Consider the following 115,343-nt stretch of genomic DNA (forward strand, 5'->3'; position numbering starts at 1 on the left):
AATCGACGATCCGCTGGTCCCAGTCGTCGCCGCCCAGGTGGGTGTCGCCGTTGGTGGCCTTCACCTCGACGACGCCGTCGCCGATGTCCAGCAGCGAGACGTCGAAGGTGCCGCCACCGAGGTCGAAGACCAGAATGGTCTGGTCGTTCTCCTTGTCGAGGCCGTAGGCCAGCGCCGCGGCGGTCGGCTCGTTGACGATCCGCAGCACCTTCAGGCCCGCGATCTCGCCGGCCTCCTTGGTGGCGGTGCGCTGGGCGTCATTGAAGTACGCCGGAACGGTGACCACCGCATCCGTCACGTCCTCGCCCAGGTATTCCTCGGCATCGCGCTTGAGCTTCTGCAGCACCCGCGCGGAGATCTCCTGTGCGGTGTACCGCTTGCCGTCGATGTCGCCGCTGTCCGGGAAACGCCACTGCGCCTCGCCCATGTGGCGCTTGACCGACCGCGCGGTGCGGTCGACGTTGGTCACGGCCTGCCGCTTGGCGATCTCACCCACCAGCACTTCGCCGCCCTTGGCGAACCCGACCACCGACGGGGTGGTCCGGGCCCCCTCGGCGTTGGTGATCACGATGGGCTCACCGGCCTCCAGCACGCTGACCACCGAGTTCGTCGTACCAAGGTCAATACCCACTGCACGCGCCATGGTCTTCTCCTCGTCTTGCGGCCGACTCCAGGTGCCGGCGCCGCCCGGCACCGGGACCCGACGCCCGCAGGCCCCTGGCGGACGCCGGACCGGAGCGCCCAGGTCGCCCCGCGGCTTCCCCGGCACGCCCTCTCACCTGCTGATATGGAGGGCGAGCCGGTACCTCGTCGTCCGTATGAATCGTGCATGAAACGTGTCGGCGTATATATCAAGATATTCCTCTTCAAGGCATATACACGGTATACGTCATTGCTGCCCTGCTCCCGCCGGCTGCCGCAGTCGGGTGGCTCCGGTGGCGGATGCCGGCCGGGGACATGCCTGACCGGCCGGGACATGCCCGGCCGGACGGAGGGAGGGAAGAGGGTCATGACGGCCACCGGCGGCGGACGGCGGAACGGATACGCGCTCCGCCCGGTGCGCCCGGCGGCTCACCTGCCGGGCGCACCGGGCGGTCGGGTCATGCCGCCGGCGCAGGGGCGGAGGACCAGGTGCCCAGGGCCATCTCGGCGGTGATCCCGGGACCGAAGCCGGCCAGCAGCCCGCGCTGGCCGTCGAGGGCCGACGCTTCGTCGAACATGCGCGCCAGGGCGTCGAGCACCACCGCGCTGGCGATGTTGCCGTACTCGGTCAGCGTCGCGCGGCTGAAGCGGAACGCCTCCGGAGGAACCTCGAGGAAGCGGCAGAGGTCGTCCAGGATGCGCGGACCGCCCGCGTGGACGATGTAGAAGTCCAGCTCGCCCGCGTCCCAGTGGTGCTGCTCCGCGACGGCGCGCAGGGCGGGGGCGAGCGGTTCCATGGTCCCGGGTACGCGCTTGTCCAACTGGAAGTGGAAGCCCGTGGACCGGATCGCGTAGGAGATCCAGTCCTCGGTGTTCGGGATCAGGTACGAGCCGTTGCGCTCCAGCCGGACACCGGTGCCACCGCTCCCGCGGACCACGGCGGCGGCGACCGCGTCACCGAAGAGGCCGTTCGACAGCAGCGAACCCACACCCAGGTCGGTGGGCTGGTAGCACAGCGAGCAGAACTCACACGCGACGATCAGCACGTTGGCGTCGGGGTACGCCGTGCAGAAGTCATGTGCCCGGTTGACCGCCGCGCCCCCTGCCGCGCAGCCGAGTTGGGCTATCGGCATCTGCCGGGTCTCCGACCGGAAGCCCAGAGTGTTGATGAGCCAGGCGGTCAGGGCCGGCATCATGAAGCCGGTGCAGGAGACGTAGACGATGAGGTCGATCTCCTGCGGCTCCAGCTCGGCCTGGTCGAGTGCCTTGCGGACCACAGCGGGAACGCGGGCCTTGGACTCCTCTTCGTAGACCGCGCTACGGGCGTCGAGCCCCGGATGCTTGAGTACCTTGTCGATCGGCTGGATCAGATGCCGCTTGAGGACGCCGGTGTTCTCGATCAGCCGCAGGATCAGTCTCAGCTGCGTGTGGTCCTTGTGCAGCCGTTGCGCGAGTTCGAGGGTGTCGTCTTGGGTGATGACGTATTCAGGGACTGCGATTGCTGGTTTGCACAGAACCGCCATGAGATGCACTCCTTGCAGACTGTGGCCCCCTCAGGGATTCCCTGCGCTGAATTCGAGTCATTTTCCTTTTCGGCCGGTGGTATGCGTCGCGGTAACTCGCCCATTCAGAGCGGGCGAAGGAACCGTAGGCGGATCCGGTGGTTCGAAAAGGGCGACCCCGGAAGGGAATCGAGCGGGCCAGCCGTCGAAGAATGAACTCTCCCCGTGCTGGTGGATTGATCTTTCCGAGTAGTAACCGTACGCCAGGCGGGTGGAATCTGCATTTTGCGGCCGTGGCCCACCGTTACCAAGTGACCGGCAGCTCCAGCGGATAGCGCCAGATCGAGGTGGTGTTCCAGCGGATTTCCTCGGCCGGCTTTGCCAGCCGGAGTTCCGGGAAGCGGTCGAGGAGGGCTTTGAGGGCGACTTCCAGCTCCGTGACCGCGAGCGGGGCACCCAGACAGTGGTGTCCGCCCCAGCCGAACGTCATGTGGGCGGTGCGGCCCTCGCGTTCCAGGTCCAGTTCGTCGGGCCGGTCGAACTTCCGGCTGTCCCGGTTGGCCGTCAGATAGGAGACGTGCACGATGTCCCCGGCCCGGATCGTCACTCCGCTCAGCTCCACGTCCTCGGTGGCGACGCGGGGGATGCCGACGCCCTTGCGGAAGGGGATGAACCGCAGCATTTCGTCGATCGCCTGCGGAAGCATCTCGGGACGGGAGCGCAGCATCGCGAGCTCCTCGGTCCGGGTGAGCAGCGTGTAGGCGAGGTTGCCGATCTCGTAGGTGGTGGTGTCCTGGCCGGTGATGAGCAGGACCATGGCCATCACGGTGAGTTCCTGGTCATTGAGGATCTCATCCCCGTCACGAGCGGTGGCCAGGGCGCTGATCAGGTCTTCTCCCGGGTGCTGACGCCGCTTCGCCGTCAGGGTCTCGAAGTAGGCCCGCATATCGGCCTTGGCCCGGACGGCGCGCTCCCGGTTCTCGACGGTGACGTTCATCATGGTCCGGGCGTGTGCGCGCAGCTGTGCCTGGTCGCGCTCGGGGATGTCGAGGACCTCGCAGATCGTCGTCAGGGGCAGCGGGTTCGCCAGGCTCTCCATCAGGTCGCCGGGCGGACCCTGCGCGGCCATCCGGTCCAGCAGCCCGTCCACGACATGCTGGGTGCGGGCCCGCATGCGCTCCACGTGACGCGGGGCGAACGCCTTGGACACCAGGCTCCGCAAGCGGCTGCTGGCGGGCGGGTCCATCACGTTGATCGCCTCGTCCTGGACGATCGGCTCAGGCGTCATACGGGGAAAGTCCCGGCCGATGACGGCGCTCCGGCTGAAGCGCCGGTCGGTTGTCACCGTGCGTACGTCGTCGTACTTGGTGACGAGCCATGCCTCGCCCTCCCCGTGGGGCAGCCGGATGCGGGCGACCGGTTCTTCGGTCAGCAGGCGCTTGAGCGTCGGATCGAATTCCAGGCCCTCCGCATAGTCGAACGGGCAGTTCCAGACGTGAGGTCCGGGTTCCATGGTGAGCTCCCGACGTGAGAAGGGACGAGTGAATTCACCGCCTGCGAAGAAAGACCGGGCGCACGCATGCGGTCGTATCGGGCCGCCGGCCAGAAAGATCCAATTCATCCCGTTCAGCGAAAAGCGGAGATGCGGGGGCGGCTTCTACTTCCTGTGCGGGCAAGGACCTGACGGAGGCCTTTGTCCTGCCGTTCCACAGTGACTTACGGACAGTGGTGGGTGGTCGGTGTGGTGCGCCAATCGGGTGATCTCTCCGGTTCCTGCCCGGTGGGGTCCGGTGTGTACCGGCGCGGAAGCCGGTCGACGCCGGGGCGGAGCCGGTGAGGTGTGCCCCTCGCCGACTTGACAAACGTTATTGCCGGGACGGCAAATGGAGTCATGGCGGACGATGACATTCCCGGTGTGCTCAACGCGGTCGGCCCGCGGCTACGGGCCCTGCGGAAGGAGCGCGGTGCCACCCTGGCGCAGCTGAGCGAGGTCACCGGCATCTCGCTCAGCACCCTTTCGCGTCTGGAGTCCGGACAGCGCAAACCGACCCTCGAACTCCTGCTCCCGCTCGCCAAGGCCCACGGAGTGCAGCTCGACGAGCTGGTCGGGGCACCGGCCACCGGCGATCCCCGGGTCCATCCGCGCCCTTTCACCCGCAACGGACAGACCTTTGTGCCGCTGACCCGCCACCTCGGCGGTCTGCACGCCTTCAAACACATCCTCCCCGCCGGGAGAGCCACCGGCACACGGCCTGAACTGCGCACACACGAGGGCTACGAGTGGCTTTACGTCCTTTCCGGCCGGCTGTGGCTGGCTCTCGGTGAACACGACCTCGTCCTCACCTCCGGTGAGGCCGCCGAATTCGACACCCACACCCCGCACGGCTTCGCCAACGCCGGGCCGCATCCCGTGGAATTCCTCAGCCTCTTCGGGGCACAGGGCGAGCGGATGCACGTCCGCGCCTCCCCGCCCGCGCCGCACCCCGGCTCCGCCTGACCGGACCGGCCCGGCGCCGAAGTCGCGCAAACGGCAACGGACCGATGAACCACCAGGAAAATCTTGGCATCTCTTCCGGGGAAAGCGTGTTCGGGCGCACCGCGCTGTCTAGCATGTGCAGCGTTGTCGTCGGCCCTGGCGGAATGCTCCGGGCCGCGGCCCTTTCCTCATCCTGCGCCACGTCCGTCATCGCGTGGTGGGAACGACCCCCGGGAGGCTCGGAGTGCCGTGGACCGGTCCCGGGAAGCTGCGGTCCCCTCGTGTCCGGTGGAGCGGGGGTGTGGTCCTGGCCGGCGGGCTGCTGACGGCGCTGGTGCTGTCCGGTGACCCGGAGGACACCGCGGGGCAGGGGCAGGCCGCCGCGACGGACGGACTGCGGCACACCACCGTCGAGGTGTCGCCGGGCGGGTGCGGCCGGGGATGGGACAACCCCCGTCCCGGCACCCAGGTCTTCGATCTGCACAACACCTCCGCCGCGGCGGCCGAGGTCTCTCTCAGGTCCCCGCGCAGCGGCGCGGTGTACGGCGAGGTGGAGGGCATCGGCCCCGGAACCACGCGGCACCTGCGGGTCCGGCTGGGCCGCGGCTCGTACGCCTTCAGGTGCCTGCCGGACGACGCCGACGCGGTCACGGGCCCCACGGTCCGTATCGACGGTGGCGGTCAGGCCGGCCCCGCGGCCGCCCCGGTCACCGAGCACGATCTGATCCCCCCGGCGCTGGACTATCAGAAGTGGGTCGCGAGCGGCCTGGACGATCTCGTCGGCCGGACCGGGACCCTGCGGGCCGCCCTCGCGCGCGGGGACCTGGCGGCAGCCCGGGACGCCTGGCTGCCCGCGCACCTCGCCTACGAACGGCTGGGCGCGGCATACGGGGCCTTCGGCGACGCGGACCAGCAGATCAACGGCACGAGCGCCGGTCTGCCGGACGGCGACCGCGACCCGGAATTCACCGGGTTCCACCGCATCGAATACGGGCTGTGGCACGGGCAGTCCGCCGACTCCCTGCGCGCACCGGCGGCCGCTCTCGACGACGCGGTGCGGGGGCTGCGGGACGACTGGGCGCAGACGCGGATGGAGCCGGCGGACCTCGGCCTGCGGGCACACGAGATCCTGGAGAACACGCTGCAGTCCGAGCTGACCGGACGGACCGACTACGGCAGCGGCAGCACCCTCGCCACCGCCCGCGCCCACCTCGACGGAACCCGGGCCGTCCTCACCCGGCTGCGCCCCCTGCTGGTGACCCGGTACCCCGGCCTGCCGCACGTGGAGCGCGAGTTGAGCCGGACACAGCGGCTGCTCGACGGCTTCCGGAAAGACGGACGGTGGCCGGCGCTGAGCCATCTGGACCGCACGCAGCGGGAGCGGATCGACGCGGTGTTCGGAGACCTGGTGGAACGGCTGGCGTCGGTGGCGACGCTGTGCGAGGCACGGAGAACGGTGTGAAGGACATGAGCGGTGTCGGCCGACGGGGATTCCTGAGGGGAGCGGCGCTCGCCGGGGCCGGACTCGCGGCCGGTGGTGCCGCATCCGACGACGGCCCGTACCAGGCCGGTGCACCGGCCCTGATGACCGGCCCCGGGCCGGGCGCCGGGGCCGCCCCACGGGTGCCCTTCCACGGCCCGCGTCAGGCCTCGGTGCTCGCGCCGCCCCGCCGGGTCACGGCGTACACCGCGTTCGATGTGACGGCGCAGAACCGCCGGGAACTGGCCGAGCTGATGCGTACCGTCACCGCACGCGCCCGGTTCCTGACCGGCGGCGGGATACCGGCGTCGGTCGGCATCACCGGTCCGCCCACCGACTCGGGCCTCCTGGGCGCCCAGGTCCCCGCGGGCGGGCTGTCGGTGACCCTCGCCGTGGGCGCGTCGCTGTTCGACGACCGGTTCGGGCTGCACGGGCGTGCGCCGCGCCGGCTGACCACCATGCCCTCCTTCCCCGACGACGACCTGCAGCCCGACTGGTGCCACGGCGACCTGAGCCTCCAACTGTGCGCGGACGACACGGACACCGTGCTGCACGCCCTGCGTGATATCGCCCGGCACACCCGGGGCGGTATGCAGGTGCGCTGGCGGCTGGACGGTTTCACCAGCCCGCCCCGGCCGTCCGGAACGCCGCGCAACCTCATGGGCTTCAAGGACGGCACGGCCAACCCCGATGCCCGCGCAGCCCGGGAGATGGACCGCCTGGTGTGGGTCGGGGCGCGGGACGGTGAGCCGGAGTGGGCGGTCGGCGGCAGCTACCAGGTGGTGCGGCTGATCCGCATGCTGGTGGAGTTCTGGGACCGGGTGTCGCTGACCGAACAGGAGCGCATGTTCGGCCGCTCCCGGGAGACCGGGGCGCCGCTGGACGGCGACCGGGAACACGACGCCCCCGACTATTCCGGCGACCCCAAGGGCGAGGTGATCCCCCTGGACAGCCATATCCGGCTGGCCGATCCACGCACCCCGTCCAGCGCCGGTCAGCGGATCCTGCGCCGGGCCTACAACTACGACAGGGGCGTGGACAGCAACGGCAATCTCGATATGGGCCTGCTGTTCTGCTGCTACCAGCGCGACCTCGCCCGCCAGTTCGAGACCGTACAGCGAAGGCTGGCCGGCGAGCCGTTGACGGACTACATCTCGCCCTTCGGGGGCGGCTACTTCTTCGCGCTGCCGGGCGTGCGCGAGGAGAAGGACTGGTACGGCCGGGCCCTGCTGGCCTGACCGGCGCACGCCGTGGCCTTCGAAGGGTCAATACCCGGTCAAGGTTTGTCCTGGCATACCTGACTCACTGTTCACGCCGGCGTCATGATGGCTCTGCCGGACCGCCGTCCGCCCGGCAGAGCATCCCGCCGTACAGCACCATCACGTCCCGGCCCGGAGGGTGAACCAGCATGGTCAGTAGGGGAAGACGAGCAGCGATACGGCGTCTGGGGGCCCTCACGGGTGCCGCGGCCCTCACGGTCCTGGGCGCGGGTACGCCCTCATGGGCCGCCGGGCCGCAGCACCCCGATTCCTCCCGTACCGCCACCCCCGTCAAGCACGTGGTCGTGCTCTTCGACGAGAACATCTCGTTCGACCACTACTTCGCGACCTATCCGAAGGCCGCCAACACCGACGGCACCAAGTTCACCGCCTCCCCGCACACGCCGCGGGACATCGACAACCTGCGCACCGCCGGGCTGCTGAAGCACAACCCCAACCAGTACGCGCCCAAGCGGCTCACGCCACAGCAGGCCATGACCTGCGACCAGACCCACGACTACGGGCCCGAGCAGTACGCGTACAACGGCGGCAAGGCCGACCGGTTCGTCCAGAACACCGACTCCGGCAAGTGCTCCGGCGGTCTCTTCGGCGAGCCCGGCCTGGTGATGGACTACTACGACGGCAACACCGTCACCGGCCTGTGGAACTACGCCCAGCACTACTCCCTCAACGACCGATCCTTCAGCTCGGTCTACGGCCCCTCCACACCGGGCGCGCTCAACCTGGTCTCCGGACAGACCCACGGCGTCGTCTCCATGGATCCCGCCTCCGGCACCGAAACCCCCCGGCAGACCGCCACCCCCGACCCGTACGCCGTGCAGTCACCCGACGCACGGGGCGTCGGCACGATGATCAACGACCCGGACCCGGCATACGACGACTGCTCCAATAAGGACCACACCGGCAAGAACGCGGTCGCCGCCATGAAGGGGCGCAACATCGGCGACGTCCTCAACTCCCGCCATGTCAGCTGGGGCTGGTTCCAGGGCGGCTTCCGTCCCAGCACCGGATGGGACGGCAAGCCGGACCACTACGCCAAGTGCGGCGGGACCACGCACACCAACGTCGGGGGAGCGGCGGTCGTCGACTACAGCCCGCACCACGCGCCGTTCGAGTACTACAAGTCGACCTCCAACCCGCACCACCTGCCGCCGAAGAGCGTCGACGAGGTCGGCCACGCCGGGCGGGCCAACCACAACTACGACCTGAGCGACTTCGACGCCGCCCTCAAGGCGGGCAAGCTGCCGGCCGTCAGCTTCCTCAAGGCCCCCGAGTACCAGGATGCCCACGCGTCCTACTCCGACCCGGTCGACGAACAGCACTTCCTCGTCGACCGGATCAACCGCATCCAGCAGTCGCCGCAGTGGAAGGACACCGCCATCGTCGTCGCCTATGACGACTCCGACGGCTGGTACGACCACGCCTTCGCCAAGCCGCGCAACGGTTCCAAGGACACCTCCACCGGCTCCAACGGCAAGGCCACCGACAGCCCCGCCTGCCAGGCGGGTCCCGCGGCCGCCGGCGGCTATCCGGACCGCTGCGGCCCCGGCACCCGGCAGCCGCTGCTGGTCATCTCCCCGTACAGCAGGGTCAACAAGATCGACCACACCCGGACCGAGCAGACCTCGATCATCAAGTTCATCGAGAACAACTGGCACACCGGCCGGATCGGTGATGCCTCCTTCGACGCCCGGGCCGGCTCACTGAACGGCATGTTCGACTTCCGCCACCCCAACAACAAGCAGGTGCTGCTCAACGCGGACGGCTCGGTCAAGTCGGTCGGCCCGGTCCGGCATGTCGCACCGGTCGCCACGACCATCGACCCGGGAGCCTCGCTGCAGAACCTGGCCTCGGCCGGCGAACCGTCCGGCTTCCCCCTGCTCCCGGTGGGCGTCGGCGCGGCCGTGGTCGCGGCAGGCGCCACCGGCACCTTCCTGGTACTGCGCCGGCGCAAGGAGCACCACCGGACCGCCTGATCCGTGCGGACGAGGCCCCGCGGCCCGGTGACGGCGCGCTTCAGTTCGCCTGCCCCAGGGAGTGCCCTTCGCTCGCGGCGAGTACAAAGGGGTGGCCCGCGGGGTCCGAGTAGCGGCGGGCGTCGTAGGGCCCGCCGTTCTCCCGGGTCTGCAAGGGCCGTGCCCCCAGGCTGACCGCCTCGCGCTCCGCCTCGTCCATGTTGTCCTGCGGGACGAGAAAGTGCAGATGCGCTTGTTGTGAGTCATCGGGCCGGGGCCAACTCGGCGGCGCCGCGCCGCGGTCCCGCCGTATCGCGAGATGGACGGTGTCGCCTTCGACGACTTCGATGTAGTCCGGGCTGGTCCCGACCCGCACTTCCCCGCCGAGGAATTGTGCGTAGAAATCCGCCAGCGCCGCGTGCTCCGCGCAATCCAGTACCAGGACGCTGGTCTTGGCTATGGCCATCCGCCGCTTCCCTTCCTGCCGACGGGCACCTCGCCCGCCCCTACGGACGGGTACCCCGTAAGGGCTCCGGCACTCCGGGGGAAGCGGCGCGGCTCTCGCGCGCGTGTGCTGCCAAGTGCCGGTCACGGCAGTAAAGTCTGCTGCCATGTCGAAGCCCGACGAACTGCTCGTCGACATCGCCGCCATGGTGGAGTCGGAGCAGAGCAACCAGATGTCTCTCACCGTTGCGGTCCAAGGCGCCGTCCTCACCGGGCGGTTGGCACCCGAGGCCGTGTGGCGGCAGCGCGTGGCCGAGGTCCTTGAGGAGTCGGAACGGCTGGGGCCGTTCTCCTCGCTCTTCTCCTCAGCCGGTACGCACTCCCGCTCGCCCCACCGGAGCGGTCCGCCCACGCATCTGCACTTCCATGTGGCGAGGATCCTGCAGGGCAGCTTCGGCCTGCCCGAGACCGGCGGGATGTACCGCGTCGCGATCGAGGATGTGGGCGCCTGGACGGTGGGCGACTTCCGCTACTCCGACCGCTGATCGCTGACGCATCGCCAGACGGCATAACGGCATGACGTCATGAGCCGTGACGGTGACGTCATGCCTCGGTGACGTCATGCCGTCATGCCGCTGTGTACCGGGGTGTCAGCTTTCCGGATTCCAGTCAGGGGATGCCGGGGCCTGGAGCAGGTCCGACGCCTCCTCGAGCGGGGTGCGGGCGGCCGGGGTCGCGGAGCGACAGGTGAAGCCGAGACGGGTCAGCGCCCGGGTCACCTCGCCGGCGGAGAAGTCACGACGGTCCTGCCGGGTGATGATCTCCCCGACCTGCTTGACGGGGTAGTGACGGGTGCCGATCTGCACGGACTCACCCGTGATGGGTTCGGGCTTGATGCCCTTCATCGCGTCCTGCACCTCGGTCTTGATCAAGTCGAAGGGGAAGCGGGCGATGACGACGCGCATAGTGCCTCTTCAGGGTCGAGGAGAAGCCGGAAACGGGTGGGCGGAGCTGGTGGTCATGACGCCTTGCCGCCGGACCGCTGCCGCGGGGACGCACCGGTCGCGGCCCGGGGCGATCCGGTGGAGCGACGGGCCTGGGCGGAGCGGCTGCGGCGGCCGCGCGTGGAGGAGCCGCTGCGCTTGGGGCGCTCGACGACCGGTGCGGCGATGGTGACGGGAACCCCTGAAGGTGCCTGGGCGCCGGTGATGCGGCTCAGTTCGGCCTCCCCGGAGCGGACCTGGGTGGACTGCGGGGTGATGCCCGCGTCGGCCATCAGACGGTCCATTTCGCGGCGCTGGCTGGGCAGGACGAGGGTGACGACGCTGCCGGACTCGCCGGCCCGGGCGGTGCGGCCACCGCGGTGCAGGTAGTCCTTGTGGTCCGTGGGCGGGTCGACGTTGACGACGAGGTCGAGGTTGTCGACGTGGATGCCGCGGGCCGCGACGTTGGTGGCCACCAGGACCGTGACGTGGCCGGTCTTGAACTGGGCCAGGGTCCGGGTGCGCTGGGGCTGGGACTTGCCGCCGTGCAGTGCCGCGGCGCGCACACCGTTGTTCAGCAGGTGCTTGGTGAGCTTGTCCACGGCGCGCTTGGTGTCCAGGAACATGATCGACCGGCCGTCACGGGCGGCGATCTCCGTCGTGGTGGCGTGCTTGTCGGCGTCGCGGACATGCAGCAGGTGGTGCTCCATCGTGGTGACGGCGCCTGCCGAGGGGTCGACGGAGTGGACCACGGGGTCGGTCAGATAGCGCCGGACCAGAAGGTCGACGTTGCGGTCCAGGGTGGCCGAGAAGAGCATCCGCTGCCCCTCGGGACGGACCTGGTCGAGCAGAGCGGTGACCTGGGGCATAAAGCCCATGTCGGCCATCTGGTCGGCCTCGTCCAGCACGGTGATGGCGACCTGGTTCAGGTGGCAGTCACCACGGCCGATGAGGTCCTTGAGCCGTCCGGGCGTCGCGACGACCACTTCGGCCCCGGCGCGCAGTGCGCTCGCCTGCCGGCCGATCGACATCCCGCCGACGACGGTGGCCATCCGCAGCGTCAGTGACCGGGCGTAGGGGGTGAGCGCATCGGTGACCTGCTGCGCCAGCTCGCGGGTGGGGACCAGCACCAGGGCGAGCGGCCGCCCGGGTTCGGCGCGCAGGCCGGCGGTACGGGCCAGCAGGGCCAGACCGAAGGCGAGCGTCTTGCCCGAGCCGGTGCGCCCACGGCCCAGAACGTCGCGCCCGGCCAGCGAGTTCGGCAGGGTGGCGGCCTGGATCGGGAACGGGGCCGTCACCCCTTCCGCGGTCAGCGACGCCAGCAGCGCGGGCGGCATGTCCAGTGCGGCGAAGTTCTCGGCCGGGGGCAGTGCGGGGGTGTGGGTGACGGGCAGCGCGAACTCTTCCGGCCGTGCGGCGGGCCGGCGCCGCTTGGCGCCGGACCGGTTCGACGCCTGCGAGCGGTAGCCGCCGCGGCCGGAGCCGGCGGAGCCGTTGGAACGGTTCCGGGCGGAGCGGTCGTTCGGGCGAGCTGTGCGGTTCATGAAGAACCTTCCTCGATGCGGTACGTCGAAGAATTCCCGGCAGCTGTCAGCCACACACAAAAGAATCGCAGCACGGACCGTAGAAAACAGATGGAACGAGGCGGGGCGGAATCGACCGCCGACGCGTGAAAAAGTGCCGCCGCAAAGGGAGGCGGACACGGTGCCGGAGCACCGGACTGGACGGGCTGCCGTGCTGCCGCAGCAGGCTGCGGTTTCGGCGCCGAACAGGCTGCCCCTTGTCGCTCGTGCGGCCGCGACGGCACGCACAGCGCATTCCGCAAAGGGCAACGAGCTGGGGCCCGCACCCAAGGTGCGGGCCCCAGCTGCGGTGTGACGCGTCAGTGTCAGGCGGGGAGAATGTTCTCGGCCTGCGGGCCCTTCTGGCCCTGCGTGACGTCGAAGGTCACCTTCTGGCCCTCCTGCAGCTCACGGAAGCCCTGGGTGGCGATGTTCGAGTAGTGGGCGAAGACGTCAGCGCCGCCGCCGTCCTGCTCGATGAAGCCGAAACCCTTTTCCGAGTTGAACCACTTCACGGTGCCAGTAGCCATGTCATATCTCCTTCGGGGCAGTGCCCGGGGCCGCACTGTGCGGACCCCGCGTCGCCGCGATGATTGCCCCTCCGGAAAACCGGAAATACAAAAGCATTCCTCGCCGGCCTGGAAAGCCGGCGAGGTAGCGTCAAGTCTTTGGGAACCACAACTGCAACTGAGATCGACACTAGCACGGCACCGGCGGCCCTGCGCGGCTGTTGCTCCCGCCCATTCCAGCCGGAAAAATCCCCACCGGCCCGGCAGGTATTTCTGTCGTTGCGGCACCAGATATTCGCCATCGGCGCACCGGCTCTCCGGCCGGGAAGCGCAGTCCGCCACCTGCTCCCGCCCGCCTGGCTCCCGTGCACAGCCGGTCCCTCCTCGCTCCTTCCCCGCCAGTCGGCCCCCGTCACTCCGATCGGATCGTGGCGACGCCGGAAATCTATGTCGGCCGCGTTAGACATTCGAAATCCCTGTGGTTAACATTTCTCTTGTAGTCAACGAAAGTGCCTGCTGTTGCGGTATGCCCCGCCGGGGTATCCGGGACCCGGAGCGGCAACGGTCCCGGCCGGGCAAGTCCGGCCGGTGCGCGGTGCCGGCAGAGGGTGTTGACGACCTCAGGGCCCGGTGCCGTATGCGCCAGGGCCCTTCGACGCGTCCAGCAAAGAGGTGCACGTGACCCCAGAGCCCCGCCCGCATGTCACCGACAAGTTCGATGACGATGACTTCCCCGCTTACACCATGGGGCGTGCCGCGGAGATGATCGGCACGACGCCCGCCTTCCTGCGGGCGGTGGGCGAGGCCCGGCTCATTACTCCGCTCCGCTCCGAGGGCGGCCACCGCCGTTACTCCCGCCACCAGTTGCGGATCGCCGCGCGCGTCCGCGAACTCGTCGGCCAGGGAACCCCGGTCGACGCCGCCTGTCGCATCGTCACCCTCGAAGACCAACTCGACGAAGCCCGGCGGCTCAACGAAGAACTCCGCAAGGGCCCGGCCGGCCCGGGCCCGTCCGCCGGCCCCTGACGGCAGCCGGCACCCACGGCCCGCGGACGGTCCGCACGGCAGGCGGGCCTGGTGTCACCGTGCCGCAGCCGCGGGACCCGTACGGCCTGGCAGGCTGCGGCGATCGGGGCCACGATGGGGACGTGGGGCGGAGACGTCGTACCCGGTCGGAGGCGGCCATGGAGCCGGAAGTCATCACCGTGGGACTCGACGGTTCGCCGGAGAGCCTGGCGGCCGCGCACTGGGCCGCTGACGAAGCGGACCGGCGGCAGTGGGTGCTTCGGCTTCTCCATGCGTGGATACTGCTGGCCGCCGAGGCGCCGCACACGCCCGCGGACCGGGACCGGAACGCCGGTGCCCGGGCGGTCGTGCGCCGGGCCCGGGACGAGGTGAGCGAACGCCATCCCGGTCTGCAGATCATCGAGGACCTGGTGGGGGCGGAGGCCGAACCGGCGCTGCTGGGCGCGGCCGGCGATTCGCGGATGGTCGTGCTCGGATCGCGGGCGCTCGGGCCCTGGGAGAGCTATGTACTCGGCGATGTGAGCCTGAACGTGGTGGGCCGGGCCAAAGGGCCGGTCGTTCTCGTCCGGGAGGCGGGCGGGCGCGCGAAACCACCGCGTCACGAACCGCCGGACGGCCCGCCGGCCCCCGAAGCGAGGATCGTCGCGGGCCTCAGTCTGAACGGCCCGTGCGAGCGGATGCTCGGCTTTGCCTTCGACGCCGCGGCGAGCCGGGGGCTTTCGCTGCAGGCCGTCCACGGGCGCCCGCTCCCCGTGTACGCCTATACCCCGTGGGGCCTGGACCCCGATGCCGCGACGGAACTCACCAAGGAAGCGGATGCCGAGCTGCAGGACACGCTGCGTCCGTGGTGTGAGCGATTCCCCGAGGTGCCGGTGCAGCGGACCGTTCTGCCGGAGAGCCCGACCCGAGCCCTGGTCCAGTCGGTCTTCGGGGCCGAACTGCTGGTGGTCGGCCGCAAACTGCACCGGCCCCCGCTCGCGCCACGCGTCGGCCCGGTGGCGCATGCCGCCATCCACCATGTGACCTGCCCGATCGCGGTGGTGCCGCACGAATGACCGTTCCCTGCGATCGCGCGTGGCCGAGGACGCGCCGGACGCGTCGGGCCCTGCGCACACCGCACCGGTGCGAGGCAGGCTTGTCCGTACCGGATTCCCCGCCCGTGAGGCCGGTGAGATCCGGCCCGTGCACCACCCGGAGGGACTGGCCGAAGATGAGGCACCGCAGCGTCGCCGACCTGATGACACCCCACGCCGTCGTCGTCCAGCGGGGCACTCCGTTCAAGGAGATCGCCCACCTGCTCGACGAGTACGACATCACCGCCGTCCCGGTCCTCGATGAGGACGAGCGGCCGGTGGGTGTGGTGTCCGAGGCCGATCTGCTGCGCAGGCAGCTCGCCAAGCTCGGGGCGACCACCGCCGAAGCGATCATGACGAGCCCCGCCGTGGTGGCCCGACCCGGGTGGAGCGTCGTCGAAGCGGCCAGGACGATGGAGAAGAAGAAGGTCAAGCGGCTGCCCGTGGTCGATGACACCGGCCGTCTCATCGGTGTGATCAGCCGCAGCGACCTGGTGCGGCTGTTTCTGCGCCGGGACCGCGCCATCCAGGAGGAGGTGCTGGAGGAGGTGCTGACGCGGACGCTCGGGGTGTCCCCGTCCGCGGTCACGGTCGATGTCGCGGAGGGCACGGTGACGCTCACCGGCACGGTGGACCACAAGAGCCTTGTCCCGATTGCCGTGCGGCTGTGCGAAAGCGTCGACGGGGTCGTCGAGGTGGTCGACCGGCTCGCCTACCTGCGGGATGACACCTCCGGGCAGGAGCTGGAGGCTTCGGAGTAGAGCGCGGAGCCGGCAAGCCATTCCTCGGCAGGTGGTGCCGCACGGTCGGCGAAACGTCCTGGTTCGCGCAATATCTACCTCTTGCCGCATATCTTTTCCCTGGGTGGCCGGCGGAGCCGGCCCGGAAACGGCGGAGGGATGCCATGGAGCCGCGCGACCACGACGACGGGCCGCACCACCACCCCACCGCCGGTCCTCTTCGCCGGCCAAGCGGTCCGCCGCCCGGTCCGGCACGCCCCGCGTTCTGGCGCAGCCCCCTGCGGGGGCCGTGGCTGACCTCGGTTTTCGGGCTGGTCCTGCTCGTCGGCATCCCTGTGCTCTTCGTCACCGGACTGCTGTCCTACGCCGCCTACAACCCCGATCTGGCTCCGGGCAATGACCAGACACCGGGCAAGGGCTGGCTGGGCTTCTACCTTTTCTCCTGGCCGACCAGCCCGTATTGGCTCTACCGCCTCACCCAGGGCATCCATGTCACGCTCGGTGTGGTGCTGATCCCCGTGCTGCTGGCGAAGCTGTGGTCGGTCATCCCGAAGCTGTTCTCCTGGCCGCCGCTGCGCTCACCGAGCCATGCGCTGGAACGGCTTTCGCTGCTGCTGCTCGTGGGCGGGGCGCTGTTCGAGTTCGCCACCGGCGTGCTGAACATCCAGTTGCACTACATCTTCCCGGGCTCCTTCTACACCCTGCATTTCTACGGCGCCTGGGTGTTCATCGGCGCCTTCCTCGTCCATATCGCCTTCCGTGTCCCCGTGATGGCAAAGGCCCTGCGCAGCCGCCGTCTGCGCACCCCCGCCGCCCGGACGACCAGCGAACCGGCCGACAGCACCGGGCTGGTGACCCCGCACCCCGCGCCTGTCACCACGTCGCGGCGTGGCGCTCTCGGCCTGGTGGGTGCGGGATCGCTGGGCCTGCTCCTCGTCACGGCCGGGCAGAGCATCGGCGGCTCCCTCCGCCGCACCGCGCTGCTGGCTCCGCGCGGCCAGGAGCCGGGGCGGGGGCCCAACGGCTTCCAGATCAACAAGACCGCGGCGAGCGTAGGGATCCGGGCCCGCGACATCGGCCCCGACTGGCGGCTGGTCGTACGGGGCAACGGCCGGGAGACGAGCTGCACCCGCGCACAGCTCCTCGCCCTCCCGCAGCACACGGCCGCCCTGCCCATCGCCTGTGTCGAGGGCTGGTCCACCGACGACCAGCACTGGAGTGGCGTCCGGCTGACGGACCTCGCCGCCCTCGTCGGACTGCGCCACGGCCCACCGGGCGTCTTCGTCGAGTCCGTGCAGCGCGCCGGCGCCTTCCGCTCGACGCATCTGCGCGACAACCAGGTACGCGATGCCAGATCGCTGCTGGCCCTGCGGGTCAACGGCGCCGACCTCTCCCCGGACCACGGATACCCGGCGCGCATCATCGTCCCCGCCAACCCCGGTGTGCACAACACCAAATGGGTCACCCGCCTCACCTTCGGGGACACCGCGTGAAGGGCTTCCGCGCCCGCTACGGGGCGTCTTTGCTCCACCTCCTCCTCGTCCTGTGCTCCTTCTTCCTGGCCGGGTACGCGGGCGTGCGGCTGCTCACCGGAGACACCCTCGGTGTCCTCCTCTGGTTCGTCGGCGCGGCCCTCCTGCACGACCTGGTGTTCCTGCCCCTCTACACCGTCACCGACCGCGTGGCACAACGCCTCGTCCGGCGCCCGCGCCGTCGGCGGCGCGAGGTGGAAGGTCCGGCGCCCGCGGACACTCCGCCGCCCGTGGTGGCAGGCGGGATCAACTACCTCCGGGTGCCCGCCTTCGTCGCCCTCCTGCTGTTGTTGGTGTGGTATCCGCTCATCCTGCGCAGGGTCCCGGAGTTCTCGCTGTACACCGCCCTGCCGTCCGAGGTGTTCTGGGGCCGCTGGCTGCTGATCACGGCGGCGCTCTTTGCGGCCTCCGCGGTGTGTCTGCTGATCGCCTTGTGGCGCACGTACGCGGCCGGTGCACCATCCGAGAGTCCGCTGCCTCCGGCACCACCTCCGGCACCACCCCCGTCGCCGCCACCGCCGCCTTCTCCTCCGGCTCCGCCTCCCTCGGCTCCGCCTCCGCCGGCGCCCCCGGAGCGGAAGGAGTAAAGGAGCAGGCGCGCGTGCTGCGTGCCGGTCGTCAGTGGTGGCCGCCGGCCACGGTCACCAGCCGGTCAGCAACAGATGGTTGACCAGCAGGGCGAGGAGCCCCTGCGCGGCCAGCCACCAGGAATGGAAGCGGCGTGGCAGCAGCGCACACGCGGGCAGCGTCCACACCGCGAAGGGCAGCCAGATCCGTTCGGTCTCCGCCTTGCTCATCCCGGACACATCCGCGAGCAGCAGCATGCACACCCCTGCCGCGACCAGAACGGCGAGGGCACCCCGCCCGGTCGGCGCCTCGCGCCGGATGCCGCGCACCGCTGTCCACAGCGGGCCGGCGGCGCGGCGCAGCCCGGCGACGGTGGCCAGGCCCACGCTCCCTACCTGGGCCGCCAGGTTCGCCCAGAGGAAGTAGCTGTACGGGCGTACCTTCGCGGCGCCTTGGTAGTAGCGCTCGACGAGGGTCGTATAGCCCTCCAGCCACGAGAAGCCGGCCGAGGTGAACGCCACCACCCACACCAGCGCGCCCAGAAGTACCCAGGGCAACGGGCGTACCGAGCGCGCGATCAGCAGCACCGCGGCCCCGGGGAGGACGAGCAGGGTCAGGCCGTAGGACAGGTACCAGGCCCAGCCGAACAGCAGCCCCGCGCCCAGGGCGGCAAGGCGCGGTACCCGCGTGCTCCGTGTGGCCGCCATGGACAGCAGGGCGAGGGCCCAGGCGGCCACGCCCGCGAAGTAGCCGTCGGCGCTGACGCCGATCCATACCGCCGCGGGGGCCAGCACGAGGAACGGGGCGGCCCGGCGCGCCAGTTCCTCACCCCCACACGCACGGACGGTCACCAGGACGGCCGCGGTGAGGGAGGTCCCCACGGTGAGGCACCAGGCGGCGGCCCAGGCGCCGCCGCCCAGCCCGATCCGGTCCAGGCCGACGAACGTCAGCAGCGCGCCGGGCGGATGACCGGCCACATGCGCCGGCCAGAGGCCGGGCGAGCCGACCAGAATGTGGTGGGTGAAGTCGCGCAGAAAAGCGCCCACATCGTGCACGTCGTCGACCGACTGCAGGTACTCCAGGCTTGTGGTCAGCCGCCCGGCGACGCCACGGCCCCACCCGTCCACGAGCGCGAGCGACCACGTCCAGGCCATCGCCGCGGCCCATACGGCAGGCACCAGCTCCCGCCACGGCAGACGCCGTGCGGTCGACGGGCCGTGGACCACCACCAGCGCGGCGACGGCCACCGCCGCCGGAGTGCCGGGGCCGGCGTGCGGCAGCCACCATGCGTACAACGGGGGCCAGCCCAGCCGCAGAATGCCCTCGGAACCATAAATGGTCCGGTTGATGACGCGTCCCACGACCGCCGCCAGTACGCACAGCGCCACCGCACCGGCAACCGCCCACAGGTCACGGCGGCATGCGCGCTTGCCTGCACTTGCTGTCACCCGGCCACGGTAAGTCAGCTCGTGCCGCGTACCCCGGGCGACACCGGGCACGAGGGAGCCGGCTCAAAGAGACCTGCGTGGGGGGGCGGGAGAGGGCCGAGGTTCTGACAGCGGGTGAGGGCCGGGGTACTCGTACGGTCACTTGGGGTGGATGTCGGCGGCCACGATCACGCCGTCCACAACGGTGTAGGTGCCGGCGTAGTGACGATGGGATTCATCGGTCTGTGTGGCGTCCAGCTCGACCGCAACCTTGTTGCCCTCCACCGATTCGATCGTGACGTCGAACTTCGAGACGGTGTTGAAGGACGCCACAAAGGCGTCGTACGACCGGCCCGCGATGTGCTGCCGCCCGCCGATCGCCCAAGCGGCCACGAAATCACGGTCGTTGATGACATGGAAATACGTCTGGACCACATCCGAGGGCTCGGGCGCGGGCTGACTCGGGGCGACCGCACGGTGGGCGGCCGGGGCCGAGGCCGCTGTCGTAGCCGCAGTCGTCCGGGACCGGGTGCTGTCCGCCCGGGCGGTGCCGGTGAATGCCCCGACACCGGTAAGGACCACGACAAGGGTCAGGATCACGGCGGGGAGCGCGGCAGGGAGCACGGCGTGGAAGCCCCGCGTGGTGGTTGCCGCGGACATGCGGCGTGGGCAGCCGGGCGGGCCGGCTGCGGCAGGCGGCCGTGCTGAGCAGTTCTGCGGCGCACGACGGTTCGCGCGAGAAAGCCCTGGATGCTCCGTCATAGGTCCCCCCGAGCGGTTCGAGGATCTGGATCTTCTTACTCCCATCGTGCGTGACGCATCTCGCAGCTGCATCCGCTGGTCGGGTTGCGGACTCTCGCTGACGATGCATGACTCCCGCCGTACTCGTACTCGTACTCGTACTCGTCGGCGCCCCCCGCGGTCACAGGCGGACGATGACGAGGGCGATGTCGTCGCGGGCGCCGGCGCTGACGCCTAGGCGCGTCAGCAGTGCGTCGGCGAGGCGTTCCGGACTGAACCGGCTGTAGCGGGAGAGGGCGTCGGTGAGGCGGGCGAGGCCGGCGTCGATGTCCTCGTCGCGGCGTTCGACGAGCCCGTCGGTGTAGAGGACGAGGGTGTCGCCGGAGGCATACGGGAGGCGGGCCTGCGGGCGGGGTTCGTCTTCGGAGTGGGCGCCCAGGGGCGGGTCGGTGGCCTGGTCCAGGAGCGCGTGGGTGCCGTCGGCGCGCAGCAGGACGGGGGGTGGGTGGCCGGCGCTGCTGTAGACGACCTCGTGGCGGCCGGTGTCGATCAGCGCCTGGACGACGGTGGTGGCCAGGGCCTTGTCGACGGAGCGGGCGTACAGGCCCAGCACCTTCAGCGCCTGGGCGGGCCCCTCGACGGAGCGGTCGGCGGCGCTGAGGGCGCTGCGGAGCATCCCCATGACGGCGGCGGCTTCCAGGCCGTGGCCGACGACATCGCCGACCGCGACGGCGAAGACCTCCCCGGGGAGGTCGACGATGTCGTACCAGTCGCCGCAGACGTTCAGTGAGCCGATGGCGGGGAGGTAGCGCACCGCGATGTTGCGGTGCCGGGCGAGGTCGGGGGAGTGGAGCATGGACTCCTGGAGGGTGAGCGCCACCTGGCGTTCGCGGGCGTGGGCCCGGCGCAGCTCCTCGTTCAGGTGCTGCAGCGCCCGCGCACGGACGTACAGCTCGGCCTCCATCGCCTCCTCGCGCTCGCTCAGCTGCCCGCCGGGCATCTGACGGGAGCGGCGGGAGTGCACGAACGCCGTGACGTCCTCCACCCGGTGGATGATCCATGCCACCGTGCCGTCCGGCCTGATGACGGGGGTGTTGATGGTGGACCACCAGCGCTCCTCGAACAGGCCCGGCTGGTCGGTCACGGGGATGTCGTACCGCTGGACCGCCATGGTGTCCGGTTCCCCGGAGGCCAGTACCCGGTTCAGCGAGGGGTGCAGGTTCTGCACCCCTTCGGCGTCGGGGTCGGCGGGGTTGTCGGGGAAGGCGTCGAAGACGTACTGCCCGAGCAGATCGTCCCGGGTGCGTCCGGTGGCGTGGAGGTATGCGTGGTTGACGTCGACGATCACCAGGTCCGGGTCCAGGACCAGGCAAGCGCTCGGTGTCGCGGCGAACAGCGCCGCATGATCGAGCTCCGGTCTCCTCACGGGTTCCCTGCCCATCCTCCTGCCGTGCACGGCCCCATGGGGTCAATCTAGGAGGGGCCCGGCGCCGGCGCCCGCCGGGACATCAGCGACCCGCGCCACGGCCGGGGCGGTGTCCTCCGCTCGGCCGGGGCCCAGGTGCCCGCGGCACGGCAGTGGCCCGGGTGCTGCCCGTCCTCGCGGTTCACCCGAATGGCTCCGCAGCTCCGGCTCAAGGACACGGCTGCGGAGCTGCTGAGGGGCGAATGAGCCCCTTGCGGGCTGCTCGCTCCGTCGGTGCTCTCACCCGGCGGGCACCGTCTGCTGTGCCGTGAACTGTGCGCGGAGGCTCGCGGTGTAGCGGCGCAGCAGCAGGATGGCGGTGGCGGCGAGGCCGGTGAGCAGGCCGAGCCGGATGCCGAGGGTGTGGAGTCCGGCGGCGTAGCCCAGGAGCCCAGCGGCGGGCAGGCCGATGGCCCCGTAGCCGATAAGGTCCCGCACGGGGCTCAGGTCACGTCCGGCTCCGTCGAGGCCCTCGGCCGGAACGTGTTCACGCTCGCCCCCGCCGGCCTGCGCGCCCTGTGCCGCCACCGCATCGCCTACGTCGGACAGGACCCCGGCTCCACCCTCAACTCCGGATGACCGCCGATCAGTTGCTCGCCGAAGTCGCCACCGACCCCACGCCCCGGGCCGGCGCGGCGCTGATGACCGAATGCCGACGGCTTGCGCGCCGTCGGGCCGGAAGTCGCCTTCACGCACAAGGGGCACACCCACCAGGCGCCGGCGGAGGCGGATTTCCATGCCGGCCCGGGGCGGCGAACTCCTCGGCGACGTCGGCCTCCCCGGCGACTTCGCCGCCCGCTACCCCGTGAACTGTCCGGCGGCCGGCGCCAACGCGCCTCCATCTGACAGGCGCCGGCAGGAGGGTTGCCGGGCAACTGGCGTGATCGTCTTGCCGGTACTCCCCGGCCCGCCCTGCTCCCGTGAACGAGGGCGAGGGCGCCGGGGGCGGGTTCAGGATCCGTTCAGGTCCGGCCCGGCCGGCACAGCGGTGATCCGAGCGAGCGGTGGTGTTCCGGGACAGGGCGCCGAACCCGTGCCCGCCCGGCGGGACCGCGGTAGCGTGATCGGGTGGCACGCATCATGGTCATCGAGGACGACGCGACGATCGGCAGCCGGCTCATCGCCACACTGCGCGTGCTCGGCCACGACAGCCACTGGTGCGCGGACGGCGCCGCCGCCCTGGAGGACATCGGCAGGCAGCCGGCCGACCTGCTACTCGTCGATCTGGGGCTGCCCGACATCGACGGCTTCGAACTCACCCGGCAGCTGCGCGAGCGGGCTCCGGATGCGGTACTCGTCGTGCTGACCGCCCGGACCGCGGAGATGGACGTCATCCAGGCCCTGGAATGCGGGGCCGACGACTACCTCACCAAGCCGTTCCGGCTCACCGAGCTCCAGGCCAGGGTGAGCGCCCATCTGCGGCGGGCCTCCCATGACACGAACGGTTCACCGGCGCGCCTCCAGCTCGGATCCCTGGTGATCGACCGCGCGGCACGCCGCTGCCTCACCCCCGAGGGAGAGATCGAACTGCGGCCCCGCGAATTCGACCTGCTGGTGCGGCTGGCGGCACATCCCGGGCAGGCCGTCAGCCGTGAGGACCTGATGAGCGATGTCTGGGACACCAACTGGTTCGGTCCCACCAAAACGCTGGACGTCCATGTCGCCGCACTGCGGCGCAAGCTCGGCAACCTGGTGCGGATCACCACACTGCGGCAGTTCGGCTACCGCCTCGATCACTCCCCGGGGCCCTGACACCCCCGCCGGCGAGGCGTGAAGGAGAAGGGGGACAGCCCGTGCGCCGTCGCATCCTGAGAGCAGCTCTCCTGGCCGTGGCCTGTGCGGTACTGCTCTTCGCCCTGCCGCTCGGCGCCGCCGCCCTGCGCCTCTACCAGCAAGATGAGGAGCAGGAGCTGCAACAGCTCGGCGAGCGGGTCGCGCTCAGCCTGCCCGCACAGCTCCACAACCCCCGCGACCCCATCGAACTGCCGCGGACCGAAGGCGGGACCCGTATCGCGGTGTACACACCCGACGGGCGCCGCGTCCTGGGCACCGGACCCGGTCAGGGCGACCCCCTGGTACGGCAGGCCGCAGCAGGCGACGTCCACACCCGGCGCATCGGCGACAGCCTGGTGGCGGCCGTCCCGGCGGGCGGTTCCGAACAGGTGCGGGCGATCGTGCGCGTCAGCTCACCGTCCGCTCAACCGCTGCAGCGCGCCGCGGTGACCTGGGCCGGCATGCTGGCGCTGGCCGGGATCGCCGTCGGTGTCGGTGTCCTGCTGGCCTTGCGGTCCAGCAGGAGGCTGGCCCGCCCGCTGGAGACCCTCGCCGGAACCGCCCGGGAGATGGAGGACGGCGACCTCGCGGCGCGGGCCGGGCCCACCGGACTGCCGGAAGCCGACGAGGTCGCCACCGCGCTGGCCCGCGCGGCCGCCCGCATCGAGGATCTCCTGCGGCGCGAACGGGCCTTCAGCGCGGACGCCTCGCACCAGCTGCGCACCGCGCTCACGGGAGTACGCCTGGAACTCGAATCGTCGCTGGTGTCCGGCGCCGGCCCCGATGCCGCGATCCGTTCCGCGCTGCTGCAGCTGGAGCGGATGGAAGCGACGCTCACGGACCTGTTGTCGCTGGCACGGGACGTGCCCGAACGGGCGCCGCTCGACGTCCCGGCGGTGCTCACGGACGCCGAGCGGCGCTGGCACGGGGTGCTTGCCGCCGAGGGCCGCCGCCTGGACGTGCCGGCGGAGGACGATCTGCCCCCGGCGGTCGGCTCGCAGCGGGCCGCCCGTCAGATCCTCGACGTGCTGCTCGCCAACGCCGCCGCACACGGCCGGGGAACGGTCCTCGTGCGCGCGCACGAGACCGCGGGCGTGCTCGCGATCGACGTCGAGGACGAGGGCGACGGCATTCCGGAGGGTGTCGATGTCTTCGTCCGGCGTCACGGCGAGGCCACGGGCGGGCACGGCATCGGTCTCGCGCTGGCCCGCTCACTGGCCGAGGCGGAGGGCGGCAGGCTCTTCGTCGCCCGCCCTCGCCCGCATGCCTGCTTCACCTGGCTTCTGGCGGCCCCGGCCGGGACGGCGCCGTCACAGCTCCCGTAGTTCGGTCAGCGGCGGGCGCCGGGCGTGCCGTACGGCCGCCCAGGCCGCCACCGCGAGTGCGGCCACCGTGACACCGGCCATCGCCGACAGATATGCCCAGGGGACGGCCACGTGGTCCGGCGGAGGATCGAAGACCCCGGACAGGACCTTCACAAGCATCTGCGCCAGGGCCCAGCCCAGGGCCGCACCGCAGGCCCCGCCGGCCACGGCCACCAGCGCCGCCTCGCTCCACACGAAACCCGACAGCTGCCGGCCCTTCGCGCCGAGCACCGAGGCCAGTGCGAGGGTGCGGCGCCGCTCGGCCAGACCGAGGGCGAGCACCAGACCGCCCGCCGCCGCCCCGATCACCAGGGCGAAGCCCAGCTCGACCCGGGTGAGCCCGGCGAGGTCCACCGCGGTCAGGCTGGACCCGACGACGGTGTGCGAGGTCGGCAGGTCTGTGACGTGCGCACTCGGCCCGAGCACATGCTTCACCCGGGCGGCGACCTGCCGCTGGCCGGTGCCGCCGGTGTCGGTCAGCAGGGTGCCCGCGGCTTTGCTGCCCGTGGTACGTGCGACATAGGAGGCGTTGGCGACCAGGAAGCTGTCCTTGGGGGCGGTCGGGAACTCCTTGACGACCCCTTCGAAGTGGAAGCTGATGGTGCGCAGGTGCCCGGTCCTCGCATCGGTCAGCCGGAGCCGGACCTGGTCACCGGGGTGCAGCTGGAAATCGTGCGCGGTCTCCGCACTGACCAGCAGACCGTCGGGGCGGTGGGCGAGCCGGTCCATCAGGGCGCGGGCGGTGCCTCCGGCGAAGTAGCCGTCCTGCAGCCGGCCCGCCGCTACGATGCTCGCCGGCCGCACACCGTACAGATCCTGCAGGTCGGCGCCGACGTACGCGAAGCGGTGCTGGAGCGGTTCCACATGCCGTACGCCGGGCAGCCCGGCCACCTTTCCGGCAGCCCCGGGGCCGACGGCCGGCTGGGTGACCGTGACATCCGCTCCGTTGGTCAGCACCGCGTCCACCTGGGCCTGTTGCCGGTACGTGGAGTTGAAGACGGCGGTGGAGGCGGCGAAGGCGACGGCCAGCCCCAGCAGGACCACGGAGCGCACCACGGTGCCGCTCTGCCGGGAGAGCCCGGCGGCGACCGTGCCGGACAGTGCCCCTGCGGCCGGGCGGAACAGGCGTTGAAGCACGGGCCTGCCACGTCGCAGCAGCAGGTCCGTCAGCAGCCAGGCCACCACCGCACCGCCGGCCCACAGCAGGGCGGGACCCGCGAAGGCCCAGTAGTCCACCGACAGGGTGGGGGTCCCCTCGGGGGCCAGGACCAGGGCGTAATTCGTGCCGCTCGTGGCGTGGAAGACGGCCAGCGAGCCTGCCAGCAGTGCGGCTGCCAGCGCCCACCATGCGGCACGTGGTACCGGGCGGCGCTCGATCGCCGTGCGCCCCGAGGCGACGGTGACCCGGCGGGCATCGGACCGGGCCGGCAGTAGCACGGTCGCGCCCGCCACGAGGGTGCCCACCACGCAGGCGGCCAGAGCCCAGGACAACGGAATCGTGCCGGCCTGGAACGCCGTGCGGTTCACCAGCGCGGCCAGCCCCAGTCCGCCGGCGGCGCCGAGCACCGCCACGACGGCCGCCTCCAGAGCGGCGAGGCCCACCAGCCGGCCCACGGTGGCGCCGCGGGTCCTCAGCAGCGCCTGCTCCCTGCGCCGGCGTCCTGCGCCCGCCTGGGCGACGGCCCAGGTCAGGGCCGCGGCCAGCGCGGAGCCGGGCACTCCGAGGAAGAGGAACAGCAACTGCGCGTAGAGCGCATCGGAACGGGCCGCGTCCAGGACCGCCCCGAGGTTGTCGCCCACCAGGCCCGTACCTGCCAGCTGCACCTCCGCATGGTGCGCGCTGCCACTGGCGGTGGTGTAGGCGGCGGCCGGGTCGGCGGGCAGCAGGTGGCTGCGCTGGGCGTGGATCTGGGTGTGCACCAGATCGGGTCGCGCCCGGGCGAGCGGACCGAAGACGGTGTGCCAGGTCTTCTGCGGCAGCAGCACGATGTTGTCCGGCGGCGCCGACGGCTGCGACTGGGGCGGGGCGCCCACCTTCTGGAACAGCGAGTCCGAGAGCGGCAGATCCACGACGCCGTTCACCCGCAGGGGGACGGCGGGCAGGCCGGCCCGCTTGATGCTCAGGGTGTCACCGGGGGCCGCATGCAGATTCGCGGCCGTCTGCTGCGCGAGCAGCACCCCCTGGGGCCGTCCGGCAAGCACCCGAATCTCCCCGGGGAACGTCGAAGCGTAGTCGGGCGGCAGTCCGAGCACCGCCCCGGGCCCGGTGTTCTGGCTGGTGCCTCCCGCACGGGAGGCCAGACCGCTGGTCTGCGCATATCCCACCGGCAGCGCGGCCCTCGTGCCGGCCAGGCCGCGCACGGTGGACAGCACGCCGTTTGCGTGCACGCCGTCGGCCACCTGCACCTGCCAGTCCACGGACACCGAACGCACCGACTGCGAGGTCATGGTGGCCCGGGTGGTGGACAGGAAGCCACCGAGTGCCGCCAGCAGCCCGACAGCCACCATCACTCCGAGCGCCGTACCGAGCAGCCGTCCGCCACGTACCCGCAGCAGACCGGACAGCCAGATCCTGATCATCGCGTCTCACGCTCCCGGGGCGCCCGCTCAGGCTGCACCAGTCGGCCGTCGGCCATGTACCACTGGATGCGAAGTGCGCGGGCCACCCGTGCATCATGGGTGGTCACCAGCACGGCCGCCCCCAGCGCATCGGACGCCGCGGTCAGTACCGCCATCACGTGCCGGGCGCTGTCACGGTCGAGTTGCCCGGTCGGTTCGTCCGCGAGAATCAGACGCGGCCGTCGCGCCAACACCCGTGCCACGGCCACGCGTTGGGCCTGTCCGGCGGACAACTCGTCCGGCAGCTTCGACGCCAGCGAGGCCAGTTCCAGGTCCTCCAGCGCGCTCCATGCCCGTGCCGCGGCCTCATCCTCGGCCACGCCGTCGATGCACAGCGGCAGGGACACATTCTCCGCCGCGGTGAGCGGCGGCAGCAGACTCGGCCCTTGGAAGACGACTCCGATCTGCCGGGGCACCGGCCCTCGGGCGAGACCGGGGTGGCTGACCTGCCCCGCGGTGGGGCGGTCCAGTCCTGCCAGCAGGTGCAGCAGTGTCGACTTGCCCGAGCCCGACGGCCCGACCACCGCGATCCGCGCCCCCGGGGTGATCACGCAGTTCGCACCGTGCACGGCCACCACCGCGGCCGGCCCCTTGCCGTAGGTGCGCGCCACGTCCGTACAGACCACCAGCGGCTCCCCGGCCATCACACCCACCGCCCGTCGCGCAGCCGCAGCACCCGGTCGGCGACCGCGGCCACTGCGCGGGAGTGGGTGACCACCACCATCGAGGTCCCCGCCGCCGCGCGCTCGCGCAACAGCGCGAGGATCCGCCGCTCGGTGTCCCCGTCGACTTCACCGGTCGGCTCGTCCGCAAGCACCACCGCCGGCCGGTTGGCGAGTGCAACCGCCAGACCGGCGCGCGCGGCCTCCCCACCGGACAGCTGCCGGGGCAGCGCACCGGCACGCTCTGTGATGCCCATGTGCTCCAGGAGATCCTTCGCCCCACGGTGGTCCGGTCCGGCCGAGAGCCGCTGTACCAGCCGGATGTTGTCGGCGACCGTCAGATGCTCCAGCAGATTGCCCGACTGGAACAGCACCCCTATATACCGGGCCCGCAGTCGGCTGCGGAGGTGTTCTCGCTGATGGGACAGCCGCTCGCCGGCGATGTACACCATGCCGCCGTCGGGCTCGTCGAGCCCGGCCAGACAGCTCAGCAGCGTCGTCTTCCCCGACCCTGACGGGCCTGTCACCGCGACGATCTCACCGGGTGCCACCTGCAGTCCGACTCCCTGGAGGGCGAAGGTCTCCTCCGCGCCGGCGCGGAAGAACCGGTACAGGGATTCCGCGACGAGCCGGGGGCGCATCACGACCACCGGAAGGAGTCCGTGACGGTGTGCCAGGGGTCGACATTGTCGGCGCCCACCGCGCCGGACAGCGTCAGCACCACGCGGCTGCCGTTCTTCCAGAAGACGTAGCGTTCCACCTGTTGCCGTACGTGCTTGCCGGTCACCGGGTCGGCAGCCGAGTCCGTCCGGTACGTGATCAGCACCGCTTTGCCGCCGGAGCGCTGCACCGTACCGACCTTGCCCAAGGTGAAGTGGCTACTGGCCCGCTGAAGGGCGGGCAGGTCGACGGAGCGTACGGAGTTGACGGTTGGCGGAGTCGCGGCGGAACTCTTTTCGACCTGGACGCTGTTGAACTTGTCGGTGAAGACCGTGGCATGGCCGTGCTGTTGGCGCGCCCACCCTTCGGGCACCTTCACCGTGTAACCGCCACCGGGCGGCGACCAGGACACGAACACTTGACTGTCGGGGATATCGCCCGGCGGATTCGTCTCGTGCGAGGCAGCGGACGAAGCGGGCGCTGAAGAGCCGCTGGAGGTGGAACACGCCACACCTCCGGTGGCGATCACCAAGCCGGTAACGAGCGCGGACAAGGTACGACGCATGCGGAACACCTCGACACGGGGAAGTGAGTCGGCCGGAATGCGGCCTTTCTCCCGAAACTAGAGGAGCTCCGGCCAACGCCCGGGTCGCACGGGGTGAGCGAGCGGTAAACGTTGACCGGGAGGGCCGCAGCGCACGCGCCGGATACCGCGTCACGAGGCACCCGCTCACGGGGACGGGGCGGCGGCCGCCGCCGGGAGACCCGGTCGCGGTGCGGTTGCCGCCGCGCGGTTGCCGCCCTGCTCGGCGCGCCCGTGCTTCACCTGCGTCGGCGCCGGCGGCCGGCTGGGGGCGCCCTGGCGTCAGCGCACCACGGTGCGAGGGCGCTGAGACGTAAGAGCGTCAGGGCGTGAGGGCCTGGCTCAGGAAGCGGAGGAAGTCACCGGTGGCGTCAGCGGCCCCGACGGCGGGGAGGACCGCCGAGGCGAGGACCGCAACGGCCAGCAGCCGGGTGCGGGGGAGCGGTGCGGCCTGGAGGGCTGCGACGCGGCGGGTGACCGCCAGCTGGGAGAGGTGCAGCGCGGAGGTGAGGCGGCTGCGGTGCGAGAGCAGCGCGGCGCGGGCGACCGCCCGGGCCGTGGTCTCGCGTCCGGCACCGGTCTCGGCCGCGTCTTCGTCCGCCCATCTCTCCAGCAGGAAGGTGACCGTGTCCCGGAGGGGCACGAGCACCGGGACAACCGCCGCGGCGAGGTCGGCCACCAGCCGTAGCCGGTCGTGCCGGTGACGCAGGTGGGCGCGCTCGTGCGCGAGCAGGACCCGGCGCTCGTGAGCATCCAGGCCCGCGAGCATCGCCGAGGTGACCACGATCCGGCCGACTGCGCCGGGCAGCGCGAAGGCCTGGGGAGTGGCGGAGGTGACGACGATGAGTTCACCGTCCGCGGGGTGCGTCGCGCGCAGCCGCTGCACGGTGCGCAACGTGCAGCGATGGGTTCGTACGACCCGGTAGGCCCGGTATGCGCCGCACACGAGCAGGGCGACCGCCAGTACGGCGATCACCTCGGGGACGGGCTCGGGGAGGTGCAGCCCGTTCTCCTGCGCCTCGGCCGTCACCGGCGGCGCGTCGTCCAAGAGGGTGCCGCCCAGCAGCATCAGCGCCCACACCGAGGTCGCTGCCGTCACTCCACCGGTGACGACCAGGGCCCGCGCCGCGTAGGCGGGGGCGAGCACCCGGCCCACCCCCGGGCCCGCCACTGCCAGCAGCGCCGCGAGCACCAGGGGGACGTACACATCGACCCTCATGCGTCGCCGCCCTCGCCGAGCAGGTCCCGCAGCGCCCGTTCCTCCGCAGGGCTGAGCCCGGTCACGAACTGCTGGAGCGCGGCGATGGGGTCGGGCCCGCGGTCCAGGGCCTGATGCATGACTTCGGCCGTCAGCTGCGCGGCGTTCTTGGCCGGGCGATACGCTCCGCGCCGCCCGTCGGCATCGCGTACGACCAGGCCCTTGTCGTACAGGCGCTTGAGGATGGTGTGCACCGTGTTGTAGGCGAGACCACCGATGTCCGTCTGGACCTCGGTGGGGGTCATCGGCTGTTCGGACGCCCAGAGCGCGGCGAGGACCTCGCTCTCCAGCTCACCGGAACTGCGGCGTTCGCCTTCGCCGCGGGAGTTACTGGCAACCATGACCCTCACCTTACGGTGTGTAGGGGCGCTCAGGCGATGAGCACTTCGGACCCGTGTTTGGCGTCGAGCAGGTCGGCGAAGAGCCGCTCCCACCGGGGCCGGAGCAGGTCCGTGTCGTAGCGCCGGGCGGAGGCGGCGGCCTGCTCGCCCATCTCCTTGCGCAGCGGCTCGTCCTCGATCAACCGGGACATGGCGGCGGCGAGGCGGCCGGTGTCGTCCGGCGGCACCAGGAGACCGTCCTTGCCGTCGGTGATGATCTCCCTCGGACCCTGCGGGCAGTCATAGCTGATCACCGGCACGCCATGGCTCATCGCCTCGGCGAGCACCATCCCGAAGCCTTCGTGGCGCGAGCTGAGAACGAACAGCGAGGCCTTGGTCAGCTCTTCGTCCAGTTGTGCCGTGGCGCCCATCAAGTAGACGTGGTTGTACAGGTGACGGGCGTGGATGAGGTCGCGCAGCCGCTGTTTTTCGGGCCCCGAACCGAAGATCCGCAGCTGCCAGCCGGGGTGGTCGCGTGCGACCTCGGCGAAGGCGGTGATCATCTGGTCGAATCCCTTGGACTTGACCAGCCGCCCGGCGGCCACCACGACCGGACGCCCCAGGGTCGAACGCGGGGTCGTGGTGCCGTGCAGGGGGTTGGGTATGCGGGCGATCCGTACATCGGACACGGTCAGCGCCGAACGGTAGGCGTGCTCATCGGCTGCGGTGAGTACCGTGACCGCGTCCAGCCGGGGGTAGGACTCCCGGATGGCGTCGGCGAGGGCGGCTTTGTGGTGCGCATAGTGCAGATGTTCCTGCCCCACCCTTGCCACACTCTCCGGTGCGTACTGCGCGATCAGCAGATTCAGGGCCGGCCGGGTCCCGACCACTATCCCGCCCTCCAGTGACTGGAGGTAGCGCACGATGCGGCGGTCCGTGAGCCGGTTGAACCGGTGGTAGCGCACTTCCGCCTTCGGCACCAGGCGGCTCGGCCCCCGCATGGCCATGGACTCCCAGCGCCGGCGCCAGGCGGGTGCGGCAGCGGACACATCGAGCAGCGGGCGCAGGCGTACGCGGGGGTCGAGAGCGAAGGCCGGCGTCTCCCGGCGGCGCCACACGCTGGTGATTTCCACCTCGTGGCCCGCCGCGGCCAGCGCGTTGGCCTGGCTGATCACCGTCCGTACGGTGCCGCCGACGGTGTAGGCGTTGAGCAGCAGGAAGCGGATATTCATGACGCCTCCCGACGGCAGACGACCGACAGGTTGTCCTTCACCGTGTAGTACGGCTCGATCCACATCCCCGCTACTGCCTGGGCCGGGTAGGTGAAGATCTTCTTCTTGCCCGCGATGTCGTCCAGATGACGCCCCAGCCGCAGCACCTCCGCGAGCCCGGGAAGCTTCAGGTAGAGGTCCCAGGTCTGCTCGGCCCCCGAGCAGGCGGCGGCCAGCTCATCGAGGCCGATCGACGCCTCGAACCGGCTGTCCGCTCCGGCGGCCGGCAGAAGCAGTTCCCGGCCTTTGGATTCCCGGTCGCGGACGACCAGCGTTCCGGCCTCCCACGAGTCCCCGCCCGCCACCGTTCCGCGGATGAGGATCCGGCCGTCGCGTGGCCAGATTTCCTCCACCTCCGCCTGCGCGGGCATGAAGACGGCAGTCGCTCCGTCCATCACAAGCACCTCCCACACTCCACCCTACGGGCCGTAGGGTTTCTGAACCCTACATGCCGTAGGGGGGGCGGGGAGAGGCCGATCACTTCCGGCGGGAGGGCGGGACAGGGTGCAGGGGAGCGCGGGCCGAGTATGCGCAAGAGCGCGGGGGCGGAGGCGCACGAGAGCAGGTACGGGGCAGCCGGGAGGCAGGCCGGGCGGGCCGGGGAAGCCGGCCGGACCGGCCTCACGGGCCTGCCGGTCAGGCCCGTCAGGCCGGGGCAGGGATGTCGCGGATCAGGTCCGCCGCCTTCTCCGCGATCATGATCGTGGGGGCGTTGGTGTTGCCCCGGACCACCGTGGGCATCACCGAGGCGTCCACCACCCGCAGGCCGCTCACCCCGTGCACCCTGAGCCGGGAGTCGAGCACGGGGCCGATCGGGCAGCTGCCCGCCGGGTGGTACAAGGTGTGCAGCTCACGACGGGCGAAGTCCAGCAGCCCGGCGTCGTCCGTGGTGCGGGGAACGCGGAAGTCGGCGCGGCGGTGCTTGCGCAGACTGGGGCGGTCGGCGATGTCCAGCAGCATCCTCAGCGCCCGCAGCATCGTGGCGCGGTCGTCCTCGGTGGCCAGATAGTTGTGCAGGATGTGCGGGGCGGCGCTGGGGATCGCCGACCGCAGCGAGACCTTGCCCCGGCTGGTGGGGTTGAGCAGGACCGCGCCGAACATGAAGGCGTGGTCGGTGACGGGGCTGATGCCCTCCTCGTGGAACATCACCGGAGTGGCGTGCACCTGGATGTCCGGGGCGTCCAGTTCCTCAAGGGTGCGGTGGAAGCCGCCGGCCTCACCGACATTGGAGGTGAGCGGGCCGCGCCCCTCGGTCTCCAGCATGCGCACGGCGTCCGGCGTCTCGGCGGTGAACAGGGTCGCGGTGTCGGTCAGATAGGAGAGGCCGACATGCGGGTGGTCCTGCAGGTTGGCCCCCACCGGGAGGTCCACCCGGGGTGTGATGCCGAGAGCCGCGAGTTCACCGGCCACGCCGATGCCGGAAAGCATCAGCAGCTGCGGGGAGTTGTACGCACCGGCCGACAGCACCACCTCCCGCTCGGCGTGCCATTGCTGCAGTTCGCCGCCCCGCTCCAGCTCGACGCCGCTCGCGCGCTCGCCGTCGAACAGGATGCGGGTGCACCGGGCGCCGGTGAGCACCTCCAGATTCGGCCGGGCCAGGGCCGGCCGCAGATACGCGACGGCCGTGCTGCAGCGCATGCCGTCGCGCTGGGTGAGGTGGTAGTAGCCGACACCGTCCTGCTCCGGGCCGTTGAAGTCGGCGGTGAAGGCGTGGCCGGCCTCCTGAGCGGCCGCGACGTAGGCAGCCATCAGCGGATGCCGGGAGCGGCCTTCGCTGACGGTCAGCGGCCCGCCGGTGCCGTGCCACGGTGACTTCTTGCCCCGGAAGTCCTCGGCGCGCAGGAAGTAGGGGAGGACGTCGTCCCAGCTCCACTGCTCGGCGCCGGCGGCGGCCCAGGCGTCGTAGTCGCGCCGGTTGCCGCGGATGTAGATCATCGCGTTCATCGACGACGAACCACCGAGCATCCGGCCCCGGGGCAGGAACCGGCGGCGGCCGTCCAGGCCCGGTTCGCATGCGCTGAGGTAACTCCAGTCGTACTTGGTCTGGAACAACTTGCTGAAGGCGGCCGGAACATGGATCTCCTGGGCATCGTCCGCCGGCCCGGCCTCGATGAGCAGTACGCAGGTGTTCTCGTCCTCGCTGAGCCGGGCTGCCAGTACGCACCCCGCCGACCCGGCCCCCACGATGATGTAGTCGTACATGCGCACGTCTGAGCCCCTCCCTGTCCGGACCCTCTTCACCCAACCTGCCCCGGCGGGTCCGGCCACACCGGGAAATCAGCCATTGTCGACGGGGCCGAACGACCGGCAGCGGCCCGTCGCGGGGGCTTCCCCGGCAGGGGCACAGCGTCGTCGTCTCGGGGCACCTCATTCGGTCGCGTCAAACCGATGGCACCTCATTTGGTCCCGCTGGAGATGCACGGGTCAGGGGGACGATGAGACTTGGTGTATGGCAGAACAATCCCGAACGCGGGTTCGGTCGTCCACGGCTGCCCGAAAGCACAAGAAAACGCCGGGAAGCGATCCCGGGGAAGTGGCTCGCCGGGCCGCCGAATTGCTGCAGAGTCTGATCAGCCAGCGGGTGGAAGGTGTTTCCGCGGTACGCCGGACCGACGACGGCTGGTGTGTCGAGGTGGATGTGCTGGAGCTGGCGCGGATTCCGGATACCACGAGCCTTCTTGCGACATACGACGTGAAGCTCGACGACGAGGGCGAACTGCTCGAGTACTACCGGACCCACCGCTATCGACGAGGTGCGGCCGACCAGTGAACGCGGAGCGCTGACCAGCTGAAAGGGCACCTCATATGGCTACGACAACGTATTCGGGACTGTCCGGCGAAGTCATTCCCTGCCCGCCCAGGGCAGGAACGCTGTACGACGTGATGGAACTCATCCTGGACCGGGGGATGGTCATCGATGTGTTCATACGGGTGTCCCTGGTCGGGATCGAGATCCTCAAGATAGACGCCCGCATCGTGGTGGCCAGCGTCGATACGTATCTGCGTTTTGCGGAGGCGTGCAACCGGCTGGATCTGGAGCACGATTCGGGCAGCGTGACCGTTCCGGAGCTCTTCGGCGGCCAGGCCGCCAAAAGCGTCGGAAAGCACAAGGCCAAAAAGGCCGCCAAATCCATCGGCAACACCGTCCGTTCGGTGGTGGGCGGCGATGACGACTCGGATGACGAATCCGAGGAGGAAGCGCAGCCGCAGCGGCGGCGGCGCAGCAGTTCCGCCCGGTCCGGGGCCGCCTCCCGCCGACGGCGCTCAGAGGAGGAATGAGCAGTGACGGACGACGGCATCTACGTCTACGGCATCGTCCGGGCCGGTCACCCGTTGCCCTCGCACCTGCGCGGAGTGGGAGATCCGCCAGGGACGGTGGAGCGCATCGGTGAAGGGCACGTCGCCGCGGTCGTGAGCCCGGCGCCGCCGAACCTGCGCGCCCGTCGTCGCGACCTCATGGCGCACCAGGAGCTGTTGCTGACCCTCGCCGAGGCCGGGCCCGTCCTGCCCATGCGGTTCGGCATGGTCGCACCGGACGAGGCAATGGTCCGCCGGCAGCTCTCGGACGCCGAGGAGCAGCATCTGTCCGCCCTGGACGACCTCGCGGGAAGGGTCGAGATCAACGTCAAAGCGATGCCCGCCGACGACTCGCTCGCCGCGCTCGTCACGGGGGACGCCACCATCCGCGGCCTGCGCGAGGCGGTGCGCCGACGGCCCGGTTACGAGGCGAACATGCGCCTCGGCGAGGCGGTGGCCACCGCGCTCTCGCGCCGGGCCGCACAAGCGGGGCACGAGATCGTGCGGGCGCTGACGCCCCGGGCGCACGCGGTTGCCGCCGGGCCGGAGGTTTCCGGCTGCCAGGTCAATATGTCCTTCCTGGTGGACCGGGGTGACAGCGCCGGCTTCATGGCGGAGGCGGAGCGCCTGGCCCGGCACCACCGCGAGCGCGTCGAACTCCGGGTGGCGGGCCCGCTGCCCTGCTACAGCTTCCTCGAACCGCAGCCGCTCGCGGCGAGGCCAAGGGCGAGGGCGGGACGTTGAGGTGGGGCTGATCAGCGGTGTACTCACCCTGCCGCTCGCGCCCGTGCGGGGTGTGGTCTGGGTGGCCGACCAACTCGCCCAGGCGGCCGACCGCGAGCTGCACGACCCGTCCGTGATCCGCGCCCGGCTCGTCGCGCTCAACCATGAATTCGAATCCGGTCACCTCGGCAAAGAGGCATTCGAACGGGAAGAGGAGCAACTGCTCGACCTGCTGTACGAGAGCTGACGGGGCCGGCGAAGAGAAAGCTAGAGAAAGGAGCGACCACGTGACCGACGTCGATGAGAGATGGGCCGCTCCTCCTGCCAACGGCCCGACCACCTCGAACCTCGCCGACATCCTCGAACGCGTCCTGGACAAGGGGATCGTCATCGCCGGCGACATCAAGATCGACCTCCTCGACATCGAGCTCCTGACCATCAGGCTCCGGCTGTTCGTCGCGTCGGTGGAGACCGCCAGGAAAGCCGGTATCGACTGGTGGGAGACCGACCCCGCACTCAGTTCCAAGGCAGCACAGAACGAGTTGCGGGAGGAGAACCACCGGTTGCGTGAGCGCGTGGAAGCCCTGGAGTCCGCCGAGGACGGTGGCCCGCCCTCGTCCCGGTCACAGGACACGGCAGGGGCAGGGGCAGAGACATGACGGGCAGCGACGCGACCGGCCGGGACGCGACGGGGCGGGACGCGACGGGCAGCGATGCGCCGGCGGAGCAGCCCGGCACCCCGGACGGAGCTACCGCGACCTACGTCTTTGCCGTATGCCGGCAGCTCGACCCGGCCGCCCTCAGCGGGCTCGCCGGCCTCGCCGAAGGCTTTCCCGTACGCGGTCTGCGGTTCGGCGCCCTCACGGCGGTCGTCCAGGACGTACCCGCTGCCGACTTCAGCGAGGACGCATGGCAGCAGCGGCTGTCGGACCGTGCGGAGCTGGAACACTGCGCACGAGCTCACCACGAAGTGGTGACCGCGGCCGCCGTCTGCGGCCCCACGGCACCGCTGGCGCTGGCCACGCTCTACCGGGGGGACGAGCGCGCACGCCAGGCCCTGGAAGCGGACACGGACCGCTTCACCGCGGTGTTGGCACGCATCGAAGACCACGCCGAATGGGGGGTCAAGGTCTACCTCCCCACGCCATCCCCCACGCCCGCCGCTACGGCACCCGCCCCGCCTCTCCCGCACGGCGGCCGGGCACCACGCGGAGCGGGCCGCGCGTACCTGGAGCGGAAACGGGGGCTGCACCAGGCGCGAGAACACCGGCACGACCGCGCGCTGCAGACCGCCGAAGACATCGATGCCGCCCTGAGTCGCCTGGCCACCGCGGCCCGCCGGCTGCGCCCGCACAGTCCGGAGATGACGGGGGAGAAGCACCGCCTGCAGGTCCTGAACGCCACCTACCTGGTGACGTCGGTATGCGAGAAGCGACTGCGGGACGCGGTGGCGGGCCTGCGGCACCGCACGGGAGCAGAGGTCGAGCTGTCGGGTCCCTGGGTCCCGTACTCCTTCGTCGGGGAGGTGTGAGCCGTGTCCGACCGGCACCCCGTCCCCTGGGAAACACCGGGCCCGCTCACCGGCCCCATCGGCGTCCCGCTGGTCGACCTGCTGGACCGCGTCCTGTCCACCGGGGTCGTCATCAGCGGTGACCTGGTCATCGCCATCGCGGACGTGCCCCTGGTGCGGCTCTCCCTCCACGCGTTGCTGTCGTCGGTCAGCGAACGCGTGCCCGCGCCGTGGTCGGACTCGGGCCCGCTATGAGCGAACGCACCGACGCGCGGGAGAGCAGATTCGACGTCGACCGTGACCAAATGGGCCGCGACCTGGTCTCGTTGGTACTCACCGTGGTGGAGCTCCTGCGGCAGTTGATGGAACGGCAGGCGATCCGCCGGGTGGAACAGGGAGACCTGAGCGACGCACAGGTGGAACAGATCGGGGAGACACTGATGCACCTCGAAGAGCGGATGACCGAGCTGTGTGATCAGCACGGCCTGCGCCTCGAGGACCTCAACCTCGATCTCGGGCCTCTGGGGTCCCTCCTTCCGCGCCATTAAGGGCCTCAGGGCTTGTCCTTTGTGCGGCAGGAGCGCGGAGTCGCGGAGAGCCGCCGCCCGGTGTCCGGCCTCCCGGGGTCTGCTTGCCCTTGGCCCAGGCGACCAGGACGAAGGTCACGCTGATCAGGAGTGCCCAGGCTCCGATCTTCTCCCCGGCGACGGGCTGCCAGCCGTGCAGCTGGTCGGGGTAGCGCCAGGCGCCGAGAGAGGTGGCGAGGTTCTCCGCGAGCCACAGGAAGAAACCGATCAGGGTGAAGCCGAGCGCCAGGGGCATCCGGTGGCGGGTGTGCCCGACGGTGAACCTCACCTGTGTCCCGGCGGTGACCGCGAGCAGAGCGGCGGCGAGGGGCCAGCGCAGGTCCGGGAGCCAGTGGTGGCTGAAGAAGTTCACATAGATCGCCACGGCCACCACCGAGGTCGCTCCGGCGCGGTAGCGGCTCAGCTCCAGGTCCATCACATGCCAGGCGCGGCACACGTAGCTGCCCACCGCGGCATAGAGGAAGCCGCCGTAGAGGGGCACGCCGGCGAACTTCAGTACAGCCGGTTCCGGATAGCTCCAGGACCCCAGGGCGACCTTCACCACTTCGAAGGCCAGACCGATCACATGACACACCGCGATGACCGCGGTGTCCCGACCGCTCTCCCAGCGGCAGGCCAGGAACACCGCGGTCAGCAGCACCCCATAGGCGACCAGCAGGTCATATCGGGCAATGGGCAGCTGCGGCAGCGCCTGGGACACGGCCACGCCCGACAGGAGGGCGATGGCGAAGGCACAGCAGCGTGTCTCCAGCCAGGCGAAGAGGAGAGCCTTCCGCAGAAGGGTGGGCACGGTCGACATATCTCTGTCGACGCACGGGGCCCGTGGACTGGTTGCCGGCGCCCTGTTCAGGGGCTGCCGTCGCCCCGCGGACGAGGGCGCGCGCCGGTCATCCCCTCCTCTTGTCCGCCGTTCCGGGACCGCACTACCGTGCCGATGTGGATCTCTTCTCACGCTCATGGGCAGCGTTGCGCACGGCGGTCGCCGAACTCCCGGACCAGGACTTCGGGCAGCCGTCCGGCTGCACCGGCTGGCTCGTGCGGGACCTCGTGTGCCACCTGATCATCGACGCGCAGGACGTCCTGATCACCCTCGCCACCCCCGCGGGAGCACAGCCGACCGTGAACGCGGTGACCTACTGGAGGGTCGAGGACCAACCGCCGACCGGCGAGGACCCGCTCGATGCGCTGACCGTCCGGCTGGCCGCCGCGTACGAGGAACCGCGCCTGCTCACCTTCCACCTCGACGACGTCGGCTCCGCCGCCGGACGCGCCGCCGAACTCGCCGACCCCGGCGCCCGGGTGAGCACCCGCGACGAGGTCCTGACCGTGGGCGACTACCTCACCGCGTACGTCCTGGAGTGGACGCTGCACCACCTCGATCTGATCGCGTACCTCCCGGACGCGAAGGAACCGCCCGCGGAGGGCCTGGCCCGGTCCCGCGCGATGCTGGAACGGATCGCCGACGCCGCGTTCCCCGCGTCGTTCACCGACAAGGACGCACTTCTGGTCGGCACCGGGCGCCGGGCACCGACCGAGGGGGAGCGGGCCGAACTCGGCGGGCCGGCCGCGAAACTGCCGCTCGTCCTGGGCTGATGCCGGTCCGAGGTGCCCGCGGGGACGAGGCGCCCGCGGGGACGAGGCGCATCAGCTGGACGCCCGTCTCGTAGTGCCGGCCGGCGCCGGGACCGGCGAACGCGAGCTCGGTCTCCGACGGCGTCCGCACCGCTCCGGCGCCCCTGGGCCGAGAGGCGGTATCCGGCCACTCGGCCGACCTCCCACGGGCCCCGGGGGTGTCCCGGGATGTCGTCAGGCTCCCCGGTCGGCGTCGGAGAGCGCTGCGATATGGGCGCGGTAGGCGGCGATCTCTTCGTCGGTGAGGGCCAGGCGGCCGGGGCCGGGCTGGTCGGCCGGAAGCCTGGTGGCCTGGACAGCGGCGTCATAGAGGGGGCCGGGCAGATTCAGGAGCAACTGGCCCTGCTCGGCCGTTTCGATCACCACCCAGGAGTCCGCGTTCTCGTCGTGAACATCGGCGGCCCCGATGGTGCTGATGGCGGTAACGGTCAGAACCGGAGGAATTTCGCTCATGCCACCTCCCTATCAGCCATGGCCTGACACGGCGAATCGCCGACGGCCCCGGCCATGGCGCTGTCATGGCACCGTCTTGCTTCCGCGAGTGGAATCCGTCCCGGCTCGCGAAGTAACCCATGCCATGGGTGGGTGGGACCACAGATGTACGTGGCCCACCCACCCATGACGGATTCCTGGCGTCAGTCCTTGAGTGCGTCCTTGCCGCTTTCCTTTGCGTCGCGCAGGTTCCCCTTGGATTCCCGCACCACGCCGTCCGCTTCGAGGCGTTCATTGCCGACCGTGCGGCCGACTTCCTTTTCCGCCTTCCCGGTCGTCTGCTCCGCCTTGGCCTTCGCCTTCTCCACGGCGCTCATGATGAGGTCCTTTCGTCGGCGTCATCATTCCGCTGCCCGCAGAACTCCGCGGGAAACAGGGGAGTTTCCCGCGGAGGGCCTGACCCGGCCCGGCGCATGGCCGGAGACGAGCCGCTGCGGAGGCGGATCCCTTTGCGGCGGGACCCCTCGATCGAGGTCAAGAGACGAGTGCACGGCATTTCCGTATCCGCACCGGCGGACGGGCGGCCGGCGGCCGCCCGTCCGTTTCCCAACAGTGCGTCACTCAAAGGTTTCTGAGAGATGATCACCACTGTGTGGGCCCGTGCAAAAACCCGGCTCCCTCAGGGACAGCTCTTAGCGGTCGACGTCCACCCGAGCGCCGCCGCCGGTGTGCATACCGCCGACGGACCGGTAGTGGTGCCTGTGGTGATGGTGCTTGCACATGTGGTGGTGGCCGTGCCAGTGGTGGCAGTACCGGCCGTGGTCGTGATCCCGGTGCCGGTCACGGTCGCGGTAGCGGTCCCGGTCGCGGTCTCCTCTCCGGTGACGGCCGTGGTCGTCGTGGTGTGCCGAGGTGGCGCTGACCGTGGTGCCGTCCTCGGCCGCGGGCGAGGCCATCGCGGTGGGCGCGCCCACCGCGAATACCGCGGTAATGACGGCTGAGGCGAACAGGGTGCGGGCAGTGCGCATGGGCATGTTCCTTTCGGCCTACTGCGAAGGGCGACACCGCGTCGGCCTTCTCGTCGCAGTAGCGACATATGACCCGCCGTCAGCTGCCTTGTCACGGCGCACCACTTGAGAACGTCGCAAGAATGCGCTTTATGGGTGGCTCTATCGCGAAAATGACGCGTCAGGCCGAACCGGTCAGGTCGAACGGCTCAGGCCGAACGGGTCATGTCGGACGGCTCAAAGTCGGACGGTCAAAAGTCGGACGACCCAAAGCCGGACGGCGCGCCGCAGCGGTGTTCCCCCTCAGTCACCGCCTCTACGCCCTCCACCCCTACAGCGGGGACCGCGGGAGAGAGGCCATGCGCCCGACGGTCGCGATATGTCGCGGCGTGATGTCCGGTGGTTTCCCCGTCGGCTCCCGCCGGCCTGCCGAGGGGCTGCTGAAGATCGCGAGGACCTTGATGGGCGGCATTACCTGACCCGAAGCTCCCATTGCTGTCCCCAACCTTCAATTTTTCCCCAAAATTATGGGGGATCCGAAGAATCGGATGGGTAATTGCCCGGTTGCATTCTGCTATCGACGCCGTCCCGTGGACCGCCCATTCGGGAATCCCGTGAAATGTCCACAGTGGCGAGCTGAGCATTCGGTATGCATTCCTTCAAGGAATCCCACTATTCAGGCAACGGCTCTTTGCAGGGCCGTGAATGCTCCCTACTCTGAGGCAAATTTTCAGCCACTGCTGTCTTGAAAGGCCTCCTATGGCAAGCGTTGACGAGATCGCTCCCGAGAGGGCACGGGCCTCCGGCTCCCTCCGGAGGGACGTGGGACTGATCGGCCTGATGTGGGCGTCGGTCGGCTCCATCATCGGATCCGGGTGGCTCTACGGGGCGCAGAAGGCCGTGGTGGTGGCGGGACCGGCCGCGCTGATCTCCTGGATCATCGGCGCGGTCGCGGTGGTGCTGCTGGCGCTGGTGCACGCCGAGCTCGGTGGCCTGTTCCCGGTGGCCGGTGGTACGGCGCGGTATCCGCACTACGCCTTCGGCGGCCTGGCCGGAATGTCCTTCGGCTGGTTTTCCTGGCTCCAGGCGGCGACGGTCGCCCCGATCGAGGTCGAGGCCATGATCGGTTACGCCGGTCACTGGTCGTGGGCCCAGGGTTTCCAGCACGCCAACGGGACCCTCACGACGAGCGGCTTCATCGTCGCGGTCGTCCTGATGGCGATCTTTGTCGCGGTGAACTTCCTCGGCGTGAAGGTGCTGGCGCACACGAACAGCGCGGCGACCTGGTGGAAGATCGCCGTACCCCTCGGGGCGATCTTCATCATCGCGGCGACCAACTTCCACCCGCACAACTTCACCTCGCAGGGCTTCGCCCCCTTCGGCGCGAAGGGTGTGCTCAGCGCCATCAGCACCAGCGGCATCATCTTCGCGCTGCTCGGCTTCGAGCAGGCCATCCAGCTCGCCGGGGAGAGCCGCAATCCCAAGCGCGACCTGCCGCGCGCCACGATCGGCTCGGTCGTGATCGGCGCGGTGATCTACGTCCTTCTCCAGGTGGTCTACATAGGCGCGCTGCCGCTGGCCTCCTTCGCGCACGGGTGGGCCAAGCTGGACTACGCGGGCATCAGCGGCCCGTGGGCCGGCCTGGCCACCGTGGTGGGCCTGGGGTGGCTGGGCTGGGTCCTCTACGCGGACGCGATCATCTCCCCCGGTGGTACCGGCCTGATCTACACCACCTCCACCTCGCGCATCTCCTACGGCCTCAGCAAGAACGGCTATGCGCCCCGGCTGTTCGAGAAGACCGACGGCCGCGGTGTGCCGTGGTTCGGCCTGATCATCTCGTTCGTGACCGGCGTGATCTGCTTCCTGCCCTTCCCGAGCTGGCAGGAACTGGTCTCCTTCATCACCTCGGCGAGCGTGCTGATGTACGCGGGCGCGCCGCTGGCGTTCGGCGTCTTCCGCGACCGGCTGCCGCACCACGAGCGCCCGTACCGCCTGCCCGGCGGCGGTGTGATCTCGCCGGTGTCCTTCGTCGTCGCGAGCCTGATCATTTACTGGGCCGGGTGGGACACCCTCCAGCGGCTCGGCTGGGCGATCATCATCGGGTATGTGCTGCTCGGCAGCTACGCCTGGTACGCGACGAAGAAGCGCCTGCCGAACGCTCCGCGACTGGACTGGAAGGCCGCGCTGTGGCTGCCGGTATACCTGGTCGGCATGGGCCTCATCGCCTGGCAGGGCGGCTTCGGCGGCCAGGGGCACCTTCCGCTGTGGTGGGACATGGCGGTCATCACGGCGTTCTCGCTGGGCATCTACTACTGGGCCCGCGCCACCGCCGTCTCGTCCGAGGCGATCGAACAGAACATCGAGGAGGTCGCGGTCGTGGACGAGGGTGGTCACTGACCGCCCCATGACGTGATGCCCCGCAACCGAGGGGTCCGGCCTGCCAACCGGCCGGACCCCTCGGTTTTTCGCTGTCGTACGGCCCTGCCGAAGCGCGCGACCGCTCCGCCGGTATGCCCGCGACCGCCGCCACTGCGCCCCGCAACGGCCTCCGCGCCGCTGACCACGAAGACGGGTCTAGAGCAGGTCGAGCGCCGCGCGTACCGCGGTGTTCAGGTCGGCGCCCCGGAGGTCGAGGTGCAGGGCCGAATCCAGGACGTACCGCGGTTGCGCCTGCCAGCCGCGGGTGTGCAGACGGGTGTCATGGCGGGCGGTCCGACGGTGCAGGGCGCACAGGAAGTGCAGGCCCGTCACGTCCATGAACGGCACGTTCTGCATGTCCAGGACCACTCCGGCCAGCGTTGCGGGCAGCGAAGCGAGGACACGGTCACATGCGGGCTCGCAGGCACGGTCGATCTCACCGCAGGCCATGAGCAGCACGGTGTCGTCCAGATACTGGGTGCTGATGGTGAAAGGAATCATGCCCTCAAAGAGTTGGGGTGGCAGTCTCCAGCAGCCGCAACACTGCGGGCACACGGCAGGCGCCGCGTGCGGTCCGGCGGTCGCGGGCCGCCGCGGCAGGAGCTGCCGGGGATCACATCCCGCTTCTCGGAGCACCGGGTGAGCAAGACTCACGAGCCGAACCAGGCTGTTCCGTCACCTCACTGTCCCACATCGCGCCGCTCGTTCGGAACCTGTGGCACCACGGCCGTCGGGCCCGCACCGCCGCGCCGCCCGGGGGCCGGCGGTTCAACTGGATTGCCTCGGAGGCGACTTGACCGCACAGCGGCACTGCGGCGGCAACACGGCTGCGGAGTGCGGTCATTCCCGGCGCGCCGGGGCGTCACCGGAGGAGCCGGCCGGCCGGCGGCGTGCGGGCCTTCGCCGTTTCGGGCGTGCGAGGTCGCCGCTTCCCGCGGGGAGGTTCCGCACCGCCCGGGCCGAGAGCGGCGCACCCTGCCGGGGCATATTCGACGCCTCCATCAACTGCTTGCCCATCGGCAACAATTACGTCATCTCTTTCGGGGCAAGCGATCCCAAAGCAGTTACTGCCGCGTTCACGTCGGCCGCAAGGCATGGAATCCAGCCAATTAACCGGACGTCGAAAGCAAGCCACCGAGGGAGCGGCTGCGTTGGCCGGTCAACAACCATGGAGGCCGGCCGCGATGGCGGATGAGCGCGGTGAATGCGGGCCTGGCCTGCCCGGCTCCGCTGCGGGCACTGCGGCGGCGAACACCTTCCGGTGCGCCGGTGGCGGCTCCGGCCCTGGCCCGGATCTGCTCTTGAGGCTTGTTCTCCCCGCAGCGGTTTGCCAAGGTCTGACACTTGCCGCAGAGCAGTGGTGGCATCATCCTGCGGCGGGGGAGAGCGGCCCCCTCGGAGCGCCTTGCCGCTCCCCGGGAAACGTTCATTACCCACTTCCCCGCACTCGGATCGAACGGACGGTCGAAAATTGTTTGCCTCACGCGCAACAGGGGTCACTTGCGGCCTACTGGCGAGCAGGGGTGAATGGGTATAGAAATCACTCTCAGTCAAACCGCAGGGGGTTGCTATTGTATGACTGGGAGTGAAGACTGTCGGTCAAGCTGGACTGGCGTGAAAGCGCCCGGGGGCGCGGAGCGTTGACAACATCAAACTGTACCCGCCGGTAGCGTTTTGCGTTTCTCTCGTTCTTTTCGGGCGCCGTTGGCTCGTGTGCGGATCGCACACCTTTTCGTGTGCGGGGATGCCTGGCACGTGTCATGTGTGGGGGTTTTCAGTGGGGGATGTGTGGTAACGAGATGGTCAACGGTGGCTTCGCTGCCGTGTGTCCTGGCGAGGGCGGAGGGCCGGGCAGGGGTTTCGTGGCCTGATTCGTCGAGCCGCGAGGTGGACCCGGCGCCATGTTCTCGATTGCCTGCGTCCAGGGGCGGGAGGGGGCTCGGCATGCGGAATGGCACGTCCGGCTCTGTCCGGGAGTTGCCGTCGGCCGGTACGCGGGGGCATACCGGCAGGCCGCCGAGGCTGCTTTTCTGCTGCTGTCGCCGTTGAGCGCACCCGCAGTGGTGTGCAGGCGCCGCGGAAGCCGGTCACCCGGCGCGTGAAGGCGGTGCTGCCGCGCCGCGCGCCGTACATGTAACGCGGATTCATGAGCCTGTGCAGGCAATGTGCCGCGGGGGCGGTACGGCGGCCTTATCCGCATGCCTTTAACCGGTGTTCATGTTCGCGTATCTCTAGGGGCGTTCATGCCGTCGGGAGATCCGAGTGCCCTTTTCGGGATGCCGCAACATCGTGGTGGAAGACCTGCGCCGAACCTGGCTTCGCCAATTCTTGCACAGGAAGTACAAAATTAATCCGAAGGCCATCAAGGTCATGAAAGGGCTGTGATAGTAAGCCTGTTGCGTCATACGGCGCTCCGTCTTTTCGACGGGTACGGCCGCCTACCAGTCCAGCGCATAACCGCCGGGGAGGAACGAACCCTCCCGGACCCGCACTTCAGGGAGAACCGGTGACCAGCAACGAACTGAAAGAGGCACCTTTCGTCTTCGACGATCTGGTCGGCCGGTGGAGTAGCTTGGGCGGCGAGGCCGACCCCGTGCGCCATGACGAGGGGCAGAACGTCTGGCAGGTGCTGGACCACCGGAGCGTGGCCGCGGTCCTCGCCGACCCGGCGACGTACTCCTCCGACTTCTCCGGACTGACCCCCACCCAGCCGGACTTCGAGACCTTCCGCCAGGGCAACTTCGTCGGCATGGACCCGCCCGAGCACCGCAAGCTGCGCACCCTCGTCAGCCAGGCGTTCACCCCGCGCGTCGTCGCCGGACTCGAACCGAGGATCCACGCCATCACGGCGGAACTGCTCGATGCCGTCGGGGACCGCGACCGGTTCGACGTGGTGGACGCGCTGGCCTACCCGCTGCCCCTCCTCGTGATAGCCGAGCTGCTCGGTGTGCCGGCCGCCGACCGCGGGCTGTTCCAGGAGTGGGCGGCCACGCTCTTCGGCGGGGACGAGATCGGCGAATCGCTGGACATGAGCGATATCGAGCGCGCACTGGACTCCATCGCCCCCACCGTGCGCGAGATGAACGGCTACCTCCTCGAACACATCCGCCACCACCGGAAGCACCCCGGCGAGGGGCTGACCAGCAGGCTGCTGCAGGCCGAGGTGGACGGCGTACGCCTGGCGGACCAGGAGATCGTCGGCTTTGTGGCCCTGCTGCTGGTCGCCGGGCACATCACCACCACCGCCCTGCTGGGCAACGCCGTGCTCAGCTTCGACGCGTATCCCGAGGCCGCCGCGCAGGTACGCGCCGAACCCGGCCGGCTGCCGGACGCCATCGAAGAGGTGCTGCGCTGGCTGCCGCCCTTCCCCGAACTGGGGCGCCGTACCACCCGAGAGGTCGAGCTCGGCGGCAGGACCCTCCCCGCCGACGCCATCCTGATGGCCAACCTGGCCACCGCCAACCGCGACCCGGCTCGGTTCACCGATCCCGGCACCTTTCACGTGATGCGTCACCCCAACCCCCACCTGACCTTCGGCCACGGCATTCACTTCTGCTTCGGCGCACCCCTGGCCAGGCTGGAGGCACGCATCGCGCTGCGGCAGCTGCTGGACCGCTTCTCCTGCCTCACCATCCCGAGCCGCCGTGAGGTCGAGTTCCAGAATCCGGCCGTCATCGTCAGTGCGCGTCGTCTGCCGGTGGAGGTGCGGAGGGCATAGCGCCGTTCGCAGTGAAGAGCGTGCCCGGCACCAACGGCCGGGCGCACGCGAGGAGATCGGTTGCCGAGTTCCCTCGGCGATCAGGCCCAGGGGCTGGTCCGTCCGTGCCGTGAGGTTGCCGTCACGGCAGGCAGACGCGCCATTCCCCCGTGAGTTCGAGTTCCGGGAGTTCCTTTCTCATGCCGCATGCTTCGAGTGCTCAGGTCGCGAGCCGGCAGCCGACCCACATACGACGCCTCTTACAAGAGCGTCTGGACACGCTCGCGCGCACCCACCAGGTGCCGGGAGCCCAACTCGCCGTGCAGGTCGACTCGGTGACGTACACCGCCCAGACGGGCGAGGCGGACAACGCCACCGGCGAGATGTTCACCGCGGACACGGCGGTGCCGCTGGGATCCGTCACCAAGCCCTACACGGCCGCGGTGGTCCAGCTCCTGGCCGACGACGGTGACCTCGCGCTGACCGATCTCGTCGGCACGCATGTGCCGGAGCTGCGACGGGCGCCGCACCTCACCGTACGGCAGCTGCTCAGCCACACCGGCGGCCTCCCGACCGGGCCCGACTCGGACGACGCGGAGGCACTGACCCCCGCCCGGTACCTGTCCGCGCACTGTTCCGGCCGGGACACCGTGTGCGCGCCCGGCAGCGGCTTCTCCTACTCCAACGCCGGGTATGTCGCCGCCGGCCGGCTGATCGAAGCAGTGACGGGCATGACCTGGCAGGAAGCCGTGCGGTCGCTGCTCCTGGAGCCCCTGGGCACCGTTCCCGCCTTCCTCGGCGACCGCGCGCCGACGCGTCCGGTGGCCCGCGGCCACTCCGTGAACACGACCTCGGGCCGCGTGCTTCCGGTGCAGCAGAACCTGGCACCGGTGGAGGCCCCCGCGGGTGCCCTGCTGGCCAGCGCGCTCGACCTGGTGGCACTGGGCCGGGCCCTGATCGGACACGGCCCCCGCACGGTGCTGACACCCGACGCCGCCGAGGAGATGCGCCGCCCCGTACCGGGCGCCGCCCCGGGTGTCCTGGCGGACGCATGGGGCCTGGGCGTCGCGCTCTTCCAGCAGGGCACCCAGCAGTGGTGCGGCCACGACGGCAACGCCCAGGGCACCTCCTGCCATCTGCGGGCCGAACCGGACAGCGGCACGGTGGTCGCCTTCACCAGCAACGCCAACAACGGCACCGCTCTGTGGCACGAACTGGCCGAAGACCTCGACCGGATCACCGGAGTGCAGGTCCCCTCGGCCGCGCGCCCGCCCGAGCGCGGCCGCGCCGTCGCACTTCCCCAGTGCGCCGGGACCTACCACAACGGCACCGTCGAGTACCGGGTCGCGGCGGACGCCGACGGCTCCCTGACGCTGACCGTGAACGGCGACACCCCCGCGCCCCTGGTCTGTTATCCGGATCTCACCTGTGACCTGGTGGATCCCGCGTCCGGCCGCCGCCATCCCGGCGGGCGCTTCGTGCGGGACCCGGAGAGCGGTGCCATCGACCGCGTCCAGATCTCCGGCCGCACGGCCCGCCGTACCGTCACCGCCTGAATCGGGCCTGCCGCGGACCGACCCGGTGCGACTCCCCGCTCTCTCGCACCCGGCTCGTCCGAACGCTCCGGCGCGCCCGCCCGGGACCGCTCTTCCGGGCTGCCCGATGTCCTGCCGCACTGCCCGTCCCCGCTGAGAAGGACCGACCTCCATGACGGACCAGCACGAAAGTTCAGCCCCGGAGTCCGCATCGCCGCAGGACCGGACCGTTCCCCCGGTCCCCGGGTCCGGCCCGGTCCGCCCGGGTCCCGGCACCCCGCTCGGGGACCTGTTCGCCGCCTGGGTGGCCCGCACCCCGCACGCGCCCGCGGTGACGGACGGCCGGCGGACCTGGTCCTACCGCGAGCTCGACCGACTGGCCAACCGCCTTGCCCACGACCTCATCGGACGCGGGGTGGGGCCGGAGCGGACGGTGGCGGTGGTACTGCCGCGCTCGGTCGAACTCGTCATCGCGGAACTCGCCGTGGCCAAAGCCGGCGGTGCCTTCCTGCCCGTCGACCCGGCCTACCCCGCCGAACGCCGCGCCCTGATGCTGTCCGACGCCCGGCCGGCCGCGGTCATCGACGACCTGGCGCAGACCCGGCCCCCCACGGGGCCGGACCGTGCGCCACAGGACAGCGACCTGCTCGCGCCGCTGTGCGCGGAGCACCCCGCCTACGTCATCTACACCTCGGGATCCACCGGTACCCCCAAGGGCGTGACGGTGCCCCACGCGGGGCTGGGGCCCTTCGCCGCGGCGGCCGCCGAGCAGTACGACGTCGCGCCGGGCGCCCGCGTCCTGCAGTTCTCCTCCCCGAGCTTCGACGCCTCCGTCCTGGAACTGTGCCTCTCCGTGCTGTCGGGCGCGACCCTCGTGGTACCGCCCGACGGGCCGTGGCTGGGCGAAGAACTCTCGGCCGTCCTGGCGGACCACCGCATCACCCACGCGCTCATCCCGCCCGCCGCGCTCGCGACCGTGCCCGCCCCGACGGACGACCACGGCCTGCCCGACCTGCGGACCCTCATCGTGGGAGCCGAAGCCTGCCCGGCCGAGCTGGCCGACCGCTGGGCGGCGGGGCGCCGGCTGATCAATTCCTACGGTCCCACCGAGGCCACGGTGGTCGCGTCCTGGACCGGGCCGCTGGCCGTGGGCGGCGGCGCGCCGTCCATCGGCAGACCGCTGCCGCACGCCCGGCTCCATGTCCTGGACGCGGCGATGCGGCCGGTGCCGGCGGGAGCCGGCGGAGAGCTGTACGTGGGCGGCGCCGGGGTGGCACGCGGTTACCTCGGCCGCCCGGGGCTGACCGCCGCGCGCTTCGTCGCCGACCCGTACGGACCGCCCGGCACCAGGCTCTACCGCACCGGGGACCTGGCGCGCCGGAACGCCGACGGTGAACTGGAATTCCTCGGGCGGGCCGACCGGCAGGTCAAGGTGCGCGGCTTCCGCATCGAACCCGGGGAAATCGAGGCGGTGTTGGCCCGGCACCCCCGCGTCGGTGAAGCGGTGGTCATCGTCCGTGAGGACGAGCCCGGGCGGCAGCGGCTCGTCGCCTATGTCACCCCGGCCGATCCCGTCCGGGCCCCGCAGCCCGCGGAGTTGCGCGCCGTGGCCTCCCGCAGCCTGCCGGCCCATATGGTGCCCTCCGCCGTGGTCGTCCTCGACGCGTTCCCGCTGACCGCACACCACAAGATCGACCGGCGGGCGCTCCCCGCACCCGAACCGGCCCGCGCCCCGGAACAGGGCCACATCGCCCCCCGGACACCCACCGAGCGGACCCTGGCCGGCATCTGGTCGGAGGTGCTGTCGGTGCACACCATCGGCACCGGGGACGACTTCTTCGAGCTCGGCGGCGACTCCGTCCTCGCCGTGCGGGTGCTGTCCCGGATCCGGGAAGAGTTCGGCGACCGGCTGTCCGTGCGTGACCTGTTCACCGCCCGGACGGTCGCCGCACTGGTGCCGCTCCTCGGCGACCCGGCCACCACGGGCCCGGCGGCACCGGTCACCCCGGTCCCGCGCGACCGTCCGCTGCCGCTGTCCGGCGCCCAGCAACGGCTGTGGTTCCTCGACGACCTGACGGCCGGCGACACCGAGTACAACACCGGTGTCGGGGTGCGCCTGGGCGGTCCGCTGGACGCCGCCGCGCTGCGCCGCGCCCTGGACCGGCTCGCCGCGCGCCACGACTCCCTGCGCACCACCTTCACCACGGTGGACGGGCGCGGTGTGCAACGCGTCGACACCGCCGCCGCCCTGCCGCCTCGCACCGTCGACCTCGGCGCCCTCCCCGCGGACGGCCGGGACGCGGCGGCCGAGCGGCTGCTCGCCGAGGAGCTGGAGACCCCCTACGACCTGCGCGAGGGCCCCCTCACCCGGGCCCTGCTGGTCCGGCTCGCCGACGAGGAGCATCTGCTGCTCCTGGCCCAGCACCACATCGTCACCGATGGCTGGTCGGTCGGCGTGCTGGTCCGTGAACTGGCCGCGCTGTACGCGTCCGAGGCGGACGGCAGCCCGGACGGCCTGGCACAACCGGTCCTCCAGTACCCCGACTTCGCCGTGTGGGAGCGCGCGCACCCCGCCCCGGACCGGGACGCCGCCGACCTCGCGTACTGGAAGCGGCACCTCACCGGTCTGCCGCAGCTCGACCTGCCCACGGACCGGCCCCGGCCGCCGGTGCGCACCACGTCCGGCGCGGCACACCGCCATGACCTGCCGGCCGACCTGGCCGAACGCCTGGGCGCACTCGCCCGGTCCAAGGGCACGACCCTCTTCACCCTGTTCGCCGGGGCGGCCTCGGTGCTGTTCTCCCGCTACACCGGCCAGCGCGACATCGTGTTCGGCACCGTCACCAACGGGCGCACCCACCGGGAACTGGAGGAGGTGACCGGCTTCTTCGTCAACACCCTGGTGCTGCGCGGCGATGTCGACCCCGCCGCCACCGTCGACCACTTCCTGGACACCGTGCGGGCGACGCTGCTGGACGCCTTCAGCCACGACGGCGTCCCCTTCGACCGGGTCGTCGAGGAGCTGGCCCCGCAGCGCGACCCCAGCCGCACCCCGCTGGTGCAGGTCCTGGTCGTCCAGCAGACCGCCATGGTGCACCCGCAGGAAGCCGGCGGCGTACGGATCGAGGAGCATCCGCTGCCGCGCCCGGCCGCACGGTTCGACCTGGTACTGGAGTTCCTGCCGCGCAGCGACGGGTCCTTCGGGCTGACCGTCGAGTACAACACCGACCTGTTCGACGCCCCGACCGTGGCCCGGATGAGCCGTCAGCTGCACCTCCTGCTGGAGGGGATGGCGGACGGCCCGCAGCGGACCGTCGCCGAACTGCCGCTGCTGACCGACGACGAGCGGCGCACCATGCTCGACGCCTGGAACACCCCGCAGCAGGACGGACCGGACACCACCCTGCCCGAGCTCCTGGAGGCGCAGACCCATCGCACTCCCGACCGGACCGCCGTGGTCTGCGGGGACACCCAGCTCACCTACGACGAGGCGAACCGGCGCGCCAACCGCCTGGCCCGGCTGCTGGCCCGCCGCGGGGCCGGACCCGAGACCCTGGTGGCGCTGGCCCTGCCGCGCTCGGCCGACCTGGTCCCCGTCCTGTGGGCGGTGCTCAAGGCGGGCGCCGGCTATCTGCCGGTGGACCCCGGCTATCCGGCCGAACGCATCCGCTTCATGCTCACCGACGCCGCGCCGGCCCTCGTCCTGACCACCCGGGACACGGCCGGCGCGCTGCCCGCCGGCGTCGAGCGGCTGATACTGGACGACCCGGAGACCGCGGCCGAGTGGGCCGGGCATCCGGAGGACGACCTCACCGATGCCGAACGGGTCCGGCCGCTGGACCCCTGCCACCCCGCGTACGTCATCTACACGTCCGGCTCGACGGGCCGTCCCAAAGGTGTCGTGGTCACCCATCGCAGCGTGGCGGACCTGGCGGCCTGGGCGGGAGCGCAGTTCGGCCCGGAGCGGCTGACGCATGTGGTGGCCTCCACCTCGCTCAACTTCGACGTCTCCGTCTTCGAACTGCTCTGCCCCCTGCTGTCCGGCGGCAGCATCGAAGTGGTGGCCGACCTCCCGGCCCTCGCCGACCGGCCGGGCACCGCGCCGCGGCAGGCGGGTCTCCTCAGCGGGGTGCCGTCGGTGGTCTCCCGGCTGCTCACCCGGGACACCGGCACGCTCACGGCCGACACGGTGGTCCTGGCGGGCGAGGCGCTGCCCGCGCAGACCGTACGGGAGATCCGGGAGACGATGCCGTCCTCCCAGGTCGCCAACATCTACGGCCCGACCGAGGCCACGGTGTACGCCACGGCATGGTTCGCCGACGACGACACCCCCGAGCAGGCCCCGCCCATCGGCCGGCCCGTCGCCCGGACCCGCTGCTACGTCCTGGACAGCATGCTGCGCCCGCAACCACCGGGCGTGACGGGCGAGTTGTACCTCGGGGGAAGGGGCCTGGCCCGGGGCTACCTCAGGCGTCCCGGCCTGACCGCCACCCGGTTCCTCGCCGACCCCTTCGCCGCCCCCGGCAGCCGGATGTACCGCACCGGCGACCTGGTGCGCTGGACCACCGACGGTGAGCTGGAGTACCTGGGCCGGGCCGACCAGCAGGTCAAGGTGCGCGGCTTCCGTATCGAGCTGGGCGAGGTCGAGGAGGCGCTGCTGCGCTGCGCGGGGGTGGCCCAGGCGGCCGCCGCCACCCGGGAGAGCGGCGGCCACAAGCGGCTGATCGGCTATGTCGTCCCGGCGCCCGGCGCGGAGCTCGTCCCGAGCGCGATACGCCGGCTGCTCGGCCGCAGCGTGCCCGACTACATGGTGCCTGCATCCGTCGTCGTCCTGGACGCGATGCCGCTCAACCCCAACGGCAAGCTCGACCGCGGCCGGCTGCCCGACCCGGACTGGACCACTGCCGGTACGGCGGACTACGCCGCGCCGCGCACCGCCACCGAACGGGCGCTCGCCACCGTGTGGGCCGACGTGCTGCGCGTCGAGCGCGTCGGCGTCGACGACAACTTCTTCTCGCTGGGCGGCGATTCGATCCTCAGCATCCAGGTCGTCGCCCAGGCACGGCAGGCGGGCCTGGCCGTCACCTCGCGCGACGTGTACCGGCACCAGACGGTCGCCGCCCTCGCGCAGTGCGTGGACGCCGCCGGGCAGCCGGCCCCGGGACCGGACCCCGCGGCGGAGGCCACCGGCCCGGCGCCGCTGACGCCCATTCAGCACTGGCTGTTCGAGAGCGACCCCGGGCGGGCCGGCCACTTCGCCCAGACGATGTCCGTCGAGCTGGCCGACGGCCTCGACGCCACCGCGCTGGAGGCCGCCCTGCACGACGTGGTCGCCCACCACGACGCCCTGCGCTCGCGCTTCGTGCGGGACGGCGACGGCCGGTGGCGCCAGCACATCGACCGCGAGGCACCCGGGTTCGCGCTGCAGCGCCACACCGGCCCCGACGACGACGTCCCGCACCACGGGCCGTTCGACCTGAGCCGCGGACCCCTGCTGCGCGCCGTGCTCCACGACCGGGGCACCGGTCTGCCTCCCGTCCTGCACCTGGCCGTCCACCACCTGGTGGTCGACGGCGTCTCCTGGCGCCTCCTGCTGGAGGACCTGGACCGGGCCTACCGCGCACGGCGCGCGGGAGCGGACGCCGCACTGCCGCCGAAGTCCTCCCCGCTGCGCCACTGGGCGAAGCGGCTGACCGGGCACGCCGAAACCGGCGGCTTCCGGGACGAGACGGCCTACTGGACGGCGCTCGCCCGCACCTGTGACCCGGCGCTGCCGGCCGACCGCGCCGGCGCCAACACCTATGCGTCGGCCCGCTCGGTGACCGTGCGCCTCACCCCGGCGGACACCTCCGCCGTGCTGCACACCCTGCCCGGGGCCTTCCGCACCCAGGTCAACGATGTGCTGCTGAGCGCGCTGGGCCGGGTGCTGCACGAGTGGACCGGACGCGACCGGGTCCCGGTCGACCTGGAGGGCCACGGCCGGGAGGAGCTTTTCCCCGATGCGGACCTGAGCCGTACCGTCGGCTGGTTCACCACCCGCTACCCGGTCGCCCTCACCGTGGCGCGGGACGCCGACTGGTGCACCGTGCTGAAGTCGGTCAAGGAGCAGCTGCGCGCCGTGCCCCGCCGCGGCCTCGGCTACGGCGTCCAGCGGCACCTGATCCGGCCGGAGGGCCTGCCCGGCACCCCGACCGCGGACATCAGCTTCAACTACCTCGGCCAGTTCGGCACGCCGGGCGGTGACGGCAGCCTCTACCGCGGCCCGTACCGCGAACTGGCGCTGGACGCCGATCCCGCCGCGCCGCGCCCGCACGCCCTGGAGGTCGTCGGCCGGCTGGACGGCGACGCGCTGGAATTCACCTGGTTCTACTCGGCGAACCTCCACCACGAGGACACCGTCACCCGGCTCGCCGGACACTTCGCCCGGGCGCTGGGCGGCATCGCCCGGGACGCCGCCCGGCCCGGAGCCGGCGGCCGCACCCCCTCCGACTTCCCGCTGGTCGCGCTCGACCAGCCCACCGTGGACCGGCTGGTGGGCGACGGCAGCACCGTCGAGGACATCCACCCGCTCACCCCCACCCAGGCCGGCATGCTCTTCCACCGGCTCTCCCAGGACGACCAGAGCGTCTACTTCCAGCAGCTCACCTTCGTCCTGGACGGCGTGCCCGGCCCGCAGGCCCTCGCGGCGGCCTGGCAGCAGGTCACGGACCGCACCCCGGTGCTGCGCGGACGCGTCGTCTGGCAGGACGTGCCCGAACCGCTACTGGTGGTGGAGCGCGGCGTCACCGTGCCGGTCACCCAGCTGGACTGGCGGGGCTTGCCGGACGACGAGCGCCGGGCCGCCCTGCAAGAACTGCTCGACCGTGACCGGCGGCGCGGCATCGACCTCGACTCCGCCCCGCTGCTGCGCCTGGCCCTGGCCCGGCTCTCCGACACCGAGGTACAGGTGGTGTGGTCCTTCCACCACCTGGTGCTCGACGGCTGGAGCCTGTTCCAGGTGCTGTCCGACGTCTTTTGGTGCCACGCCGCGCTGCGCGGCACCGCCGCAGCGGACGGTGCCGCGCCCGCAGCGGCAGGCCTGCCCAGCCGCCGGCCGTTCCGCGACTATGTGGCCTGGCTGCAGGGTCGCGACTGGGCGGAAGCCGAACGGCACTGGCAGACCCGGCTCGACGGCTGGAGCGAGCCCACCGCCCTGCCCTACGACCGCGAGCCCCGGGAAGCCCACCGCGCGGAGTCCACCGCGGCGGTACGGCTCTCCCTGCCCGCCGCCACCACCCGCCGCCTGGACGAGCTCGCCAAGAGCGCCGGCCTCACCATGAACACGCTGGTCCAGGGGGCCTGGGCGCTGCTGCTGGCCCGTCAGACGGGGCGCCGGGAGGTCGTCTTCGGCACCACCGTGTCCGGACGGCCGCCGGAGCTGCCCGGTGTCGAGGCGATGAACGGCCTGTTCATCGCGACCGTACCGACCCGGCTGACGGTCCCCGCCGACGGCACCCTGACGGCCTGGCTGCGCCGGGTGCAGGAGATCCAGACCGAGGACCGGCGCTTCGACTTCGTCCCGCTCGCCCGGCTGAAGGCGTTCAGCGACCTGCCCGAGCGGGCCCCGCTCTTCGACAGCATCGTGGTCTTCGAGAACTACCCGGTCGGCGGCGACCTCGCCGCCGCGCACGGGCTGCGGCTGACCGGCCTCGACGGCATCGAGACCACCAACTACCCGCTGAGCCTGGTCGCCTACCCGGGCCAGGAGCTGGCCCTGCGGCTCGGCTACGACCCGGAGCTGTTCGACGCGGCCACCGTGGAGCGGATGGGGGAGTACCTCACCGTGCTGCTGGAGGGCCTGGCCGCGGACGACCGGCGCCCGCCCGCGCGGCTGCCGGTGCTCGGCGCGGCACACCGCCGCCAGGTGGTCGAGGAGTGGAACGACACCGCCGCCCCGCTGCCCGAGGGAACGGTCGCCGAACTGTTCGCCGCCCAGGCCCGGCGCACCCCCGACGCGATGGCGCTGGACGCCGGGGACATTCGCCTCACCTACCGCGAACTCGACGCCCGTACCGACGCGTTGGCCCGCCGGCTGGCCGGGCTCGGCGTGCGTCCGGAGGCCCCGGTCGGGGTCCTCATGGACCGGTCGGCCGCCCTGGTCATCGCCCAGCTGGCCCTCGTCAAGGCGGGCGGTGTGTACGTCCCGCTGGACGGCCGCGCGCCACGGGAGCGGCTGCGGCAGGTGCTGGCGGAGACCACGGCGGAGCTGGTGCTCACCGACGCCGCCTGGGAGGAGGCCGCCCGCGAGGCGGCACCCGGCGGGCGCACCCTGCTGGTGACGGCCGGGGCCGCACCGGCCGGCGCCGCCGCCCCGGTGGAGGGCGCACCCCTGCCCGCCCTCCACCCCGACAACGCGCTCTACCTGATGTTCACCTCCGGCTCCACCGGCCGCCCCAAGGGGGTCGCGGTGCGCCACCGGGACGTCGTGGCGCTCGCCTTCGACCGCGCCTTCGACGGACACGACCGGGTCCTGGTGCACTCCCCGCAGGCCTTCGACGCGGCCACCTACGAACTGTGGGTACCCCTGCTGCGCGGCGGCCGGGCCGTCCTCGCCCCGCCGGCCGACGTGGACGCCACCACGGTGCGCCGGGCGATCCGTGAACAGGGCGTCACCTGCCTGTGGCTGACCGCCGGGCTGTTCCGCCTGCTGTCCCAGGAGGACCCCGCGTGCCTGCGGGGCGCCCGGGAGGTGTGGACCGGCGGCGAGGCCGTGCCGGGCGCCGCGGTACGCCGCGTCCTCGACGCCTGCCCTGACCTGACCGTCGTCGACGGCTACGGCCCCACCGAGACCACCACCTTCGCGACCCGCCGGGCCTTCCGCTCCGGCGACCCGCTGCCCGCCGCCCTGCCCATCGGACGCCCGCTGGACAACACCCGCGTCTACGTCCTGGACGACGCGCTGCAGCCCCAGCCGCCGGGCATCCCGGGAGAGCTGTACGTCGCCGGCGCCGGGCTCGCCCGCGGCTACGCCGGACGCCCCGGCGCGACCGCCGGACGCTACCTGGCCGACCCGTTCGGACCGGCCGGGAGCCGGATGTACCGCACCGGCGACATCGTGCGCTGGAGCGCCGACGGCGAACTCCACTTCGTGGGGCGCGCCGACGACCAGATCAAGATCCGCGGCTTCCGTGTCGAACCGGCCGAGATCGAGGCCCAGCTCACCCGCCACGCCGCGATCGCCGAAGCGGTGGTGACCGTCCCCGAGGACGGCGGACGCAAGCGCCTGGTCGCCTACCTCGTCCCCGCCCCGGAGGCGACGGTGCCGCAGGCGCAGGAGCTGCGCGCCCACCTCGCCGCCGAACTGCCCGACTACATGGTCCCCGCCGCGTTCGTGACCCTGGACGCGCTGCCCCTGACGGGCAACGGAAAGGTGGACCGGGGCCGGCTGCCCGCCCCCGACTGGTCGGCCGCCACCGCCGGCGAGCACCGCGCGCCGCGCACCGAGGCCGAGCGGATCCTCGCGGAGATCTGGTGCACCCTGCTGGGCCTCGACCGGGTGGGCGTCGAGGACAACTTCTTCATGCTGGGCGGCGATTCGATCCTCAGCATCCAGGTCGTCTCGCGCGCCCGCCGGGCGGGCCTGACCCTGACCCCGCGGGACCTGTTCCGCCACCCCACCATCGCCGCCCTGGCCGCCGCCACCGGCGCCGCCGCACCCCTCAGCGGCACCGGCCCGGTGGCCGGAGACGTCGCCCTCACCCCGATCCAGCACTGGTTCCTCGATGCCCGGCCGGAGCACCCCGGGTACTTCAACCAGTCCCTCGTCATCGAACTGGCCGAGGAGCCCGACCCAGGGGCGCTGCACGAGGCGCTGCACGCCCTGTGGGCCCACCACGACGCCCTGCGGTCCCGCTTCGCGCAGCGGGCGGACGGCACCTGGCACCAGCACTGCCCCGCCCCGGACGCCGGCGGACCGCAGTTGCTGCGCGTACACGACCTGGCCGGAAGGGACGACGAGGAGTGCGCCGCCGCGGTCGAGGCCGCCATGGCCGAGGCCCAGGCCGGCTTCCGGCTCGACACGGGCCCCCTGCTCGCCGCCCGCCTGTTCACCGGCGCCCGGGACCTGTCGCCGCGGCTGTTCCTGACCGTCCACCACCTGGTGGTCGACGGGGTCTCCTGGCGGGTGCTGCTGGAGGACCTGGAGAGCACCTACCGGCAGGCCCGCAACGGTGACCCGGTGACCCCGCCCGCCCGGACCACCTCCGTACAGGAATGGGCCCGCCGGCTGCACGACCACACCGAGGCCGGCGGCTTCGACGACGAGCGAGCGCACTGGAGCGCGGTGGCCCCGCACTGCGCGGCCCCCCTGCCCGTCGACGCCGACGGCCCCAACACGATCGCCGACCTGCGCTCGGTCACCGTCCGCCTGGACCGCGGGCGGACCGGCGACCTGCTGCAGAAGGTGCCCGGCGTCTACCGCACACAGATCAACGACGTGCTGCTCACCGCGCTCGGCCGGGTGCTGGCCGACTGGACCGGCGAGCGCACCGTCGCCGTCGGCCTGGAGGGACACGGACGCGAGGACCACCTCTTCGAGGGCGTCGATCTGTCCCGTACGGTCGGCTGGTTCACCTCCCTGTTCCCCGTCGCCCTGGACGTCCCGGCCGGCGACTGGGCCGCGGCGCTCAAGTCCGTCAAGGAACAACTGCGCGCGGTACCCGGCCGGGGTCTCGGGCACGGAGCGCTGCGGCACCTCGCGGGCGCCGCCGAACTCACCGGCGCGCCCCAGCCCCGCATCAGCTTCAACTACCTCGGCCGGTTCGACTGGTCCGGCGACGGCGGGCTGATCCGCGCCGTACGCGGGGGACTGGACGGCGCCGCCGCGCCCGGGACCGTCCGGCCGCACCTGCTGGACGTGGTGGGCCGGGTCGAGGACCGGTGCCTCGAACTCACCTGGTACTACAGCGGCCGGGTGCACCACGAGGAGACGGTGACCGCGCTGGCCACCGGCATGCTCACGGCGCTGGAGGACATCGTCGCCCACTGCGCCGGCCCGGACGCCGGCGGCCGCACCCCTTCCGACTACCCGCTCGCCCGCCTCGACCAGGCGGCCGTGGACCGGGTCGCCGCGGACGGCCGCGCGGTGGAGGACATCTACCCGCTGACGCCCATGCAGGCGGGCATGCTCTTCCACAGCCTGATGGACCCCGACTCCCACACCTACTTCAACCAGGTCCAGCTGGTGCTCTCCGGCGTCACCGACCCGGCCGCGCTCGCCACGGCATGGCAGCAGACGGCCGACGCCAACCCGATGCTGCGCACCCGCCTGGTGTGGGCGGAGACCGCCGAACCGCTGCAGGTCGTCCAGACGCGGGCCACCGTGCCCGTCACCCACCACGACTGGTCGGGGTGGACCCCCGAGGCGTGCGAGCACGCGCTGACCACGCTGCTCGCCGAGGACCGGGCGGCCGGTCTCGACCTCGCCGCCGCCCCGCTGATGCGGCTGGCCCTGATCAAGCTGTCCGACGACCGGGTCCGGCTGGTGTGGACGTTCCACCACATCCTGCTCGACGGCTGGAGCGCGGCCCAGGTCTTCGACGAGATCTGCGAACGGTATGCGGCGCTCACCGCGGGCCGCCGCCCCGAGGTCCCCTCCCGCCCGCCGTTCGGCAGCTATCTGCGCTGGCTGGCGGAGCAGGACGGCACACACGCCGAGCGGCACTGGCGCACCGCGCTGGCCGGCTTCACCTCACCGACCGAACTCCCGCGGGACCGGGGGCCCCTGGAGGCCCACCGCGCCTCGTCCTCCGGCTCGGTCCACGTCACCCTGGACGAGGCGGACTCCGCCCGTCTGCGGGAGACCGCGCAGCACGCCGGCCTCACCATGAACACCGTGCTGCAGGGCGCCTGGGGCCTGCTGCTGTCCCGCTACAGCAACAGCGACGACGTGGTCTTCGGCACCACCGTCTCCGGCCGGCCCGCCGCGCTGCCCGGGGTGGAGTCCATGGTCGGCCTGTTCATCAACACCCTCCCCACCCGGGTCCGGGTCGACGGGCACCGCGGGCTGCTGGACTGGCTGCGCGATCTGCAGACCGCCCAGTCGGAGTCGCGGCGCTACGACTTCGTCTCCCTGGCCGAGCTCCAGTCCTGGAGCGAAGTCCCGCGCGGGACCGGCCTGTTCGACAGCATCGTGGTCTTCGAGAACTACCCCTTCGACAGCGACGCCCTCGCCCGGCACGGCCTGGGCATCCAGCAGGAACGCGACCTGGAGCCGACCAACTACCCGCTCAGCGTGATCGTCGCCCCCGGTGAACGCCTGACCGTGGCCCTGGACTACGACCCGGCGGCCTTCGACGCGGCGACCGTAGAGCGGCTGGGCACCTGCCTGCGGGTCCTGCTGACGGAGATGGCGGCCGACCCGGACCGCCGCCTGGGCGACCTGCCGCTGCTCACCGCGGACGAACGCGGGCGCATCCTGGGGGAGTTCGGCGGCACGGCCGTCGCACAGCCGCGGCGCGTCCTGCCCGAGGTGTTCGAGGCGCAGGCGGACCGCACCCCGCACGCCACCGCCGTACTGGCCGGGGACGACCGGCTCTCCTACCGGGAGCTGAACGCACGCGCCAACCGGCTGGCCCGGCTGCTGATCGCCTCGGGCGCGGGCCCGGAGCGGTTCGTCGCCCTCGCGCTGCCGCGCACGGCCGACCTGATCGTGGCGCTGCTGGCCGTGCTCAAGAGCGGCGCCGGCTACCTCCCGGTCGACCCCAAGTACCCGGCCGAGCGGGTCTCCTTCCTGTTCGACGACATCGGACCGGACATCGTCCTCACCACCGCCGCACTGGCCGGGCGGCTGCCCGAGGGGCCCGCCACCCGGATCGCGCTGGACGACCCCGGGACCGCGGACCGGCTCGCCGGGCAGTCCGCCGCCGACCTCGGCGACGGCGAGCGGACCGGCGCACTGCTGCCCGCCCACCCCGCCTACGTCATCCACACCTCGGGCTCCACCGGCCTGCCCAAGGGCGTGGTGGCCACCCACGGGTCGGTCGTCGCCCTGGCCGACTGGGCGGCCGGCGAGTTCGGCGGCCGGGGCCTGTCCCACGTCGTGGCGTCCACCTCGCTCAACTTCGATGTGTCGGTATTCGAGATCTTCAGCCCGCTGCTGTCCGGCGGCTGCGTCGAGATCGTGAGCGACCTGCTGGCCCTCGCCGAACGCTCGGCGCCCTGGACCGCGAGCCTGCTCAGCGCCGTCCCCTCGGCCCTCGGCCAACTGCTCGCCGAGGACACCGTGCACGTCACGGCGGACACCGTGGTACTGGCGGGCGAGGGGCTAGCGGCCCGTACCGTACGGGAGGTCCGCGCCGCCGTCCCCGGCTGCCGGGTCGCGAACATCTACGGCCCCACCGAGGCCACCGTCTACGCCACCGCCTGGTACTGCGACCCGGCCGACCCGGACCGCACGCCGCCGATCGGCAGCCCGGTCGCCGGCGCCCGGGCCTATGTCCTCGATCCGCACCTGCGGCCGGTCCCCGTCGGCGTCCCCGGCGAGCTCTACCTCGCCGGGACCGGTGTGGCGCGTGGCTACTTCGCGCGGCCCGGGCTGACCGCCCGGCGCTTCCTGGCCGACCCGTTCGGCCCCGCGGGCGAGCGGATGTACCGCACCGGCGACCTCGTGCGCTGGGACGCCGACGGGCAGCTGGAGTACCTGGGCCGCGGCGACGACCAGGTCAAGGTGCGCGGCTTCCGCATCGAACTCGGCGAGGTCGAGGCCGCGCTGGCCCGGCACCCGGAGGTGGCCGAGGCCGCCGCCCGGGTCGTCGAGACCGACGGCCACAAACGCCTGGTGGGGTATGTGGTCACCCGGGGCGCGGCGGACGCCGATCCCGCCGCGGTGCGTGCCTTCCTGGCCCGGAGCCTGCCCGACCATCTGGTCCCCGCGGTCGTCGTCCCCCTGGAGCGGCTGCCGCTGGGAGCCACCGGCAAACTCGACCGGCGTGCCCTGCCGGCGCCCGACTGGGCCGCCCCGGCCGCCGGTTACGTCCCGCCGCGCACGGACACCGAGCAGACGCTCGCCGGCATCTGGGCCGAGGTGCTGGGCGTGGACCGGGTGGGCGCCGAGGACAACTACTTCGCGCTCGGCGGGGACTCGATCCTCAGCATCCAGATCGTCTCCGCGGCCCGCCGCGCCGGTCTCGCGCTGACCCCGCGCCATCTGTTCGTCCACCAGACCGTCGCCACCCTGGCCGCGGCCGCGGCGCAGCTGCCGGCCACGGCGTCCACCGCAGAACAGGGCCCGGTGGTGGGCGAGGTGCCGCTCACCCCCGTCCAGCACTGGCTGTTCGACAGCGTCCCGGACCGCCCCGGGCACTTCACCCAGTCGCTCGCCTTCCAGCTGGCCGCCGAGGTCGACGAGGGCGCGCTGCGGGCCGCCCTGGCCGCGGTGCTGGAGCACCACGACGCCCTGCGCACGGTGTACGAGACCACCGACGGCGGCCACTGGCGCCAGTACACCGCGGCGCCCGGTGCGGCCCCCGCCCTGGAGGTCCACGACCTCGTCGGCCTGGAGCCGCAGGACCGTGCCGCGGAGCTGCGCGCGCTGACGGCGGACCTGTGCGCGGGCTTCGACCTCGCGACCGGGCCGCTGCTGAAGACCGCGCTGTGCCACCTCGGCGACCAGGACCGCCCGGTCCTGGTGCTGGCGGCCCACCACCTGGTCGTCGACGCGGTGTCCTGGCGCATCATCCTGGAAGACCTCGACACCGCCTACGGCCGGGTACGCGCCGGGGAACGGGCCGCGCTCGGCCCCAAGACCACCTCGTTCCGGGCCTGGGCGCAGCGGCTGCACGACCACACCGCGGCCGGCGGCTTCGACGGCGAACTCGCCCACTGGAGCGCCGCGGACGGCCTGACGGACCTGCCCACCGACCACACGGGCCGCAACTCCGCGGACTCCGAGGACACCGTGACCGTCCGCCTGGAGGCCGAGGAGACCCGCAGGCTGCTCCAGGACGTCCCGGAGGCCTACCGGACCCGGATCAACGACGTCCTGCTGTGCGCCTTGGGCCGGGTACTCGCCCGCTGGACCGGGCACGACCGGGTACGGATCGGGCTGGAGGGCCACGGCCGCGAGGAGATCTTCGACGACATCGACCTCTCCCGCACCGTCGGCTGGTTCACCACCATGTTCCCGGTCGCGCTGGACCTTCCGCCGCACGCGGACCTCGCCACGGCGCTGAAGTCCGCCAAGGAGGGCCTGCGGGCGCTGCCCGGGCACGGCCTGGGACACGGTGCGCTGCGCCATCTGCGCACCCCGGGGGCCCCGGGGCTGCCGGCCGATCCGCAGATCGCCTTCAACTACCTCGGCCAGCAGGACTGGAGCGCGTCCGGCGGCGACGGCCTGCTGCACGCACCGTACGGCGCGCTGGAGGGCGACATGGACCGGGCGGCCGACCGGCCGCATCTGATCGACATCGTCGGCATGGTGGCGGACAAGCGGCTGGAGTTCACCTGGTCGTACTCGAAGAACCTGCACCTGCGGTCCACCGTGGCCGAACTGGCCGAGGAGATGGCCGCCGAGCTGCGGGAGATCGTGCGGCACTGCGCGGAGCCGGACGCCGGCGGGCGCACGCCCTCCGACTTCCCGCTGGTCCGCCTCGACCAGGAGACCGTCGACCGGCTCGTCGGCGACGGCCGGGACGTCACGGACGTCTACCCGCTGACCCCCACCCAGACCGGCATGGTCTTCCACGGACTCGACGAACCCGACCAGGGGCTCTACGTCGAACAGGCCACCTTCGTCCTGGACGGCGTCACCGACTCCCGGCTGCTGGCCGCCGCCTGGCAGCAGGTCGTCGACCGCACCCCCGTGCTGCGCAGCGCGGTGGTCCTGCACGAGGTGCCGGTACCCCTGCAGACCGTCCACCGTTCCGTCGCCCTGCCCGTCACCGAGCTCGACTGGAGCGCGCTGACGCAGGAGCGGCGCGACGACGGACTGGCACGGCTGCTCGCCGAGGACCAAGGCCGCGGGCTCGCCCTCGACCGGGCGCCGCTGCTGCGGCTGACCCTCATCCGGCTCTCCCCGGCCGAGGTACGGGTGGTGTGGACCTTCCACCATGTGCTGCTCGACGGCTGGAGCGTCTTCCAGGTCCTCTCGGACGTCTTCTCCTGCCATGCGGCGCTCACCCGCGGCGACGCCCCGGACCTGCCCGGCCGCAGGCCGTTCGCGGACTACGCCGCCTGGCTCGCCGCCCACGACACCGCCCCCGCCGAACAGCACTGGCGCGGTGCCCTGGCCGGCCTGACCGCACCCACCCCGCTGCCCTACGACCGCCGCCCGGCACCCGGCGCCGCCACCCGCGCCGGCACCTGGCTCTCCGAGCGGCTCGGCGAGCGGGAGAGCGCCGCGCTCCAGGACTTCGCCCGGCGCCACCACCTCACCCTCAACACCGTCGTCCAGGGGGTCTGGGGCCTGCTGCTGGCGCGCTGGAGCGGGGAGCGCGAGGTGTGCTTCGGCACGACGGTCTCCGGCCGGCCCGCCGACCTGCCCGGCGCCGACGCCATCACCGGCCTGTTCATCAACACCCTGCCGGTGCGCTGCGACGTGGACGGCGGCGCGGCCCCGGCCGACTGGCTGCGCGGTCTGCAGTCCGCCCAGGCCGACGCCCGCGGCTTCGAGCAGGTCCCGCTGTCGGACCTGCGCAACTGGAGCGAACTTCCTGCCGGAACACCGCTCTTCGAAAGCCTGGTGGTCTTCGAGAACTACCCGATCAACGACACCGCGGCCACCGCACACGGCCTGAGCGTCCGCGATCTGCACGCCCTGGAGGCCACCAACTACCCGCTCACCGTGGTGATCTCGCCCGACACCCGCCTGAGTGTCGAACTCGGCTACGACCCGCGGTACTTCGAGGAGTCCACCGCCCGGTCCCTGGCCGCCCAGCTGGTGCACACCCTGGGCGCCCTCGCCGAACCCGGCGGCGCGACGACCGTGGACGGGATCGACATCCTGCCGCCGGACGAGCGCGAGCGGCTGACCGGGCGCGGCGCACCGACGGCCGGTGACACGGTCCCGGCCGCCCCCCTCGCCGCGCTCGTCGAGGCGGCGGTCGACCGGTGGCCCGACGCCCCCGCGGTGAGCGCACCGGACCTCCGGCTCTCCTTCGCGCAGGTGGAGGCGCGGGCCAACCGCCTCGCGCACCACCTCCTCGCCCGGGGGACCGGCCCCGGCGACCTCGTCGCCCTGGTCCTGCCGAGATCGGCCGACATGGTCGTCGCCCAGCTCGCCACCGCCAAGACGGGCGCCGCCTACCTGCCGGTGGATCCCGGGTACCCGGCCGAGCGGATCGCGCTGATGCTGCGCGACGCCGCACCGGCCGTCACCCTGGAAGCCGCCGAGGTCCACGACCTCCTGGCCGCCGGAGACGACGCCGCACCGGCTCCCCGGCCCACCGACCGGGACCGCGTCCGCCCGCTCGACCTCGACGACCCGGCCTACGTGATCTACACCTCCGGCTCCACCGGCACCCCCAAGGGCGTGGTCGTCACCCACCGCGGCCTGGCCGCCTTCGCCGCCGCCGAGGCCGACCACTACCAAGTACGGCCGGGCGACCGGGTGCTGGCCTTCGCCACCCCCAGCTTCGACGCCTCCGTACTGGAGCTGTGCATGGCCCTGCCGGCCGGCGCCGCTCTCGTGGTGCCGCCGCCAGGACCGCTGCTCGGCGCGCAGCTGGCCGAGGTGCTGCGCGCGCAACGCATCACCCACACCCTGCTGCCGCCCGCCGCGCTCGCCACGGTGCCGCCCGCCACCGCGGGAACCCTGCCGGACCTGCGCACCCTCATCGTCGGCGCGGACGCCTGCGGCGCCGACCTGGTCGCCCGCTGGGCCCCGCACCACCGGATGATCAACTCCTACGGGCCCACCGAGACCACGGTGGTCGCCACGTGGTCCGGTCCGCTGGTGCCCGACGGCGCCGCACCGCCCATCGGGCGCCCCCGCGCGGGCAGCCGCAGCTATGTGCTCGACGGGCGGCTGCGGCCGGTCGCCGACGGCGTCCCCGGCGAACTGTGGATCAGCGGACCCTCCCTGGCCCGCGGCTACCTCCACCGTCCCGGCCTGACCGCCACCCGGTTCCTCGCCGACCCGTACGGCGCACCGGGCGAGCGGATGTACCGCACCGGCGACCTGGTCCGCCGCGACGCCCGCGGCGAGCTGCACTACCTCGGCCGTACCGACCACCAGATGAAGCTGCGCGGGCACCGGATCGAGGCAGGAGAGGTCGAGGCCGCCCTGGCGGGCCATCCTGCCGTCCGGGATGCCGTGGTGGCCGTACGGGAGGACGAGCCCGGGACGCCGCGCCTGGTGGCCCACCTGCTCGCCGCACCGGACGCCGAGATCCCGGCCGGCGCCGAGCTGCGCACGTTCGCCGCCCGGATGCTGCCCGGCCACATGGTCCCCTCGGCCTTCGTCGTCCTGGAGCGCTTCCCGCTCACCGAGAACGGCAAGACCGACCGCGCGGCCCTGCCCGCACCCGGACCCGACCTGCACGAGCCCGCCGCACAGGTCGCCCCGCGCACCCCCACCGAGCAGTTCCTCGCGGACGTCTGGTCCGAGGCCCTGGAGACGGCCGTGGGTGCCGAGGACGACTTCTTCGCCCTCGGCGGCGACTCGCTGCGCAGCCTGCTCATCGCCTCCCGGGTCAACGAGACCTTCGGCGTGGAGCTCACCCCCCGGGACGTGCTGACCACCCGCACGGTCGCCGCCCTGGCGGACCTGGTGGAGGAACACGTCCTGCGCGAACTCGAAGACGCCGCACGCGGCACCAGCGACCACAACGAACGGTGAGGAACGACGACATGACGTCTTCGCATTCGAAGAAGGACCGTGCCGCGGCCCTGCCCCAGGAGTTGCAGGAGGCGCTGCGCCGCCGCCTGGCGGGCCAGGCCCCGCCGGCCGCCGCCAAGGCCCGGCAGCAGATCCCGCGCGCGGACCGGTCGCAGCCCCTGCCGCTCGCCTTCGCCCAGCAGCAGTTGTGGTTCCTGGACCAGCTCCGGCCCGGCGACTCCCGCTACAACAGCGCGGTCGCCCTGCGGCTGACCGGCCCGCTGGACCGTGCCGCGCTGTCCCGGGCGCTGGACGCCGTAGTGGAGCGGCACGAGTCCCTGCGGACCACGTTCGACGACATCGACGGCCGCCCCGTGCAGAAGGTGCACCCGGCCGCCCCCGTGCCGCTGCCGCTGCGCGACCTGAGGGAGGGGCACGGCCCCGTGGCCGGCCCGGGGGACCGGACCACGCAGGGCCCCGAAGCGTTGGACGACGTACTGCTGGCGGAGTACTCCCGCCCGTTCGACCTGCGCACCGGTCCACTGCTGCGGGCCCTGCTGATCCGCCTGGCCGACGACGCGCACGTCCTGCTGCTCACCGCGCACCACATCGTCACCGACGGCTGGTCCATGGGCGTGCTGCTGAACGAACTGTGCACGCTGTACGACGCGCAGGCCCACGGGGAGACCCCTGCGCTCGCCCCCGTCGCGACGCAGTACCCGGACTTCGCCGTATGGCAGCGCGAACGGCTGTCCGGCGCCCTGCTGGAGGAACAGCTCTCCTACTGGACCAAACAGCTCGACGGAACCGTGCCGCTGGAGCTGCCGCTCGACCGCCCCCGCAGCGGCGAGGAGGCGGGCGACGGCGCGGTCCACACGTTCCGGGTCCCGGCGGCCACGGCGGCCCGGCTGCGGGAGGTGGCGGCGCAGCAGCACACCACCCTGTTCGCGGCCCTGATCGCCGCCTGCCAGGCGCTGTTCGCCCGCTGGTCGGGCCAGGACGACATCGCCGTCGGCTCGCTGACCCCCGGCCGCGGACGCACCGAACTGGAGCGCGCGGTCGGCTTCTTCGTCAACACGGTCGTGCTGCGCGCCCCCGTCGACACCGCGCGCTCCTACCGCGAGCTGCTGGACGCCTCGGCCACCGCCGTCCTCGACGCCTTCGCCCACGGCGACACCCCCTTCGAGCGGGTGGTGGAGGCCGCGGGAGCGGTACGGGAGGCGGGCCGCAACCCGCTCTTCGACGTCATGGTCCTGCTCCACCCCGCGCCGCCAGCGGCCCCCGGCCTGCGGGACATCACGGCCGAGGCCACCGCCGTGCCCCGCCACGCGGCCACCTTCGACCTGAGCGTCGAGTTCGTCCCCGACGGGGACGAACTGACCGGCCTGCTGGAGTACCGCACCGACCTCTTCGACGCCGCCACCGCAGAGCGGATGGCCGGTCAACTGGTCCTGCTGCTCGGCGGAATCGCGGCCGAACCGGACCGTCCGCTGGGCGAACTGTCCCTGCTGTCGGAGCGGGAACGGCACCGGCTGACCACCGAATGGAACGACACCGCACTGGCCGTCGATCCCACCACCTACCCTGCCGCCTTCGAGGCGCAGACGGCCCGCACGCCGCACGCGACGGCACTGGTGGCCGGGGACACCACGCTGGACTACGCCACCCTCAACGCCCGCGCCAACCGGCTCGCCCACCACCTCATCGACCGCGGTGCCGGCCCCGAACAGCTCGTCGCGCTGCGGCTGCCGCGCACCGCCGACATGATCGTGGCGATCCTCGCCGTCCTCAAGACCGGTGCCGGATACCTGCCGGCCGACCCCGAACTGCCCGACGAGCGGCTGCAGTTCCTGGTGGCGGACGCCCGGCCGATGCTGGTGCTCGACGAGGCGGCGCTGGCCGACGTACCGGCACGGGCCCGTACGGGCGACCCCACCGATGCCGACCCCACTGATGCCGACCCCACCGACGCCAACCCCACCGATGCCGACCGCCGTGCGCCGCTGCACCCAGGCAACACCGCCTACGTCATCTACACCTCCGGGTCCACCGGCCGCCCCAAGGGCGTGTCCGTGGAACACCGTGCGCTGATGAACCTGCTGGCCGGCCACCGCAACGGCTTCGTCGCCGCGGCGGGCGGCGGCCCCCTGCGGGTCGCCCTGACCGCCTCGTTCTCCTTCGACACCTCCCTGGAGGGCGTGCTGCTGATGGCCGACGGCCACCGGCTGCACCTGGTCGACGAGACGACCCGGCTCGATCCGGCCGCCCTGGTCGAGTACGTCGTCGAGCACCGCATCGACTTCCTCGATCTGACCCCCTCCTACCTGCGCCAGCTCCTGCCCGCCGGGCTGCTCACCGACCCCCGCCACCACCCCCGGGTGCTGATGCTCGGCGGCGAGGCCGTCGGCCCCGCGCTGTGGCGGGAGCTCGCCGGGCTGGACGACGTCGCCGCCTACAACTTCTACGGTCCCACCGAGTGCACCGTCGACGCCCTGGCCTGCCGGATCGACGGCACCGCCCGGCCGGTGGTGGGCCGGCCGCTGGCCAATGTGCGCGCCCATGTCCTCGACGACCGTCTCCGGCCGGTGCCGCCCGGCGTCGGCGGCGAGCTGTATGTGGCGGGCGACCAGCTCGCCCGCGGCTATCTGCACCGCCCCGGCCTCACCGCAGCGCGGTTCGTGGCGGACCCGTTCGGGCCGCCCGGCAGCCGCCTGTACCGCACCGGCGACCTGGCCCGCTGGACCGCCGACGGACGGCTCGACTACCTCGGCCGCGTCGACGACCAGGTCAAGATCCGCGGCCACCGCATCGAGCCCGGTGAGATCGAGGCGGCGCTGCTGGCCCTGCCCGCCATCGCCGAGGCGGCCGTCGTCGCCGTCGCCGACGAGCGCGGCCACGCCCGCCTCGCCGCCTACCTGGTGCCCGCCGCCGGAAGCGGTGCGCCGGCCGTCTCCGAGCTGCGGACGGCCCTGGGGCGCACCCTGCCGGCCCACATGATGCCCGCCGCCTTCGTCGCCCTGGACGCCCTGCCGCTCACCACCAGCGGCAAGCTGGACCGCCGCGCGCTGCCCGCCCCCGACCTCGACGCGGCCCCGCGCGAGCGGGAGTTCGTGGCACCGCGCACCCCGGCCGAGCGGGAACTCGCCGGGATCTGGTCCGCCGTGCTCGGCCTCGCAGAGGTGGGCGTCACCGACAACTTCTTCGAACTCGGCGGCGACTCCATCCTCAGCATCCAGGCCGTCTCCCGGGCCCGCGCCGCCGGACTGCGTCTGACCTCCCGGGACGTCTTCCTGCACCAGACCGTCGCCGAGCTGGCCGCCGCCGTGGAGCTGCGCACCGCCCCGGCGCCCGCGGCGCGGCAGCCACACGACGCCGGACCGGCCCCGCTCACCCCCATCCAGGAGTGGTTCTTCGCCACCCACGGACCGCTGCGGCACTTTTGCCTGTCGATGCTGCTGGACCTGCCGCACGACGTCGACCCGGACGCCCTGGAGCGGGCCCTGTACCTCGTGGCCGCCCACCACCCGGCGCTGCGCACCCGGTTCGTCCGCACCGGCGACACCTGGCGCCAGCACCCCGTCGACGCCGTGGCACCCGGCCTCCTGACCAGCCACGACCTGTCCCGGGCCACCGGCGCCGCCCGCGACGCCGCGCGCACCGCCGCGGCCGACGCCGCCCGCGCGGACCTCGACCCCGCCACCGGCACCCTGCTGCGCGCCGCCCTGCTCCGCCCGGAGCCGGGCAGCCGGCCGCAACTGTTCCTGACGGCCCATCACCTCGCCGTCGACAGTGTCTCCTGGCGCATCCTGCTCGCCGACCTGGAGAGCGCCTACCGCCGGACCGCCGCCGGGGAGGCGGTGCAACTGGAGCCCGCCACCACGCCGTTCACCACCTGGGCGGCGCAGCTGGCCCGGCATGTGCAAGGCGGCGGATTCGACGGCGACCTGGCGTACTGGACGGCCGAGGCCGCGGTGGCGCGCACCCCGCTGCCGGTGGACCGCCCCGGTACCGCACTCGCCGGCTCGGTCCGCACCGTCCGCGCACGGCTCGACCGCGACACCACCGACGCCCTGCTGCGCCGGGTGCCCGGGGTCTACCGCACCCAGGTCAACGACGTCCTGCTGAGCGCGCTGGGCCGGGTGCTCGCCGACTGGGCGGACACGGACCGGGTGACGGTGGCCCTGGAAGGGCACGGCCGGGAGGACATCGACGCGCACGACGACCACGACGACGGCGCAGCATCCGGCTCCGCCGACACCGCCGACCTCTCCCGGACCGTCGGCTGGTTCACCACCCAGTACCCGGTCACCCTCACCTTGGACGGACCGTCGCGGGAGCCGGACTGGGGCGCGACCCTCAAGACGGTGAAGGAACAGCTGCGGGCCGTCCCCCGGCGCGGTCTCGGCTACGAGGCGACGGCCCGTCTGGGCTCACCGGACCCGGCCGCCCGCGCCCTGCGCGAACTGCCCCTGCCGCAGGTCTGCTTCAACTACCACGGCCAGTGGGAGAGCGCGCCCGGCCGGGACTTCGCGCCCGCCGGCGAGGTCCCCGGCCGCGACCTGGCCGCCGACGAACCGCTCGACCACCTGCTGGACGTCTCGGCCGTGGTGGCCGACGGCGTACTGGAGCTGACCTGGCACTACAGCGACCAGGTGCACGACGAGAGCACGGTACGGGAGCTGGCGGACGGCACGGCCCGGGCGCTGGCCGCGATCGCCGCCCACTGCGCACGGCCGGAGGCGGGCGGCCGCACCCCCTCCGACTTCCCCCTCGCCCGGCTGGACCAGGCCGGCGTGGACCGCCTGGCCGGGGACGGGCGCGCCGTCGAGGACATCCTTCCGCTCACCCCGCTCCAGGAAGGCATGCTCTTCCACCGCCTGATGGGCGGGTCCGATGACGTCTACCTCGACCAGGCGAGCCTGCTGCTGGACGGCGTCGCGGACCCGCGCGCCTTCGCCCGGGCCTGGCAGCGGGTCGTCGACCGGACGCCGGTGCTGCGCACCTCGGTCGTGTGGGAGGACGTGCCCGTCCCGCTCCAGATCGTGCACCGGCGGGTGACCGTGCCCACCGTCCACATCGACCGGCGCGGGCTTGACGACGCGCGACAGGCCGCCGAAGTCGCCCGGATCCAGGCCGAGGACCTGGCCCAGGGCCTGGACCTCGGCACACCGCCCCTGATGCGGCTCACCCTGATCCAGCTGCCCGGCGGCAGGCTGCGGCTGCTGTGGACCTCGCACCACCTGATCCTGGACGGCTGGAGCCTGGCGCAGGTGTTGACCGAGGTGTGCGAGGAGTACGCCGCCCTCGTCGCGGACCGCGCGCCGACGCCACCCGTGCGCCGCCCGTTCAGCGACTATGTGCGCTGGCTGTCCGGCCGGGACGGCCGCGAGGCGGAGGAGCACTGGCGCACCGTCCTCGCGGGCTTCGCCACCCCGACACCGCTGCCCTGCGACCGCCCGCCCCGCGAGGCGCACCGGGCCCGCTCCGCCGCGGTGCACACGGCGAGCCTGCCCGTCGAGCTCTCCCGTGAGCTGCTGCACACCGCCCGGCGCAGCGGACTGACCCTCAACACGGTCGTCCAGGGCGCCTGGGCGCTGCTGCTGGCGCGCTACAGCGGAGAGCAGGACGTGGTGTTCGGCACCACCGTCTCCGGCCGTCCGGACACCCTCCACGGCGTCGAGTCCATGGTGGGGATGTTCATCAACACCCTGCCCACCCGGGTACGGATCGACGAACGCCGCACCACTGCCGGCTGGCTGCGGGACCTCCAGGACGCCCAGTCCGAATCCCGGCGCTTCGAGGCCGTCTCGCTGGCCCAGCTGGCCTCGCTCAGCGACGTCCCGGCGGGCACCGCGCTGTTCGACAGCATGGTCGCCTTCGAGAACTACCCGTTCGACGACGCCCGGACGTCCGGCGCCGGGGTCCGCATCCTCGACGTCGCCTCGCGGGATGCGACCAACTTCCCGCTGGTCCTGCGTGCCCACCACAGCGACCGCCTCGGCTTCGACCTCGCCCACGACCCGGACCTCTTCGACCCCGGCACCGTCCGCGCGCTCGCCGACCGGCTGTGCCTGCTGCTCGCCGAGATCGCCGCCGGACCGGACCGGCCGCTGCGCGAGCTGGCGTGGACCACCGCGGAGGAACGCCGGCGGATGCTGGTGGACTGGAACGGCACGGAACACGGGCGGCCCGGGCAGACCCTGATCGACCTGTTCGAGGACCGGGCGGCCCGCACCCCCGACGCCCCCGCCCTCACCTGCGCGGGCACCACTGTGTCCTACGCCGAACTCGACGCGCGGGCAGGCCAACTGGCCCACCTGCTGGCCGGGACGGGAGCCGGCCCCGAGCGCTTCGTGGCACTCGCCCTGCCCCGCTCCCCGGAGATGATCGTGGCGATCGTCGCGGTGCTCAAGACCGGCGCCGCCTACCTGCCCGTCGACCCGGAGCTGCCCGAGGGCCGCATCGCCCACCTGCTCACCGACGCCGCGCCGGCCCTGCTGGTGACCACCGCTGCCGTCGCCGGACGGCTCGGGGACGCCACCTGCCCCCGGCTGCTCCTGGACGATCCCGAGGTCCGCGCCGACCTCGAACGGCGCCCCGCCACCGGCCCGGTACCTGCCCGCCGCCCGTTGCCGGAGCATCCCGCCTACGTCATCTACACCTCGGGCTCCACCGGCCTGCCCAAGGGCGTGGTCGTCCCGCACGCCAACGTGGTGCGGCTGTTCTCCCGCACCCAGGACCGGTTCCGCTTCGACGAGCACGACGTGTGGACGCTGTTCCACTCCTACGCCTTCGACTTCTCCGTCTGGGAGATCTGGGGCGCGCTGCTGCACGGCGGCCGGCTCGTCGTCGTCCCGCACGAGGTGACCCGTTCCCCCGAGGAGTTCCTGCGTCTGCTGGCCGACGAGCAGGTCACGGTGCTCAACCAGACGCCTTCGGCGTTCTATCCCCTGATGCGCGCCGACGCCGAACACCCCGGGACCGGGGCCCGGCTGGCCCTGCGGCGGGTGATCTTCGGCGGGGAGGCGCTGGACCCGGGTCGGCTCACCGACTGGTACGAACGGCACCCGGACACCGCGCCCGTCCTGGTCAACATGTACGGCATCACCGAAACCACCGTGCACGTCTCCTACGCGCCCCTCGACCACGCCACGGTCACCGCGGCCACCGGCAGCACCATCGGCCGCGGCATCCCCGACCTGCGTGTCCGGGTGCTCGACGGCCGCCTCGCCCCGGTGCCGCCCGGCGCCGTCGGCGAGCTGTACGTGGCGGGGGAGGGCCTGGCCCGCGGCTATCTGAACCGGCCCGGGCTGACCGCAGCGCGGTTCGTGGCGGACCCGTTCGGCCCGCCCGGCACCCGGATGTACCGCACCGGCGACCGGGCCCGCTGGCGGCCCGACGGCACCCTGGACTATCTCGGCCGGTCCGACCAGCAGGTCAAGATCCGCGGATTCCGGATCGAACCCGGCGAGATCGAGGCCGCCCTGACCGCTCACCCGGACGTCGCCGAGGCGGTGGTCGGGGTGCGCGAGGACACCCCCGGGGTGCGGCGGCTGGTGGCCCATGTCGTGGGCACCGGCCAGGACGCCCCGCCGTCCGCCGCCGCACTGCGCGCCCACCTGGCCCAGACCCTGCCTGCCCACATGGTGCCCGCCGCGTATGTCGCCCTGGACGCGCTGCCGCTGACCGTCAACGGCAAGCTCGACCACCGGGCCCTGCCCGCCCCCGGCCCGGCCGGCTTCGCCGCCGGCGAGGACCGCACCGCACCGCGCACCGAAGCGGAGCGCCTGGTGGCCCGGGTGTGGGCCGAGGTCCTGGACACCGGCGACATGGGGGTGGAGGACAGCTTCTTCGCCCTGGGCGGCGACTCGATCCTCGCCATCCGCGTCACTTCCCGCCTCCGCGCCGCCCTCGGTACCGAGGTCTCGCCCAGGCTGCTGTTCACCCACCCCACCGTCGCCGCCCTGGCCGCCGCCCTGCCCGGTCCGGCCGCGGCCGACCGGGCACCGGACGACGAGATCCCCGCGGCCGACCGCACCGCCGCGCTGCCCCTGTCGTTCCCCCAGCAACGCCTGTGGTTCCTGGACACCTTCGAGCCGGACAGCACCGCCTACGTCACCTTCTTCGTGCTGCGCCTGCGCGGCCCCCTCGACGAAGCGGCCCTGCGCACCGCCCTGGACGCCCTGGCGGCCCGGCACGAACCGCTGCGCACCACCTTCGCCGAACAGGACGGCCACGCCCGCCAGCAGGTCCACGCACCCGGCCCGGTCGACCTGCCGCTGGACGACCTGTCGGCCGTCCCGGCCCACGCCCGCGACGGCGCGCTCGACGCGCTGCTGTCCCGGGAGGGCGCCCTCCCGTTCGACCTGGCCAACGGGCCGCTGCTGCGGACCCGCCTGGTCCGGCTCACCGACGGCGAACACGTCCTGACCCTGGCCATGCACCACATCGTCACCGACGGCTGGTCCACCGCCGTGCTCGGCCGGGACCTGGGCGAGCTCTACGCGGCCGCCCTCCAGAACCGCCGCCCGGACCTGCCCGCACTGCCGCTCCAGTACGCCGACTACGCGGCCTGGCAACGGGCCCGCGCCGCCGACGCCGACGACACGCAACTCACCTACTGGCAGCGGAAGTTGTCCGATGTGACGCCGCTGGAGCTGCCCACCGACCGGCCGCGTCCCGCCGTCCGCACCGAGAACGGCGCCCTGCTGGAGTTCTCCCTGCCCGCCGCGCTGACCGACCGGCTGCGGGAGACCGGCCGCCGCGCCGATGCCACCCTCTACATGACCCTGCTCGCGGCCTGCAAGGTGCTGCTCGCCCGCTGGGCCGGCCAGGAGGACATCGCGGTCGGCACCGTGGCCTCCGGACGCGAACGCCCCGAACTGGAGCACCTGGTCGGGATGTTCGTGAACACCCTGGTACTGCGCAGCCGGGTGCCCGACGACCTGCCGTTCACCGCGCTGCTGTCCGGGGTGCGCGCCACCGTCCTGGACGCCTTCGCCCACCAGGACGTGCCCTTCGAGCAGCTTGTCGATGTGCTCCAGCCCGAACGCGACACCAGCCGCACCCCCCTCTTCCAGGTCATGGTCGCCCTGCACAACCTGGGCGGCGAGGCACCGCGCCTGCCGGGCCTCGACGTCGAGACCGTCCAGCCGCCCGGCCGGCACGCCGCCTTCGACCTCGGCTTCGACTTCGTGGAGCGCGACGGCGGCCTCACCGGCTACGTCGAGTACAACACCGACCTGTTCGACGCGGACACCGTCGAGCGGGCGACCGCCCGGCTGCGCCTGCTGCTGGAAGCGGTCGCGGACGACCCCGGCCGGGCGGTGGGCGACCTGCCGCTGCTGTCCGACGCGGAGCGGCAGCAGGTGCTGGCGGAGTGGCAGGGCGAGACCCTGCCCGTTCCGGACCGGACGTTCGTGGACCTCTTCGAGGCGCAGGCGGCGCGCACCCCGCACGCCACCGCCCTGGTGGCCCGGGACGCCACCCTCGACTTCGCCGCCCTCAACGACCGCGCCAACCGGCTGGCCCACCACCTCATCTCCCTCGGCGTCGGCCCGGAGCGGGTGGTCGCCGTCCAGCTTCCGCGCACCTCGGACATGCTGGTGGCGCTCCTCGCCGTCCTCAAGGCGGGCGGCACCCAGCTGTCCCTCGACCCCGAACTCCCCGCCGAACGACGCGCGTTCCTGCTCTCCGACGCCGCACCGCAGACCGTCCTGACCGCCGACACGCTGCGCGACGCCCCCCTGGACCGGCAGCCCGGCCACAACCCCACCGACGCCGACCGGACGTCACCCCTGTACGGCGCCCACACCGCCTACCTCAACTACACCTCCGGCTCCACCGGCCGGCCCAAGGGCGTCGCCGTCGAACACCGCCAGCTCGTCAACCTCTGCCACGACCACCTGGCCGGGCTCGTCACCCCGCACACCGCCGGCGGACGGCCGCTGCGCTTCGCACTGAGCGCCGCCTTCTCCTTCGACACCTCATGGGAAGGCCCGCTGCTGCTGGCGCTGGGCCAGGAGGTCCACCTCGTCGACGAGGACGTACGCCTGGACCCGGCCGCCTTCGTCCGCCAGGTCGCCGAAGGCCGCCTGGACTGCGTCAATGTGACACCGTCCTTCCTGCACGAGCTGCTGGCGGCCGGGCTGCTCACCGGCGGCCACCACCGCCCCCGGATCGTCATGGTCGGCGGCGAGGCCGTCGGCACCCCGCTGTGGCGGGAGCTGCGGGAGACCGAGGGCGTCACCGCGTACAACGTCTACGGCCCCACCGAGTGCACCGTCGACGCCGTGTACGGCCCCTTCGCCGGCCGCGTCGATGAAGTCGGCCACGCAGACCGCGCCGAGCGTCCCCTGATCGGCCGTCCGGGCCGCAACCTGCGCGCCTATGTGCTCGACGACGCCCTGCGGCCGGTCCCGGTCGGGGTGCCGGGGGAGCTGTACCTCGCCGGTGCCCAGGTCACCCGCGGCTACCTGGGACGCCCCGGGCTCACCGCCGGGCGCTTCGTCGCCGACCCGTTCGGCCCGCCCGGCACCCGGATGTACCGCACCGGCGACCGGGCTCGCTGGGACCGGCAGGGGCTGCTGGAGTACCTGGGGCGCACCGACGACCAGGTCAAGATCCGGGGCTTTCGCATCGAACCCGGCGAGATCGAGGCCGCCCTGCTCGGCGACCCCGCGGTGGCCGACGCCGTGGTGGTGGCCGCCGACCACGCGGGCCGGGCCCGGCTGGTGGCCTATGTGGTGCCCGCCGGGGCGCAGCCGCCCGCGGCCGAGGAGCTGCGGGTCCGGCTGCGCCGCACCCTGCCGGACTACATGGTCCCCGCGGTGTTCGTCCCCCTGGACCGGATCCCCAGGACCAGCAGCGGCAAGACCGACCGGCGCGCCCTGCCCGCGCCCCCCGACCGGCCCGACACCGCCACCCCGTACACGGCCCCGCGCACCGACACCGAGACCTGCCTCGCCGGCATCTGGGCGGAGGTGCTGGGCGTCCCCCGGGTCGGTGTCGAGGACAACTTCTTCGCCCTGGGCGGCGACTCGATCCTCAGCATCCAGATCGTCTCCCGGGCCCGCCGGGCCGGACTCGGCCTCACCTCCAAGGATGTCTTCCGCCACCAGACGATCGCCGAACTCGCCCTGCGCACCGCCGCCGTGAGCCCGCCGCCCGCCGACGTCCCCGCGGCGCCGGCCGGCCCCGCGCCGCTGACCCCCATCCAGCACTGGTACCTGGACGACCGCCGGCCCGGGGACGCGCTGCGCTTCACCATGACCAACCGGCTGGAGCTGGCCCCCCGGAGCGACGAGGCGGCGCTGCGGCGCGCGGCCGCCGCCCTGGTGGCCCGCCACGAGGCGCTGCGCACCCGCTTCCGCCGCACCGACGGCACCTGGCACCAGGAGGTACTGCCGACCGCCCCCGGGGACGTCTTCGCGCGCCACGACCTGACCGGTCTCGACGCTGCCGGGCGGGAGGAGGCCGTCCAGCGCGCGACCGACGCCGCCCAGTCCTCCCTCGACGTCACCGAAGGCCGGGTCGTACAGGTCCTGTACTTCGACTGCGGGCCCGACCTCCCCGCCCAACTCGTCGCCACCGTGCACCACTTGGTGGTCGACGGGGTCTCCTGGCGCATCCTGCTCGGCGACCTGGAGGCCGCCTACCGCGACGCCGCCGCCGGACGGGCGCCCGCCCTCGCCCCGGCGAGCAGCGGCTACGGACACTGGGCGGCCCGGCTGGAGCGGCACACCCGCTCCGGCGCCCTCGACGGCGACCTGGCGTACTGGACCCGGGCCTGCCGGGCCCCGGCCGGCCTCCCCGCCGACCGTCCGGGCCCCGACACCCACGGCACCGCCGCCACCCTCACCGTCCGCCTGGGCCGCGCCGAGACCGACGCCCTGCTGCGCCAGGTCCCCGACGCCTACCGCACCCAGGTCAACGACATCCTGCTCAGTGCCCTCGGCCGCACCCTGGCCCGCTGGAGCGGCCAGGACACCGTCCTGATCGGCGTGGAGGGCCACGGCCGCGAGGACCTCTTCGACGAACTGGACCTCTCCCGCACCGTCGGCTGGTTCACCGCCGAGTTCCCGCTCGCGCTGTCCGTCGCCCCGGACGCGGACTGGCGCGACACCGTCCGCTCCGTCAAGGAGCAGCTGCGCGCCGTGCCGCTGCGCGGCCTGAGCTACGGCGCGCTGCGCCACCTCCTGCCGCAGAGCCCGCTGCCCGCCGCACCGCAGCCGCGCATCGGCTTCAACTACCACGGCCAGTGGGACATCGCCTCCGCCGGCCGCCCCGACGACGACGGGCTGTACCGCGCCGCCCTGCCGCCGGCCGGCCAGGACACCGACCCCGACGAGACCCGCAGCTACCTGCTCGACGTGACCGGCGTGGTCCAGGACGGCCGGCTCGAACTCGGCTGGACCTACCCGCCCGCGGTGTACGACGAGTCCACCGTGCGCCGCCTCGCCGAGGACACCGTCGCGGCCCTGACCGAGATCGTCGCGCACTGCGCCCGGCCGGACACCGGCGGCCGCACCCCGTCCGACTTCCCGCTCGCCCGGCTCGACCAGCGCCAGGTGGACCTGGTCGCGGGCGACGGACGGGACGTGGCGGACATCCATCCGCTCACCCCGCTGCAGGCCGGCATGCTCTTCCACGGGCTGGTCGACTCGGCGGGCGCCTACTTCGACCAGATGGCCGTCCGGATCGCCGGGGCCGCCGACCCGCAGGCGTTCGCCGCGGCCTGGCAGCAGGTCGCCGACCACACCCCGGCGCTGCGCAGCAGCGTCCGCTGGCAGGGCCTGCCCGAGCCGGTGCAGGTCGTGCACCACCGCGCCGTCCTGCCCGTCACCCACCACGACTGGCGGACCCTGACCCCCGCCGAGCGCGACCGTGCGCTCGACCGGCTGCTCGCCGAGGACCGGGCGGCCGGGATGGAGGTGACCACCGCCCCGCTGAGCCGGATCGCGGTGGCCGCACTGCCCGGCGACGAGGTCCTGCTGGTGTGGTCCTCGCACCACCTGATGCTCGACGGCTGGAGCACCGGAGCGCTCTTCGCCGACGTGTGTGCGCAGTACGCGGCGACGGTCGAGGGACGCACCGTCCGCCCGCCGGCCCGCCGCCCGTTCCGCGACTTCCTGCAGTGGCTGGCACAGCAGGACGAGGAGGAGGCCGAGCGGCACTGGACCGGGACCCTCGCCGGGTTCACCGCCCGGACCCCGCTGCCCTACGACCGGCCGCCCGTCGAGGCGCACCGCGCCCGGTCGAATGCGCTGGTGCACATGGAGCTGACCCCCGAGGTCTCCGACCGGCTGCGTGAGACCGCCGGGCGCAACGGCCTGACCGTCAACACGGTGGTGCAGGGTGCCTGGGCGCTGCTGCTGGCGCGCTACAGCGGCCGTCAGGACGTGGTGTTCGGCACCACGGTCTCGGGCCGCCCGGCCGAACTGCCGGGTGTGGAGTCCATGGTCGGCATGTTCATCAACACCGTGCCGACCCGCGCCCGGACCGACGGCGACCAGGGGATCCTGCCCTGGCTGCGCGACCTCCAGGACCGGCAGAGCGAATCGCGGCGCTTCGACTTCGTCTCCCTCGCCCGCATCCAGGCCCTCAGCGAACTGCCGCCGGGGGAAGCGCTGTTCGACAGCATGATGGTCTTCGAGAACTACCCCTTCGACGAGGCGGCCGCCGCCGACGCGGGCATCCGCATCCGGGACGTACGCGCCGAGGACGCCACCAACTTCCCGCTGTGCCTGCGCGCCTACCTCGCCGACCGCCTCGGCTTCGACCTCGCCTATGACGGGGCGCTGTTCGACCGTACGACGGTGGAGCGGGCCGCGGCCCACCTGGAGACCCTGCTGACCGCGCTCGCCGACGGCACCGACCGCTCCCTGGACGACCTGGGCCTGCTCACCGCCGCCGACCGCGCGGTCCTGCACCGGTGGAACACCACCGCACGCCCCGCCGCGGGCGGCTCGCCGGTGGACCTGTTCGCCGACCAGGCGCGCCGCACCCCGGACGCGGTCGCCCTCGCCGAGGTGGACGGCCAAGAGGTGACGTACCGTCAACTCGCCGACTGGTCGGACCGGGTGGCCGCCCGGCTCCTGGCGGACGGCCTCGCCCCCGAGGGCCGGGTCGCGCTGCTCATGGACCGCTCGGCAGCCCTCGTGGTGGCCCAGCTGGCGGTGCTCAAGGCGGGCGGGGCATATGTACCCGTGGACGGCCGCGCCCCGGAGGAGCGCCGGCGGATGCTGCTCGACCGGGCGGAAGCGACGGCCCGGCTGACCGCCGAGGACGTGGCCGCCGCACGCACCGCCGAACCGGCCGCCGCACCCGCTGTGCCGCCCGCCGACCCGGACCGGCTCGCCTACGTGATGTTCACCTCCGGGTCGACCGGCACCCCCAAGCCCGTGGGGGTGCGCCACCGCGATGTGGCGGCGCTCGCCACCGACAGCCGCTTCACCGGCCCCGGCTGCGCACGGGTCCTGCTGCACTCACCGGTGGCCTTCGACGCCGCCACCTTCGAGGTCTGGGCGCCGCTGCTGAACGGCGGACGCGTCGTGGTGGCCCCGGCGGGTGCCGTGGACGCGGGCCTGCTGCGGCGGCTGGCCGCCGGGGGAGAGGTGACGGCCTTGTGGCTGACGGCCGGACTCTTCCGGCTGCTGGCCCAGGACGCGCCCGACTGCTTCGACGGGCTGCACCAGGTGTGGACCGGCGGCGACGTGGTCCCGGCCGCCGCCGTGCGCCGGGTACTGGCCGCCTGCCCCGGCCTGACCGTGGTGGACGGCTACGGACCGACCGAGACCACGACCTTTGCGACCTCCTTCGCCATGACCGACGCCGCTGCGGTGCCCGGCACCGTGCCCGTCGGCCACCCGCTGGACGACATGCGCGTCCATGTCCTCGACGCACGGTTGCGGCCCGTACCACCGGGCACTGCGGGTGAACTCTTCCTGGCGGGCGAGGGCGTGGCCCGCGGCTACCTCGGCCGTCCCGGCGCGACCGCGGACCGGTTCGTCGCGGACCCCTTCGGTCCGCCCGGCGGCCGGATGTACCGCACCGGGGACCTGGCCCGCCGGCGGCTCGACGGCACGGTGGAATTCCTCGGCCGCGCCGACGACCAGGTCAAGATCCGGGGCTTCCGCGTCGAACCCGGTGAAGTGGAGGGCGCACTGGCGGCCCACCCCGGCGTCGCGGACGTGGCGGTGGTGGCCCGCGAGGAACGGCCCGGAACCAAGCGGCTCGTCGCCTACGTGGTGGGCCACGACGGCCTCGACGTCGAGGCGCTGCGCGCCCACGCCGGGCAGACGCTGCCCGACTACCTGGTTCCCACGGCATTCGTGCCGCTGGCGGCGCTGCCGCTCAGCGCCAACGGCAAGGTGGACCGCGCGGCCCTGCCCGCACCCGCCGCCGGCACCGGCCGTCCGGAGCCGGTCGCCCCGCGCACCGAGGCCGAGCGCCGCACGGCCGAGGTCTGGGCCGAAGTGCTCGGCGTGGCGGACGTCGGTGTGGAGGACGACTTCTTCGCACTCGGCGGCGACTCGATCCTGAGCATCCGGCTGGCCTCCCGGCTGGCGGAGGCGTTCGGGGCCGAAGTGACCCCGCGCGCGGTGTTCACCCACCCGACCCCGGCCGCGCTCGCCGCGCTGCTGGCACAAGGGGAGAGTGCCCCCGCGGGCCACGGCGCCATCCTCCCGGCCTCCCGGGACACCGCACCGCCGCTGTCCTTCGCCCAGCAACGCCTGTGGTTCCTCGACGCGTTCGCGCCCGGCAGCACCGAGTACATCACCCCGCTGGCACTGCGCCTGCGCGGCCGGCTCGACACCGCAGCGCTCGGCGCCGCCCTGACCGCGCTGGCGGCCCGGCACGAATCGCTGCGCACCACCTTCGACTCCGAGGACGGCCAGGGCATCCAGGTCATCCACCCGCCCCAGGACGTGCCGCTGCCGCTGCACGACCTGTCGGCGCTGCCCGCTGGCGACCGCACGGCGGAGCTGGAGAGGCTGCTGGCCGAGGACCGCACCCGCCCCTTCGACCTGCGCCAGGGCCCCTTGCTGCGGGCCCAGTTGGTCCGGCCGGCGGACGACGACCACGTCCTGACGCTGACCCTGCACCACATCATCACCGACGGCTGGTCCACCGCGGTCCTCACCGGCGACCTGGCCCACCTCTACCGGGCCGCGCTCGGTGCCACCACGGCCGAACTGCCGCCACTGCCCGTGCAGTACGCCGATGTCGCCCACTGGCAGCGCACCGCACACGGCGCCGCCGCCGAGGAGCAACTGCGCTACTGGCAGCAGCGCCTGACCGGCGTCGAACCGCTGAACCTGCCCACCGACCGGCCCCGCCCGGCCGTACAGACCAGGAACGGCGCGACGGCCCCGCTCGTCCTCGCACCCGAAACGGCCCGCAGACTGGCGGAGTTCGGCCGGGCCCGGCAGACCACCCTGTTCACCACGCTGATCGCCGCCGCGCAGACCCTCTTCGCGCGGCTGTCCGGACAGCACGACATCGCCGTCGGAACCGTCACCTCCGGCCGCGACCGCGCCGAGACCCAGCGCCTGATCGGCTTCTTCGTCAACACGCTGGTCCTGCGCTCGACCGTCGATCCCGACCAGGCCTTCCCCGCTTTCCTGGCGCAGGTCCGGGAGACGGTACTGGACGCCTTCGCGCACCAGGACGTGCCGTTCGAGCAGGTGGTGGACGAGGTCCAGCCCGTCCGCGACACCAGCCGCACCCCGCTCTTCCAGGCCATGGTCGTGCTCCAGAACGCGCCCGGCGCGGCACTGGACCTGCCGGGTCTCCAGGTGAGCGACATCGAGCCGGACACCCACCACGCCGGCTTCGACATCACCCTGGAGTTCGCCGAAACCGACACCGGCGCCCTGCACGGGCTGCTCACCTACAACACCGACCTGTTCGACGCCGCCACCGCCGAGCGGATGGCCGACCAGCTCACCACCCTGCTGACCGGCATCGCCGAGAACCCGCACCGTCCCCTCGGTGCCCTGCCGCTCGCCCCGGACGATGCACTGCGCCGCCTGCTGGCCCACGGACGCGGCACCGCCCGCCCCGTGCGCCCGGCCACCCTGCCCGAGCTGTTCCAGCGGCAGGCGGCCCGGACACCCGATGCGGTGGCGCTCGCCGACAGCGCGCGCGAGCTGACGTACGCGGAGCTGGAGCGCGCGGCGAACCGGCTGGCACACCATCTGATCGGCCGCGGGGTCGGTCCCGAGGACGTGGTGGCGCTGGCGCTGCCCCGCTCGGCGGAGACCGTGGTGGCCCAACTGGCCGTGGCCAAGGCCGGCGGCGCCTTCCTGCCCGTGGACCCGGCGTACCCGGCCGAGCGGCGCGACTTCATGGTGCGCGACGCGGCGGCCGCCGTGGTCCTCGACGACCCGGCCGCCATCTGGCGAAGCGACGGCCCCGACTCCGCGCCCACCGACGCGGACCGCCGCGCGCCGCTGACGGAGGCGCACCCCGCCTACGTCATCTACACCTCCGGCTCGACCGGCACCCCCAAGGCCGTAGTGGTCACGCACACCGGACTCGCCGGCTTCGCCTCGGCCGCCGCCGAGCGGTACGAAGTGCGCCCGGGCGACCGGGTCCTCCAGTTCGCCTCGCCCAGCTTCGACGCCTCCGTACTGGAGCTGTGCCTCTCCCTGCTCGCCGGCGCCACGCTGGTCGCGGGGGAGGAGGGGCCGCTGCTCGGCGACCGGCTGGCCCAGGTGCTCGCCGAGCGGCGGATCACCCACGCCCTGATCCCGCCCGCCGCCCTGGTCACCGTGCCGCCCGAGGCCGCCGACGCGCTGCCCGGCCTGCGCACCCTGATCGTCGGCGCCGAGGCCTGCCCCGCCGACCTGGTGGCGCGCTGGGCCCCCGGCCGCCGCATGATCAACTCCTATGGCCCGACCGAGGCGACGGTGGTGTCCACCTGGACCGGCCCGCTGGCCCCGGAAGCGGGCGCCCCGCCCATCGGCCGCCCCCTCGGCAACAGCCGGGCGTACGTCCTGGACGCCGCCCTGCGCCCCGTACCGGTCGGGGTGACCGGTGAGCTGTACGTCGCCGGGCCCGGGCTCGCCCGTGGATACCTGGCACGCCCGGCCCTGACCGCGGCCCGGTTCGTCGCCGACCCGTTCGGCGCTCCGGGCGAACGGATGTACCGCACCGGCGACCTGGCGCGCTGGGGCGCCGACGGTGACCTGCGCTACGCCGGACGCGCCGACGACCAGGTCAAGGTGCGCGGCATCCGCATCGAGCCCGGCGAGATCGAGAGCGCACTGCGCCGCAGCCCCCACGTACGGGACGCGGTGGTCGCCGTACGCGCCGCGGCCGGCCACCACCCCACCGGCCCCGCACGGCTGGTCGCCTACGTCGTCCCGTCCGGCGTCCCGTCCGACGCGCCGTCCGACGCTCCGTCCGACCGCGCCCCGGAGTCGCTGCCTGTCCCGGAGCCGCTGCCCGTCCCGGAGCTGCGCGAGCACCTGGCCCGCCTCCTGCCCCCGCACATGGTCCCGTCGGTGTTCGTCCCCCTGTCCCGGCTGCCGCTCACCCCGAACGGCAAGACCGACCGGCGCGCCCTGCCCGACCCCGACCCGGCCTCCGGTGCCACCGGCCCGCACCTCGCGCCGCGCACCGACACCGAACGCCGGATCGCACAGATCTGGGCCGATGTGCTCGGCCTCGACACCGTCGGCGCCGAGGACAACTTCTTCGACCTCGGCGGCGACTCGATCCTGAGCATGCAGGTGGTGTCGCGGCTGCGCCGGGCCGGACTGCACCTGGCCACCAAGGACCTGTTCACCCACCAGACGGTCGCGGCCCTGGCCACCGTCGTCACCACCGGCCCGGACCGGACCGACAGTGGTCCGGTGACCGGCGACCTGCCGCTCACCCCCATCCAGCAGTGGTTCCTCGCCACCCCCCGCGCCAACCACCACCACTTCAACCAGTCCGCGCTGCTCGAACTCGACGGCACCCCCGACCCGGCCGCCCTCCAGGCAGCGCTGACCGCCCTGCTGGAGCACCACGACGCGCTGCGTATGCGGTTCACCGAGGACGGCGGCCGATGGCACCAGCACAACCCGCCGCCCTCGGAGCCGCACGGCCTCCTCACCCGGCACGACCTGACCGGTCTGCCGCCCGACGAGGCCGACACCGCCATGGAGAAGGCGGCCGACGACCTGCACACCGGCTTCGACATCGGCCGGGGCCCCCTGCTCCGGGCGGCGCTGTTCACCGGTGACCCGGACCGTCCCGCCTTCCTGCTCCTGGTGGCCCACCACCTGGTCGTCGACGCGGTGTCCTGGCGCATCCTGCTGGACGATCTGGAGACCGCCTACCACCAGGCCACGGCGGGGCAGGCCATCACGCTCGACGAGCGCACCACCGCCTTCCGGGACTGGGCCACGGGCCTGGCCGCCCATGTTGCCGAAGGCGGTCTGGACCACGAACTCCCGTACTGGGAGGAGGCGGTGACCTCCGCCCCGCTGCCCGTCGACCACGACTCCGGCACCCCGTCGGGCGCGTCCCGCACGGTCTCCGTGACCCTCGACGAGGCGGACACCACGGCGCTGCTGCGCGCCGCCCCCACCGCCTACCGCACCCGCATCAACGACGTCCTGCTGGCCGCCCTGGCCCTGGCGCTGGCCCGCTGGACCGGTCGCGACCGGGTCTGCATCGACCTCGAAGGGCACGGCCGTGAGGACGTCCTGGACGGGGTCGACCTCTCCCGTACGGTCGGCTGGTTCACCACCGTCTACCCGGTCGGCCTCCAGGTGTCCGATCCCGCCGGGCTCGGCTCCTCCCGGGACTGGCGGGCCCTGGTCAAATCGGTCCGGCGCCAACTGCGCGCCGTCCCCGGCAACGGTCTCGGCTTCGGCGCCCTGCGCACCCACGGCCCCGCCGAGGTGCGCGAACGGCTGGACCGCACCGGCCGCGGGCAGATCGTGTTCAACTACCTGGGCCAGTGGGACGCGCGGCCCGGCGGCCCCTCCGGGGCACTCGTCCGCGCCGAACACGGTTCCTTCGGCCAGGACCACGACCCCCGCGACGGCGGTTCCCACCTGCTGGAGGCCGTCGGCGCGGTGCAGGACGGCCGGCTCGCCTTCACCTGGCACTACCGCCCCGACGTGCACGAGGAGACCACCGTACGAGCGGTGGCGGAGGACTTCGCCGAAGCCCTCCGCCGGATCGCCCAGCACGCCCGGGACAGCGCATGAGGGGCCGGCAGGCCGGGCTGTCCATGCCCGCACCGCACCGCGTACGGCGGATTTCCGAAAGGCCCTTCGTACACCGGCCGTTGACGGCACCCTGAAGGAGATCAACTGCCCGACGAATCGGTCCGACGCGACCGCCCGACGAGCCCTGCCGGTCAACAAGCCCAGCCCGACCCAGCCCAACTCAACTCAACTCAACCGATGATGGGAGAGCGTGACATGGACGAGAACGCCCGCTACCAGGTGCTGCGCAACGACGAGGACCAGTACTCGCTGTGGCTGGCCGACCTGGAGGTCCCCGACGGCTGGCACGCCGTGGGCAAGGAGGGCACCCAGGACGAGTGCTCCGCCTACGTCGACGAGGTCTGGACCGACATGCGCCCCCGCAGCCTGCGCGAACGGATGGACCGCGCCGCCTCCTGACCGATCCGCCCCGCAGGGCCGCGGCCGACCGCCGCGCGCCCTGCCCCTTCCCGCATCACCCTCCGTGCGGGCCGCGACCACGAGCCACCGGCCGGCGCGGCCCGCACGGCCGTTCACCGCTTTCCTCTTGCGGCCGCGCTTTCCCGGGCGTTGAGCCGCCGTGCCTGCCGCGCGCCGCGCCGCGAACTGCGCCGCCCGCCGCGCAGCCTTTTGAGTTGCCGGGCCGCCCCGCGGCCTTCCGCTTCGTCCGGCCGCCGAAGAATCCTCGCTGCTCACCGCCGACGAAAACGATTTCCCGGTGGCTGCTTCGGATTTCCCCCGGTCACAGCCCTGCGGCCGGCATCCCGTTGTCCATAGCAAATGGCAGGGTACGCCTTAATTACCTGTCATATCGGATTTGGCGCCAGGTAGTGACGATAGGGCGTTATTACGCTATACCAGTGACATGCGCCGCACAGGCCGGATGCCTGAGAGCGGAGTTCAAGACTTTTACGGGGTGAGGGAACTGTGGATCGCGGGGGATTTTCTCAGTGGCCGGTCCGTGACATGGACCTGTTGTGCCTGGCCGGAGCGTCGGGCGCTGCTCTGCCCCGCAATCGGGCCGCGGCGGTCGACGGAATGACGGGGTAACTTCCACCGTACGGCGCAGAGTTCGCACGAGATCACGCACTTTCACACACGCCCGGACATGGCCTGCGCCGCGCCCGCCTCACGACCGGCGCATTCCCCGGAAGCCGGCCCGTCCGTTCCGCGGCGGCATCGCCTTTCACCTGACCTCACCTCGCCCGGTTCACTTGTGCATTCCCATGAGAAGGGACCCTGAAATGACCCCGATCCTGCGCACCGACCGACTGATTCTTGCGCCCTACCGGCCCGAGGACGAGGAGGTCTTCGTGGCGCTGCTCGGTGACGAAGAGGTCTGCCGCTGGATGGGCCAGGACCGCGTACCCGAAGAACAGATCCGGGCCATATTCCAAGCGATTCTCAACGAGATCTATGCCAAAAACATGTTCGATGTATGGGCTGTGTGGTCCGAGGGCGTCTATGTGGGCCACGCGGAGATCAAGAAGACCGGCAACGTCGACGGCTACGAGATGATCGCCGCACTGGTCAAGGAGAGCCGGGGAAGGGGGGTGGGCAATGAATTGGTACGCGGTCTGCTGCACTACGCCGCTGACACCCTGCAGCTCAACGAGGTCTACGGCATGGTGGGCGCCGAAAATGCCGCCAGTCTGGCGCTGGGCAAAAAGCTGGGATTCACCCATGTCCGCGACGTCGTCGCGGACGACGGCACGGTGACGAAGATGCTGGTCCTGCCCACCGGTAACAGCCGGAACCCCGGCCCCGGCGCAAGTCCGGCCGCCGTCCCGGTGGGCTGACCGGGACCTCCCCGTGCGCAGGGCCTGCACACGGACCGGACAAGACCGAGGCTGCCAGGCCGGCAGACCGGTAGACCGGCAGATCAGTAGACCGGCAGGCGATGGACCGGCAGGCCGATGGCTGTCCGGCCGCCGGCCCGCCCGTGGTGTCAGAGACAGCGCCCGAAGAGCTCCAGCATGCTGCGCCAGTGACGCGCGTCCGCCTCGGTGTTGTACGCGGCGGTGTCGGCCTGCGTGTAGCCGTGGTCGGCGCCTTCGTACAGCTCGCTGCGGTAGCGCACACCCGCGGTGTCCAGGGTCTGCTCCAGGCTCTTGATCTGGTCGGCCGGCATCGAATGATCGTGGTCGGCGTGGCCGAAGTACAACTCCGCCGTGATGCGGTCGGCGAGCCGGTGCGGACTGTCCTCGGCGTCGGTGACCAGGCGGCCGGCGTGGAAGGCGGCCGCGGCGCCGATGCGGTCGGGATGGGCCGCTGCGGTGCGGATGGCGAGGACTCCGCCCATGCAGTAACCGGTGGTGCCCATGGGGCCGTCAGTGACCTGAGGGGAAGCGGTCAGCCAGTCGAGGTAGGCTCCGGCGTCCCGCATCGCCAGGTCCGGAGTGAGGGCCTGCATCACCGGGAAGAGCTGCTCGAAGATCTCCGGCCGCTGCGAGGGGTCGATGAAGTCGGGCAGCTCCACCACCGGGGCGCGTCCGGCACGGTAGAAGAGGTGGGGTACCAGCACCGTGTAGCCGTGCCCGGCCAAACGCCTGGCCATCTCCTCCAGCGACGGCCGCAGTCCGAAGGCGTCCATGTACAGCAGGACACCGGGGTGCGGCTCGCCGTCGTCGGGGTGGGCGAGATAGGCATCGGCGATGCCGTCCGGAGTGGGGATGTCCAGGGGGCCACCGTGCACGCTCGTCATGTCCGCACCTTTCATCAGGTTCCGGGCGACCCGCGAGGCGCCGCCCGCCCGCCGGCCGGCACGCCGGCGGACTCCCCACAGTAGCCACCCGCGCGAAAAGGCGTCCCCTGACGAGACCGCAGGCCACACTTATCTGTCAGGAGCCCACCACAGACGCCCATCAAGTCTGTGCCCGCCCGCACAAGTCCCTTGCATTTCCCCTGTGTTGGAATCCAGGCATGGCCACTACCTCCCCCGACCCCGCGCCGCTGTCCCGGAACGAGCCCTTGAGCCGGCCGCGGGCCGAGGTCGAACGGCTATGTGACGAAGCGACGCGGCAGAAGGACCTGGCGCACCGCAGGGCTGAGTTCTGGGTCAAGGCCGATATCGCGCTGGGCTTTCCCGCGGCTCTCCTCGCCGGCGTCTCCGGAGCCGCGGGCCTGGCGTCGGCTGATGCCCGCGTACCAGCGGCGTTGGTGGCCCTTGCCGCGGCGGGGTGCGCGGCGGGCGCCGGCTTCCTCCGGAGCGACAGCAGGCGTCTGGCCAACAAACGCGCCCGGCAGGCATGGGCTCTCGTGGAGGCCGGAGCCCGCATGAAACTGGCACAGGACCGCGTACTCCCCGACGACCTCGCCGAGATCCTGAACAGCCGCCAAGCAGCGCTGGCCGCCTACGAAGGCGAAGATCCCCCACCCGGCCCGACACCGACGGCCACCCCGGGCTGAGGCTGCAGCACCGCCGGCCCTCGACCGAGCGGCGGCTCACCGCCGGGCCGGGTGCGCGGTCATGGCCACGGTCATGTGTATGCAGGTCGTGCTCAGACCAGGGTGGAGAGGCAGAACGGGTGGCCGGCGGGGTCCAGCAGGACTCGCCACCGCTCGGGGTCCGGCTGGAATGCGGGCTCGACGGCCCCCAGTGCGAGCATCCGGTCCCGGGCGGCGTCCAAGTCATCGACGCCCACTTCGATGTGGGCCTGCTTTTCCTGGGATGGGTCCGGCCAGGTGGGACGGCGGTAGTCGGAAAGCCGGTTGAACCCCAGACCGGCCCCGCCCTCCTGGCCGAGCAGGACGAAGTGGTCAGTGGAGAAGACGAGGGGCAGGCCAAGAGCCTCGCCGTAGAAGCGGGCCAGTTCGGCGGGGTCCGGGCAGTCGAAGGTGACGGCCGCATAGCGGAACGTGGGCGCGGAGGTGTGTGCCGTACTCATGGAGCAGACGCTATGGCGGGACCAGGACAACTTCCGTCCTGGTCATGTGGAACACTTCAGAATGTGATCAGCGCATCCGCCCGCCTGCTGCGATTGGTCTCCTTGTTGGCCGCCCGGCCGTCGTGGACCTGCGGTGAACTGGCCGACCGGATGGCAGTGACCGAACGCACGGTGCGGCGGGACATCGCCAAGCTCAGGGAACTCGGCTACGTCGTCGAGTCCGACCCCGGCCCGTGGGGCGGCTATCGCCTCCGGGCCGGCGCGCGGGTTCCCCCGCTGATCCTCGATGACGAAGAGGCGCTTGCCGTGGCCGTCGGGATGCGCGAGGCCGCGCTCAGCGGCACTCTCGGCGGCGATCAGGCCGCCCTGTCAGCCTTGCTGAAACTGCGTCAGGTTCTGCCGCGGCGGATCGCGGACCGGCTGGGCGAGATGGACGACACCTTCGTCCACACGCCCAGACCCGACGAACCGCAGATCCCGCCGGGCATGCTGCTGGAACTCGCGGCCGCTTGCCGCCGGGGCGAGCGCGCCCGACTGTCGTACCGCGACTGGGAGGGGAGAGCCACGGTCCGGGACGTCGACCCGTACCGCCTCGTCCACACCGAACGCCGGTGGTACTTCGTCGCCCGGGACGTTGCACAAGCCCAGTGGCGGACCTTCCGGGCCGACAGGGTCGACCGAGTACAGCCAACCGGGCAGCTGGTGGAACTCATCGACCCACCCGACCCGGCGCTGCTCGTGTCCCGCTCCGTCGCGACCGGCCCTTACCCGCTCCATGCGACGATCCGCCTCCCGATGCCCCTCAACCAAGCATTGAGGCTGATCCCGTCGTCCGTAGGTGCCCACCGTCCCGAAGGCCCCGACGCCACGGTCGTCGACATCGGCGGTCCCGACGCAGAAGGGCTCGCCGGATACCTCCTCAGCCTGGCGACACCCCTGCACGTCCTGTCGCCGGACGCGGTACGGCAAGCCCTGCTCCGCCGTATTCAGGAACTCTTCGAGCACAACGCGAACGGTCAGCCCGGACCGGATGGCGACGTTGCACGAGAGTGAGCGCCGAGCCCGGCGACCGGAACAACGCGCTACTGAACGGGCTACTGAACGGGCTACTGAACGGGCTGCGGAACGCCTGCGCAACGCGTACAGAACGCCCACGAAACGCGCTACCGATCGGAGCTGCACCGCCACCTGGCCTTCAGGGCACCGGCATCCCGCTCGGCCGGCTTCTTGAGGGTCAGCAACGGTCCGCAAGAGCACCGACCCCCAAAGCAGTTACCGGCACGGAAGGCCCCGAACCGATCACGCCGCAGCGCGATGTCCGCTAGAAAGTCGCGATGACCGATCCGAAGACCGACCCGATGACCGACCCGATGACCGACCCGATGTCTGATCCTTATACGCTCCGTGCCGTCACCGAGGACGAGTTCTCCGACTGGGCCAGAATGATCGCCGATACCTATGGCGTCGACCGGTCCGATGAGGAGATCGCCAACCAGCGTGCGGCAACCGCGTTGCCGCGCACCATCGCCGCGTTCGACGGGAACACCCCGGTGGGTGGCGCGTCTCTCTACCGTCGGCTGTTAACGGTTCCTGGGGCCACCATGCCGGTGGCAGGAGTCGCCACGGTCGGTGTGACTCCCACTCATCGGCGCCGAGGGATCCTGACCTCGATGATGCGGCGGCAGCTGACCGGTCTGCACGAGCACGGCGCAGAGCCGATCGCCGTGCTGCGTCCCGCCGAGGCCGCGGTCTACGGCCGCTTCGGCTACGGGCCCGCCACGCAGGGGAACCAGCTGCGCTGCGACAAGCGCGGGATGATTTTCCGTCCCGGGACGGACTTCGGCCACGGAATGGTCCGGCTGATGGACCGGGCTCAGGCTCGCCCTCTTGTAGAAGAGATCTACGACCAGGTCCGGGGCAGCTCGGTCGGCTGGCCCGACAGGGGTGCCCCTCACTGGAAGGTCCGGCTGTTCGACGAGCCGCATGCGCGCGGGGGCACAACCGCGCTGCGCTTCGCCGTACATCAGGAGCCGGACGGCCGGTCCACCGGATACGCCCTGTACCGGCACGAGAGCGCGCGCGATGCCGTGGGCAACGACAGCAGCGCAGTGCAGGTCGTGGAGCTGGCGGCAGCTTCACGCCAGGCGTATGCCGCGCTGTGGCGCTATCTGGCGGGGATCGACCTGGTGCCGTGGATCGCATACGAAGGCGCAGTCGACGAACCGCTCCCGCATCTGCTGACGGATCCACGCGCGGCACGCTCCGCCGTGGTGGACCGGTTGTGGGTGCGGCTGGTCGATGTGGACCGGGCGCTGACGGGACGCCGGTATTCAGCTCCACTGGACTTGGTCCTCGACCTTGAGGACGCATTCTGCCCGTGGAATACCGGCCGCTACCGCCTGCAGACTGCTGAGCACGGGGTGACCTGCGAGCGTACGAAGGCCCTCGCCGATCTGCGGATGAGTGCAACCGAGCTGGGTGCGGCCTTCCTCGGGGGCACGACGCTGGCATCGCTTGCGGCCGCCGGCCTGGTCCAGGAATTGCGGCCGGGCGCGCTGGCCCTCGCCGACCTCGCTTTCCGCGGCAGCCGGCAGCCGTTCTACCCCGGCGGCTGGGCGTTCCCCCTCTACTGAGTGCGGAGTGCGGCCTTGCGCTCTTGGCGGCGGTTCCGGCAGGGGGAGCAGAGTCCGTGCTCTGACTCCGATGAACTACGTTGATCATGCACGGACCGGCGCCGGAGCGTCGCATGCAGGATAAAGCTGCCTGTCGGCAAGGGCAGTTCAGCGGCCTCCGCCCGGCCGGCGCGCCACGGGCGGCGCCGGTGGGAGAAGACGGCCGGCAACGACGTCACCAGAATCGGAGAACAGCAATGCGGTACGAGTCGTCCGCGCAGCCTGACACGCGCGGTACGCCGTCGCTCGCGGGGCCGACCTCGCGTCGCCGGCTGCTGGGAGTGTCCGGCGCGGCCCTCCTCACAGCGGCGTGCAATCCCAAGGGGAGCAAGCAGGCGGGGGGCGAGGGGAGTGTGCAGCCGGATGCGAAGAGCGGCGGCGCGCCCACCGGCGAGGCGCCGAACGGGGCACTCGGGGTGAACTTCAACGAGGATCCCTCCGACATGAATTTCTCCCAGGTGAGGGCCCTTTCGGCGAAGTGGGTGCGCGGCTTCGTCCCGATGACGGACGACCTCGACACGCACGCCCCGGCCCAGCAGCGGTCCATCGCCAGGCTGCTCGACGCGAGCGGGAACGACTTCCGGACGATCCTCTCCCTGAAGTTCCCCTTCCTGACTCTCGGGCAGTCGCTTCCCAAGGCGGGCAGCAAGGAGATGGCAGCGCAGCTCAAGCGCGTGGACCGGGTGCTGGACGCTGTCATGGGGAAGATGGACATCCTCACCATCGGCAACGAGCCCTTCCTCGAGACCATGAAGGACGAGCGCGACGCGCGCCTCAATGCGTTCTACGAGCACGTCGCCGAGCACGTCATCGACTACCGCAGGAAGAACTTCCCGCGCGGCGGCAGGACGCGCCTGTACATGGGAGCTCTCAATCGCCTCGACGAGAAGGACGGGCGCACGCCGGCCACCGAGCGGTGGGTCCGCTTCGTCAACAGGAAGCCGGAGCTCGAAGGCCTCGACATCCATCCGCACGTCGACTCCCTGCAGGCGGCCGGCAGGTACGTCCAGTACGTCGTGTCCCGCCTGGACAAGGGCAAGAAGTTCCTCGCCACGGAGTTCTCCCTGGTGCAGCTCTGGGAAGACCACATGGGCGACAAGATCCCGGCGGCCTACGCGGAGAAGTACAACGTGCCCCCGGAAACCCGCGTGTGGCAGGTGATCGGCAACGCGATCGAGAAGCCCTTCCCCCAGAAGAGGTGGGACGACTTCCTCGCGATGAGTCCGTGGTTCGCCTCCCACAAGGACTATCTGACACAGCAGATGCAGATGTTCCGGGAGACCGGGAAGCTCGCGGTGGCCACCTACGGGGTGGTGCAGATCGAATCCATGCAGACGGGCTGGGACGCTCACAAGAAGCCGTGGATCCTCAACCCCCTGTACGCGAACCGCACCGTCCGGAAGGACAACGGAAGGGCCGGGCGGACCACCGTCTGGTTCGACTCGTTCCGGGCCCTGCAGGATTCCCAATGAAACGACGTTCAAGACGCGACTGAATCCGCATGGCTCACCATGGCCACGGCAACACGTCGAGGCAGGGCATGCCGCGCCCGGGGGAAGCCGGGCGCGGCGGTCGGCCGTAGCTGCCGGCCGTGACGTTCAGCGCTGGTGGCGCTGGGCCTGGGCGATCTGCCGGACGAGAGAGGCGGGCGAAGCCCTGCGCTGGGCGGCAGCGGCCAGGGTGGGGAAGAGCCCGCCGAGGGCGCTGCCCAGGCGGAGTTCGAGGGGTGCGACATTGACCTCGGCACGGTTGCGTTCGATCGCCCTGAGCGCGCCGGCCGCGACCTGTTCGGGGCTGACGGTACGTATGCCGGCGGGTGGCGTGGCGCCGGTGTCGGCGAACATCCCCGCATCACGGACGAAGCCCGGTTGTACGAGTGACACGCCCACCCCCGTGCCGTGCAGATCCTGGCGCAAGGCGTGGGCGAAGCCGCGCAGACCGAACTTCGCGGCGCTGTAGAGCGAGGTGGAAGGGGAGGACGTCCGGCCCGATATCGAGCCGATCATGACCAGATGGCCGCGGCCGGCAGCCACCATGTGCGGCGCCAGGAGCCGGGCCAGCAGGAGCGGTGCGCGCAGGTTCACATCCAGCGACCGGTCGATCTGGCGGGGTGTGTAGTCCAGCAGGGGGCCGCTGGAGGGCAGGGCGGCATTGGCGACCAAGATGTCGACGGGCCCGGCCCGTTCGGCGAGGTCTTCGACCGCCTCGCGGTCGCTCAGATCCGCGACCAGAGGCCGGGCACCCAAAGACATTTCGAGTTGCCTGAGCGCATCGGCGCGCCGGCCGGTGACCACCAGGTGGGCACCGCTGGCCGCGAGCGTCCGGGCCAGCGCATTGCCGATGCCTCCGCTGGCGCCGGTCAGCAGAACGGTCGAGCCCTTGATGTTCAGCACGTTGTCCTCCGTCGCTGTTCGTTCGAACGAACAGTAACGGAGGGCGGAGGGATCCGCGAGGCCCGACGGCCACCGGCACCAGTACCGACGACCTTGTCGATGCGCTGCTCCTGCTCGCGGGGCTCCGGCACGGACGACGTGAGCGGTACGAGCGGGCTTTCCGTACGGGAGCGAGGTCCGTGGCCCGTTGCCCGTGGCCCGTGGGGCATGGGCATGGACAGCTGGGGGCTGTCCGGCGATCACGTGATAAGTGACCACTGACGGATGGCCAGTGGTTCAGGATGGACCCATGGCAACCATGGTGGCTTTCCCCGCGCACCCCGACGACGAGGTACTGCATCTCGGGGGCAGGCTTGCGCGCGCCGCCGCCCACGGCCATCGCACGGTGATAGTGGTCGCCACTGACGGCCTGATGGATGCCGTCCCCAAGGGCCGCACAAAAGCAAGCGGCCCTTGCCGCCCACCGCTCCCAGCTCACCGGACCCGGCCGGGGCTCCCCGGTCTTCAGGGCGCTGGTCCGGCTTCCGTCCCCTGCCTTCGGGGTGCTGCTCGGCCGTGAGTGGTTCGTCGAGGCTGCTGCTGCGCCCACTCCCCGGGTAACCGCCGATATCTTCCAGCCGGTCTCTTGGCTCAGGTCACCTCCCCGGGCGACGGACGGATCACACCCGGAGCCACGATCGGATCGCTGCGACAGTGACGGTGCCATGGAAGACAGGCTCGGCCACGTCGCTTCCCGGGTTCGGAGTGATCCCCGCCGCAACTGCGACTTCCCAGACGACGTCCACGAAGTGCTGAGGCCGGCCCGCGGTGCCCTCACCTACCGGCGCATCCGGGCACGCCGTTTGCTCCTCTGGGACCTTCCGGGCTTCGCCGGTACGCACCGCCACGCGAGGCCTGCGGCGGTCAGGTAGGCGAGCGCGCCGATGGTCATGCTCAGGCGCGTTCCCGCGTTGTAGTCGGCGGCGGTGGCGAGCAAGGTGCCGCCCAGTGCCACGCCGGTGGCGCTGCCGATCTGGCGGGTGGTGTTGAACAACGCGGAGGCGGTTCCCGAGTACGCCTCGGGCGCGGCGCCCATCACGGTGGAGGTCGAGCCGGTGAGGGCGAAAGAGGTGCCGAAGCCCGCGGCCATCATCGGGAGCACCAGCAGCGGGTACGCCGGGGCGGCTCCCGCCGCGGCCCAGCCCGCCAGCCCCAGGGCAGCCAGGAGCATGCCACAGACCACCAGCGGGCGATCGCCGGTGGTGCGGGTCAGCCGCCCGGACAGGACGGAGGCGAACATGGTCATCGCCACCGCCGGGAAGAGGGCCGCCCCGGTGCCGAGGGCGCTGTAGCCGCGCTGGTGCTGGAAGTCCAGGCTGGCGGTGAACACCATGCCGTAGAAGCCGAAGTTGAACAGCAGGCCGATCATGGCTCCGCCGCGCATCGCACGTGACCGCAACAGGCGCGGCGGCAGGGCGGGAGACCGGGCCAGCCGCTCGCGCGTCACCAGTGCCGCGACCGCCGTGGCGGACAGGCCCAGCCCCGCGAGGACGGCCGGATCGGACCAGCCGCGACGTCCGGCCTCGTTGAGGGCCGCCGTCAGCAGTGCCACCGCCGCCACGACCAGGCATTGCGCCGGCCAGTCCAGGACCCGGCCGGCGCGCCGCGGCGAGGGCGCCACCTGCCGCAGCGTCAGTACCAGACAGGCCACGCCGACCGGCAAATTGATGAGGAACACCCATCGCCAGCCCACCGTGGAGACCAGCAGTCCGCCCAGCAGCGGCCCGGCGGACGCCGCGATACCCGCCATCGAACCCCACAGCCCGAAGGCCCGTGAGCGTGCGGCGGCTGCCGGGTAGGACTGCTGGAGCAGAGCCAGCGAACCAGGCACGATCAGCGCCGCGCCGAGTCCTTCCACCAGCCGGGCGACAATCAGGAACGGGGCGCTCGGCGCGAGCGCGCACGCGGCCGAGGACGCGGTGAACACGACCACGCCCGTGCAGAAGATGCGACGGTTCCCCAGCCGGTCGCCCAGCGCCCCGCCGGTCAGCAGAAACCCGGCGAAGACCAGGGTGTACCCGTCGGTGATCCACTGAATGCCGGTGAGCGAGGCCGACAGCTCCCGGCCCACCACCGGCACGGCGACGTTGATGATCGTCACGTCCAGGATCACCATGAAATACCCGGCGCACACCGCCAGCAGCGGCGCCAAGGACTGCCGCCCGGACTCCGGGGCCCGCTCCGGAGCAGGTACGGACCCGCCGTTGTCGGCTGCCGCCGCGCACATCATGTCGACCTCCTCCATCCATCCCGCCTGTGGGGGAATTGCCCGAGACGAACCGTAAGGTGCGCAGGGCGCATCGTGCGGGATCCGGGCTGACGCGGACGGTTTACGGCCGGGAACGCGGGCAGCGGTGCGGCGCCGGAGAACGCCCGCCTGTCGAAGGCGCTCTACGAGGCCGCGACCGCCTGACGCCGTGCGCTGTGAGGGGACGGACGACACCCCGGGGCCCGTCCGGCGGATCAGATCGATGCGCATCAGGTCAATGCACATCAGGTCAATGCACATCAGGCCAGTGCACCTGGACCGGGCGATCGGCTGCGGCTAGGGTCCGCCGATGCCCTCGACTGTCCCGTCACTGCCGCCCGGTTACCGCGGGCGCCCCCGACATCTTCCGGGGCCGTCGCACTGTTGCGCTCGCGCGGGTACGAGCCGCTGGTGACGGCCTGGCTGCTGGAGCTCGCCAGGCCGGCCGAGCCCTCGGTGCCCCAGCCGCCGGCGGGCGTGGTGGTGCGGCCCTTCCGCGTCGGCGACGGACCCGCCGCGCACGTCCTCGTCCAGGACGCGTTCGACGACTGGCAGGAGCGGCGGCAGGCGTACGAGGAGTGGGCCACTCACACAGTCGAGCGAGCCGTGTTCGCTCCGGCACAGTCGACCCTGGCACTCGCTGACGGCCAACTGGTGGGTGCCGCTCTGGCGTTGGACGTACCCGGCTCAGGCGAGGGCTCCATCGAGCAGGTCGCCGTCCGCCACGACCACCGCGGCCGAGGCATCGCCCGGCTCCTGCTACGCCACACGTTCCGCGGCTTCCACCGGGCGGGCCGGCGCTGCTGCACCCTGTGGACACACTCGGACACCGGCGCGCTCGACCTGTATCAACGGGTGGGCATGACGATCCGGCACAGCTCCACGGTCTTCCGCAAAGACCTGCGTGCCTAGCTAGGCTGCCCCCGTCACCAGCCTCGACAGCCTCGGCCCAGGAGCGCTCCTCATGTTCGACCACGCCCAGAAGCCCCCGTACTCCGACGCCCTTCGACCGGACGAAGCACCTGCGCCGCACGCCCTGCTCGCGCCGGTGCTCGGGCTCCTGGGCACCTGGGCCGGTCGGGGCCGCGGCGAGTACCCGACGCTCGACGAGCAGTTCACCTACGCGCAGGAAGTCACCTTCAGCCATGACGGGCGCCCCTTCCTCCATTACGAGGCACGCGCCTGGCTGCTCGACGCGGACGGCGCCCCGCTGCGCCCGTCGGCCAGGGAGAGCGGCTGGTGGCGGCTGCAGCCCGAGGGGCGGGTGGAGGCATTGATCACCCAGCCCACCGGCATCGCGGAGATCTCGGTCGGCCGCGCCGCCGACAGCACGGTCGACCTCTCCACCCACGAGGTGGCTCGCACCCCCACCGCCAAGGAGGTCACCGCCACCCGCCGCCGCTACACCCTCACCGACGAGGACGCCCTCACCTTCGTCCACGACCTCGCGGCGGTCGGTCAGCCCCTGCAGCACCACCTTTCCGCTCAGCTTCGACGCCGGGGCTGACTCCGGTCACGCCGTTGCCGCAGGCTCCTCCCGCATCGACTGTGCGGTCGGTCAACCGGCAGTCGGCCAGTCCCACCCCAACTGCAGGAAGAGGCCGAGCCGGTCGGATACACCGCGGATCTCGTTGATCCGGCCGGCGGTGACGGTGAAGACGAAGATCGCCTCGTTCTCGAAGCTGCGGCCGGTCGGCACCGGCATCCGGGGATGACCACCGGAGCTGACGCCGCTCTGGGTGATCCGGGCGACGACCTTGTCGCCCTCGGCGATCAGCTCGTCGATCCGTGCATGGTAGGGCGCCAGCGCCGAGAGCTGGGTGGCGATGGCTGCGAAGGCCGCGCCGGGCTCATCCGGTTCACCGTGGATGACCTTGTTGTGGTCCACCACGTCCGCCGCCAGGTAGTCGCCCAGGTCGGCCAAGCGGACGTGGTTGAGTGCGGTGAAGAAGTCCGTGACGAGCTGCTTGTTCTCGTTGGTGGTGACCATGCCCCCTCCCTTTCTCTTACGTCGTAAGGTTTCGGCTGTGCGCTACTCTTGCCTTACGGCGTAAGAAAGTCAATGGGAGCTGCCGGCGAATGGGAACGACCAGCAAGCGGGTGGGGCTCACGCGCGCCAAGGTGCTGCGCGCGGCTCTGGAAGCCGCGGACCGGGACGGCGTCGAAAAGCTGTCCATGCGCCGCCTGGGCGCCGAGCTCGGCGTCGAGGCGATGACCCTCTACCACTACCTGCCCAACAAAGCCGCCCTGCTTGACGGCCTGGTCGAGCTGGTGGTCTCGGCCGTGCGTCCCTCCTTCGAGGGGCCGGCGGAGGAATGGCCACTTCGCCTGAAGGAGTTTGCCGTCGCCTTCCGGTCTGAACTGCTCCGGCATACGGGAGTGATCGCGCTGGTCGCCACGCGCCCCGTCCGATCTCCCGTAGCTCTCCGGGCAGTTGAGGACACGGCCGCAGCGCTGGGGCGCGCCGGGATCGCGCCTGTCGAGGCACTGCGGGTCGTCAACTCCGTCACCACACTGGTGATCGGGCACTGCCTTGCCGAAGCAGCTGACACCCCCGGGCACCCTGAGCGGCCCACCGACGATGCCCTCGACCTCGCCGAGTTCCCCACACTGTCCGAAGCGGTCGCCGGCGGACTCGGCACGCCGGCCGACCACCAGGCCCGCTTCGACCTCGCACTGGACGCCCTGCTGGCCGGCCTCCGGGACGCCATTGCCACGACGACACAGAAGTAGGCGGCAGCGGCCGGCGCCCCCTCCGGTGCGAGCGCAAAAGACCAGGCGCGGGCCCGACGGTGGGCGCCCGAGACTGTTCCCATGACCACAGACTTCCACGTGCGTCCGGCCCGGGCCGCTGACGCACTCGTTCTGGCGCGGCTGCGCTGGGCGTTCAAACAAGAGGACCATGAAGGGCCCCTTCGGCTGAGGTGCACTCCTCACGCAGGCTGAGCAATGGATCCGGGAGCGGCTCGAGGGCGGGCGATGGCCGGCCCGGATGGTCGACACGTCTGTCCGGCTTCCTGCCCTCCACCGATCTCCTCGAAGCCCAGTGATTCGAGGGGACGAGCCGCCGGCGTGCCGGCGGCGGTCAGGGGCGGATGCTGTGGCCCCAGCGTTCCTTTTCAGCGTTCCAGGTGACGCATATATCTGCTGGTCACGGCTGGTTCGGACGTTCCCGTATCCTGGACATCCCGTTGCTGGTGGCGGTGGGACGGATCATGCCGCAGGCTCGAGCCGCCTCGGCAGCGACCAGCCGGACCGTCGGGGCACACGTCACAGCGCAGCCCGGCCGAAGCGGCCGAAGGCTGCTGTCCCACCCGGGCGTTGACCCGATGAAAAGAGCTTGGAGTGCCCTGGTGGCCTTACGGATAGCGATCACCGCCGAACCGATACCTTCACACGTGTCCGCGCTGGACTACGTCATCTGCCCTGCCCTTGAGCAGGGCCACCAGGTCACGCTCCACGCTCCCCTCATGTTCCGCCGCGAAGCCCGGCGACGCGGGGTGGAGTTCTATGCCGCCGGTACGAACTGGACGTGCGATCCCGGCGTCCAGCAGGCGGCGAGCGAGGTCTGGCAGAGGTACGGAAACGCCCCCTTCAACCGGTACGTCTTCGGTCACCTCTGGCCCGAACAGGCCGAGGCGAAGGCTCATGACCTGCTCACCGCGTGGACACAGGAGCAGCCCGATCTGGTGATCGCCGAGTGCAGCGACCTCGGCGCGCACCTCGCGGCCAGGGCCTTGCAACTGCCCCTGCTCGCAGCGGACAACGGCCTCGGGCCGGTGCTCCTGAATCTCTGGGACACCCACATCGCGCCTGCGCTGCTTTCCCTCTGCAAGCAGTACGAGCAAAACACCCCCGCGCTCCCCCCGATGCTCACCCCCGCGCCGGTCCACTGGTTCTACGAGACGCCCCCGCCCTCGGCGCGCGCGGTCCGACGCACCGTCGCGGACTTCCGCACCGTCCTCCCGGAGTGTCCGGCCCCCTCCTTCCGCCCGTCGCGCCCGCTCGTTTACGTGAGCCTCGGTACCCTGACCACCGCGATGTCCGGCCTGCGTAGGACCGTCGAGAACGTATACCGGGAGATCATGGCCGCACTCCGCGCAATCGACTGCGACGCGATCGTGTCCGCGGGAGACCTCGCGCAGCACCTGCCGAGCGCGAGCCCTCACATCACGGTCGTCGAGCATGCCCCGCAGCCGGCGCTCCTGCACCGGGCCGACCTGTTCGTGACGCACGGAGGCCGGGCGTCCCTGCTCGACGCGGTGCAGGGGGCAACGCCCGTTCTGGGCCTGGGTGTTCTCGCGGATCAGCCCGCCAACGCCGCCGCGTTCTCCCGCAGCGGCCTGGGTCGCGCGCTGGACATCACGGCGAGACGTGACGAGATCGCCGATGCCCTGACGGTGCTCCTGGGCGCCCCGCGCTACGGCGCCGCCATGAGCGCGGCCGGTGCCGAGCTGTCTCAGCTACCGCCCCTGGACCTCACGGAAATACGGGACAGCCTCTTAGTGACCTGAGTCGGAGATTCGTCGTTGGTTGGGTATGAGTCGTCCGGGTCCGAAGATTCCGCCGTTGTCGGTCACTGATGCCCAACGGACCGAGCTGGAAGGCTGGGTGGGGTCTGGACGGCCTGTCCGACGAGCCGCGGCCCGGCGTCCCGCGGAAGATCACCGACGCAGACGTCGAGCGTGTCATCGTCAAGACGCTCGAGGAGAAACCGAAGAACGCCACCCACTGGTCGACCAGGTCCATGGCGGCGGCCACGGGCATGTCCCAGTCCGCCGTCTCGCGGATCTGGCGGGCGTTCGCCCTGGCCCCGCACCGGTCGCAGACGTTCAAGCTCTCCACCGACCCTCTGTTCATCGACAAGGTCCGTGACAACTACGTCACCCACAAGACGCCCGCCGTCAAGAAGTGGCTGCTGGCACATCCCCGCTTCCACCTGCACTTCACACCCACGAGTTCGTCCTGGCTGAACCTGGTGGAGCGATGGTTCGCCGAGGTCACGCAGAAGAAACTCAAGCGCGGTGTTCACCGTTCCGTCCAGGCCCTCGAACGCGACGTCCGCAGCTGGCTCACCGACTGGAACGAACACCCCAGGCCCTTCGCCTGGACGAAGACCGCCGACGAGATCCTCGACAAAGTCGCCGCCTACTGCCGACGAATCTCCGACTCAGGTCACTAGGCCGTTTCGTTTGGATCATCTGAGCGTTGGCCCAGGTGTGCTGTTGTCTGACGCGCAGTGGGCGCGGATCGAGCTGATTCCGTCCCGCGGGCAGACCGGCCGGCGGTCGGACGTCGCAGGCGCCACCGGTTCCGGGCGCGGTGGTACCGCTGAACCTTCCGTGTGGGACCGCTGATGGGGGTGGGTGGCCGCTGGGAGGCCGGCAGACGGTTGAGACCCACCTTTTTCAGAATGCGCCACACGCCGGACGAGCTGACCTTGACGTCGTGGTGCCGCTCCAGATGCATCGCGATCTTGGACGGCCCGAAGTGGTACTGCTGACGCAGCCACAAGATCTTCTCCACGACGTCTGCCTGGGTGGCATGCGGCGTGTGGTGCGGTGCGCTCGAGCGGTCCTTCAACCCCTCCAGACCCTCAGCCTCGTAGCGCCGCAGCCATATGCAGTAGCACTGACGGCTGATGCCGTAGAAGCGGCACGTGGCGGCCACACTGCCACTCACCTCTTCCACATGGCGCAGCACCGCCAGCCGGTGCCTCACACGCCTTGATAGATCGCGTTCGGTCATCATGCAGGTCTCTTGGATACGAGAGCCCCACCTGTCAATAGCGTCCGTCAGTTTTAGAGACCGGATCCACCATCTCAAAGCGCAAGGGCCGGGGCCAGCCAAGAGTACGGACATGTGATGTTCAAATGTCTGACCTCTGCGGTACGCTATCTCCATGGAACGCATCAGCACACCGCGGAGGACGGCAAGCCTGTCCTCGCAGCTCGTGGACAGCCTCCGCTCGCACATCGAAGCAGGGGGATGGCCCGTGGGAACTAGAATCCCACCGGAGCAGGCCCTCATCGAGGAGCTCGGGGTCGGTCGCAGCACGCTGCGGGAGGCACTCGGCGCGCTCGTGCACCTGGGCCTGCTGGAAGCCCGGGTCGGGGACGGCACCTACGTCCGCGCGTCGAGTGAGCTCCAGTCGGTCATGGTGCGGCGAGCGAGTTCCGCGCAGCGGGACAACGTTCTCGAACTGCGCACCGTCCTCGAGCAGTACGCCTCGGGGGCCGCCGCCCTGCGTCGTAGCGAGGACCAACTGCACCAACTGAATGAGCTATTGGCTGACGCCGACGCGGCCTGCGCCGGTGAGGACATGTCCGCGGCCAGGAGTGTCGACGCCCTGTTCCATCGGGCCGTCGTCCGGGCGAGCGGAAACGACCTCCTGATCGAGGTGTACGACTACCTCGGTACGGCTCTCAGTTCCTCCCTGGGGGGCCTGCCCTGGGATGCCGCCGGCGCCGAAGAGCATGCCGGCCTGCACAGGCGACTCGTCGACGCGATCGAGGCTCGGGACGAGAGCGGCGCCCGCGACGCGGCGGCTGCGATCGTCCGGCTCACCGGCGACCACGAGGCCGAGGCACCACGAGTGGTGGAGGGACAGTGAGCACGGAGCTACCTTCGATATCCCGTCAGCGCTCCACCTCCGGGCCGTCGGCCGCCGGCAACAGCCGGCCGGCCGTGTCCATCGGGCTCGCCTTCGCGATCTGCTCGTAGCGGCGAACCTGCGTACCGGTCTCACCGGTGTCGGTACGCTGCTGCCGGCGATCGAGCACGACAGCGGCCTGACATCGAGCTGAGCCTTGTCCTCGCGCTGACCTTTCAGAGCGAACACGCCGGCAGGCATGGCGCAGTCCATCGGCTACCTCATAGCGGCGGCCGGGCCCCTCCTCCTCGGCATCCTGCACGACACCACGAACAGCTGGGCGCTTCCGCTCATGGTCCTGGTTGTCCTCGGCTTTGCCATGGCAGGCGCCGGATACGGCGCGGGGCGGAACTGCCAAGTGCGCTGTTCCGCCCCTTGATAAGCGTGCACTGCCTGGGCGGCTGCAGGACCGTCGGCAGCCGCTCGCCAACCAGCGACAGACTGCGCTGCTCGGCGGGTTCAGCGTTCCACTGCGACCCGCAGGATGAACTCGGCGATGGAATGCGGACGGGACACGAGGTGGCGCGGTCGTTGACGGCGCCCCGGATGCGTCATTCCCCCGCCTCGTTCGCCCGAGCCGGAGCCACGTGCCCGGCCCAGCTCCGTTCCGGCACCGCGGTGCTCCGCAGCCCCCTGCCTTCCCTTGCCCGAAAGTGAAGACCACCCCAGATGAACGGCCCTTCAAGGCCACGAAGGAGACGCCGCATGACTGGCTCCCAGCCCCCAATTGACGAGTTCAGCGCACGTACAGCTCAGCGCAGCGCTCATCTGTACGCGACAGATCCCCAGTTCCGTGGCGCCGCGCCCCTGGACGCCGTCACGGAGGCGATCCGACGGCCGGGCCTACCGCTTGCCGACCTCGTGGCCACAGTGATGGAGGGATACGCAGACCGCCCCGCCCTGGGCGAGCGTGCCACGGAGCCGGTCACAGACCCGGACACGGGCCGCACCACGCTGCGCCTCCTGGAACGGTTCGACACACTCACCTATGGCGAACTGTGGGAACGTGTCGCCGCGGTGGCCTCCGAGTGGTGCCACCACCCCGACCACGCCGTGGGCCCCGGTGACTTCGTCGCGGTTCTCGGTCCCCCAAGCGCCGAGTACACCATGGTGGATCTGGCGTGCGTCCGCTCTGGTGCGGTGTGCGTTCCTCTCCAGGCCGGTGCCTCGGCAGGGCACCTGGCCCCCATCTTCGCGCAGACCGGACCGTGCCTGCTCGCGGTGGACATAGCACACCTCGAGGTCGCGCTCCAGGTCGCGGCGGATGCCCCGTCGCTGGGCAGGATCGTCGTTCTCGGCCACCATCCCGAGGTCACCGCTCACCGGGAGAGTCTGGACTCCGCGCGCGGCCAACTCGCGGCGCAGGGCCGAGGCGTCGCCCTGGACACGCTGGCGTCGATCATCGAGCGAGGAAGGACTCTGCCGCCGGCTCTCCGGAGCTCAGAGGGGGCGACAGCCGACGCACTCAGCACGCTGATTTACACCTCGGGCAGTACAGGCACCCCCAAGGGCGCCATGTACACCGAGCGTCTTGTCACGCAGTTCTGGGTCGACTTCGTACCTGACCAGGAGATGCGGCCGTCCATCGTGCTCAACTACATGCCCCTGAGCCACATGATGGGACGAGGTGTGCTGTTCGGCACGCTCGCCAAGGGGGGCATCGCCTACTTCGTGGCGTCGAGCGACTTGTCGACCCTCTTCGAGGACCTCTCCCTGGCCCGCCCCACCGAGTTCCTCATGGTGCCCCGCATCTGCGACATGCTCTTCCAGCGCTACCGGAGCGAGTTGTCCCGCCGGAACGAGGTGGGAGGCGACGCGGCCGAGCAGGTGGACCGTGTGAAGGAGGAGCTGCGGGAGAAGGCCCTGGGAGGCCGCCTGCTGTGGGCCGCCAGCGCCTCGGCCCCGTCGAGCGCGGAGATGAGGGCGTTTGTCGAGAGCTGCTTGCACGTCAGGATGCTCGACGGTTACGGGTCGACGGAAGCCGGAATTGTCTGGCTCGACGGCCGGGTGCTGCGCCCGCCGGTGACCGACCACAAACTGGCGGATGTGCCCGAGCTGGGATACTTCCGCACCGACTCGCCGCACCCCAGGGGCGAACTGCTGATCAAGTCCGACCGGCTCGTCCCCGGCTACTTCCGGCGCCCGGATGCCACCGCCGAGGTCTTCGACGAGGACGGCTTCTACCACACGGGCGACATCATGGCCCGCGTCGGTCCCGACGAGCTGGTGTACGTCGACCGCCGCTCCAACGTCCTCAAACTGTCACAGGGCGAGTTCGTCACCGTTTCCCGTCTGGAGTCCCTCTTCACCGGCAGCCCGGTAGTCCGGCAGATCTTTGTCTACGGCAACAGTGCTCGTGCGTACCTGCTCGCGGTCATCGTGCCCACACAGGACGCGCTCGACCGCGTCGGCAAGGACACCCCACGCCTCAGGTCGATCCTGCGTGAGTCCCTGCAACGCCTCGCCACCGAGGCGGGCCTCAACTCCTACGAAGTCCCGCGCGACTTCCTCATCGAGACCGAGCCGTTCAGCCAGCAGAGCGGGTTGCTCTCCGGAGTGCGCAAGCTACTGCGCCCTGCGCTGACGAAGCGCTACGGCGAGCGCCTCGAAGCGCTGTACACCGAGCTGACCGAGCGCGAGAGCGACGAACTTCAGGCACTGCGCCGGCCCGGCCCGGCCCGGCCGGTACCGGAAACTGTGTTCCGGGCCGCCCGAGCGCTTCTCGGACACCAACAGGGCGACTTGAAGGCCGGCACACGCTTCCTCGAACTCGGCGGTGACAGCCTCTCCGCGCTGTCGTTCTCCCAGCTGCTGAAGGAGATCTTCCACGTCGACGTCCCTGTCGACGTCGTCATCAATCCGGTCAACACGCTCCAGCAGGTGGCTGATCACATCGAAAGGGCACTTGCGTCGGGACACCACCGTCCGAACGCCGACAGCGTCCACGGCCCGGGCGCGACGCGACTCGAGGCGCGCGACCTGACGCTGGACGCGTTCTTCGACACAGAGACCAAGACGAAGGCCGGCAGGCCGGCCGGTGCACTGCCCGGGGCACGGACCGTCCTGCTGACCGGCGCCAACGGCTACCTGGGCCGCTTCCTGTGTCTCGAATGGCTGGAGCGCGTCGCAGAGCGCGATGGCACGCTGGTGTGCGTGGTCCGTGGCAGCACCGACGAGCTGGCCCGGGCACGGCTCGACGCGGCCTTCGACAGTGGCGACCCGGAACTCCTCCAGCACTACCACGACCTGGCTGCCGAGCACCTGGAGGTGGTCGCCGGCGACGTGGGGGAGCCCGACCTCGGGCTCGACAAGGAAACCTGGCAGCGGCTGGCCGACACCGTGGACCTGATCGTTCACCCGGCGGCGCTCGTCAACCATGTCCTGCCGTACGACCAGCTGTTCGGCCCCAACGTGCTGGGTACGGCCGAACTGATCAGGCTCGCGGTCACCACCCGGATCAAGCAGTTCACCTACCTGTCGACGGTCGCCGTCGCCTTCGGGGCCGAGGCCGCGGCAGACGAGACGGCGGACATCCGCACGGCCTGCGGGACGCGCGGCCTCGACAGCGATTACGCGAACGGCTACGGGGCCAGCAAGTGGGCGGGCGAGGTGCTGTTGCGCGAGGCGCACGACACGTTCGGCCTGCCAATCGCCGTGTTCCGCTCGAACCTGATCCTCGCGCACCCACGCTACCGGGGGCAGCTGAACATCCCGGACATATTCACACGCCTCTTGTTGAGCCTGCTGGCCACAGGAATCGCCCCAGGCAGTTTCTACGCCCGGGGCACAGGCGGCGGCAGCGGGCACTACGACGGGCTTCCCGTGGACTTCACAGCGCAGGCCATCGCCTCACTGGGCGACCGCACACGGGAGGGGTACCGGACCTTCAACGTCGTGAACCCGCACGAGGACGGAATTTCCCTCGACACGTTCGTCGACTGGCTGATGGCAACCGGACACCCGCTGGCGCGCATCCACGATTACGACGAGTGGCTCGACCGCTTCGAGACCGCCATGCGCGGCCTGCCCGACCGCCAGCGGCAGCATTCGCTGCTCCCCCTGCTGCACGCCTTCGCAAAGCCGGAGGTGCCCCTGCCTGGTTCCGCCCTTCCAGCGCACCAATTCCGCGCGGCGGTGCAGGCCGTCGCCCTCAACAAGGAAAACGACATCCCCCGTCTGTCGCAGGACCTGATCACCAAGTACGTGGCGGACCTCCGGTCGCAGCACCTACTGTGACTGAGTCAAGGTGCCGGACTGCCGGGTCAGCTTAGAGGTTGATTTCATGTCTGATATGCGGGCATTTCATCCCAGTTGCCAGCTCGGCGCGGCGACTTGACCACCCATACCTTAATCAGGGTGCAATTATCTCCGGACAGCGCCGAGCCAGGCGAAGGACGAGAACCTCAGCGGATGTGGAGTCGGCTTCGGCGGGGGCGCCGGTGGCGTAGAGACCGTCGGTTGATGGTCGCGGCCGTGGGAGGCAAGCCAGAAGCTGCCGACGAAGAAACCGCGCACCGGGCAGCCGTCGCGCTCGGCGGGCTGTGGCTCTCCAGCGGCCCCTCCGCCCCATGGCACACACCCGGCCAGCCCGGTGTCACCGTCCGCGCGTACGTCGATCTTCGTCGCGCTCCCCTGGCTGGCGGCAGCTTCGATCCCTGCGCAGCCTGACCGTCCGACGCTGCGCGGACGGTCGGACCTGCTCGACCACCTGCCGCTGACGCAGCCGGGCCAACTGGCCCCGCAGAACGACCACCCGAACAACGCCGTCGACGTCTCTGGTTGCACGGCTCTCTCCTTCGAAGCAACCGGCAAGCCGCTGGCCGAGGACGCCTCTGCGACCACATGGGCCGTGCTCGGGCCGAACGCGAGCTCTACCTGCCCAAGTCCTGGACCGGCGGCCACGAGCCCTGCCGCGCCGCCCGTGTTCCCGGCGAGCGCACTTCAAGCGCGGTGTTCACCGCTCCGCCCAGGCCCTCGAACGCGACATCCGCACCTGGCTCGCCGACGGGAACGACAACCCTCGGCCCTTCGCCTGGACGAAGACCGCCGACGAGATCCTCGACAAAGTCGCCGCCTACTGCTGACGAATCTCTGACTCAGGTCACTAGGGAGACGCCGACGCCCCATGTTGCCGGCCCGCCACCGACCGCACCGGACCCAGGGCCGTTCCCGGAAACGGGGCCGGGGCCCGGTGCAAGCCGACTATCCGCACGCACGGGAGCCGGCGCACGGGAGCCCGCACCCGGAGTCCGCGCGCAGTCCGCACGGAGTCCGCGCAAGGGCCCCTCGTCAACCGCACTGCTCACCCGGCCGGCCTCCCCGGTCTCACCGGCCCCCTCGGACCGTACAGCGCTGCCGGAACGGAATCCTCCGTATCGGACCGCACGCCGGTGCCGGGCCCCTCCCTGCCGGACTGTACGGCGTTGCGTGCCGTCACTGCACCGGCCTGCCGTGTGACCACGGTCAGCCCCTGACCTGGGGAGACGGTCGTCGGGCGGCTCTTTCTCCGTCCCCGCCTTCCCGGTGCGTGTGCTCGCTGACGACAGGGGATCCGACAAGCACGAGGCCCCTCACGTCCCCGATCTGACCCCTGTGCGGCGTCCTACACGGAATCCGAGTCGGACTCGCCGTTTCGAGTGATCCGGTGCTCCGTTTGACGTTCGTGCTTCTGCGAGGTGGTTCATTCGGTGCTGGGCTGGCGCCACAAGCCGCCACCAGCCGTGTGCCGGCCGGCTTTGGCGTGCCCTTGTTCCCTTTCCCCGTCCACTTCCCAGTCCGCGTGTCAGGAGCCGGATTCGTCCTCGCGCGAAGCCCCTTGATGCTCCGAAGCACCCGAATCAACCCAAGCACCCGAATCAACCGAAGCGACCGAAGTCCCAGCGAAGGAGAAACGTGACCACCATCGAGGAACGGTCATGAACGACATCCGCCCTGGTCTCCGCCGTGAGCACACCGGGGCCGAGCGGGCCACCGGGAAGACCTTTCAGCAGCTCGCCCGTGAACTTCTGCTGGTCGGTCCCGAGCCGGCCAATGAAGACCTCAAGCTGCGCTACCTCGACGTACTGATCGACAACGGGCTGGAGCCGGCCGTCGACCCCAAGCGCATCCTGATCGTCGGAGCAGGCATCGCCGGCCTGGTCGCCGGTGACCTGCTGACCCGTGCCGGGCACGAGGTGACGATCCTGGAGGCCAATGCCAACCGGGTCGGCGGCCGGATCAAGACCTTCCACGCCAAGAAGGGTGAGCCGCCGCCCTTCACCGATCCCGCGCAGTACGCGGAGGCCGGGGCGATGCGCCTGCCCAGCTTCCATCCGCTGACCCTGGCACTGATCGACAAACTCGGCCTGAAGCGGCGGCTGTTCTTCAACGTCGACATCGATCCGGCGACCGGCAACCAGAGCGCTCCGCTGCCGCCGGTGATCTACAAGTCGTTCAAGGACGGCAAGGTCTGGACGAACGGCGCCCCCAGCCCCGAGTTCCGGGCCCCGGACAAGCGCAACAACACCTGGATCCGCACCAACCGCACGCAGGTACGGCGCGCCCAGTACGTCAAGGACCCGTCCGCGATCAACGAGGGCTTCCACCTCACCGGCGGCGAATCGCGGCTGCCCGTCGCCGAGATGGTCCACCAGGCGCTGGAGCCGGTGCGCGACTACTACTCCGTGCTGCAGAGCGACGGGACCCGGGTCAACAAGCCCTTCCCGGAGTGGCTGGACGGCTGGGCCGAGGTCATCCGGGACTTCGACGGCTATTCGATGGGCCGTTTCCTGCGCGAGTACGCCGGATTCAGCGATGAGGCCATCGAGGCGATCGGCACGATCGAGAACATGACCTCGCGGCTGCACCTCGCGTTCTTCCACAGCTTCCTGGGCCGCAGCGACATCGACCCCGCCGCCACGTACTGGGAGATCGAGGGCGGCAGCCGGCAGCTTCCGGAAGCACTCGCCAAGGATCTGCGGGACCAGATCGTGATGGGCCAGCGGATGGTCCGGCTGGAGTACTACGATCCGGGCCGCGACGGCCATCAGGGCGGGCTCGCCGGGCCGGGCGGCCCCGCCGTCGCCATCCAGACCGTGCCCGAGGGCGATCCGTACGGCGAGCCGCAGACCTGGACCGGTGACCTGGCGATCGTCACCATCCCCTTCTCCAGCCTGCGCTTCACCACCGTGACCCCGCCCTTCTCCTACAAGAAGCGCCGCGCCGTCATCGAGACGCACTACGACCAGGCCACCAAGGTGCTCCTGGAATTCTCCCGCCGCTGGTGGGAGTTCACCGAGGCGGACTGGAAGCGGGAGCTGGACGCCATCGCACCCGGTCTGTACGAGTACTACCAGCAGTGGGGCGAGGACGACGCCGAGGCCGCGGTGTCCGTGCCGCAGCACGTGCGGGATCTGCCCACCGGTCTCCTGGGCGCCCATCCGAGCGTGGACGAGAAGCGCATCAGCCAGGAGCAGGTGGACTACTACCGCAACTCCTCGCTGCGCGGCGGCGTACGGCCGGCCACCCACGCGGTCGGCGGCGGTTCCACCACCGACAACCCCAACCGTTTCATGTACTACCCCTCGCACCCCGTCGCCGGCAGCAGCGGAGGCGTGGTCCTGGCCGGCTACTCCTGGTCGGACGACGCGGCCCGCTGGGACTCCTTCGACGACGCCGAGCGCTACAGCTACGCCCTGCTCAACCTCCAGTCGGTGCACGGCCGCCGGATCGAGGTCTTCTACACCGGTGCCGGCCAGACCCAGAGCTGGCTGCGCGACCCGTACGCCTGCGGTGAGGCGGCCGTCTACACCCCGCATCAGATGACCAGCTTCCACCTCGACGCGGTCCGGGCCGAGGGGCCGGTGCACTTCGCCGGTGAACACGTCTCGCTCAAACACGCCTGGATCGAAGGCGCGGTGGAGACGGCCGTACGTGCCGCCCTCACCGTTCACGAGACTCCCGCGGCGTACGGGAGCGCCGCCGCCGCGCGGACCGCGGAACCCCGAGAGAGCCGGGCAGGCGCCACACCGCCGGCCCCGTCGCGAGAGGACGTGGTGACCTCATGACCACCTCACACACCTGCACCGTCGCCGAGTACCTGGCGCTCAGGCTGGAACAGCTCGGCATCACCCATCTGTTCGGCGTTCCGGGTGACCATCTGGGCCCGTTCCTGTCGACCCTGCACGAGAAGACCACGGTGCGCTGGGTGGGCACCCCGACCGAGGGGGGCGCGGGCCAGGCCGCCGACGGGTATGCGCGGGTGAAGTCCGCCGACGCGCAGATCGCACTCGGCGAGCAGGGCATCGGCGCGGTCGCGGTCACCTACAGCGTGGGCGCGTTCAACCTCCTCAATGCGATCGGCGGCGGCTTCGCCGAGTACGTGCCGCTGATTGCGATCAACGCCGCGCCGTCCTACGAGCAGTGGCTCAACCAGCGGGCGATCGGCCTGCTCACCTCGCACATGTCCCAGCGCCCTGAGAGCAACCTGGAGGTCTACCGCCAGGTGACGGTGGACGCCCAGGCGATCTCCAACCCGGGCCTGGCCCCCACTCAGATCGACAGCGCGATCATCGCCTGCCTCTCCCACCGCCGGCCGGTCTATCTGGAGGTCATGGATGACGTCTGGGGGGCACGGTGTCCCGCTCCCCAGGGCCGGCTGACGCGGCGGGAGCGGCCCGTCACCGCCAAGAACGAGCGCATGCTCGATCAGGCGGTCACGGCGTGCATGGAGCTGGTGCGGCACCACCGCAACCCGATCCTGTGGGCCGGTGAGGAGATCGACCGCTTCCGGCTGTCCGACGAGTTCGAGAAGCTGGTGCGTGAGACCCGCATCCCGTTCTGCACCACCATCGGCGCCAAGTCCGTCGTCTCCGAGTACACCCCGGGCTTCTCCGGCGTCTACAACGGCAAGGCCAGCAGTCCGGAGGTGGCCGAGGTCTTCAACAATGCGGGCTGCCGCATCGGACTGGGCACGTGGGCGACCTCGAAGAACCTCGGCGGTGCGCGGTCGATCGGCGACGACTGGGCGGTCGCGGCCCACGACGGTGTGCACGTCGGCGCCTCGTACTTCCCCGATGTGCAGCTCGCCCGGTTCATTCCGGCGCTACGGGAACGCCTGGTTGCCGAGTTCGGCAGCGGTGCCTTCGAGGCGGACTACTTCGCCCGCGCCCATGACGAGGGTCTGGACGTCCCCGGCAGCACCGCCGCCTACCTGGATTCCCAGACCGGCGGCCCGTACCCGCAGAACGTGACGTACGACAGCCTCTTCCGGCACCTCAACGCCTTCCTCGAAGCGCAGACCAGCGAGTCCCGGGGCGAGCGCACCAACCCGTTCACGGTGGTGTGCGACGCTGCGTTCGCGCTGATCGGCTCGATGAATCTGCGGATGGCGGAGCGCGCCTCGTACGTGGCGCAGAACAGCTGGCTGTCCATCGGCTATTCGGTCGGCGCGGCCACCGGTGTGGCGCTCGGCCGGCGCCAGGCCGACAAGCGCCCGCTGGTCTTCGTCGGCGACGGCTCCTTCCAGGAGACGTGCCAGGAGATGTCCACCCATGTGCGGCACGGTCTGTGCCCGGTGGTGTTCGTCCTGGACAACGAAGGCTTCTACGGCATCGAACAGATGCTCGTCCAGCCCTGCTACTACCAGGAGGGGACACCCCGCTCCGACGGCGCCGAGTTCTACAACGAACTGCACCCCTGGCGGTACGAGAAGCTT

At 71.6% G+C, this 115,343-nt stretch carries 75 protein-coding genes and 1 pseudogene (2 of these 76 only partly in view); 44 read left to right on the forward strand and 32 right to left on the reverse strand.

Features of this window, described 5'->3' with window-relative positions:
* The 3 genes from dnaK to OHS81_RS34110 form a co-directional block, all read right to left on the reverse strand.
* A protein-coding gene (gene dnaK, locus OHS81_RS34100; RefSeq protein ID WP_328389741.1) for a molecular chaperone DnaK crosses the window boundary here: on the reverse strand, positions 1 to 643 show its beginning. Its footprint begins 1,274 nt before the window's first position; only the first 643 of its 1,917 coding nucleotides appear in the window; its start codon is at positions 641 to 643; its stop codon lies off the left edge, out of view.
* A 457-nt stretch (positions 644 to 1,100) separates the two neighbouring features.
* Positions 1,101 to 2,165, reverse strand: coding sequence for a type III polyketide synthase (locus OHS81_RS34105; RefSeq protein ID WP_328389743.1), 1,065 nt, complete (start codon positions 2,163 to 2,165; stop codon positions 1,101 to 1,103).
* 283 nt (positions 2,166 to 2,448) lie between these two features.
* Positions 2,449 to 3,657, reverse strand: a complete 1,209-nt coding sequence (locus tag OHS81_RS34110) for a cytochrome P450 (RefSeq protein WP_328389745.1) — start codon at positions 3,655 to 3,657, stop codon at positions 2,449 to 2,451.
* Between the two features lie 378 nt (positions 3,658 to 4,035).
* On the opposite strand from OHS81_RS34110, the gene OHS81_RS34115 reads away from it, so the two are divergent.
* From OHS81_RS34115 to OHS81_RS34130, 4 genes are all read left to right on the forward strand, one after another.
* Positions 4,036 to 4,641, forward strand: a complete 606-nt coding sequence (locus OHS81_RS34115) for a helix-turn-helix domain-containing protein (RefSeq protein WP_328389747.1) — start codon at positions 4,036 to 4,038, stop codon at positions 4,639 to 4,641.
* Between the two features lie 280 nt (positions 4,642 to 4,921).
* Positions 4,922 to 6,082, forward strand: coding sequence for an EfeM/EfeO family lipoprotein (locus tag OHS81_RS34120; RefSeq protein ID WP_328389749.1), 1,161 nt, complete (start codon positions 4,922 to 4,924; stop codon positions 6,080 to 6,082).
* A gap of 5 nt (positions 6,083 to 6,087) precedes the next feature.
* Positions 6,088 to 7,338, forward strand: coding sequence for an iron uptake transporter deferrochelatase/peroxidase subunit (gene efeB, locus OHS81_RS34125; RefSeq protein WP_328391621.1), 1,251 nt, complete (start codon positions 6,088 to 6,090; stop codon positions 7,336 to 7,338).
* Positions 7,339 to 7,508: 170 nt separating this feature from the next.
* The gene (locus OHS81_RS34130) at positions 7,509 to 9,356 is read left to right on the forward strand and encodes a phospholipase C (protein WP_328389751.1); all 1,848 of its coding nucleotides are present in this window, start codon (positions 7,509 to 7,511) and stop codon (positions 9,354 to 9,356) included.
* 40 nt (positions 9,357 to 9,396) lie between these two features.
* Here OHS81_RS34130 and OHS81_RS34135 read toward each other — a convergent pair whose 3' ends face one another.
* The gene (locus OHS81_RS34135) at positions 9,397 to 9,801 is read right to left on the reverse strand and encodes a VOC family protein (RefSeq protein WP_328389753.1); all 405 of its coding nucleotides are present in this window, start codon (positions 9,799 to 9,801) and stop codon (positions 9,397 to 9,399) included.
* A gap of 145 nt (positions 9,802 to 9,946) precedes the next feature.
* On the opposite strand from OHS81_RS34135, the gene OHS81_RS34140 reads away from it, so the two are divergent.
* Positions 9,947 to 10,324 carry a hypothetical protein gene (locus tag OHS81_RS34140; RefSeq protein WP_328389755.1) on the forward strand — a complete coding sequence of 126 codons (378 nt, stop codon included), beginning with the start codon at positions 9,947 to 9,949 and terminating at the stop codon, positions 10,322 to 10,324.
* A gap of 105 nt (positions 10,325 to 10,429) precedes the next feature.
* On the opposite strand, the gene OHS81_RS34145 is transcribed toward OHS81_RS34140, so the two are convergent.
* The 3 genes from OHS81_RS34145 to OHS81_RS34155 form a co-directional block, all read right to left on the reverse strand.
* Positions 10,430 to 10,744 carry an SCO5918 family protein gene (locus tag OHS81_RS34145; protein WP_328389757.1) on the reverse strand — a complete coding sequence of 105 codons (315 nt, stop codon included), beginning with the start codon at positions 10,742 to 10,744 and terminating at the stop codon, positions 10,430 to 10,432.
* 53 nt (positions 10,745 to 10,797) lie between these two features.
* Complete coding sequence (locus OHS81_RS34150; RefSeq protein ID WP_328389759.1) at positions 10,798 to 12,306, reverse strand: DEAD/DEAH box helicase; 1,509 nt, start codon at positions 12,304 to 12,306, stop codon at positions 10,798 to 10,800.
* A 344-nt stretch (positions 12,307 to 12,650) separates the two neighbouring features.
* A complete protein-coding gene (locus tag OHS81_RS34155) occupies positions 12,651 to 12,854 on the reverse strand; it encodes a cold-shock protein (RefSeq protein ID WP_042152846.1) in 204 nt (67 codons plus the stop codon).
* Positions 12,855 to 13,577: 723 nt separating this feature from the next.
* Between OHS81_RS34155 and OHS81_RS34160 the strand changes: the two genes are divergently transcribed.
* The 5 genes from OHS81_RS34160 (at position 13,578) to OHS81_RS34180 (ending at position 17,791) form a co-directional block, all read left to right on the forward strand.
* Positions 13,578 to 13,859 carry a helix-turn-helix domain-containing protein gene (locus OHS81_RS34160; protein WP_328391623.1) on the forward strand — a complete coding sequence of 94 codons (282 nt, stop codon included), beginning with the start codon at positions 13,578 to 13,580 and terminating at the stop codon, positions 13,857 to 13,859.
* Positions 13,860 to 14,017: 158 nt separating this feature from the next.
* The gene (locus OHS81_RS34165) at positions 14,018 to 14,914 is read left to right on the forward strand and encodes a universal stress protein (protein WP_328389761.1); all 897 of its coding nucleotides are present in this window, start codon (positions 14,018 to 14,020) and stop codon (positions 14,912 to 14,914) included.
* Positions 14,915 to 15,069: 155 nt separating this feature from the next.
* Complete coding sequence (locus OHS81_RS34170) at positions 15,070 to 15,693, forward strand: CBS domain-containing protein (protein WP_328389763.1); 624 nt, start codon at positions 15,070 to 15,072, stop codon at positions 15,691 to 15,693.
* A 143-nt stretch (positions 15,694 to 15,836) separates the two neighbouring features.
* Positions 15,837 to 17,165 carry a molybdopterin-dependent oxidoreductase gene (locus OHS81_RS34175; protein WP_328389765.1) on the forward strand — a complete coding sequence of 443 codons (1,329 nt, stop codon included), beginning with the start codon at positions 15,837 to 15,839 and terminating at the stop codon, positions 17,163 to 17,165.
* A complete protein-coding gene (locus tag OHS81_RS34180; protein ID WP_328389766.1) occupies positions 17,162 to 17,791 on the forward strand; it encodes a hypothetical protein in 630 nt (209 codons plus the stop codon). The genes OHS81_RS34175 and OHS81_RS34180 overlap by 4 nt, the downstream gene beginning before the upstream one ends.
* A 54-nt stretch (positions 17,792 to 17,845) precedes the next feature.
* Here OHS81_RS34180 and OHS81_RS34185 read toward each other — a convergent pair whose 3' ends face one another.
* The 4 genes from OHS81_RS34185 to OHS81_RS34200 all read right to left on the reverse strand — a co-directional run bounded on the left by OHS81_RS34185 (position 17,846) and on the right by OHS81_RS34200 (position 21,842).
* Positions 17,846 to 19,219, reverse strand: a complete 1,374-nt coding sequence (locus tag OHS81_RS34185) for a hypothetical protein (RefSeq protein WP_328389768.1) — start codon at positions 19,217 to 19,219, stop codon at positions 17,846 to 17,848.
* A gap of 138 nt (positions 19,220 to 19,357) precedes the next feature.
* Entirely contained in the window at positions 19,358 to 19,858 is a 501-nt protein-coding gene (locus OHS81_RS34190) for a hypothetical protein (RefSeq protein ID WP_328389770.1), read from the reverse strand.
* Positions 19,859 to 20,120: 262 nt separating this feature from the next.
* Positions 20,121 to 21,380 (reverse strand): PP2C family protein-serine/threonine phosphatase, encoded by a 1,260-nt coding sequence (locus OHS81_RS34195; protein WP_328389772.1) that lies wholly within the window; start codon positions 21,378 to 21,380, stop codon positions 20,121 to 20,123.
* A 264-nt stretch (positions 21,381 to 21,644) separates the two neighbouring features.
* A complete protein-coding gene (locus OHS81_RS34200) occupies positions 21,645 to 21,842 on the reverse strand; it encodes a hypothetical protein (RefSeq protein ID WP_328389774.1) in 198 nt (65 codons plus the stop codon).
* Between the two features lie 630 nt (positions 21,843 to 22,472).
* Between OHS81_RS34200 and OHS81_RS34205 the strand changes: the two genes are divergently transcribed.
* Positions 22,473 to 23,156, forward strand: coding sequence for a response regulator transcription factor (locus OHS81_RS34205; RefSeq protein WP_328389776.1), 684 nt, complete (start codon positions 22,473 to 22,475; stop codon positions 23,154 to 23,156).
* A gap of 41 nt (positions 23,157 to 23,197) precedes the next feature.
* Entirely contained in the window at positions 23,198 to 24,502 is a 1,305-nt protein-coding gene (locus OHS81_RS34210; protein ID WP_328389778.1) for a HAMP domain-containing sensor histidine kinase, read from the forward strand.
* Here OHS81_RS34210 and OHS81_RS34215 read toward each other — a convergent pair.
* The 9 genes from OHS81_RS34215 to OHS81_RS34255 form a co-directional block, all read right to left on the reverse strand.
* On the reverse strand, positions 24,488 to 27,121 hold the full coding sequence (locus OHS81_RS34215; RefSeq protein WP_328389780.1) for an FtsX-like permease family protein: 2,634 nt from the start codon (positions 27,119 to 27,121) through the stop codon (positions 24,488 to 24,490). The two genes, OHS81_RS34210 and OHS81_RS34215, sit on opposite strands and share 15 nt — an antisense overlap.
* The gene (locus tag OHS81_RS34220; RefSeq protein ID WP_328389782.1) at positions 27,118 to 27,804 is read right to left on the reverse strand and encodes an ABC transporter ATP-binding protein; all 687 of its coding nucleotides are present in this window, start codon (positions 27,802 to 27,804) and stop codon (positions 27,118 to 27,120) included. The genes OHS81_RS34215 and OHS81_RS34220 overlap by 4 nt, the downstream gene beginning before the upstream one ends.
* A complete protein-coding gene (locus tag OHS81_RS34225) occupies positions 27,804 to 28,463 on the reverse strand; it encodes an ABC transporter ATP-binding protein (RefSeq protein WP_328389784.1) in 660 nt (219 codons plus the stop codon). Before OHS81_RS34225 ends, OHS81_RS34220 begins: the two co-directional genes overlap by 1 nt.
* Complete coding sequence (locus OHS81_RS34230) at positions 28,463 to 29,047, reverse strand: hypothetical protein (protein WP_328389785.1); 585 nt, start codon at positions 29,045 to 29,047, stop codon at positions 28,463 to 28,465. Before OHS81_RS34230 ends, OHS81_RS34225 begins: the two co-directional genes overlap by 1 nt.
* A gap of 340 nt (positions 29,048 to 29,387) precedes the next feature.
* Positions 29,388 to 30,284 carry a M56 family metallopeptidase gene (locus OHS81_RS34235; RefSeq protein WP_328389787.1) on the reverse strand — a complete coding sequence of 299 codons (897 nt, stop codon included), beginning with the start codon at positions 30,282 to 30,284 and terminating at the stop codon, positions 29,388 to 29,390.
* Positions 30,281 to 30,664 (reverse strand): BlaI/MecI/CopY family transcriptional regulator, encoded by a 384-nt coding sequence (locus tag OHS81_RS34240; protein WP_328389789.1) that lies wholly within the window; start codon positions 30,662 to 30,664, stop codon positions 30,281 to 30,283. The genes OHS81_RS34235 and OHS81_RS34240 overlap by 4 nt, the downstream gene beginning before the upstream one ends.
* 29 nt (positions 30,665 to 30,693) lie before the next feature.
* On the reverse strand, positions 30,694 to 31,875 hold the full coding sequence (locus OHS81_RS34245; protein WP_328389791.1) for a glycosyltransferase family 4 protein: 1,182 nt from the start codon (positions 31,873 to 31,875) through the stop codon (positions 30,694 to 30,696).
* Entirely contained in the window at positions 31,872 to 32,309 is a 438-nt protein-coding gene (locus OHS81_RS34250) for a hypothetical protein (protein ID WP_328389793.1), read from the reverse strand. Before OHS81_RS34250 ends, OHS81_RS34245 begins: the two co-directional genes overlap by 4 nt.
* 250 nt (positions 32,310 to 32,559) lie before the next feature.
* Complete coding sequence (locus tag OHS81_RS34255; RefSeq protein ID WP_328391625.1) at positions 32,560 to 34,116, reverse strand: GMC family oxidoreductase; 1,557 nt, start codon at positions 34,114 to 34,116, stop codon at positions 32,560 to 32,562.
* A gap of 247 nt (positions 34,117 to 34,363) precedes the next feature.
* Between OHS81_RS34255 and OHS81_RS34260 the strand changes: the two genes are divergently transcribed.
* Genes OHS81_RS34260 through OHS81_RS34295 form a run of 8 tightly spaced genes read left to right on the forward strand, consistent with a single transcriptional unit; the run spans position 34,364 to position 37,992 of the window.
* Positions 34,364 to 34,684 carry a gas vesicle protein GvpO gene (locus tag OHS81_RS34260; protein ID WP_129292565.1) on the forward strand — a complete coding sequence of 107 codons (321 nt, stop codon included), beginning with the start codon at positions 34,364 to 34,366 and terminating at the stop codon, positions 34,682 to 34,684.
* Positions 34,685 to 34,719: 35 nt separating this feature from the next.
* On the forward strand, positions 34,720 to 35,193 hold the full coding sequence (gene gvpJ, locus OHS81_RS34265; RefSeq protein ID WP_328389797.1) for a gas vesicle protein GvpJ: 474 nt from the start codon (positions 34,720 to 34,722) through the stop codon (positions 35,191 to 35,193).
* A 3-nt stretch (positions 35,194 to 35,196) separates the two neighbouring features.
* Positions 35,197 to 35,955, forward strand: coding sequence for a GvpL/GvpF family gas vesicle protein (locus tag OHS81_RS34270; protein WP_328389798.1), 759 nt, complete (start codon positions 35,197 to 35,199; stop codon positions 35,953 to 35,955).
* Between the two features lies 1 nt (position 35,956).
* A complete protein-coding gene (locus OHS81_RS34275; protein ID WP_328389800.1) occupies positions 35,957 to 36,181 on the forward strand; it encodes a gas vesicle protein GvpG in 225 nt (74 codons plus the stop codon).
* A 40-nt stretch (positions 36,182 to 36,221) separates the two neighbouring features.
* On the forward strand, positions 36,222 to 36,593 hold the full coding sequence (locus OHS81_RS34280; RefSeq protein WP_328389802.1) for a gas vesicle protein: 372 nt from the start codon (positions 36,222 to 36,224) through the stop codon (positions 36,591 to 36,593).
* Positions 36,590 to 37,465: a GvpL/GvpF family gas vesicle protein gene (locus OHS81_RS34285; protein ID WP_328389804.1), complete on the forward strand. Its 876-nt coding sequence runs from the start codon at positions 36,590 to 36,592 to the stop codon at positions 37,463 to 37,465. The genes OHS81_RS34280 and OHS81_RS34285 overlap by 4 nt, the downstream gene beginning before the upstream one ends.
* 3 nt (positions 37,466 to 37,468) lie before the next feature.
* A complete protein-coding gene (locus OHS81_RS34290) occupies positions 37,469 to 37,699 on the forward strand; it encodes a gas vesicle protein (protein ID WP_328389806.1) in 231 nt (76 codons plus the stop codon).
* Positions 37,696 to 37,992, forward strand: coding sequence for a gas vesicle protein K (locus OHS81_RS34295; RefSeq protein ID WP_328389807.1), 297 nt, complete (start codon positions 37,696 to 37,698; stop codon positions 37,990 to 37,992). The genes OHS81_RS34290 and OHS81_RS34295 overlap by 4 nt, the downstream gene beginning before the upstream one ends.
* Here OHS81_RS34295 and OHS81_RS34300 read toward each other — a convergent pair.
* Complete coding sequence (locus OHS81_RS34300) at positions 37,946 to 38,830, reverse strand: DUF817 domain-containing protein (protein ID WP_443058807.1); 885 nt, start codon at positions 38,828 to 38,830, stop codon at positions 37,946 to 37,948. The genes OHS81_RS34295 and OHS81_RS34300 overlap by 47 nt on opposite strands.
* Positions 38,831 to 38,967: 137 nt before the next feature.
* On the opposite strand from OHS81_RS34300, the gene OHS81_RS34305 reads away from it, so the two are divergent.
* The gene (locus OHS81_RS34305; protein ID WP_328389811.1) at positions 38,968 to 39,624 is read left to right on the forward strand and encodes a maleylpyruvate isomerase N-terminal domain-containing protein; all 657 of its coding nucleotides are present in this window, start codon (positions 38,968 to 38,970) and stop codon (positions 39,622 to 39,624) included.
* Positions 39,625 to 39,837: 213 nt separating this feature from the next.
* Here OHS81_RS34305 and OHS81_RS34310 read toward each other — a convergent pair whose 3' ends face one another.
* The 3 genes from OHS81_RS34310 to OHS81_RS34320 form a co-directional block, all read right to left on the reverse strand.
* Entirely contained in the window at positions 39,838 to 40,116 is a 279-nt protein-coding gene (locus OHS81_RS34310; protein ID WP_088796138.1) for a hypothetical protein, read from the reverse strand.
* A 182-nt stretch (positions 40,117 to 40,298) separates the two neighbouring features.
* Complete coding sequence (locus OHS81_RS34315) at positions 40,299 to 40,472, reverse strand: CsbD family protein (protein WP_088796137.1); 174 nt, start codon at positions 40,470 to 40,472, stop codon at positions 40,299 to 40,301.
* 315 nt (positions 40,473 to 40,787) lie between these two features.
* Positions 40,788 to 41,123 carry a hypothetical protein gene (locus OHS81_RS34320; RefSeq protein ID WP_328389816.1) on the reverse strand — a complete coding sequence of 112 codons (336 nt, stop codon included), beginning with the start codon at positions 41,121 to 41,123 and terminating at the stop codon, positions 40,788 to 40,790.
* A gap of 738 nt (positions 41,124 to 41,861) precedes the next feature.
* Here OHS81_RS34320 and OHS81_RS34325 point away from each other — a divergent pair.
* Positions 41,862 to 43,499 carry an APC family permease gene (locus OHS81_RS34325; RefSeq protein ID WP_328389818.1) on the forward strand — a complete coding sequence of 546 codons (1,638 nt, stop codon included), beginning with the start codon at positions 41,862 to 41,864 and terminating at the stop codon, positions 43,497 to 43,499.
* 177 nt (positions 43,500 to 43,676) lie between these two features.
* Here OHS81_RS34325 and OHS81_RS34330 read toward each other — a convergent pair whose 3' ends face one another.
* Entirely contained in the window at positions 43,677 to 44,021 is a 345-nt protein-coding gene (locus OHS81_RS34330) for an STAS domain-containing protein (protein WP_328389820.1), read from the reverse strand.
* A gap of 2,005 nt (positions 44,022 to 46,026) precedes the next feature.
* On the opposite strand from OHS81_RS34330, the gene OHS81_RS34335 reads away from it, so the two are divergent.
* From OHS81_RS34335 to OHS81_RS34360, 6 genes are all read left to right on the forward strand, one after another.
* Positions 46,027 to 47,238 (forward strand): cytochrome P450, encoded by a 1,212-nt coding sequence (locus OHS81_RS34335; protein ID WP_328389822.1) that lies wholly within the window; start codon positions 46,027 to 46,029, stop codon positions 47,236 to 47,238.
* Between the two features lie 179 nt (positions 47,239 to 47,417).
* Complete coding sequence (locus OHS81_RS34340) at positions 47,418 to 48,773, forward strand: serine hydrolase domain-containing protein (RefSeq protein ID WP_328389824.1); 1,356 nt, start codon at positions 47,418 to 47,420, stop codon at positions 48,771 to 48,773.
* A gap of 151 nt (positions 48,774 to 48,924) precedes the next feature.
* Positions 48,925 to 67,566 carry a non-ribosomal peptide synthase/polyketide synthase gene (locus OHS81_RS34345; protein ID WP_328389826.1) on the forward strand — a complete coding sequence of 6,214 codons (18,642 nt, stop codon included), beginning with the start codon at positions 48,925 to 48,927 and terminating at the stop codon, positions 67,564 to 67,566.
* A gap of 11 nt (positions 67,567 to 67,577) precedes the next feature.
* Positions 67,578 to 87,758 (forward strand): non-ribosomal peptide synthase/polyketide synthase, encoded by a 20,181-nt coding sequence (locus tag OHS81_RS34350; protein WP_328389828.1) that lies wholly within the window; start codon positions 67,578 to 67,580, stop codon positions 87,756 to 87,758.
* A gap of 216 nt (positions 87,759 to 87,974) precedes the next feature.
* Positions 87,975 to 88,178, forward strand: a complete 204-nt coding sequence (locus OHS81_RS34355; protein WP_088796130.1) for an MbtH family protein — start codon at positions 87,975 to 87,977, stop codon at positions 88,176 to 88,178.
* 824 nt (positions 88,179 to 89,002) lie between these two features.
* Positions 89,003 to 89,557, forward strand: coding sequence for a GNAT family N-acetyltransferase (locus OHS81_RS34360; protein ID WP_328389830.1), 555 nt, complete (start codon positions 89,003 to 89,005; stop codon positions 89,555 to 89,557).
* 149 nt (positions 89,558 to 89,706) lie between these two features.
* Here OHS81_RS34360 and OHS81_RS34365 read toward each other — a convergent pair whose 3' ends face one another.
* The gene (locus tag OHS81_RS34365) at positions 89,707 to 90,462 is read right to left on the reverse strand and encodes a dienelactone hydrolase family protein (protein ID WP_328389832.1); all 756 of its coding nucleotides are present in this window, start codon (positions 90,460 to 90,462) and stop codon (positions 89,707 to 89,709) included.
* A 218-nt stretch (positions 90,463 to 90,680) separates the two neighbouring features.
* Here OHS81_RS34365 and OHS81_RS34370 point away from each other — a divergent pair, with 218 nt between their 5' ends.
* Positions 90,681 to 91,166, forward strand: a complete 486-nt coding sequence (locus OHS81_RS34370; protein WP_328389834.1) for a hypothetical protein — start codon at positions 90,681 to 90,683, stop codon at positions 91,164 to 91,166.
* Between the two features lie 92 nt (positions 91,167 to 91,258).
* Here the strand turns inward: OHS81_RS34370 and OHS81_RS34375 are convergent, their stop codons facing one another.
* A complete protein-coding gene (locus tag OHS81_RS34375) occupies positions 91,259 to 91,645 on the reverse strand; it encodes a VOC family protein (protein WP_328389836.1) in 387 nt (128 codons plus the stop codon).
* Between the two features lie 63 nt (positions 91,646 to 91,708).
* Here OHS81_RS34375 and OHS81_RS34380 point away from each other — a divergent pair, with 63 nt between their 5' ends.
* From OHS81_RS34380 to OHS81_RS34390, 3 genes are all read left to right on the forward strand, one after another.
* Complete coding sequence (locus OHS81_RS34380; protein ID WP_328389838.1) at positions 91,709 to 92,698, forward strand: helix-turn-helix transcriptional regulator; 990 nt, start codon at positions 91,709 to 91,711, stop codon at positions 92,696 to 92,698.
* Positions 92,699 to 92,979: 281 nt separating this feature from the next.
* Positions 92,980 to 94,278, forward strand: coding sequence for a GNAT family N-acetyltransferase (locus OHS81_RS34385; RefSeq protein ID WP_328389840.1), 1,299 nt, complete (start codon positions 92,980 to 92,982; stop codon positions 94,276 to 94,278).
* 236 nt (positions 94,279 to 94,514) lie between these two features.
* Complete coding sequence (locus OHS81_RS34390; RefSeq protein WP_328389842.1) at positions 94,515 to 95,789, forward strand: hypothetical protein; 1,275 nt, start codon at positions 94,515 to 94,517, stop codon at positions 95,787 to 95,789.
* 126 nt (positions 95,790 to 95,915) lie between these two features.
* On the opposite strand, the gene OHS81_RS34395 is transcribed toward OHS81_RS34390, so the two are convergent.
* A complete protein-coding gene (locus OHS81_RS34395; RefSeq protein ID WP_328391628.1) occupies positions 95,916 to 96,707 on the reverse strand; it encodes an SDR family NAD(P)-dependent oxidoreductase in 792 nt (263 codons plus the stop codon).
* Between the two features lie 301 nt (positions 96,708 to 97,008).
* Here OHS81_RS34395 and OHS81_RS34400 point away from each other — a divergent pair, with 301 nt between their 5' ends.
* Positions 97,009 to 97,269 carry a PIG-L family deacetylase gene (locus tag OHS81_RS34400; protein WP_328391630.1) on the forward strand — a complete coding sequence of 87 codons (261 nt, stop codon included), beginning with the start codon at positions 97,009 to 97,011 and terminating at the stop codon, positions 97,267 to 97,269.
* Between the two features lie 258 nt (positions 97,270 to 97,527).
* Here OHS81_RS34400 and OHS81_RS34405 read toward each other — a convergent pair whose 3' ends face one another.
* Positions 97,528 to 98,994, reverse strand: a complete 1,467-nt coding sequence (locus OHS81_RS34405) for an MFS transporter (RefSeq protein WP_443058808.1) — start codon at positions 98,992 to 98,994, stop codon at positions 97,528 to 97,530.
* Positions 98,995 to 99,408: 414 nt separating this feature from the next.
* On the opposite strand from OHS81_RS34405, the gene OHS81_RS34410 reads away from it, so the two are divergent.
* Positions 99,409 to 99,909: a GNAT family N-acetyltransferase gene (locus OHS81_RS34410; RefSeq protein ID WP_328389844.1), complete on the forward strand. Its 501-nt coding sequence runs from the start codon at positions 99,409 to 99,411 to the stop codon at positions 99,907 to 99,909.
* Between the two features lie 52 nt (positions 99,910 to 99,961).
* Complete coding sequence (locus tag OHS81_RS34415; RefSeq protein ID WP_328389846.1) at positions 99,962 to 100,504, forward strand: FABP family protein; 543 nt, start codon at positions 99,962 to 99,964, stop codon at positions 100,502 to 100,504.
* A gap of 51 nt (positions 100,505 to 100,555) precedes the next feature.
* Here the strand turns inward: OHS81_RS34415 and OHS81_RS34420 are convergent, their stop codons facing one another.
* Positions 100,556 to 100,987, reverse strand: a complete 432-nt coding sequence (locus OHS81_RS34420) for an ester cyclase (RefSeq protein ID WP_328389848.1) — start codon at positions 100,985 to 100,987, stop codon at positions 100,556 to 100,558.
* Between the two features lie 89 nt (positions 100,988 to 101,076).
* On the opposite strand from OHS81_RS34420, the gene OHS81_RS34425 reads away from it, so the two are divergent.
* The 3 genes and pseudogenes from OHS81_RS34425 to OHS81_RS34435 form a co-directional block, all read left to right on the forward strand.
* Positions 101,077 to 101,730, forward strand: a complete 654-nt coding sequence (locus OHS81_RS34425) for a TetR/AcrR family transcriptional regulator C-terminal domain-containing protein (RefSeq protein WP_328389850.1) — start codon at positions 101,077 to 101,079, stop codon at positions 101,728 to 101,730.
* A 737-nt stretch (positions 101,731 to 102,467) separates the two neighbouring features.
* Positions 102,468 to 103,511, forward strand: a complete 1,044-nt coding sequence (locus OHS81_RS34430; protein WP_328389852.1) for a glycosyltransferase — start codon at positions 102,468 to 102,470, stop codon at positions 103,509 to 103,511.
* Positions 103,512 to 103,615: 104 nt separating this feature from the next.
* Positions 103,616 to 104,179, forward strand: a pseudogene (locus OHS81_RS34435) (helix-turn-helix domain-containing protein); the annotation flags it as partial.
* On the opposite strand, the gene OHS81_RS34440 reads toward OHS81_RS34435, so the two are convergent.
* On the reverse strand, positions 104,176 to 104,748 hold the full coding sequence (locus tag OHS81_RS34440) for a helix-turn-helix domain-containing protein (protein ID WP_328389854.1): 573 nt from the start codon (positions 104,746 to 104,748) through the stop codon (positions 104,176 to 104,178). The pseudogene OHS81_RS34435 and the gene OHS81_RS34440 sit on opposite strands and share 4 nt — an antisense overlap.
* Before the next feature lie 151 nt (positions 104,749 to 104,899).
* Here OHS81_RS34440 and OHS81_RS34445 point away from each other — a divergent pair, with 151 nt between their 5' ends.
* Positions 104,900 to 105,610 carry a FadR/GntR family transcriptional regulator gene (locus OHS81_RS34445; RefSeq protein WP_328389856.1) on the forward strand — a complete coding sequence of 237 codons (711 nt, stop codon included), beginning with the start codon at positions 104,900 to 104,902 and terminating at the stop codon, positions 105,608 to 105,610.
* A gap of 25 nt (positions 105,611 to 105,635) precedes the next feature.
* On the opposite strand, the gene OHS81_RS34450 is transcribed toward OHS81_RS34445, so the two are convergent.
* On the reverse strand, positions 105,636 to 105,779 hold the full coding sequence (locus tag OHS81_RS34450) for a hypothetical protein (RefSeq protein WP_328389858.1): 144 nt from the start codon (positions 105,777 to 105,779) through the stop codon (positions 105,636 to 105,638).
* Between the two features lie 69 nt (positions 105,780 to 105,848).
* Between OHS81_RS34450 and OHS81_RS34455 the strand changes: the two genes are divergently transcribed.
* The 5 genes from OHS81_RS34455 to OHS81_RS34475 form a co-directional block, all read left to right on the forward strand.
* Positions 105,849 to 106,028 carry a hypothetical protein gene (locus OHS81_RS34455; RefSeq protein ID WP_328389860.1) on the forward strand — a complete coding sequence of 60 codons (180 nt, stop codon included), beginning with the start codon at positions 105,849 to 105,851 and terminating at the stop codon, positions 106,026 to 106,028.
* A 326-nt stretch (positions 106,029 to 106,354) separates the two neighbouring features.
* Positions 106,355 to 109,885 (forward strand): carboxylic acid reductase, encoded by a 3,531-nt coding sequence (gene car, locus OHS81_RS34460; protein WP_328389862.1) that lies wholly within the window; start codon positions 106,355 to 106,357, stop codon positions 109,883 to 109,885.
* A 225-nt stretch (positions 109,886 to 110,110) separates the two neighbouring features.
* Positions 110,111 to 110,317 carry a DUF6207 family protein gene (locus OHS81_RS34465; RefSeq protein WP_328389864.1) on the forward strand — a complete coding sequence of 69 codons (207 nt, stop codon included), beginning with the start codon at positions 110,111 to 110,113 and terminating at the stop codon, positions 110,315 to 110,317.
* Between the two features lie 1,247 nt (positions 110,318 to 111,564).
* Positions 111,565 to 113,694, forward strand: coding sequence for a flavin monoamine oxidase family protein (locus tag OHS81_RS34470; protein WP_328389866.1), 2,130 nt, complete (start codon positions 111,565 to 111,567; stop codon positions 113,692 to 113,694).
* Positions 113,691 to 115,343 carry the 5' portion of an alpha-keto acid decarboxylase family protein gene (locus OHS81_RS34475; protein ID WP_328389868.1) on the forward strand. It continues 234 nt past the right edge of the window, so only the first 1,653 of its 1,887 coding nucleotides appear in the window; it begins with the start codon at positions 113,691 to 113,693; its stop codon lies off the right edge, out of view. The genes OHS81_RS34470 and OHS81_RS34475 overlap by 4 nt, the downstream gene beginning before the upstream one ends.

This window comes from Streptomyces sp. NBC_00400 (assembly GCF_036048035.1).
Taxonomy (GTDB): Bacteria; Actinomycetota; Actinomycetes; order Streptomycetales; family Streptomycetaceae; genus Streptomyces.

Bases quoted from the DNA above. Each gene is read 5' to 3' on its own strand.
- OHS81_RS34135 (WP_328389753.1), bottom strand. From the start codon at position 9,801: ATGGCCATAGCCAAGACCAGCGTCCTGGTACTGGATTGCGCGGAGCAC.
- OHS81_RS34215 (WP_328389780.1), bottom strand. From the start codon at position 27,121: ATGATCAGGATCTGGCTGTCCGGTCTGCTGCGGGTACGTGGCGGACGG.
- OHS81_RS34130 (WP_328389751.1), top strand. From the start codon at position 7,509: ATGGTCAGTAGGGGAAGACGAGCAGCGATACGGCGTCTGGGGGCCCTC.
- OHS81_RS34235 (WP_328389787.1), bottom strand. From the start codon at position 30,284: ATGAGGGTCGATGTGTACGTCCCCCTGGTGCTCGCGGCGCTGCTGGCA.
- efeB (WP_328391621.1), top strand. From the start codon at position 6,088: ATGAGCGGTGTCGGCCGACGGGGATTCCTGAGGGGAGCGGCGCTCGCC.
- OHS81_RS34420 (WP_328389848.1), bottom strand. From the start codon at position 100,987: ATGGTCACCACCAACGAGAACAAGCAGCTCGTCACGGACTTCTTCACC.
- OHS81_RS34315 (WP_088796137.1), bottom strand. From the start codon at position 40,472: ATGAGCGCCGTGGAGAAGGCGAAGGCCAAGGCGGAGCAGACGACCGGG.
- OHS81_RS34355 (WP_088796130.1), top strand. From the start codon at position 87,975: ATGGACGAGAACGCCCGCTACCAGGTGCTGCGCAACGACGAGGACCAG.
- OHS81_RS34155 (WP_042152846.1), bottom strand. From the start codon at position 12,854: ATGGCTACTGGCACCGTGAAGTGGTTCAACTCGGAAAAGGGTTTCGGC.
- OHS81_RS34310 (WP_088796138.1), bottom strand. From the start codon at position 40,116: ATGAGCGAAATTCCTCCGGTTCTGACCGTTACCGCCATCAGCACCATC.
- OHS81_RS34110 (WP_328389745.1), bottom strand. From the start codon at position 3,657: ATGGAACCCGGACCTCACGTCTGGAACTGCCCGTTCGACTATGCGGAG.
- OHS81_RS34430 (WP_328389852.1), top strand. From the start codon at position 102,468: ATGTTCCGCCGCGAAGCCCGGCGACGCGGGGTGGAGTTCTATGCCGCC.
- OHS81_RS34175 (WP_328389765.1), top strand. From the start codon at position 15,837: ATGGAGCCGCGCGACCACGACGACGGGCCGCACCACCACCCCACCGCC.
- OHS81_RS34405 (WP_443058808.1), bottom strand. From the start codon at position 98,994: ATGGAGGAGGTCGACATGATGTGCGCGGCGGCAGCCGACAACGGCGGG.
- OHS81_RS34375 (WP_328389836.1), bottom strand. From the start codon at position 91,645: ATGAGTACGGCACACACCTCCGCGCCCACGTTCCGCTATGCGGCCGTC.
- OHS81_RS34465 (WP_328389864.1), top strand. From the start codon at position 110,111: ATGGTCGCGGCCGTGGGAGGCAAGCCAGAAGCTGCCGACGAAGAAACC.
- OHS81_RS34440 (WP_328389854.1), bottom strand. From the start codon at position 104,748: ATGATGACCGAACGCGATCTATCAAGGCGTGTGAGGCACCGGCTGGCG.
- OHS81_RS34230 (WP_328389785.1), bottom strand. From the start codon at position 29,047: ATGCGTCGTACCTTGTCCGCGCTCGTTACCGGCTTGGTGATCGCCACC.
- OHS81_RS34255 (WP_328391625.1), bottom strand. From the start codon at position 34,116: ATGTACGACTACATCATCGTGGGGGCCGGGTCGGCGGGGTGCGTACTG.
- gvpJ (WP_328389797.1), top strand. From the start codon at position 34,720: ATGGCTACGACAACGTATTCGGGACTGTCCGGCGAAGTCATTCCCTGC.
- OHS81_RS34325 (WP_328389818.1), top strand. From the start codon at position 41,862: ATGGCAAGCGTTGACGAGATCGCTCCCGAGAGGGCACGGGCCTCCGGC.
- OHS81_RS34425 (WP_328389850.1), top strand. From the start codon at position 101,077: ATGGGAACGACCAGCAAGCGGGTGGGGCTCACGCGCGCCAAGGTGCTG.
- OHS81_RS34145 (WP_328389757.1), bottom strand. From the start codon at position 10,744: ATGCGCGTCGTCATCGCCCGCTTCCCCTTCGACTTGATCAAGACCGAG.
- OHS81_RS34455 (WP_328389860.1), top strand. From the start codon at position 105,849: ATGGCGCAGTCCATCGGCTACCTCATAGCGGCGGCCGGGCCCCTCCTC.
- OHS81_RS34340 (WP_328389824.1), top strand. From the start codon at position 47,418: ATGCCGCATGCTTCGAGTGCTCAGGTCGCGAGCCGGCAGCCGACCCAC.
- OHS81_RS34320 (WP_328389816.1), bottom strand. From the start codon at position 41,123: ATGCGCACTGCCCGCACCCTGTTCGCCTCAGCCGTCATTACCGCGGTA.
- OHS81_RS34350 (WP_328389828.1), top strand. From the start codon at position 67,578: ATGACGTCTTCGCATTCGAAGAAGGACCGTGCCGCGGCCCTGCCCCAG.
- OHS81_RS34105 (WP_328389743.1), bottom strand. From the start codon at position 2,165: ATGGCGGTTCTGTGCAAACCAGCAATCGCAGTCCCTGAATACGTCATC.
- OHS81_RS34260 (WP_129292565.1), top strand. From the start codon at position 34,364: ATGGCAGAACAATCCCGAACGCGGGTTCGGTCGTCCACGGCTGCCCGA.
- OHS81_RS34165 (WP_328389761.1), top strand. From the start codon at position 14,018: ATGGAGCCGGAAGTCATCACCGTGGGACTCGACGGTTCGCCGGAGAGC.
- OHS81_RS34470 (WP_328389866.1), top strand. From the start codon at position 111,565: ATGAACGACATCCGCCCTGGTCTCCGCCGTGAGCACACCGGGGCCGAG.
- OHS81_RS34295 (WP_328389807.1), top strand. From the start codon at position 37,696: ATGAGCGAACGCACCGACGCGCGGGAGAGCAGATTCGACGTCGACCGT.
- OHS81_RS34240 (WP_328389789.1), bottom strand. From the start codon at position 30,664: ATGGTTGCCAGTAACTCCCGCGGCGAAGGCGAACGCCGCAGTTCCGGT.
- OHS81_RS34330 (WP_328389820.1), bottom strand. From the start codon at position 44,021: ATGATTCCTTTCACCATCAGCACCCAGTATCTGGACGACACCGTGCTG.
- OHS81_RS34115 (WP_328389747.1), top strand. From the start codon at position 4,036: ATGGCGGACGATGACATTCCCGGTGTGCTCAACGCGGTCGGCCCGCGG.
- OHS81_RS34190 (WP_328389770.1), bottom strand. From the start codon at position 19,858: ATGTCCGCGGCAACCACCACGCGGGGCTTCCACGCCGTGCTCCCTGCC.
- OHS81_RS34150 (WP_328389759.1), bottom strand. From the start codon at position 12,306: ATGAACCGCACAGCTCGCCCGAACGACCGCTCCGCCCGGAACCGTTCC.
- OHS81_RS34140 (WP_328389755.1), top strand. From the start codon at position 9,947: ATGTCGAAGCCCGACGAACTGCTCGTCGACATCGCCGCCATGGTGGAG.
- OHS81_RS34245 (WP_328389791.1), bottom strand. From the start codon at position 31,875: ATGAATATCCGCTTCCTGCTGCTCAACGCCTACACCGTCGGCGGCACC.
- OHS81_RS34415 (WP_328389846.1), top strand. From the start codon at position 99,962: ATGTTCGACCACGCCCAGAAGCCCCCGTACTCCGACGCCCTTCGACCG.
- OHS81_RS34345 (WP_328389826.1), top strand. From the start codon at position 48,925: ATGACGGACCAGCACGAAAGTTCAGCCCCGGAGTCCGCATCGCCGCAG.
- OHS81_RS34365 (WP_328389832.1), bottom strand. From the start codon at position 90,462: ATGACGAGCGTGCACGGTGGCCCCCTGGACATCCCCACTCCGGACGGC.
- OHS81_RS34285 (WP_328389804.1), top strand. From the start codon at position 36,590: ATGACGGGCAGCGACGCGACCGGCCGGGACGCGACGGGGCGGGACGCG.
- OHS81_RS34220 (WP_328389782.1), bottom strand. From the start codon at position 27,804: ATGGCCGGGGAGCCGCTGGTGGTCTGTACGGACGTGGCGCGCACCTAC.
- OHS81_RS34400 (WP_328391630.1), top strand. From the start codon at position 97,009: ATGGTGGCTTTCCCCGCGCACCCCGACGACGAGGTACTGCATCTCGGG.
- OHS81_RS34370 (WP_328389834.1), top strand. From the start codon at position 90,681: ATGGCCACTACCTCCCCCGACCCCGCGCCGCTGTCCCGGAACGAGCCC.
- OHS81_RS34195 (WP_328389772.1), bottom strand. From the start codon at position 21,380: ATGGGCAGGGAACCCGTGAGGAGACCGGAGCTCGATCATGCGGCGCTG.
- OHS81_RS34225 (WP_328389784.1), bottom strand. From the start codon at position 28,463: ATGCGCCCCCGGCTCGTCGCGGAATCCCTGTACCGGTTCTTCCGCGCC.
- car (WP_328389862.1), top strand. From the start codon at position 106,355: ATGACTGGCTCCCAGCCCCCAATTGACGAGTTCAGCGCACGTACAGCT.
- OHS81_RS34385 (WP_328389840.1), top strand. From the start codon at position 92,980: ATGACCGATCCGAAGACCGACCCGATGACCGACCCGATGACCGACCCG.
- OHS81_RS34300 (WP_443058807.1), bottom strand. From the start codon at position 38,830: ATGTCGACCGTGCCCACCCTTCTGCGGAAGGCTCTCCTCTTCGCCTGG.
- OHS81_RS34360 (WP_328389830.1), top strand. From the start codon at position 89,003: ATGACCCCGATCCTGCGCACCGACCGACTGATTCTTGCGCCCTACCGG.
- OHS81_RS34390 (WP_328389842.1), top strand. From the start codon at position 94,515: ATGCGGTACGAGTCGTCCGCGCAGCCTGACACGCGCGGTACGCCGTCG.
- OHS81_RS34250 (WP_328389793.1), bottom strand. From the start codon at position 32,309: ATGGACGGAGCGACTGCCGTCTTCATGCCCGCGCAGGCGGAGGTGGAG.
- OHS81_RS34445 (WP_328389856.1), top strand. From the start codon at position 104,900: ATGGAACGCATCAGCACACCGCGGAGGACGGCAAGCCTGTCCTCGCAG.
- OHS81_RS34160 (WP_328391623.1), top strand. From the start codon at position 13,578: ATGGGGCGTGCCGCGGAGATGATCGGCACGACGCCCGCCTTCCTGCGG.
- OHS81_RS34170 (WP_328389763.1), top strand. From the start codon at position 15,070: ATGAGGCACCGCAGCGTCGCCGACCTGATGACACCCCACGCCGTCGTC.